This is a genomic window from Stappia sediminis (assembly GCF_009826895.1).
Lineage (GTDB): Bacteria > Pseudomonadota > Alphaproteobacteria > Rhizobiales > Stappiaceae > Hongsoonwoonella > Hongsoonwoonella sediminis.
The window spans coordinates 340,683-454,130 of the sequence record NZ_WUMV01000002.1; the positions used below are offsets into that span (position 1 = coordinate 340,683).

The window sequence follows — 113,448 nt, forward strand, 5'->3', positions numbered from 1 at the left end:
GCGCATTATCAATATCTTGATCATATCCTTGTCGCCAATTCCGGCTCGAATTTCGCGGAGTAGGCCCTGGACGAAGCGGTTTCATCGAATTTTACGTTGCCGCTTTAACAATGCTTAAGTCGGGGAGTAGAGGATGCTCCCATGTCCGCTCTCGATACCTCTCTTTCCGGCCTGCACGACGCCTCCGTACGCTTTGCGGATGCGGCGGGCCGTATCGTTCAATCCGGCGCTCAGGAAGTGCCCGCCTTGTCCCGGAACGTGAGGGAGAGGGGCGCGCAGGAGACCGGAGCGGCCGCGCCGACGCGCAGTGCGGATCCACTTTCAAGCGATACGACGGCGGCGCTCGTCGACCTCATCCAGTCCGAGCAGGCCTTCAAGGTGAACGCGGCTGTCGCCGGCAAGGTTTCCGATCTTTACAAGGAAACGCTGAATATCCTCGGGCAGACGCAGGAACGCTGACGACATCCGCATCAGTTCACCGCCGGGGGGCCATCTTCCTTCGGGCGTGACAGGATCATCACCCAGAAATTTTGCCACTTTCCGTCCGAACGCTTCGTACGCGCCAAGCCGATGCGCGTGACATAAGGGTTGAGCAGGTTCTTGTCGTGATCCTTCGAGCCCTTCCACCCGGCAAGGGCGGCGTCGAAATCACGGTAGCCCGCGCCAAGGTTTTCAGCGCCCGCGTAATTCTCATAGCCCGACCCGTCAAGCCGTCGCGCAAGGCCGGACGCGCTGTGCGCGCGTACGTTCATGCTGTCGCGCTGGGCGATCAGATGCGCCATTTCCTTCGAAACCTCGTTCAGGCGAGGGTCGAGAGAAAGGGCATGCAGCCCGCGCGACGAGCGATAGGCGTTGACCTTGGCAAGGGCGGCGGACCTGTCGACAGGAACGTCGACGACATCGGCATCGCCACCGGGGCCGAAGGACGCGCATGCCGAAAGGAACATGCCCGCCATCGCGAGCGATACGAGGGCTCCGGCTCGGAGTTTGCGACGCATTCGAGGGGCGTGACGTTCTTTCGGCTGCAAGGCAGGCATCTCCGATGAAAATCGGCCTCCCGTCATTCCACCCCCTCGTCGAAGATGAAGGGAAAGGGGCCGGGAAAGCTTTCGATATAAGCAAGATGCGTCACAAGCCCTGAATCCTTGGTGAAATGATGGAGAAAAAAGGCCGGCGGCTCCATGACGAACTCTGGCGGCGCTTTTTCGCCGAGATCGAGCACGACCTGATGCGCCGTGCTTGGGGCAAGCGCGAGGACGGTTCCGGCGAAACCGGCGACGATCGACCGGTGAACATGGCCGCAGATGACCCGCTCGACATGGGAGTGCTTCGAGACGACGGCAGCGAGCGCTTGCCCGTCGATCAGCGCGATCGCGTCCATATGGCGGATGCCGAGAGCGCAAGGTGGATGATGCAGCGCGACGATCGTCGGCCTCGCAGATTCTCCAAGCGTGCGGTCCAGCCAGGCGACCTGCTGTTCCCCCAACTCGCCATGGGGCGCGCCCGGCACCGAACTGTCGAGAGCGACAAGTCGAAGCGCGCCGATATCCACCGCGTAATGCATCTTGTCCGCCGATCCACTATCGACACAGGAAAAGCCGGAGAGACCGGCGCGCATCCGCGGCGTGAGATCATGATTGCCCGGCATCACGTAGACGGGAGCGCGAAGCCTTGAAAGAAGCGCATGTACGTTCGCATATTCGCGCTCTCCCGCCTCGTCGGCGAGATCGCCCGTGACGACAACCGCATCGGGCTGCGGGTCGAGGGCATTCAAAACCCGCACCGCGCGTTCGGCGAGCATGTTCGTTTCACTTACTCTGCGGCAAGCCAGGCCATTCGGCCGGATGTGCAGGTCCGTGATCTGCGCGATCAGCGTCATGGGCGGCCTCCGGTAGATCGAGCGCGTGTTCGCTCCTTGTCGCCCATTTACGCTTCCGGCGAAAGCGATGTGACATCCCGTTTCAATGTTATGTCCGCTACAAGTGCCGCAGGGGAATCCGTGTGGGAAATGCGCAATTGCCGCTGGGAAAGAGGCGAATTCTTGTAAGACGCGATGATTTGTCGCCTAGTGCTGATTGAGCATATGAGCTGAATAGCCTTAAAATGCATTCAATGATGGGAATTCATAGCCCGGCATGAGCGAAGTCTCCCTTTCGGCAAGACATGCTACCGCATCGGAAGGTGCGGGACGGCTGCCGCTGTGGCTGCGGATACTGGGCGTTCGGTTGCTCGCACCTGCAGCACTCGCGATCCTCTCCATCGTCATGTTCGTGCCCGGCGTGTTCCAAGTGCCGCCGCTCGACCGGGACGAGCCGCGCTTCGCGCAAGCCTCTAAACAAATGGCCGAGACGGGCGACTTCGTGGACATCCGCTTTCAGGACGAGGCCCGTCACAAGAAACCCGCCGGGATCTATTGGCTGCAGGCGGCCGCCGTGGAGGCGAGCGGGTTCGGCGACGAGGCGCCGATATGGGTCTACCGCCTGCCGTCGCAGATCGCGGCGGTTTTGAGCGTATTGCTGGTCTATTGGGCCGCGCGGGCGTTCGTTTCGCCGCAGGCGGCCTTCGTTGCCGGCGTGTTTGCCGCGATCACCATCATTCTCGGGGTCGAGGCGCGGATCGCCAAGACCGACGCGACGCTGCTGGCAACGATCCTGGCGGCACAAGGCGCGCTGGCGCGCCTGTGGCTGAACGGCCGCGCGGCAAGGCGATGGGGATGGATATTCATCTTCTGGACGGCACTGGGCGTCAGCGTCCTCGTCAAGGGTCCCGTCGGGCCGATGGTCGCCGGCCTGACGATTGCCTCGCTGTGCGTCGTTCGCCGCGAGGTCGCCTGGCTGAAGGCCCTGGCGCCCCTGCCGGGGATCGCCTGGTTCGCACTTGTCGTGGCGCCATGGTTCGTCGCGATCCATCTCGCGACCGACGGCGCCTTCTTCAACGAAGCGGTCGGCAAGGATTTCGTGGGGAAAATAGGCGCCGGACAGGAAAGTCATGGCGCACCGCCGCTTACGCATCTTGCGGCGATGTTCGCGACGTTCTGGCCGTTACCCGCTTTTCTCATTCTCGCAATCGGCGCGATCAGGCGCCGACTGAGCTCGGACGTTGTGCTTTTCACACTCGCCTGGGTGCTGCCTTCCTGGGTGGTGTTCGAACTTGTGGCAACGAAGCTGCCGCATTACACCTTGCCGCTGCTGCCGGCGCTTTCAATCCTTACGGCGGCGGCCCTCGTGGAAGGGTCGCGGCGTGAGGCGGGACGGATTTCGCGGTGGGCGGCGGCGGCCGTCTATTTCGTTCCGGCTTTCGGGCTTGCCGCCGCGAATTTTGCCGTGCCCGTCGCTCTTGGTCTATGGCCATCGCCGCCAGGGGCCGTGCTTGCCATCATCGGTTTCGTCGCGGCCTTTGCCGCCACCCGGCAATTCGCCGCCGGCAGGGCGCTTTACGCCTTGGCACCCGCAGTCGGGGCATCGGCGCTGATATTCGCCGGTACCTGGGCCTTCACCATGCCCACGCTAGACCCGCTCTGGATCAGCCCCCGGTTGGCGGCCGCCGTCAAAGACAGCGCGCCTTGCCCCGATCCGCTGGTTGCAAGCGCCGGGTTCAACGAACCGAGCTATGTTTTCCTGCAAGGTACGGACACCCTCCTGACAGATGCCGCAGGGGCGGCAAACCATCTGGCCGGGGAAACGAACGAAAGATGCCGCATCGCCGTCGTCGAACGGCGGCGCGAGGCCGGCTTTCTGAAGGCGCTTTCGGCGGAGGGCATTTCGGCGGAAGAGGTCGGCCGGGTGAGCGGCATCAACATCAATGGCGGAGATCGGCTCGATATCGGCGTCTACCGGCGAGGGAGCGAGCAGGATGGTTGACGCAAGCCACCCCGCTCCTGCGCGCGCAAGCAGGGCCATGGCGGCCCTGAAGGCGCGGTGGCGCCTTGCGATGGGCAACATACGCAAGATCGCAATCTTGCTGGAAACGCGGAACCGGCGCGTCAGGCGCAAAAAGTGCCCGGTGAAGCCGGGCCAGCGTCCGCAGGACATCCTGGCCATGCTGCTGCTTACCGTCGGAATCGCAATCGTTGCGCTGGATATACCGACGTCTCCATGGATCCACTCGCTGCCGCACGAGTACATAAGCTTTTTCAGTTCCTTTACCGACCTCGGCAAGGCGGACTGGATGCTTTGGGGCACGGGGATCTACTGTCTTTTGATGCTCGCCCTCGACTGGGAGCAAATGAGCAGGCGGGTTCGCATGGCGGCCGTTGCGAGCTGGATCTACTGCGCGTTCGTCTTCACCGCCGTTGCCAGCAGCGGCCTGATCGCGCTGGTTCTGAAATGGACGCTCGGACGGGCCCGGCCAAAGTATGTCGAGCTGTTCGGGCCGGTCGATTTCCAGCTTTTCGCGTTCAAACTGTCGCACACCAGTTTTCCCTCCGGGCATTCAACGACGATTGCGGCGTTCGCGACCGCGCTCGCCCTCATTTTTCCGGCCTGGAGCCTGTTGATCATTGTCTGCGGCTTCTGGATCGCCTGCAGCCGCATTATGGTCGGCGCGCATTATCCCAGCGACGTTATCGCGGGCACGCTGATCGGCATCGTCGTCACCTTCGCGATCGCGCGGTGGATGGCGCGCCGGCACATCGGCTTCATCCTCGCAGGCGGCGGCCACATCCGCCCGATCTTCGGTTCGACGAGCGCAGGCGCATATCTGAGGCGGCTGGTACGTTCCGGTTTCCGCCGCGGCGAACCGGCGCATACGACATCCCGTTCTTCCGCCGACGATGCTACTCAGGATGAAAGCGGGTCATGAACATCAAGGCCATGTCGCAGGAAAGTGCCCCAACCCCGGACGTGAGTGTCGCCGTCCCGGCGAAGGATGAGGCCGAAAACCTGCCGAAGCTGCTCGACGAGATCGCCGGGGCCCTTTCGGACCGGCGCTTCGAGGTGATCGTCGTCGATGACGGATCGCAGGACGGCACCGTCGAGACCCTTCGCGCCTATGCGGCCGGGCATCCGTGGCTCAGGGCCTTGCGGCATGCCGAGGCCTGCGGCCAGAGCGCAGCCATACATTCCGCCTTGCATGCCGCAAGAGGACGCTATGTGGTCACCATCGACGGCGACGGGCAGAACGATCCCGCCTTCATCCCCGCGCTGCTGGAAGCGCTGGAGAGTGCGGGCCCCAAGGCCGGCCTTGCCGCGGGCCAGCGCCTTGGGCGCAAGGCAAGCCCGCTGAAGCGATGGTCGTCGCGCTTCGCCAACGGCTTGCGCCGGAGCGTCCTGCGCGACGATACGCGTGATTCCGGGTGCGGGCTCAAGGCTTTGCGACGTGAAGTCTTCCTTAGGCTGCCGTATTTCGACAGTTGGCACCGCTTCCTGCCCGTGCTTGTCCTTCGCGAGGGATACCAGGTCGTGCATGTGGACGTGGTGGACCGGGAACGGCTGCACGGCAAATCGAAATACGGCATTGTCGATCGCGCGCTTGTCGGTGCGCTCGACCTCCTGGGGGTATGGTGGCTGAGGCGAAGACGGCGAAGTTTGCCGGATATCCGGCCCATCGCCGACCCGGCCGCCAACTCCATGGAGACGGGGGGATGATCGGCGAGCTTCTGCAATGGCTTCATACCGTATTCGTCGAGCGGTTCGACGGATGGGTGGTGCTCGGATTCGTGGCGCAATTCATGTTCATGATGCGCTTCGTGGTGCAATGGATCGCATCGGAACGGGTGGGCCGATCCATAGTGCCGGTAGCCTTCTGGTTCTTTTCCATCGGCGGCGGCATCCTGCTGCTGATCTATTCGATCAGGCAGCAGGACCCGGTATTCATCGCGGGACAGTCCCTTGGCCTGACGATCTATTTGCGAAATCTCTGGCTTATTTTCCGTGAGAAACGGCGCGATCCTGCAATCTGACGGGAACTGCCGCCGGAATTGGGTGGAGCGGACCTCCTGTTGGGCACGATCGCCATCAGTCGGCGATCGCCGCGAAACCGCGTTCAAGATCCGCCTTCAGGTCGTTCACGTCTTCAAGTCCGACGTGCAGGCGAACGCTCGCGAGCTCACCCGGCTTCGTCGCGGTTCGCTGTCCTTTCAAGCGCACGGGAAGCGCAAGGCTTTCGAACCCGCCCCAGGAGTAGCCGAGACCGAAGAGCGAAAGCGCTTCGACGAAGGCATGCGTCTGTTCGACGGAAAAGCCTTCTTTCAGATCGAAGGCGAAGAGACCGCTCGCGCCGTCGAAATCCCGCTTCCACAGCGTATGGCCGGGATCCGATTCGAGGCCCGGATGGCGCACGCGCGCGACAAGCGGGTGGGATTCCAGCCAGCGCGCAAGCTCCAGCGCGCTCTTCATATGATGGCGCAGGCGCACGCCCATGGTCCTCAATCCCCTGAGGCCGAGATAGACATCATCCGGCCCGACGTGGATGCCCATGTAACCGTGGGTTGCATGAAGTGCTTTCCAGGTGCGCTCGTTCGCCGCCACGGTGCCGAGCATGGCGTCCGAATGGCCGACGACGTATTTCGTCGCGGCCTGAATACTCAGGTCCACGCCGTGTTCCAGCGGGCGGAAGAAGACGGGCGTCGCCCAGGTATTGTCCATCAGCACCAGAACGTCATGCCGGCGGGCGGCCTCGACAACCGCCGGAATATCCATCATTTCAAACGTCAGGGACCCCGGCACTTCCGTATAGACGGCCTTAGTGTTCGCCCTGAACAAGGTTTCGACGGCTCCGCCCAGCGCGGGGTCGTAGTATTCGACCTCCACGCCGAATCTCGCCAGCACGTTGTCGCAGACCTGGCGGCCGGGCCCGTACACGGTATCGATCATCAACAGGTGATCGCCCGCCTTGAGGCATGACAGCAACGCGACGGACACCGCGTTGAGGCCGGACGGGCAGAGGACGGCGCCGGCTGCGCCCTCCAGATTCACGACGGCTTCCGCCAGAGCGTCGGACGTAGGGGTTCCCCGACGTCCGTAGGTGTATTTCGATTTTCCCGACAGCATCGTCGCCACATCGGGAAACAAGACCGTGGACGCATGCACGACCTGCGGATTCACGAACCCTTGGTTTTCAAGCGGATGGCTCCCGCCATGCGTGAGGCGCGTATCCAATGATCGTACAACATCTGTACTCTTGCTAGGCATGTTCACCTTCTGTGCAGGAAATGGCTTTTTCGCCTTGTGAAAAAATATTCGGTTTGGCGTTTGTTTGCGTTCGAGCCACTTGACCCTGCCCGCCAAATGCCCTCGAATGCAAGCCAGAGACGACGGTTTAAACATCTTTGCCGAAAAGAACAAAACGAGCAGGGGTGGCCGTCGGGGAGGGGTATTACTGGTGAAGGTAGTCTTGAGAATCGATATTGCCTTCTGTAGCGCCCGACCTTTCGGCCGTTGTCTCCAAAGCCAAGCATCCTAAGGACAACAGAAAAGGCTGCAGATTCATGAAAACCAAGATCCTTCCAATCTTGCTCGGTGCCGCTATGGGCGTCGCCGCCACGACTGGCGCGAACGCTGCAAAGCTCGACGATGTCAAGGCAAAGGGGTTCGTTCAGTGCGGTGTGAGCCAGGGTCTCCCGGGCTTCTCCAATCCTGATTCCGACGGCAACTGGTCCGGCATCGACGTCGACTACTGCCGTGCCTTGGCCGCCGCGATCTTCGACGATCCGCAGGCCGTGAAGTTCACCCCGCTTTCGGCCAAGGAGCGCTTCACCGCCCTCCAGTCCGGCGAGGTTGACGTGCTGTCGCGCAACACGACCTGGACCGCCACCCGCGATACCGGACTCGGCCTGAACTTCGCCGGCGTGAACTACTACGACGGCCAGGGCTTCATGGTTCGCAAGTCTCTCGGTGTGACGTCCGCGCTGGAACTTTCCGGCGCCCGCGTCTGCACCAACACCGGCACGACGACCGAGCTCAACGTCGCCGACTACTTCCGCGCCAACAACATGCCGTATGAAATCGTCGCCTTCGAAAAGGCCGACGAGGTCGTGCAGGCCTATGACGCGAAGCGTTGCGACGTCTACACCACGGACGCCTCCGGCCTTTACGCGCAGCGCCTGAAGCTCACCAACCCGGGCGAGCATATGGTTCTGCCGGAAATCATCTCCAAGGAGCCGCTGGGCCCGGTCGTGCAGCAGGGCGACGACCAGTGGTTCAACATCGCCAAGTGGACGCTTTTCGCCATGGTCAACGCTGAAGAGCTTGGCGTGACGTCCGCCAACGTCGAGGAAATGAAGGGTTCCGACAATCCGTCGATCAAGCGTCTGCTCGGCACCGAAGGCGCCTACGGCGAAGACATGGGCCTCAGCAACGACTGGGTCGTGCGCATCGTCAAGCACGTAGGCAACTACGGCGAAACCTTCGACCGTAACGTCGGTCCGGACACGCCGCTCGGCATCTCGCGCGGCCTGAACGCACTGTGGTCGAACGGCGGCATCCAGTACGCTCCGCCGGTCCGCTAATCGGATTGACAAAAGTTTGAAGGCTCCGGCCGGAAAATAATCCGGCCGGAGCTTTTGTGATAGACTAAAGGAAGCGCCGGAGCCGCAAGGTTTCGTGCGTGAGCCGCAAAGACCGCGGATAAAGCGGCAGCGGTATTATAGGCGGGACAGGTCTGGCGGCGCGACGTGGCGATGAGCCGCGCAGGTTCGCCGATCCGTCAGTACATCAGGCGAGGGCATATGGCTGTTCAGGAGCAGGATTTGGTGGGCAAGCCACCACGTGCCTCTCTTGTGAACGACCCGAAAGTGCGGGGGCTTTTCTACCAGGTGGTCTTGGTCGCCGCGGTGGTCTTCCTCGGTTGGGAAATCGTTCACAACACGATAGTCAATCTGGAAAAGCGGAACATCTCTTCCGGGTTCGACTTCCTTTCCATTACGGCCGGTTTCGGCATCATCCAGTCGGTGATCGACTATAGCGAGACGGCGTCATACGGCCGGGCGCTGATGGTCGGCGTCTACAACACGATCATCGTGGCATTTGTCGGGATCATTCTCGCGACGATCATCGGCTTCATCGTTGGCGTCGCGCGGCTTTCCAACAACTGGGTCATCTCGAAGCTGGCGTATTGCTACATCGAGATCGTCCGCAACATCCCGCTGCTTCTACAGATATTCTTCTGGTATTTCGCAGCGCTGAGGGCTGTGCCGGACGCCCGCGAGGAACCGCTTTCCCTGTTCGGCGTGGTGTTCCTCAACATCGGCGGCCTCTGGGCGCCGAAGCCGATCTTCGAATCCGGCTCCTCCATCGTCGTGGCCGCGCTGATCGCGGGTATCGTGATAGCCTTCATCGTCAAACGCTGGGCGCATAAGCGGCAAATGGCAACCGGCGAACAGTTCCCGGTGTTCTGGACGGCCTTCGGCCTGATCATCGGCCTGCCGGTGATTGCCTACCTCGTCACCGGCATGCCGATCTCGCTCGAACATCCGGAATTCGTCAACGAAGGGCCGATCCTCCGGCGCGGGTTCCAGATCGGCATCGGTACCAACGTCATTCCGGAGTTCATCGCCCTGCTTCTGGCGCTGTCGGTCTATACGGCATCGTTCATCGCGGAAATCGTGCGCGCCGGCATTCAGGCGGTCAGCCACGGCCAGACGGAAGCCGCGCATGCGCTCGGCATTCGCCACGGGCCGACGCTGCGTCTTGTCATCATCCCGCAGGCCATGCGCGTGATCATTCCACCGCTGACCAGCCAGTACCTCAACCTGACGAAGAACTCTTCGCTTGCGGTCGCGATCGCCTATCCGGATCTCGTTTCCGTCGGCGGCACGGTCTTGAATCAGACCGGGCAGGCGATCGAGGTGATCGGTATCTGGATGCTGGTTTATCTGTCGCTGTCGCTTGCGACGTCCGCCTTCATGAACTGGTACAACCAGCGCATGGCGCTCGTGGAGCGGTAGGAGAGAGAAGATGACGGATATGACTGATCTTTCCTACGTCCGCACGACCGAAGCGGAGGCAAAACCGGCGCCGGTGAGCACCACCGGCTTCATCGGCTGGATGCGGAGGAACCTGTTCTCCAGCATTCCGAATACGATCCTGACGCTGATCGGCATCTGGCTCGCCTATTCGATCTTCGCGCCGCTCATCAACTTTGCCTTCGTCCATGCGGTTTGGACGGGCGACAACCGCGATGCGTGCCTTGCGCAGAACGTCGGCCGTGAGGTCGGCGCCTGCTGGCCCTATGTGGAGGCGTATTTCCCGCAGTTCATCTACGGCCGCTATCCGGTCGAAGAGCGCTACAGGGTCGATATCGTCTACCTGCTGTTCGCGCTGCTTATCGTGCCGATGCTCATACCGAGCGTACCGGCCAAGAGGCTGAACGGCCTGCTGCTTCTGGTGGCCTTCCCGATCGTGGCCTTCTTTCTCCTGGTCGGCGGTGTCTTCGGATTGCCGGTCGTCGAGACGAGCCAGTGGGGCGGCCTTCTGGTGACGCTCGTCATCGCCGTGACCGGTATCACGGCTTCCTTGCCCATCGGTATTCTGCTGGCGCTGGGCCGCCGGTCCGACATGCCGATAGTCAGGCTTCTGTCGATCATCTTCATCGAGTTCTGGCGCGGCGTGCCGCTCATCACCGTGCTCTTCATGGCTTCGGTGATGCTGCCGCTGTTCCTGCCCGAAGGGGTGACCTTCGACAAGCTCATGCGCGTGCTGATCGGCGTGACGCTCTTCTCCTCCGCCTATATGGCGGAAGTGGTGCGTGGCGGCCTGCAGGCGATCCCCAAGGGGCAGTACGAGGGCGCGCAGGCGCTTGGCCTCAGGTTCTGGCAGATGATGCGGCTCATCATCCTGCCGCAGGCGCTCAAGCTCGTGATTCCGGGCATCGTCGGCACCTTCATCGGGCTGTTCAAGGATACGACCCTCGTCCTGATCGTCGGTATGTTCGACCTGCTCGGCCAGGTACAGTCGTCCTTCACCGATCCGACGTGGGCATCGCCGTCGCAAAGCCATACCGGCTATCTTTTCGCGGCCGCGATCTTCTGGGTCTTCTGCTTCGGCATGTCGCGATATTCTCTCTTCATGGAGAAGAAGCTTCACACCGGGCACAAGCGCTGACGGGCGCCGACAACAACAAGGGCCATGCGCCCAGAGGGAAATTGCGGAGAAACCCAATGACCGAAACGACAGCCGCCACGGAACGGGCCGCCGGCGCTCCTCGCAAGAAGATGGAAGTGTCCAGCACCGACGTCGCCATCGAAATCACCAAGATGAACAAGTGGTACGGCGACTTCCACGTGCTGAAGGACATCGACCTGCGCGTCATGCGTGGCGAACGCATCGTCATCTGCGGACCTTCTGGCTCCGGCAAATCGACGATGATCCGCTGCATCAACAGGCTGGAGGAACACCAGCAGGGCTCGATCGTCGTCGACGGAATCGAGCTGACCGACGACCTCAAGAAGATCGACGAGATCCGCCGCGAGGTCGGCATGGTGTTCCAGCACTTCAACCTGTTCCCGCACCTGACGATCCTTGAGAACTGCACGCTGGCACCCATCTGGGTGCGCAAGATGCCGCGCAAGGAAGCCGAAGACATCGCCATGCACTATCTGGAGCGGGTGAAGATCCCAGAGCAGGCGAAGAAATATCCGGGCCAGCTTTCCGGCGGTCAGCAGCAGCGCGTGGCTATCGCCCGTTCGCTTTGCATGAACCCGAAGATCATGCTCTTCGACGAGCCGACATCTGCGCTTGATCCGGAGATGATCAAAGAAGTGCTGGACGTGATGGTGGGCCTTGCCGAGGAAGGCATGACCATGCTTTGCGTGACCCACGAGATGGGCTTCGCACGGCAGGTCGCCAACCGCGTGATCTTCATGGACCAGGGTCAGATCGTGGAGCAGAACGAGCCGGAGCCGTTCTTCTCCAACCCGCAGCATGAGCGCACGAAACTGTTCCTGAGCCAGATCCTGCATCATTGAGGCAGGGGTCGCTCACGACTTATGGAAGGGCCGGCCATTGCGCCGGCCCTTTTTATTGGTTCGTGCGATGTCCGGTTCGATACGAAATCGCCTCATTTCAGCGGTCTGAATCCGCGTGATGCTAAGTGAGTTCAATGGGGAATGTCATGCGGACACGCTGGATGCGCCAACTGGTTTTTGTTTTGTCGGCGGGGCTTGTTCTGGGAGCAGGGGCCATGGCTGTGGGTGCTCCTGAAATAACCAGCGGTAAATGGCTGGCCGAGGACCTGAAGGGCGGCGGCGTGGTGGATATCGCGCAGACCTATTTCGAAATCGGCGCGGACGGGCGCATTTCGGGATCGGGCGGCTGCAACCGCATGACGGGGCAGGCGGAAATCGACGGCGATCAGATCAAAATCGGCCCGCTCGCCTCAACGCGCATGGCCTGTCCCGACGCTCTCATGAACCAGGAGCAGACGTTTTTCCAGGTACTGGAGGAGGCGGTGGCGTTTCGTATCGATACCGATCAGAACAAGCTTTTTCTGATCGGCGCGAAAGGCGAGATCATTGCGCGATTTTCCCTGATGGATTGAGCGTTCAGGCGCTCTTTCTGACTACCGAATTATGCGCGGTTGAAGGTCGCTGACTCTGTGGCCGGTGAGGGGATTCGCCGGTCCTTTTTATTTACGGTTGTGCATGAAGATTGCTTCATCTGAGCAGATGCGTCCGATAAAGGATAGTTGTTGATCTGATGTTTACTTCAATCCGGAACCTGTTTCGGAATTGGTTTCCCATTTGAATTCAATGAGGAATTTCATTGATGAACTTCTGGCGGTCCTTGCCCAAATCCACAAGACGGCTTTTGATTATCATCGGCCTGCCGATTTTGCTCGTATCCAGCTGCAAGGCGATTTTCATCCCGACTACGGAGAAGCGTTATCGCCTCGAAATATCCGTCGAGATCGACGGGAAAAATTACACTGGCGGCGCGGTTCAGCAGCTTACGGCTACAGGAGCTGCGGAAATATTCCGAGGGTTGTCCCAAACAAGTGCCCATTATGAGTTTTACGGCGAAGCGGCCGCCATCGACCTTGGCGAGCATGGCACGCTTTATGCGCTGATGCGCTACCCACCGCCTGCGGACAAACCGACGGCATTTCACCTCGCAAAACGCTATTATTCCGCCTTTGTACCGACCGTTTGCGGATTGCGGGTCGGGAGATTTGGTTATGCCGTCTTCATCTGGCGGATCCGGATGCTGTGGAACGACTGCGAGGTTCCCATCGACGAATTGCCCATGCTGGTCCGCTTCGCCAATGAGCCTGAGCTTGACAGCGTAGAGCAGGTGGACCCGAAAAACCTCGCCGCGACCTATGGACCCTCCGCCAAGTTTCTCGGAGCGAAAATCTCTTTCACACGAGAGCCGCTCTCGACGGAGATTGAAAAGAGATTGCCTTGGATGGAGGCGCAAAAAAATACGATATTTGTGCTGAAATACGACCCAAAGAAACCGCAACTAAAAGACATCGTAAATAGAACATATTTCATAAGGTAGACAAATGACATGTCTTACGCCTGCTGAAACGCAGCCCTTCTATCGGGCCGCGTATCAAGAGTTGCCCTGCTCAGGAATTCTTCTCGATCACCGCGCCGTCGCGCGAGGCCCAGTCGGTCCAGGAACCGTCGTAGAGTGCGACATTGCGGTGGCCCGTCATGTCGAGCGCAAGGAAGAGAATGGCCGCTGACACGCCCGAGCCGCAGGTTGTGATGACGGGCTTCGAATAATCGACCCCCGCCTGTTTGAAGGCCGCCTCAATTTCCCCGGGCGAGCGCAGGGTGCCGTTTTCAAGCAGTTGATCGTATGGAAGGTTGAGCGAGCCCGGCATATGGCCGCTTGAAAGCTCCGGCCTCGGCTCCGGCGCTTCACCCGCGAAACGCGCGGCGGAGCGTGCGTCGACCACCTGAGCGCCGCCGTTTCCAAGGGCAGAGCGCACCATGTCGTAATCTCGGACCAGCGCATGATCGAGGCGGGCGGAGAAATGCCGCTCGGGCCGGCGGACGGGATCGTCATCGACGGGCCTTCCTTCCGCCTTCCATTTCGGCAGGCCGCCGTCGAGCACATAGATGCTTTCAACGCCCATCGCCTTGAACATCCACCACACACGGGCCGCGGAGAGAAGGCCCATGCCGTCGTAAGCGACGATGGTCTGTCCGTCGCCGATACCGAGCTTGCGCATCTTTGAGGAAAAGACATGGGGGGCGGGCAGCATATGCGGCAGGGAGGAGGAGGTATCGGCGATATCGTCGATATCGAAATAGACCGCGCCCGGAATATGTTCTGCCCGGTATTCCGCCTTGGGGTCGCGCTGATGCGCTGGCAGATACCAGGAGCCGTCGACGACGACCAGATCCGGCGCATCGATGTTTTTGGCAAGCCACTCGGTGCTGACGATCGGGCTATCGGTCATTTTGGTTCCTCTGATGGGTCATTGAGCAGAAGGCCATGGGCGCGGTGCCAGTCTTCTATCGATTGTTCCGGATAGCCGGGGTAGTGGCGGTGGTTCTCCCCCTCAGGCACCTCCACCCAGTCGGGCTTGAAATCGAGCATGATGTGGACCGTTTCGGGCGGTAAGGGAAGGGGCGTATCTATCGCGCTTGCAAAGGGGTGGACAAGCTCCGGCCAGCGCGGATCGTAAACCCAAAGGGCCGAACCGCAGTGCTTGCAGAAGCGCCGCTCGCCAGGGCTGACACCTTCTTCCGTTTCGGCGTGGAACATGGAGATGGCGTCTTCGCCTTCAACCTTGAGCGTCGCGAAATCGCCCATGATGTTGATCGCATAGCCTCCGCCGCCGTCCGTCTTGCGGCAGATGCCGCAATAGCAGCGCATGAAGGGGTAAGGGGTTCTCGAGTTCACCTCGAAGGACACCGCACCGCAGCGGCAGGAACCTTGCAATCTCATCGTTCAATCCTCCAGACGAATGCGCACGCGCCGGTTCTGGCGGCCCTTCTTCTCGATTTTCGTGACGGCAAGCTGGCCGATTTCCGACGTGCGCGAAACATGCGTGCCGCCACAAGGCTGAAGGTCGACATCCTCCCCGATCCTGACCAGCCGCACGCGGCCGGAGCCCATCGGCGGCTTCACGCTCATGGTTTTCACAAGGCCCGGATCGGCCTCAAGCTCCTCGTCGGTGATCCATTCCATCGTGACGGCATGATCGCCGGATGCGATCTCATTCACCTTCGCGGCGATCTCGTCCTTATCGATGGTGGCTTCGGGGATGTCGAAATCAAGCCGGCCCTCGCCTTCGCCGATCTGACCGCCGGTGACAGGAAAGGGGAGCGCAACGGAGAGAAGGTGAAGGGCGGTATGAACGCGCATCAGCCGGTAGCGCCGTGTCCAGTCGAGATGGACGACGACTTTGGCACCGGCTTGAGGAAGCGTCTGGTCTTCGGCGGGAACATGGACGATTTCCTTGCGGTCCTCGCCGTAGACGGTGGTGGCGATCTCGATCCTTGAGCCGTCTTCAAGCTCCAGATGGCCGCTATCGCCCGGCTGGCCGCCGCCGGTCGCGTAAAAAATCGTGCGGTCGAGCACAATGCCGCCACGGTCGTTCACGGCGGTCACGGTGGCGTCGCATGTGCGCAGGTAGGCGTCGTCGCGAAACAGCGGCTCTGTCATCAGTATCCTCGGTGGAAGCGCTTTCGATTCACTCCACCTTACAGATTTGCGGCGCGAAGAAAACTCACAGGATGGGGGAGAAGAGGCGGGCGGCCTGTGCCGCGAAACGGAAGGCGTAGGAGCGCGTGGAAAGGACGTTCCGCGGTTCCTCGACGCTGTCGCGGAAATCGGCCTCAAGCATCTTCTCGACCGCCGAGATCATATGTCCGGCGGTGAACCAGAGCGTGATCTCGAAGTTGATGCGGAAGGAGCGGTTGTCGAAATTCACCGTCCCGATACTGGCGATCTCGTCATCGACGAGCATGACCTTCTGGTGCAGGAAACCCTTGTTGTAGCGGTAGATGCCGATGCCATGGTCGACAAGGTCGTCGGCGTGGGCGTAGCTGGCGAGCCAGACCAGCCAGTGGTCGGCCTTTTTCGGCAGAAGGATGCGCACTTCGACACCGCGCATGGCCGCGGCATAAAGCGGTGTCAGAATGTCCATGCCCGGCACGAAATAAGGACTGACGATCCAAAGCCGCTTGCGGGCGCGCGAAATCGCCTCGGTGAAGGCGATCGCGCAGTCCTCCAGCGCATCGGCCGGCCCGGTCGGCATGACGAGAACGGGATCGCTGCCGGATTTCTCCGGCACGTTGTCGGCGGAAAGCCTGGCAAGCGGCTGGCCCGTCGCCCAATGCCAGTCCTCCGCGAAGACAAGCGCACATGCAAAGGCGGAGGGCCCTTCGACGCGCACATGAGTGTCCCGCCAATGACCGAACGACGGATCGCGCCCGAGATATTCATCGCCGACATTGTGCCCGCCGACCCATGCGTGTTTTCCGTCGACGACAACGATCTTCCGGTGATTGCGGTAATTGAGCCGCATCGGACCGGTCATCCGCAGAACCTTGTGACGCTTGTTGAAACCGGACACCTTGATGCCGGCATTGCTCAAGCGGCTGAGATACGATTTCGGCAGGGATTTGCTGCCGATCTCGTCATAAAGGAAGTAGACTTCGACCCCGGCTTTCGCGCGTTCGATCAGCGCGTTGGCAACCTTGCGCCCGATATCGTCGTCATGGACGATGAAGAACTGAAAGAGGATGAAGCTCTCGGCGCGGTCGATTCCGTCGAGAATGGAAGCGAAGGTCGCCTCGCCGTCGATCAGCAGGTCCACCGAATTTCCGGCGAGAAACGGCAATTGCGCAACGCGCGTCAACACCGGCCAGGCCGCTGTCGCCTGCTGGTCGGAAATGCCGAGTTCCTCAGCCCGTTTCGTCCGCGTTTCCCGGCCTGCATGGGTGCGGACGTCGACATAGTCGTCAAAGCGCTTCCAGCCGAAGACCAGATAGAGAAATGCCGTTGGAAGAGGCAGGAAAATGAGCGACAGGAGCCATGCGATCGACCCCTGTGAAGTGCGGCTGTGGAGGACCTCGCGCACCGCGCAAACGGCGCTAAGCACATAAAGCGCGAGCGTCGCCAGCGCGATGATGTGCAGGTTTGCAAGGACAAGGTCTACAATCCAGATGTCATGTTCGACCTTGCCCTCCATCGTTCAGCTCACTCGCCCCGCTTTACCGCTCATTCGAAAGGGACCGGGATATCGATCTTGCGCTCAAGCCATCCCGGCACCGGAAGGCCCTTCTCGCGCAAGAACGCGGGGTTGAACATCTTCGACTGGTAGCGCGTGCCATAGTCGCAAAGGACGGTGACAATGGTGTGGCCGGGGCCAAGCTCCTTCGCCATACGGATGGCGCCGGCAATGTTGATGCCCGAAGACCCGCCGAGACAGAGCCCTTCATGCTCGAGGAGGTCGTAGCAGATCGGCAGGGCCTCTTCATCCGGGATCTGGAAGGCCATGTCGACCGGCGCGCCTTCTAGATTGGCCGTGATCCGGCCCTGGCCGATGCCTTCGGTGATGGAGGATCCTTCCGCCTTCAACTCACCATGGGCGTAGTGGTTGTAGATCGCCGAGCCCAAAGGATCGGCAAGGCCGATCTTCACGTCGGGCTTCAGTTCCTTAAGCTTCATGCCGGTGCCGGCGAGCGTGCCGCCCGTGCCGACGGCGCTGACGAAGCCGTCCACCCGCCCGTCCGTCTGCTCGAAGATTTCAGGAGCCGTCGTCTCGATATGAGCGCGCCTGTTCGCCGTATTGTCGAACTGGTTCGCCCAGATTGCGCCTTGCGGCTCGCTCTTCGCAAGCTGCTCGGCAAGCCGGCCCGAAAGCTTCACGTAGTTGTTCGGGTCCTTGTAGGGAACCGCCGGAACCTCGATCAGATGCGCGCCGGCAAGGCGCAGCATGTCTTTCTTTTCCTGGCTCTGGGTTTCGGGAATGACGATCACGGAGCGGTATCCGAGTGCATTGCCGACCAGGGCAAGGCCGATGCCGGTGTTGCCGGCAGTCCCTTCCACGATGACGCCGCCGGGCCTCAAAAGCCCGCGCTCCTCCGCGTCGCGGATGATAAAGAGAGCCGCACGGTCCTTCACCGACTGTCCGGGATTCATGAACTCCGCCTTGCCATAGATTTCGCAGCCCGTAAGTTCGGACGCCTGACGGAGGCGGATGAGCGGAGTGTTGCCGATCGTGTCGACGACGGACGGGTTCACTTTCATGGGTCTTCTGGATTCCCGGATGATTAATCTTCGTAAGGGGAAGCTAATCATCGCCGATGAGCGCTGCAAGCACCGCGATTGCGCTGTTGATGGCCAATGGAGGAATAGATTATCGCATTGTTCGATAAATTTATGTGGTGCGTGAAAAAAATCGCAAGAAATCGCGTTTCAGTCTGATCCGGCATAGACTGGCACGCGTAGGCCGATTGACAAGATGCGGGTAACGCTGCCTGTGGATCGGGACGAATAGGACGCATGGAGCAGGAAGAACGGAATATGGATGCATTGCTTGCGGGGTACGTGGCCGGCACCCTTGCGGAACCGGCGCTGATACTCGTGCGCTCGCACCTTGAGATCAGCCCGGTCAATCGTGGCTTCATTCGCGATCTCGAAGCCTTCGGTGGCGATATGCTGGAGGAGATCGAGCCGGCCGCAATCACCGGCCGCGAGGAGAAGCTGAAGGCCATATTTTCCGACACTGCGTTCGAGAATGCGCCTTCGCTGACGTCTGCGCCGCGCAAACCTTCCGACATCCTGCCGAACGCTCTGCGCGATTTCCTGGGTTACGACCTGAAGGACGTTCCCTGGCGCACGCGCCTGCCGGGCATGAAGGAATACAAGCTCGGCGAAATCGACGGCTGCAACGTCAGCATGCTGTGGATCAGGGCCGGAATGGCCATGCCGACGCATACGCATCACGGCACGGAACTGACCCTCGTGCTTGACGGAGGCTTTTCCGACGGTATCGGCCATTATATCCGCGGCGACGTTTCGTATGCGGACGAATCGGTCGATCATAAGCCGGTTGCCGACGACGACGGCGACTGCATCTGCTTTGCCGTGACAGAAGGCGACCTGCAGCTGACGGGGCCGGTCGGCCGCTTCTTCGCGCCCTTCATCCGCGGGTGAGCACCCACCACACGTTCACTCCATTTCCTACCTGAGGGCGGGAGCGTTTCCCATGTCTTCCTATATCGCGAGCCCGGAGGATGGCGTTGCCTGGATCACGGGCGCAAGCTCCGGCATCGGCAGGGCTCTAGCAATGCGTCTTGCGCGCGAGGGCTGGAAGGTCGCCGTTACCGCACGCTCGCAGGACGCGCTGGAAGCGATGGCCGGGGACACGGCGGCGTTGCCCGGTTCCATCATGGCGTTTCCGGGCGATGTTACCGACGCGAAGGAGATGGAAAACGTGGTGGAGGCGGTGGAGCGTGCGCTCGGGCCGCTGGTGTTGGCGGTCTTGAATGCCGGCGTCTATCTGCCGGTCAAGGGCGACGACCTCACCGTTCGGGACTTCGAAAAGTCCATCGCCGTAAACCTGGTCGGCACCGTCAATTGTATCGTGCCTCTCTCCAGATGGATGAAGGAGAGCGGCAAGGGGCAAATCGCCATCGTTTCGTCGGTCGCCGGATACAGGGGATTGCCGACATCCGCCGCCTATGGCGCGACGAAAGCCGGGCTCATCAACATGGCCGAGTCGCTGAAATTCGATTTCGACCGGATGGGCATCCGTCTGCAGGTCATCGCGCCCGGCTTCGTGGAAACGCCGGCAACCGCGCAAAACCCTTTTCCGATGCCGTATCTTTTGAGCGTAGAGGAGGCGGCGGAGCGGATTGCCGGCGGGCTGAAGACTCGCGCGTTCGAGATCACCTTTCCCAGGCGCTTTTCCTATCAGCTGAAATTGCTGCGGATGCTGCCCTATCGCCTTTATTTCGCGATCGTCGCCAAAGCGACCGGCTGGTCGAAGAAGAAATAACGTCCGTCCGGCTCACCCTGCGATGCGGCGCTGCAAATCCTCCTGCGCGCTTTTATCTAGCGGAAAACTCCACATGAGGGCGATTGCCGCAAATTTCAAAGCGACGGGAAGGATGGCGTAAAGCGCAACAAGCATCGCGACACCGGTGCGGCCGCTTCCTTGAGCCTCGAAGCCCGCAATTTCCAGCAGGGAAAAGGCGAGCCCCACTGCAAGCGCGAGAGAAAGCTTCGTCGCAAGGCCCCAAAGCGCGAAATAGAGCCCGGCCCGCCGGGCGCCCGAGGATGCGGTATCGACGTCGATCACATCCGCTTGGATGGATGCCGGCAGCACGAGATCCGCGCCGAGCGCGAAGCCGGTCAGCACGCAGATGATGCCGAAGCCGGCAAGGTCGCCCGGACCCAGAAGCGGTACGCAGGCGAATACCACGCATGCGCCGACCATTGCGACGCTCCACGTCCGGTGCTTGCCGAACTTTCCGGCAATGGCCACCCAGACAGGCACGCCGGCAATCCCGCACAGGAAATAGATGAAGAGGAACGGCCCCTGCATGTCCGGCGCTTCGAGCGCGCGCGCGACAAAAAACAGGAACAGGGTCGCCGGTAAGCCATTGGCGAAGCCGTTCAGAACGAAGGCGATGAGAAGCCGCAGGAACGGGCGATTGGCGCTAATATGCGACAGGCCTTCCTTGAAGCCCATCCGTCTTTCAGGGATCGGCCTGGGTTCCGGAATAATTCCGGCCGCTAGCAGAGCGAGGCAAGGCAGGGAGATCAGCACGAACCAGCCAAGCAGCTTCAGGGCCTCCCGCTGATCCGCTACACCTTGGGCGGTGAGGACGGCTGGAACGGCGATGGCGATCAGCGTTCCGGCAACAACAAGCCCTTCACGCGCCGCCGCTATACGGCTGCGCGCGTGATAGTCGCCTGAAAGTTCCGCTCCCCAGGCGGCATAGGGAATGATCGACGCCGTATAGCCGAGCGAAAGTGCAAGACCCCAGGCCAGAAGGTATGCGGGGTCGGCATCGAGCGGGGGCGCGAGCAGCATGAAAGCGGCAAGGGCCGTGGGGAGCGAGGCAAGGGCAAACCAGCCGCGCCTGCGCCCGCCCGGCGGCGTTAAACGGTCTGCCAACAGGCCGAACACCGGATCGGAAACCGCATCGACAAGGCGGATGGCGAGCAGGAGATTGCCGACGAGCGCAAGCGGCAAGCCGATGGTCTCGGCATAGAAAGTCGGCAGGTAGACGTAGAGCGGCAGCGTAAGGACCGCCAGCGGAAGCGCGGGCGATCCATAGACAAGAAGGGCCGCAACGCCGAGAGGCTTCGCCACTATCGCGCCTTGACGTAGACCATCTGGCGCACGTCGATGTTGCCGGAGCGGAATCCGGCCTCGCAGTAATGCAGATAGAATTCCCACAGGCGCTTGAACTGCTCATCGAACCCCAGCCCGCGGATCGACGGCCAGGCGGCGCGAAACCTGTCGCGCCACTCTTTCAGCGTCAGCGCGTAATCCTGACCGAAAGCCTTCTGGCCAGCGAGATCCAGGCCGATACGCTTGCCGAGTTCGCTCAGTTTTCCGGGCGGCGGGAGCATGCCGCCGGGAAAGATGTAGCGTTGGATGAAATCCGGCCGGCTGCGATAGTCGTCGAACATATGATCCTGGATCGTGATGATCTGAAGCCCTGCGCGTCCGTTCGGTTTCAGGCATTGGCCGACCTTTTCGAAATAGGTCGGCCAATATTTCTCTCCGACCGCCTCGAACATTTCAATTGAAGCGATACGATCGTAAGTGCCCGTCTCGTCGCGATAATCCTGGAATTTTATCTCAACGCGCTCGCTGAGTCCGTCCTCGAACACCCGCCGCTTCGCGAATTCATATTGCTCGCGCGAGATGGTAAGGCCCGTCACCTTCGCCTGCACTTCCCGGGCGGCGAAGGCCGCGAACCCGCCCCAGCCGCAGCCGATTTCCAGAACGTGATCGCCGGGACGGATTTCCGTCGCCTCGACGAGCGAGCGGTATTTCCGCGCCTGCGCCTCTTCCAGATTGTTCGCGCCGCCTTCGAAGAGGGCGGAGGAATAGGTCATCGAAGGGTCGAGCCACTCGCTGTAAAAGGCGTTGCCGAGATCGTAATGGGCGGAAATGTTGCGCTTCGAACCGCGCTTCGAATTGCGATTTAGCCAGTGCCGCAGATTTGAGAAGAGGCGAAAAACGGGGCTTCCCCGCAAAGCATCCACCGTCGCATCGCGGTTGACGCAGAAAAGCTCGAGAAAGGTGGTGACATCCACGCTCGACCAGTCCCCGTCCATGAAGGCTTCGGCAACGCCGATATCGCCGCCGTCGATCACGCGACGCACGAAGCGCCATTTGTGGATCCTGAGATCTGCTTTCGGGCCGGGTTCCTTGCCCTCTATCTTGAGGCGTATGCCCTCCGGCGTTTCGACGGTGAGCTCGCCGTACTTCAGTTTCAGGAGAATGCGTGCGCCCAGTTTCGCAAATCGCGGGGCGCCGGCCAGAACGGCGTGCAGGTTCTCGTCGCGCAGAACGACAGGTGCATGCATGGTCAAACCTCGTCCGGAAGAAGCGGGGTTCGCGAGCGTATTTCCTTGGTCCGGGCAGTGCTGCCGCCTCTTTTACGCGTCGATGGCGATATGAACGGCACCCCCTTGAGCCACAGTTTAATCGCCTCGAAGTGGATTGCAGCAATAACCTTGAATGTCAGCAAGGGTATGGAAGCGCATAGGCGCAAGAGATTGTGCGATGTGAGGCTCCCGAAATTTCCCGCAAATGTTGCTGAAAGGACTGGGCCTTCCGCGTCGGATTCCATAATACGCACCCGTATGGAACGTCCGGGCGGCAGAATCCTGAACCTGTAGCGCTGTTTCATCTCGATGAAGGGGGAAACGAAGAAGGATTTGTCGCAGGCCTGACGAACGCCTTCCGGCCCTGACTGACCGGGGCGGACCGGCTCCACATAGCTGTGGATGTCGCCGAAGGTGTTGCGCACTTCGTAGATGAGGGCGGTCAGGTGTCCCTCGGCCGAATAGGCGTAATAGACCGACAGCGGGTTGAAGACATAGCCGAGAATGCGCGGATAGCACAGCAGAAGCACCCGCTCTGCGCGCTCACCCACGCCTGCCCCGAACAACAGCCTGTCCACGTGGGAACGCAAGGAAGTGCCGTTACGCGGCCCGTGGTCTTTTTCATGGAAGGAAGCCAGATTGAGACGGCCCACGGAAAACAAGCGGGAGAGGCGGTTGGCCTCCTGCAAACGGTCGAGGTCGATCAGGAGATTGAAGACCCGGTAGCTGAAGCGATGGCCGACCGGCTTCAGCCGCGCATGTATGACGGAGCCGGCATAAAGGGAAGCGGCTGCTTCTGGCGGTGCGCCGTTGTCGGCAGCGGTCGTGGGTGGGCGCTTGCGTTTCACTGCGCAGCCTCCGCGATGCGCATTCCGCCGTCGGTCCCAATCTCCCACGGGATTTCGGCGCCGAGGCTTCTTGCGACGTCGAGGCCTGAAACCAGGCCGTCCTCGTGGAAGCCGTAGCCGCACCACGCCCCGCAAAACCATGTGTTCCGCTTGCCCTGAAGCCGCTTCAGCATGAGCTGCCCTTTGAGCGCGTTTTCTCCGAACTGCGGATGATCGTAAGTATAGGTCCCAAAGGTCAAGTCTTCGCGCGGCGCCTTGGCCGGATTAAGGCTCACGAAAAGCGGTCTTGCATTGTCGATGCCCTGCAAACGGTTCATCCAGTAGGTGACCGAGACATCGTTCTTGCAAGCACCCGGCGTCGATGCGCGCATATAGTTCCATGACGACCAGACGCGCTTGCGCCTCGGCATGAGGGAAGCGTCCCGGTGTAGATAGACCGTATTCGGCCGGTAAGGGATCGCGGCAAGCATTTCGCGTTCTTCATGGTCAGCATCGTCCAGCATCGCGAGCGCCTGATCGGTATGGGCGGCAATGACCACGTGATCGAAATAATCCGTATGTCCGGCTTCGTCGCGCACCATGACCCTTCCATCCTCGCGCCTGATTTCGGCGACCGCAGAGGAAAGACGGATCTTTCCGGCAAGCGGCTGAAGAAGGCGCTCGACATATTCGCGCGAGCCGCCGGTGACCGTGCGCCACTTCGGGCGGTCGAAACCGACAAGACGATGGTTTTCAAAGAAAGCGACGAAGCTCTCGGCAGGGAAGTCGAGCATCTCCCTTGCCGGTGTCGACCAGATCGCGGCGCCCATGGGTACCAGATAGTCATCGATAAAAGCGCGCGCGAAGCGACGCGCGGCGAGATAGTCACCCAGCGAGCGGCCGTAGAGCAGGCCCTGCGCCCGGTCGGCGACCGAAAGTTTGTTGAAACGCAGGATTTCCCGCAGCATCCAGAGAAAGCGGGGCGACAAGAGATTGCGGCGCTGGCCGAAGATCGTGCCGAGGTTCGTGCCGGCCCATTCGCGCCTGCCGGCGTCGACGCAGACCGAAAAGCTCATGTCGCTCTCGTGGCTCTTGACGCCGAGGTGGTCGAATAGCGCGGTCAGGTTGGGATAGTTTAGTTCGTTGTAGACGATGAAGCCCGTATCGACCGCGATCCTTTCTCCGGCATAGTCGATATCAACGGTGGCGCTATGCCCACCGGGGCGGGTTCTTTTTTCGTAAAGGACCACGTCGTGGGTGTCGCTCAGGGCCCAGGCGGCGCTGTTTCCGGCGATGCCCGATCCGACCACGGCTATGCGCATGTTTTTATTTCCTGTTTCAAGCAGCCGAAGAAAGGGAGTGGAAGGCATCCAGCGCACGCACGCGTGCTTTGGAATGATCGACGAGGGGATGTGGGTAGGTTTCGCCGAGTTCGACACCGGCTTTTTTCAATACGTTCTGAGGAGCGTCGAACGGCCTGAAGAGGTACTCGTTCGGCAAGCTTGAAAGCTCCGGCACCCAACGGCGCGTGTAGACGCCGTCGGCGTCGAATTTCTCGCCCTGCGTGATCGGATTGAAGATACGGAAATACGGAGCGGCATCCGCCCCGCAGCCGGCTACCCACTGCCAGCTTGCGGAATTATTGGCAATATCCGCATCGACCAGCGTATCCCGGAACCAGGCGGCCCCTTTTCGCCAGTCGATCATCAGATGCTTGATCAGGAACGATGCAACGACCATCCGCACCCGGTTGTGCATGTAGCCCGTGTGCCAGAGCTCACGCATGCCCGCGTCGACGATCGGATAGCCCGTCCGGCCCATGGACCATGCCCCAAAGGCGGCGTCGTCGTCTTTCCAGGGAAAACAATCGAACTTTGACTGATAGTTTTCACCGGGAAGCGAAGGGAAGTGGAAAAGCAGGTGGTAGGAGAATTCGCGCCAGGCGAGTTCCGACAGGAATTTTTCAAGGGGCTTGTCGGCGATCCCCTCCCTTGCCGCATGGTGGCAGGCGGCATGCCATATCTGACGCGGCGAAATTTCGCCGAACCGGAGATGCGGCGAAATCATCGATGTTGCGGATGATCCCGGAAGGTCGCGCTCCGCTGCGTAGCGCTCGAACGTGCTCTCCAGAAAGTCCCGCATTCGCGCCTGTGCGCCGGCTTCCCCCGGCGTCCAGGTTTCGCGCAAGCCGCCAGCCCAGTCCGGCTTTCTCGGCAGGAGCGCCAGGTCATCGATCGAAAGACTTTCCGGCGGGTCGTTGAGGCCGGCCAACTTCCTGATCGCAGGCGTTGGAGCGGGCGGTTCGCCGCGCTGGCGAAGGGCGCGCCAGAACGGCGTATAGACGCGAAATGGCCCGCCGGAGGATGTCTCGATCTCCCAAGGTTCAGTGAGCAGGTTCGCATTGAAGCTTTCAACGGCGATACCTTCATCTTTCAAGGCGGATTTGACGGCCTTGTCCGTTTCGATTCCGGCTGGATCGTAGCGTCGGTTCCAAAGAACGGTGCTGGCGCCTGTCTCCTTAACGATCTGCATCAGTTCGCTCGCCGCATCGCCCTTTCGAACGACGAGAGGAACGCCAAGTTCTGTCAAAGCTTCGCGCAACCGTGACAGGGAATGATACAGCCACCACTTCGTCGCGCCGCCGTATCTCCCGAGCTTCGCGTCGCAATCCTCAAGAATGAAGCAGGCGAGGGCGGGATAGCCAATTTCGGCGGCTTTACAAACGGAAGGGTTGTCCGCGATCCTCAGGTCGTCCCTAAACCAGATGACGGTTGCGCCGTCGATTTGCGATGATGACATTGATTGCTGAAACCCTGGTACAAACTTGCCGAACAGTCTGGAAGTTACGTGACCGGAGGTTTAGCGGATCAAAGAATTTCGATCAGGCGGGATCTAAACCGAATTAGCGGTAAATGCCGGGCGGCGAAGCGAGCGAAAAAACGGTCTGTCCAAATGAAAACCGCCATGGCGAGCACCATGGCGGTTTCCGTCGGGAGGTAGGCAGAAAATTTCTTCAATCAGGCGTTTGCCGTGCCGAACAGCCAGTCCCATGCGACCCGCACGCCGTCCGCGGCGGATTCGAATGCGCCGATAACCGCTGCCCACACGCTATTTCCAAATTCGGCAAGAGCGATCAGCGCGGTCTTTTCCTGCTGAGGCTTTTCCTCGATGAATTCAATCGCCGTCTGCGCCGGCGTGCCTTCGAAATCGACCACGCGACGCGTGACGACAAGGCGCGCATCCGGAGCGATACGGCTTTGATCGACCTTCGCGACTTTCGGTTCGTCGGAGGCACCTTCGTCAAGCGCACGGACCACGATGGCGCGGCCGTCCGGCAGGAGGTGCGTTTCGTTGCGATTGACTTCGCTGTCGTACACGACTTCGCCGTATTCGTCGATCAACTCGACCCATACGGCCTTGCGACCGCCAAGCTCAACCTCGCCAACCCAGATGGAATACTTGCTGTCATCGACGGACGATTGGGCGATACCCGAACCGCCGACCGTGACCGCAAGCTGGTCCTCGGGCAGGGTAAAGGTTTCCCGGTCTTCCTTCGCCATGGAGGAGGATGCGAAGGTTCCCGTAATAGCAATCGATGCGGCTAAAGCCGCGACTTTCAACAAACTGGCCATCGTGACGCCTCCCGAAGGCATAGCGCGTCCGGTTTTTTATTGAACCGGTACACGCAAACGATCCCTGTAAGCCGTTATGTATGTTGGCTTAGTAACAATTGTACCGTGACCCTCCGTCATATTGCGGAGAAAGCTCGCCACGATTTTGTGTTTTGCGTCACGAAATTACATATTTTCGCAGTTTTTCCGTCATTTTTATCTTCAATACCGCTCGGTAAGTTACTGAATTGCGGAGGGTTTCGAATTTTGACGGCAATGTGGCGGGTGAGGGGCGAAACTGCGACGAAATGTCGATCACAATTTCGTGATCAACTGTGAACACTATTCCCTGCGTCTTAACGGCAACGGTCGTTTGATGCCGGAAACTCGCGAAATACCGCAGATTTCAAAGTTAATGGTCGCACGAAGTTATCCACAGGGAAAAGTCTTGCCGTCAAATTTATGAATGAAATTTAAGGAAGTGATGCCGCCTTGGGCAGAATTCTTCCGTAAAAATTACAGGCTCCATTCCAGTGGACATTTGCTCCGGAAAATCAACTCGCCAAGCTGATTAACGCTCAAGGCATGCGCCCGACAATCGCGCGCGAGTCATTTTCATGACCCGGCAGATCTATGCGGGATCATGAACCGAAGCGGAGGTATTGGCGGCGACGGCAACCGAACGGCCGTAGACTCGCTGATGACGGGTGGGCAAGCTGCTTGCGACCAGCTTTTCGTGAAAGACACAATCATGGAAACGCGGATAAGCGAGATAGCAGACGGCATTTACCGCCTGTCAAACAGCGTTGAAAGCGCCGCCTCGCCGGATGGGTTTACTTTCAATCAGTTTCTGATCCTCGGTGACGAGCCCTTGATGTTCCACACCGGCCTCAGAAAGATGTTTGCGAGCAACCGGGATGCTATTGCCAGCATCGTTCCGCCGGAACGACTGCGCTGGATTGCTTTCGGCCATTTCGAGGCCGACGAATGTGGATCGATGAATGAATGGCTGGCGGCAGCGCCAAGGGCAACTCCGGCACATGGTGAAATCGGCTGCAGGGTCTCTTTGACGGACTTTGCGGATCGAGCGCCGAGAGTTCTCTCTGACGGAGAGAAAATCGACCTTGGCGGCGGAAAACTCGTGCGCTTCTTCGATACCCCGCATACGCCGCATGGATGGGATGCGGCGCTTGTGTTCGAGGAAAGCACTCGAACCCTTTTATGTGGCGACCTGTTCACGCAGTTCGGCGACAAGTCCTTGTCTCTCGATGGTGACATCGTCGGGCCGGCGATCGTCGCGGAAGATATTTTGAAGTACTCTGCCCTGTCTCCGGGCATGGGAACAACAATCCGTAAGCTTTCGGTGCTTCGGCCTCATGCGCTTGCGCTGATGCATGGTCCTTCGTTCAGAGGGGATGGCGCGAAGGCGCTTGTCGAGTTGGGAGACGAATACGACCGGCGCACTCGCTTCGCAATTGACCAACTTGACAATCGCGACATGGGCCGGAGGTGATTGTCTATTGCTTCCGTTGGGTCATTTTTCGCCGCATTTTGCAAAAAGTGTAAGGAAGAAGCTCATTTTCGCAATGAAGCGGTTTTCGCCATACCGCCGCCCGGCGGAATGAACGCAACCGGAGCGATTTCTTGTGACGAAAAGCGATCCCGCTCTCAGGGCATGCGCTCTAGGCTCTCGCCGCGATCAGTTTCCCGGGGTCGTAAAACGGTTTGGGAACGACTTCGCAAGTCCGCTTTTCGACGAACATATCGACGACCGCGCGCGTGCCTATCCCCGCGTGCTGGCGAGCCACCATTGCCAGCGCGATGTTCTTTCTCAGGCGCGGCGAATAGATTGCGGATGTCACCCGGCCGGCAACATGTCCGTCCCTCGTGACGGGCCAGTGTTCGTCGTTCGGCCCGGCAAGCGGCGGCCCTTCGATTTCCAGGCCCACAAGCAACTGAGACACAGCCTTTTCCCTGATGAGCTTCAGCGCCGATTTTCCGACGAAGTCGGCCTCCATCTCCAGATCGACAAGGCGATCCAAACCGAGTTCGAATGGGTTGTTTTTCAGTGTCATGTCGGCGTGATAGGAAAGCATCGCGCCTTCGATGCGGCGAATGCTGCTGGTGTGCCCCGGATGGAGCCCCAGCGGGCCTCCGACCTCCATGAGGTATTCCCACAGCCGATCGCCGGCCGAGCCATCGCGCAGGAAAATTTCGTATCCCAACTCGCTCGACCAGCCGGTTCGCGAGATGACGAGGGGCACGCCGTTCCAGTCGTATTCGCTGAACCGGTAATACTTCAGCTCCGCCGGGCCGTCGCCGAAAGCCGCCCGCAGGATGTCGCGCGATTTCGGGCCCTGGAGTTGGAGCGGCGAGACGTCCGGCTCGTTGATGTACACATCCATGCCGGCATTTACCGCAAGCCCCCTGGCCCATAACAGCACGTCGCTATCCGCGATCGACAGCCAGTAACGGTTTCCTGCAAGCTTCAGCAAAACGGGATCGTTGATGATGCCGCCATCCTGATCCGTCAACAGAACGTATTTGCATTGACCGACCTGACACTTCGAGAGATCCCGGCAGCAAAGGTACTGTGTAAATCTTGCGGCGTCCGGGCCATTGATCTCAACCTGGCGCTCAACGGCGACGTCACACAAAATGGCCTCGTTCACGAGGTTCCAGAAATTCCGCTCCGGATCATCGAAGTCGCGGGGGATGTACATATGGTTGTAGACAGAAAAACCCTTCGCCCCCCATCGCAACGCGGCGTCCGAATAGGGGGATTTTCGCACCTGCGTTCCGAAGCTGAATTGTCGGAACGTTTCGATGTAGTTTGAGACCATGGTAGCCGATCCCGGATATGCATTTCCTCCGAACTGCATCAGTCCGACGTGCCCGAACAGGCCAGCTGCATCTTTGCCGCGATCCGGCCGGCAGCCTCAATCGACCCGGCATCGATCTTTTCGCGAAGGCCGCGCTCTCCAGGGCAGTAATAAGCCGGTCCGGGCGCTTCTTTTACTTTGTGGCCATTAATTGCATAAAATAGGCTCAAAGAAAACGAGCGTCAGGCTGAACACGCGCCGGACGGAGGAAGCGGCATGAGTGGAAACGGCGGGATGACATGTTGCGGTCCGGGGTATGCGAGCCCGGAGGAAGCGATCAGGGCGCCGCGTGAAAAGCTGCTTTATACCATCGCCATTTACACGGGCACGGGCATACAGAAACCTGACTATCTGGCGACGGTGGACGCGGATCCGGAAAGTCCGACCTATTCCCAGGTGATCCACCGGCTTGAGATGCCGGGAATCGGGGATGAATTGCACCATATGGGCTGGAACGCCTGCTCGTCCTGTCATGACGACGCGTCGATGTCGCGCAAATATCTGCTGTTGCCGGGTGTCCGGTCGAACAACATTCATGTCGTCGATACCGCCACCGATCCGCGCGCCCCGCGCCTGCATAAGGTGATCGACGGTGCAGAGATCAAGGCGAAGACCAACCTTTCCGGGCCGCACACCGTTCATTGTCTCGGCTCCGAGATCATAATTTCGTTCCTGGGCGATGCCATGGGCGAGGCGCCGGGCGGCTATCTGCATCTCAACAAGGATTTCGAGATCGTGGGCCGCTGGGAAAACTCGATGGGCGACATCCCGTTCGGCTATGATTTCTGGTATCAGCCGCGCCACAATGTGATGGTCAGCTCGGAATGGGCGGCTCCGAACACCTTCATGCCGGGGTTCGACCTGGAAGAGGTGGGGCACCTGAAATATGGCCGTCGCCTCCATTTCTGGGATTTCGAAAAGCGCGTTCCGGTCGAGTCGATGTATCTGGGCGAGGACGGACTGATCCCGCTGGAAGTCAAATTCCACCACAACCCCGACAGCATGCACGGGTTTTGCGGCGCGGCGCTCAGCACCAACGTCATCCATTTCTGGAAGTCCGATGCGGGCAGGTGGGAATGGGAAAAGATCATCGACGTGGAAAACGAGCCCCATCCCCAATGGCCGATTCCGGTTCCCGGCGTGATGTCGGCTATTCTGGTGTCGATGGACGACAGGTACCTTTATCTGAACAACTGGTTGCACGGCGACATGCGCCAGTATGACATTACGGACCCGCACGACCCGAAGCTCACTGGCCAGGTCTGGATGGGCGGGCTTCTGGGCAAGGCGCCTGAGGTCAACGGCGTCAAGGTCGCGGGCGGTCCGCAGATGTTCCAGTTGTCGCTCGATGGCAGGCGGCTTTATGTCACCACGTCGCTTTTCTCCACCTGGGACAATCAGTTCTACCCGGAAATCCGCACGCAAGGCGGAGTGATGGTGATGATCGATTGCGACGTCGAAAACGGCGGCATGCAAATCAACGAAGATTTCATCGTCGATTTCGGCCGGGAGCCCAATGGCCCGAGCCGCTGCCATGAAACCCGCTATCCGGGCGGCGACTGCACGAGCGATATCTGGCTTTGACCGACACCAGGACGATAACGGTCGCCAACCGTGGCGGCGCGACCTATGAAGTCGATGCCCGCCGCCCGCTGCTCGACACATTACGCGAACAAGGGGTCGATCTGCCTTATGGCTGTAGATATGGCGGTTGCATCACCTGCGCGGCCAAACTGACCGCCGGCGAAGTCGATCAGCGCCGGCAGGTGGCGCTGAACAACCGTCAGATCGGCAATGGCTATGTGGTGCTGTGCGTCGCGCGTCCGGTTTCAAATTGCACGCTCGAAATCGGTGTGGAAAGCCATGACAAACTCTATCGCAACCCGTTTCTCGATCCGCTTGAGCCGCATGAACTGAAAGCGGACATCGCCAAACCGAAGGAGGCGTAAAATGCCCGAAGCCGATATCGATCGTCTTTATGATTACGCCCCGGAATACCTGGCGGATATCCTGCGTTCGGTTAAGACCATCGCAATGGTCGGTGCCAGCGCAGACAAGACCAAATTCAGCTACGGCGTGCTGCGCGTGCTGCATGAAACAGGCTATGAAATGCTGCCGGTCAACCCGAATCCGCAGGTGAGGGAGATCAGGGGTATCCCAGTCTATCATTCGCTGGAAGAAATTGACCGCCCGGTAGACATGGTCGAGGTTTTCAGGCCGAGGGAAGAATTCTACGGCATCGCCGAAAAGGCCATCGCGATCGGGGCCAAAGTGCTCTGGGGCCAGATCGGCGTCTATGATGACCGCGCCGCGAGGCTGGCCGAGGATGCTGGACTGAAAGTGGTGATGAACCGCTGCCCCAAGATCGAGCTTTTCCGACCCTTCTGGAAGCCACGGCTCGACTTGTCGATATGACGGGTTTCGGCGCTGACCAACAGGGGCCGACCGTAAAATCGATCATGGCGAGATTCCATGTCGGGCTCAATCGACAATGTCGAATATTCGCTTAAAAACTCGGCCCTGCGCCTGTCTATGAACCGTCGAAACGCTGAACTCCAGCTCCTGAAATGAACCGATAGCCCCAAGCTGCCCGACTGGTTAGGGCAGGAGGCGAAAAAATAATGAAAATTCAATGTACTGTGGAGGTGGTGGCTCCCCGGGCCGGACTCGAACCAGCGACCCAGCGGTTAACAGCCGCTTGCTCTACCAACTGAGCTACCGGGGATCACATCGGCAGGCGCCTCAGCGCCGCGTCGGTGGCGAGCATATAGCAAAGCCTCGCTTGCTTTGCCAAGCGATTTGTTCGGAAATTTTTCCACAGCCGGGAACGGGAGGTCGCCGAATGGCGCAATCGCGCGGTGGAAAGTCAATTTGCGCATGCGATCGTCCAGATGACGCTTTTGCGATAGGCGCACTCTTGTTGGCTGGGGCACGAAAGAGTACAAGAAGACAGTTTCGGTTCCCGTCACTCGGGCAAAGCCTGACAGGGATGAAACGGGAATGCGGTGGGGGATGACCCAAGTCGGGGTCCCGAATCCGCAGCTGCCCCCGCAACTGTGAGCGGCGAGCCTGACTGCATCGTGCCACTGGATCGGATCGGTCCGGGAAGGAGCAGTCAAGGCTGAGACCCGCAAGCCAGGAGACCGGCCGGAATGAGTTGGCTCACGATCGTCGTCGGGTGGACGACAAAAGGAGATAGAACATGAATTCCACTGTTTCTTCCGCCGCACAAAGCACCTCTTCGCGCGCTGCGATCCTTCCCGTCGCGCTGCTGAGCGCCTTTATCGGTGCTTTCGTGGTTTTCGGCGTTGGTTTTGCGCACTCCAACGTGCTGCACAACGCCGCCCACGACAGCCGGCACGCGCTCGGCTTCCCCTGCCACTGATCTTTCTGGAGCAGCCGGCGGACAGCCGGCCTTCCGCCCATGATCACGAGACTGTTCGGGGTGGCTCTCGGCGCGGGATGCGTCGCGGGCCTCGCCCTCGCTTTGTTGCAGGTTCTCTTCACCACTCCGCTGATTCTCGAGGCGGAGACCTATGAGCTTGCATCTTTCCACCAGCCGCCCCTGCAGCATGCCGGCGGCATCACCGACGATGGCCGCGTATGGTTCGTCCACGGTGGTGAGGAACATACCGACGAAGGCGCGCTCGGGCTTGTCGACCGGATGATTGGTGCCTGGGCGCCGGAAGACGGTGCGGAGCGCACGTTCTACACCGGCCTTTCGAGCGTATTGACGGGCTTCGGCTTCGGACTGATGCTGCTTGCGGCGATGCTGCTCGGCGCGAAGCGCATCGATGCGACAAGCGGCCTGCAGTGGGGGCTCGGCGCTTTCGCCGCCGTCGCGCTCGCTCCGTCGCTCGGCCTGCCGCCGGAACTTCCCGGTTCCGCTGCGGCGGACCTCGTTTCGCGGCAGACCTGGTGGTTCGGGACCACGGCCGCGACCGGCCTCGGCCTTTGGCTGATGATCGCGCGTGGCGAACCCCTTCTGAAGGCGGCGGGGCTTCTTATCGTCGTTGCGCCGCATCTGATCGGCGCGCCGCATCCGCATGAATACGCTTCCAGCGTCCCGGCCGAAATCCAGGGCCATTTCGTTGCTGCGTCGCTCGTTTCCGCCGCCGTTTTCTGGGCTGTTCTGGGAAGCCTTGCCGGCTGGCTCTGGCAGCGCGGCGAAGCGAAACAATGAGCGCGGCGCGCGCCTCCACGACGCTCGTCATCGGGGGGGCGCGCTCCGGCAAGAGCGCCTTTGCTGAAAACCTTCTCAAAAAGAGCGGGCTTGAGCGGATTTACGTCGCGACTTGCGCCGTTCTCGACAAGGAAATGGAAGAACGTATCGCCCGGCACCGCGACCAGCGAGGCGGTGATTGGAAAACGATCGAGGAAACGCGCGATATCGCCGGCGTCCTGCAAAGGGAAGCAAGGCAGGGCTCGGCCGTATTGGTTGATTGCCTGACGCTGTGGCTTTCGAACCTGATGTTCGAGGAGGACGATATCGAAGTCGAGACAACCAAGCTGCTGGCTGCGTTGCGTAAAGTCGGCGGGCCGGTGGTTCTCGTTTCCAATGAGGTGGGCGCGGGAATCGTGCCTGAAAACGCGTTGGCTCGCAGGTTTCGCGATGCGCAAGGGCGGCTCAACAGACAAATCGCGGAGGTCGCGAACCAGGTGGTGCTGGTTGCCGCCGGCCTGCCGCTTCTTTTGAAACCCAATCACAATCAGCCGGAGATTCGCTTATGAGCGCCGGAACGAAAATCCCCGCAACGATTGTTACCGGCTTCCTCGGGGCCGGCAAGACGACCCTCCTGCGCAACCTGCTGCAAGGGGCGGAGGGAAAGAGAATCGCGTTGATCGTCAATGAGTTCGGCGACATGGGCTTTGACGGGTCGCTGGTCGACGGATGCGCCGACCCCGATTGCAAGGCCGATGAAGTGGTGGAACTTACCAACGGCTGCATCTGCTGTACGGTGGCTGACGACTTCCTGCCGACAATGGAAATGCTGATCGCGCGCAATCCCGCGCCGGACCATATTGTCATTGAAACGTCGGGTCTTGCGCTGCCGCAGCCGCTTGTGCGGGCGTTTTCCTGGCCGTCTGTCAAAACGCGGGTGACGGTGGATGCGGTCGTCACCGTGGTCGACGCCGCAGCGGTCGCGGAAGGTAAAATGACGGGCGATTTGGGTGCTTTAGAAATCCAGCGCGCCGCCGATGAAGCGCTCGACCATGAAAGCCCGATCGAGGAACTTTTCGAAGATCAGCTTGTCTGCGCCGACCTCGTCGTGATCAACAAGGCCGATCTTATCACCGTTGGGGATATGGAGCGGGTGCGGGGAGAAATCGCCTCTCACGTTCGCGCGAGCGTGGAGGTTGTCGCGGCTGAAAATGGGAAGCTCGACGGTTCGATACTGCTCGGGCGTGGTTCCGCTGCGGAAGAAGATATGGCCGCACGGCTTTCGCATCATGAGGCACATCACGCCGACGATGACGACGACCACCACGAGCACAATCACGACGATTTCGAAAGCCACGTGATCGACGCGCCCGGTTTTGCATCGTTGGAAGAAGCGCAAGGCGCGGTGCGCGAGGCGATGGCGATCCATGGCGTGCTTCGGATCAAGGGCGCGGTGGCAATCGCGGGTAAGCCGGCGCCGGCGATCGTGCAGGCCGTCGGTCCGCGCGTCGAGACGTGGTTTGCGCGCGAGGCGAAGGCGCCGGGGCGGCTTGTAGTGATCGGGCTCAAGGGCATTTCGCTCGATGAAGTGAAGGCCGGGCTTGCCCGGAAGGTGGCGGCGTAGGCGACCAGGAACCATGCATATACTTGCCAGCCGGTCGGGACGGATCGATCAGGGCGATGAGGCCGTCAACCTCGGTCAGTCGCCGGCGGATATCGTCGTCCTGACGGCAGCGGATACGGAAATCGCAGGTTTTTCAGCGGCCGTCGCATCGCTCGGGCAGGAAGCTCCGGATGTGCGACTTGCGAGCCTGCTTGCGCTTTCGCACCCCTATTCGGTCGACCTTTACGCCGAGCAGACGGCGCAGGGCTCGAGGTTGGTGCTGATCCGTCTGCTGGGCGGTGCGGAATACTGGCCCTATGGTCTCGATCGACTGACGGAGACGGCGCGCGGCTACGGTGTGAAGCTTGCCGTGGTGCCCGGCGACGACCGCTGGGACGAGGACCTCGCCAGCCGCTCGACAGTATCGGTTGCGCAGGCGAAGGCGCTGTGGCGCTACTGCGTGGAAGGCGGTGTCGAGAACCTGAAGAACGCACTGCGCTACGCCTCTCATATTCTGGGGGAAGCGGATGAGCCGCTGCCGCCGAAGCCGATCCCGCGTGCCGGAATTTACTATCCGGGGCTTTCAGGCGCCGGGCTCGACGAGTTGAAACGCGAATGGGCGAACGAGAATGCGCCCGTCGCCGCGATCACCTTCTATCGCGCGCTGGTGCAATCGGCGGCAACAGCTCCCGTCGATGCGTTGACCGATGCGCTGAAAGAGCGTGGCGTGAACGCGCTCCCGATATTCGTTTCGTCGTTGAAGGAGGCGGAAAGTGCCGCCGTCATCGATGCGCTTTTCGAAGAGACGAAGCCGGCGGTGGTGCTGAACGCGACGGCCTTTGCCGTCTCGAAAGCCGGCGAGGACTACAGCCCGACGCCGCTCGACAGGACGGGCGCGCCCGTTTTGCAGGTGGTGTTCTCCTCATCATCCGAGGAAGGCTGGGGCGGCAGCGACCAGGGGCTTTCGATCCGCGATCTCGCAATGCATGTGGTGCTGCCCGAACTCGACGGGCGGCTGACGACCCGTGCCGTCTCCTTCAAGGAGGAGGGCGCGCGCGACGAGGCGACGCAATCGACCCCGATGCGTTTCGTCGCGAAAAAGGACCGTGTCGAGTTCGTCGCGGACCTTGCGCGCAACATCGCCCGGCTCGGCAGGACGCCGGAATCGGGCCGCAAGGTGGCGCTGATCCTCGCGAACTATCCGAACAAGGACGGGCGGCTTGCCAATGGCGTTGGCCTAGACACGCCAGCCTCCTGCTTCAGGCTTTTGCGGAGCCTGAACGCTGCTGGATACGAACTAGAAAACGCAGCGTCAGATCCGGCGGGGCTCATGCAGCGCCTGAACGAGGGCGTTACGAATGCACTTGGAGGGCGGTTGAATCGCGCTTCATATGAAACTTTAAGTGTTGAAGACTATCTGAATCATTTCAACGCGCTGCCTGAGAAAATTCGCTCAGAGGTTGAATCTCGTTGGGGCGAGGCGAAGGACGATCCGCATGTGGCGGATGGGGCATTCCGCCTTGCGCTGCATCGCTTCGGCAATGCCGTCGTCGGCATCCAGCCTGCGCGCGGATACAATATCGATCCGAAGGAAACCTATCACGACCCGGATCTCGTTCCGCCGCATCATTATTTCGCGTTTTATATCTGGCTTCGCGAAACATTCGGCGTTCATGCGGTCGTGCATCTCGGCAAGCACGGCAACCTGGAATGGCTGCCCGGCAAGGCGCTTGCGCTTTCCGAGAGCTGCTATCCGGAAGCGGTGCTTGGCCCGCTGCCGAACGTCTATCCCTTCATCGTCAACGATCCGGGCGAGGGTGCGCAGGCGAAGCGGCGCAACGCCGCCGTCATCGTCGACCATCTGACGCCGCCTTTGACACGGGCCGAGAGCCACGGCGTGGCGGGCGAGCTTGAGACGCTGCTCGACGAGTTTTATGTTGCGCAAGGCGTCGACCCGCGCAGGCTGAAGGTACTTTCGCGCGAGATAATGGATACGGCGGCGCGTCATGGGCTCGACCTCGACATCGGCATTACGCCCGACATGGATGAGATGACGCGTCTTGCAAGACTCGACGCGCATCTTTGCGACCTCAAGGAACTTCAGATCCGCGATGGGCTGCACATCCTGGGCGAGGCACCCGTGGGCGACCAGTTGACCGACCTTTTGGTGGCGCTTGCCCGCGTGCCGCGCGGCGAGGGGGAGCACAATGCAAGCCTGATCCGCGCGTTGGCCCAAGACTTCGGGCTTGGCGACTTCGATCCGCTCGACTGCGAATTCTCCGACCCGTGGGAAGGGGCGAGGACGGAGGCGCTGACTTCGGTGACGGACGCGCCGTGGCGCAGCAACGGCGACACGGTTGAGCGGCTGGAGCTTTACGCGCAAACGTTAGTCCGGGACCGTGAACTGCGGGACGATCTGCCGGCAACGAAGGCGGTGCTCTGCGAAATCTACCAGCGGTTCGAACCATCGATAGAAAATTCCGGGCCCGCGGAGACGGAAGCGGTTCTGAATGCCCTTTCCGGCCGTTTCGTGCCGCCAGGCCCTTCCGGCGCGCCGACGCGCGGGCGGCCTGACGTGCTGCCGACGGGACGAAACTTCTATTCCGTCGACGTGCGCTCCGTGCCGACGGAAACCGCATGGGGCATTGGTGCGGCAAGTGCGGAACGGCTGGTCGAGCGGCACTTTCAGGACGAGGGCGAATTCCCGAAGGCCGTCGTGCTGACATGCTGGGGCACGGCGAACATGCGCACGGGCGGTGACGACATTTCCCAGGCGCTTGCGCTGATCGGGGCAAAGCCCGTCTGGGAGGCAGGCTCGGGCAGGGTGACGGGTTTCGAGGTCATTTCGCTCTCCGACCTTCAGCGCCCGCGCATCGACGTGACGCTCAGGGTTTCGGGTTTCTTCCGCGATGCCTTTCCCCATCAGATGGACCTTTTCCAGTCTGCGGCATCGGCAATCGCCGATCTGGAAGAACCGAAAGATGCGAACCCGATTTCCGCGCGTGTCGCGGAGGAGGCGAGGCGACTTGTCGCGGAAAATGGATTGTCGGAGGAAGAGGCGCGGACACGGGCGAAATACCGCGTCTTCGGGTCCAAGCCCGGCGCATATGGTGCCGGGCTGCAGGCGCTGATCGACGAAAAGATCTGGGACGAGCGCTCCGATTTCGCCGATGCCTTCCTTACCTGGGGCGGTTATGCCTATGGCGGCGGGGCGACGGGCGAGGCTGCGCGGATGAGCCTTGAAACCCGGCTTTCGAAGGTCGATGCCGTTCTCCACAATCAGGACAACCGGGAACACGATCTGCTCGATTCCGATGACTATTACCAATTCGAGGGCGGGCTGGCGGCAACGGTCGAGACGCTGAAGGGGGAGGCGCCTCGCGTCTACCACAACGACCACTCGCGGCCCGAACGCCCGGTGATCCGCACGCTCGACGAGGAGATCGGCCGGGTGGTGCGCGGACGGGCGGCGAACCCCAAGTGGATCGCCGGCATCATGCGCCACGGTTACAAGGGTGCCTTCGAGATCGCGGCGACCGTCGACTATCTTTTCGCCTTCGCCGCCACGACGCGGGCGGTGAAGGACCACCATTTCGACCAGCTCTTCGCCGCCTATATCGAGGATGGCGAGGTGCGCGGCTTCATCGAGGACGCCAATCCGGCAGCGCTAAAGGAAATCCTCGACCGCTTCCAGGAGGCGGTCGACCGGGGGCTTTGGACGCCAAGGCGCAACAGTACGCATGAAAATCTGGAGCGGTTCAAACGCTCCGACAGGGAGAAAGCATCGTGAGCGACAAGAAAAAAGAACTTACGGAAGAAGAGCTCGACGCCCGTCACGCCGATAAGATGCGCAAGAAGAAGGCCGCACGCGACAAGATCATGGCCACCAAGACGATCGAAAAGGGGCTTTTGATCGTCCACACCGGCAAGGGCAAGGGCAAGTCGACGGCAGGCTTCGGCATGGTGTTCCGCTCGCTCGGCCACGGTCACAAGGTCGGTGTCGTCCAGTTCGTGAAAGGCCGCATCGAAACGGGCGAGCGCAAGGCGCTGGAGCGCTTTTCCGATCTCGTCACGATCAAGCGCATGGGCGAGGGCTTCACCTGGGAAACGCAGGACCGCCAGCGCGACATCGCCGCCGCCCGTCAGGCCTGGGAAGCGGCAAAGGAGATGATCACTTCCGGCGACTATCGCCTCGTGCTGCTCGACGAGCTCAACATCGTGCTGCGCTACGACTATCTGCCGATCGAAGAGGTCGTGGAGTTCATGAAGACCGAAAAGCCGGAGGACGTGCATGTCATCATCACGGGCCGCAACGCCAAGGACGAGCTTCTGGAAATTGCCGATCTCGCGACCGACATGACGCAGATAAAGCACCCCTTCCGCTCCGGCGTGAAGCCGCAGGAGGGTATCGAGTTTTGAAGGGGGAGTATGCCGATCCGACTTTGCCAAGGCTCTCGCGGTTGCCGGGATTGATCTGACGGTCGACTTTCTCCCTGTCATACCCGCGCAGGCGGGTATCTTTCTCTATCTGTTGCGAGATTCCCGCCTTCGCGGGAATGACAACTAATGCGGCTAAGTCGAACAGAGCTTTATTCGTACCCGGTTCAGGCGCGGACAACACGGATGGGATGGTGGCGCGATTAGGCTATCAGGGAAATTCGTAGTGTTTATGCTGCTGTTTGGATGAGGAAATCCCTGGAGACAGCCATGAAACTCTTCGACCAGACATTGCGCAGCGCATCGCCGGATCATGCCGAACTGGTGCGAAGATATGAGCTTTATCGCACGCTGGTGGAGTTTTTCGCCGCTCTCTTTTTCATCGTCGGCAGCATATTCTTCTTCTACCAGAGCCTGCTGTTCGCAGGCACATGGCTCTTTCTGATCGGCTCGATCCTTTTCGCCGTTCGTCCGACGGTGCGCCTCGCGCTTGAGCTGCGGCTGACGCAACTGCCTGTGCCGGACGAGTTCCGGCCCTATGGCTCCCTGCCCGAGGCATCCGCGAAGAAATGAGATCCCGTACGCCCGCGATCATGATCCAGGGAACCGGCTCGAACGTCGGCAAGAGCCTGATCGTGGCGGGGCTTTGCCGGCTGTTTGCCAACCGCGGGCTAATCGTGCGTCCTTTCAAGCCGCAGAACATGTCGAACAACGCGGCGGTGACAGCCGACGACGGCGAGATCGGACGGGCACAGGCGCTGCAGGCGCTGGCCGCGCGTGTTGCGACGAGCGTTCACATGAACCCGGTTCTGCTGAAGCCCGAGACGGATACGGGCGCGCAGGTGATCGTGCAGGGAATGCGCGCCGGCACCATGAAGGCGCGCGAATACGGAAGCCGCAAAGCCGAATTCGTGCCGAAGGTTCTGGAGAGTTTCGCGATTACAAGCGAGGGCGCCGACCTTGTGCTGGTGGAGGGCGCGGGAAGCCCCGCCGAGATCAACCTGCGCGCAGGCGACATCGCCAATATGGGGTTTGCCGAAGCTGCCGACCTGCCGGTCGCCATCTGCGGCGATATCGACCGGGGCGGGGTTATCGCCAGCCTTGTCGGCACTCATGCGGTGCTGAACGAGGCGGAACGCGGGCGCATCAAGGCGTTTTTCATCAACCGGTTTCGCGGCGACCCTTCGTTGTTCGACGATGGCGTGAGGGAGATTGCGGCGCGCACCGGCTGGGCATCGCTCGGCGTTGTGCCGTGGTTTGACGCGGCAGGAAAACTGCCGGCCGAAGACGCGCTCGGCCTTGAGGGCGGGCAGGGCAAAGGCCGCGTGAAGATTGTGGTGCCGGTGACCTCGCGGATCGCCAATTTCGACGATCTCGATCCGCTGCGCATGGAGGAGGATGTGACTCTGCAGCTTGTGCGTGGCGGTGAGGCGCTGCCGGGAGATGCCGATCTTGTGCTTCTTCCGGGCTCCAAGTCGACCGTTGGCGATCTCGCCTATTTTCGCAGGCAGGGCTGGGACGTCGATCTGGCCGCTCATGTAAGGCGCGGCGGGCGCGTCCTTGGCATCTGCGGCGGATACCAGATGCTGGGCAGGACGATCTCCGACCCCCATGGCATCGAGGGCGAGGCGGGATCCGTCGAGGGCCTCGGGCTTCTGGACGTTGAGACCGAGCTTACGCCCGAAAAGCGGCTCGTCTCTACGCATGGCAGGCATCGCGTTAGCGGCGAGGCGATATCGGGTTATGAAATCCATATCGGCCGGACGGAAGGTGGCGACCGGGCGCGGCCCTTCGCAACGATCTCAGGCGAAGCGACACGCGAACACGCCGACGGCGCGGTTTCCGCCGACGGCAGGATCGCGGGAACCTATGTCCATGGGCTCTTCGGGGCGGACGGTTTCCGAAAGGCGTTCCTGGGTGAACTCGGTGCCGGATCTTCGCTTGCATATGACAGCGTGATCGACCGAACGCTCGACGATCTGGCCGCGCATCTGGAAGCCAGTTTCGATGTGGATGCTCTGCTCTGTCTGGCTCGCGGCGGGGTACGAAAGGCTTAGACAGCAGGCTGTCGATTTAATTCAATTATTCGACTATGATTCCATCCTGTCGGAGAAGCGGCATTCCGTCCCGGAGTAAGGTGGATGAGTAAGTTGCGTACCGCTGCGGCCACTCTAGAGCACGTTCGATGGAGCGAATTGCCGGGCGGCAACGCCCAGATGGCGACGCTCGGCCGCATCACCATGATCGTTAAGGCCATCGGGCCGGCAGACGGCCCCTATTGGCAACCGTGGGCTATCGGCCCGCGCGACGGCTGGTCCGTCGCCGACCGGCCGATGGCGCTGCTTGCCGCGCGCTCGCGCGCGGAAACGATGGCGCGCGAGATGGATGCGCCCGGCGATCTGGGGATCAGGCCCGAAAACCTCAATTCGTCGAACGACGGCTGAGGCCGATTACAGATTGTCGACGGGCGCGACATCCGCTCCCTTGTCGCGGCCCGTCAAGACAGCCTCGCTGCAGGCGTGCTGCAGGGTCGGGATGATCCGCCCGACGTCGTCGCACATGTGGTAGTCGACCTCAAAACCGGCACGAATGAAGGCTTCCTGCTCCATGTGCTTCAAGAGACGTTCCAGCGGATCCCAGAACCCGTTGATATTGGCGAGAAGGACAGGGCGCCGGTGACGGCCAAGCTGTCCCCATGTCATCATCTCGACGACTTCCTCCAGCGTGCCGATGCCGCCGGGAAGGGCGACGAAGGCATCCGCACGCTCGAACATGGTGCGTTTGCGCTGATGCATGTCGTCGGTGACGATAAGCTCCGACACGTTCTCCATCATCACTTCGCGCTGTTTGAGAAAACGCGGGATAACGCCGGTAACACTGCCGCCGTTTTCCAAAGTGGACCGGGCCACCGCCCCCATCAGCCCGACGGAGCCGCCGCCGTAAATGAGCTTCAGCCCGGCTCCGGCGATCTGCCGGCCAAGCTCGATGGCCGCGGCCTCATAGGCAGGATCGACGCCGCTGCCCGAACCGCAATAAACGCAAACACTCGTAAGATCTGTCATAGGGGAAGATTTGGCATCCGAGCGATGGGCCGGTCAAGCGCAGACGCTGTTGACCATTCGTCAAGCCCTCGCTTGCCGGTGGCGGCAATCCGGTATAACCATGCGCGCGAGAAGCCATTGGATGGCTTGATAGTGCACAAGAAAACAAAGAATACGGCCGAGGGCACGGTCCCTCAGGTTACAGGCGGGCGGTCCGGTACTAAAATAGCGCGGGAAACCGCGTAGAAAATTCGCCGGGCGAAGGAGTTGGTTTCGATATGACGAAGAAGAGGATCCAGCAGCTCCTGGGAGGCGCCGCGATCGCGGGCATAGCGGCTCTGGGGTACCTCTGGTACGAGCATGGTGCCGAGTTGGGCCTGCCGGGTGCCGGCGCGCCGAAGGTTGCCGAGACTTCCGCCGGCGGAAAGCCGGCGACATCTTCCAAGACCGACGGCGATACCGCGCAAACCGCTGAAAAGCCGGCGACTTCCGGAGAGGACACCGCAGGCGCCCAGAGCGAGGCCGTGCCGGATTCCGCCGGTTCCGGCGACAAGGTTGCCGAAGCGGCCGTGCAACCCGAAGAGGACGAGGGCGAAAGGCGCCTCGGCCCCACGTTCGACGTTTTCCGGGTCGAACCATCGGGCGATGCCGTGGTCGCGGGGCGTTCCGAAGCGGGCGCGATTATCGCGCTGCTTTCCAACGGTGAGGTCGTCGGCAAGGGAATCGCCAATGATTCGGGCGAATTCGCGATCGTGCTCGACAAGCCGCTCAAGCCCGGCACGCACGACGTGAAAATCGAATCGAAGAAGGACGAGAAGGCCGAACCCGTCGTCTCCGAGGAAAGCATCGCCGTTTCCATTCCCGACCCGGCCAAGGGGAAAGGCGAAGTGCTTGTCGTGCTGAACAAGCCCGGCGAGGCGACCGAAATCCTGCAGAAGCCGGAAGATACGGCTCCGGATGCCACGGGCGAGCAGGTCGCCGCATCTTCACCGGACACCGTACAGGGCGGCGAAGCGGATGCCGCCGGCAAGGAGGCCGAAGACGAGCAGGTCGCTCTGGCGACGACACAAAGCGAGGAAGGTGCGGAAGTGCCGCCGACAACCTCGAAAGGTGGCGAGGCGAGTTCTTCCGAGGAGCAGGGCGAGACCGCAGTTGCAAGCATCGGCGTGCAGGCTTCCGCGGAAGCGAGCGGAGCACAGGAAGAAACCTCGGAGCCCGGCAGCACGGTTACCGTCGAGGCGGTCGAGACCGAGAAGGACAAGGTCTTTGTCGCGGGCCAGAGCGAGCCCGGCAGCGACGTGCGCGTTTATGTGGACAACGAACTCGTCGGCGAGGCGAAGGCGGACAAGACCGGCCGCTGGCTGCTGGAAGGCAGCAAGAAGATCGAGCCGGGCAAGGTCGACGTGCGCGCCGACAAGGTGGAAAGCAGCGAGGGTGAGGTGACGGCGCGCGCCGAAGTGACCTTCGAGCGGACGCCCGATCAGTTCGTGTTGCGGCCGATCTCCGTATCCGCGCAAGGGTCCGGCAGTGCGGGCGGTGCGGCCCAGGGCTCATCCGGCCCGATCCCCAGCGTGATCATCCGCCGAGGCGACAACCTTTGGACGATCTCGCGCAGGCTGTACGGCGAAGGTTTGCGCTACACCACGATCTATCAGGCGAACCAGCAGCAGATACGCAATCCCGACCTGATCTACCCCGGACAGGTGTTCGTTCTGCCGGTGCGTGACAAGGCGTGGAAAGACCAATCCGCGAACTGAACGATGCCGGGCCGCCTGCGGCCCGGCGCTGCCAATCGGAAAGAACCTTGCGAAAATTTGGCGGTGGACCCTTGTAGAGGCACGATTCATCGCTAAATTACGATGAATGTCCGACATCCCTTCCACATGCATGACCTCCAGGCAGGCCGATGCGAAGCCTTGCTGTGGCGATAGCGATCTCGCCTTGCTTTACAAGGCACTCGGCCACCCCGCGCGCATCGATATCCTTCACGTGCTTGCGGATTGCGATCATGCCTGCTGCGGCGAGATCGTATCCAGGCTGTCGCTGGCCCAATCGACCGTTTCGCAGCACCTGAACGTGCTGAAGTGTGCGGGGCTGATCGGCTGTGAGGCAAAGGGGCGCTGCTGCCGCTATTTCATCAGGCGTGATGCGGTGCGAGACTTTGCCTCGCTGTCGCGTTCGCTGGTGGAGATGCTCCAAACCCCGGGCTCCAACGAGAGCAACCTCTCAGTCGACCGTCCGGCTGTGCCGGATGACGACCGTGAGGCAGAAATCTCGCGAAAGGAAACGCCATGACCAGCCGCCGTTCCGGGATCCAGGCGGCTCAGGAGCCGTTCGTCTCCGCAGATGAAGGCTCGACGCTCAAGACCCTGCAAAACCTTTGGCCTTACATCTGGCCGCTGGAGCGTCCCGACCTTAAAAAGCGCGTCATGCTGGCGATCGCAGCCCTCGTGGTTGCAAAATTCGTCACCGTGCTTTCCCCCTATTTCTTCAAGTTCGCGACCGATGCGCTGACGGGCGAGGGCGACAGTGGAGTGCCGGCACTTATCGCGGCGCCCGTGATGCTGGTGATCGCCTATAACGTGGCGCGTGTCGGTTTCGTCGGCTTCAATCAGCTTCGCGATGCGCTGTTCGCGCGTGTCGGCCAACACGCGGTGCGCCAGCTCGCACTTGTCACCTTCCGCCACCTGCACGCGCTCTCGCTTCGTTTCCATCTGGCCCGGCGAACGGGCGGACTTTCACGCGTGATCGAGCGCGGCGTGAAGGGCATCGAGAACATCGTCCGCTTCACCATCCTGAACGGAATTCCGACGATCCTTGAATTCGCCATCATGGCGGTGGTGATCTGGTATCAGTTCGGCTTTTCCTACGTCATCGTCGTGGCGGTCATGATCGTCGCCTATGTCTGGTTCACCGTCAAAACCTCGAATTGGCGCATCTCCATCCGCCGCGAGATGAACGAGAACGATACGGAAGCCAATTCCAAGGCGATCGACAGCCTGTTGAATTTCGAGACCGTCAAATATTTCGGTAACGAGAAAATGGAGGTCGGGCGCTTCGACCAGTCGATGGCAGGCTACGAGCGCGCAGCGACGAAAACGTGGACCTCCCTTGCCTGGCTGAACTTCGGACAGGCGGTGATTCTTGGCATCGGGATGGCAATCTGCATGGTCTTCTCCGCACGCGCGGTGATGGCGGGCACGCAGACGATCGGCGATTTCGTCATGATCAACGCCCTGCTCCTGCAGCTTTCGATCCCGCTCAACTTCATCGGTTTTCTTTACCGCGAGATCCGGCAAGGCCTTGCCGATATCGAGGCGATGTTCAACCTGCTGCAAGTGCCCACTGAAATAAGCAACAAGCCGGCTGCGGCCGATCTTGCAATTGGCGAGGGGAATATCCGCTTCGAGAACGTAAGCTTTCACTATGATGCGGATCGCGCGATCCTGCATGGCATCGACTTCGAGGTGCCGGCGGGCGAAACGGTCGCGATCGTCGGCCCGTCAGGCGCCGGCAAATCCACGATCTCGAGGCTTCTGTTCCGCTTTTACGATGTTACCGGCGGGCGCATCACCATCGACGGGCAGGACGTGCGCGATGTCACGCAGGAAAGCGTGCGTGCAGAGATCGGCATCGTTCCGCAAGATACCGTGCTTTTCAACGAAACGATTGCCTACAACATCCGCTACGGGCGACCCGGAGCGAGCGACGAAGAGGTGCGCGAGGCAGCGCGTTTGGCGCAGATCTCCGATTTCATCGACACGCTGCCCAAGGGCTTCGATACGGAAGTCGGCGAGCGCGGCCTGAAGCTTTCGGGTGGCGAAAAGCAGCGCGTGGCAATCGCCCGTACGATCCTGAAGGCCCCCCCGATCCTGATCCTCGACGAGGCGACATCGGCTCTCGATACGCATACGGAGCGCGAAATCCAGTCTGCTCTCGACCAGGTTTCGAGAAATCGCACGACGCTGGTGATCGCCCACCGCCTTTCGACGGTGGTGAACTCCAAGATGATCCTCGTGTTGGAAAAAGGGCGTGTCGTAGAACGCGGCACGCATCAGGAACTGCTCTCGCTCGGCGGGCTTTACGCCTCCATGTGGGCGCGCCAGCAGGAAGCGAGCGAGGCGGAAGAGCGCCTGCGCGCGGCAACCGCCGACGAAGAGGGCTATGTACTGCGCGGCCAGCGGGCGGAGGAAGTGGAGCCCGCGCAGTAGCAACGGGCCCCCGCGCCACGAAATGGCGCGCTGCGGTAAACTTGCGCTTTCCTTACGCCTTTCGCCGGGAAACGGCGCGAACGATTGTCGACAAGAAGCTGGTTATGGCTTCGGACCTCAGCCGATGCGCGCGGCGTTCCGCCTGCGCATAGAACTCGTATGAAAAGTGTTCGGTCTTCATGGACAGTCTCCTTTGAGCTGCAGGGACTGTCTCACATCCTGATATTTTGTATAATCGGGCTTGTCTTGATAGGATCTTTCATGGATTTCGCATAATGAAGCTTGAAGACCTCCGGTTTTTCACGCGCGTGGTGGCATTGGGTAATCTTTCCGCCGCCGGCAGGGAGTTCGGATTGTCGCCATCGGCGGCAAGTGCGCGGCTTTCAGCGCTTGAAGCGGGGGCCGGCTCCCAGCTTCTGGCCCGCACAACGCGCAAGGTCTCGCTGACGGAAGCGGGGCAGGTCTTCATCGAGCACGCCAACAGGGCACTATCGGAAATGGATGCCGCCATGCATGCGCTTGAGGCCTCCACCGAAGCGCCGCGCGGGACGCTGCGGATCACGAGCAATGTCTCGTTCGTACGCAAACACGTGCTGCCATACCTGAACGAATTCAAGAACGAATATCCCGATGTGCGCATCGAGATGAACATCACGGATCGGATCGTCGATATCGTTGAGGAAGGATATGATCTGGCAATAAGGGTGGCCGAATTGCCGGATTCGGCCCTAAAGGCGCGGAAACTGGCAGCGAATCCGAGATACCTTTGCGCCTCTCCCGAGTATATCGCCAGGCGGGGAGAACCGACTTCCCCGGCCGATCTCGCCAATCACGAGTGTCTCGGTTTCGAGCCGATGCCGACCTGGTACTTCGCCGGACCAAATGGTGAAATCGCCCATCACGTTCACTCCGCAATTTCGAGCGATAACGGCGATTTTACCCATGAAGCTGCAATCCACGGGCTTGGACTGACGGTGAAATCCATCGCACACATCTGGGAAGACCTGCGCGACGGGCGCTTGGTCGTGGTCATGCAGGACTATCCAGTGACGAGGGCGGGCGCTGTCTGGGCGGTCTATCCGCCCGGCAAGCAGACGCCGCCAAAGGTCATCGCCTTCATCGACTTTCTTCAGAAGAAATTCGGCCGCCCTGCCTATTGGGAAACGGAGTTTCGGTTGGCTTGAGGCGCGTTCCCGGTCAGGTCTCGTCTATTAACCGGACAGCGATGCATTGATTTCCACCCGCGCTATGGTGCAAATGGGCGTGCCGGTTTCCGTCTCGGGAGCCGGCGTAACCTTGCTTAACGGAACCGGAATGCCTGTATGTCCCTTGCCGATACGATTTCAAAGACCTTCGTGCCGATCCATCGGGAAGGGTGGCCGTTCATTGCAATTGCCGGTGTCGCGGCGATCATCCTCGGCTGGTTCTGGGATCCGCTGTTCTGGATTGGATTGATCGTAACGGGCTGGACCTGCTATTTCTTTCGCGACCCGCCACGCGTAACCCCGATGATCGAGGGGATCGTCGTCTCGCCCGCCGACGGCACGGTTTCGCATGTCGGCATGGCAGTCCCGCCGAAGGAACTGGACTTCGGAGACGATCCGCTGATGCGCGTTTCCGTTTTCATGAATGTCTTCAATTGCCACGTGAACCGGGCGCCCATCGGCGGCAGGGTCGCGCGCGTTGCGTATAAGGCCGGCAAGTTCCTGAACGCCGAACTCGACAAGGCGAGCGAGGACAACGAGCGCAACGGCCTCATTATCGAGACGGGCGACACGCGCATCGGCGTCGTGCAGATCGCGGGCCTTGTCGCGCGGCGGATCGTATGCTTCGTGCGCGAGGGAGAAAACGTCGGAATGGGCGAGCGCTTCGGCCTGATCCGCTTCGGCTCTCGTCTTGATGTCTATCTGCCTGTGGGCACGGTGCCGAAAGTTGCCATCGGCCAGACGATGATCGCAGGCGAATCCGTGATAGCCGACCTGCGCGGCGAACAAATCGCAGCACCCGTGACCCGCGTGAACTGACCACGACAGAAGGCTAAGCCCCCGTGTCCGCACCCTTTGCGCCATACGACCCTGGGCCAACGAAACGAAGGCGCGGCCGCGCGCCGCGCTTCAGGCGGGTGCCGCTGCGCATGGTGCTGCCGAACCTCGTCACCCTGCTTGCGCTTTGCTGCGGCTTGACGGCCATGCGCATGGCGCTCGAGGCGCGCTGGGAATATGCGATCGGGGCGATCGTGCTGGCGGCCTTCCTCGATGCGCTCGACGGACGCCTGGCACGGCTGATCCGCGGCACGTCGAAATTCGGCGCGGAGCTCGACTCATTGGCCGATTTCGTGAATTTCGGCGTCGCGCCCGCGCTGATCCTCTATTCATGGCTCTTGAGCGAGGTGAAATCGCTCGGCTGGATCGCGGCCCTTGTCTATGCGATTTCCGCAGCTCTTCGTCTCGCGCGGTTCAACGTATCCATCGACGACCCGGACAAGCCTGCATGGGCCGTCAACTTCTTTACCGGCGTTCCGGCACCGGCAGGTGCGCTGACAGTGCTTCTGCCGCTCTACCTCGAATTTGTCGGAATCGTCCCGCACCTGGAGGAACTTGCCCCGGTTATCGCCGTCTATGTCGTCGGTATCGGGTTGCTGATGGTGAGCCTGCTGCCTACCTATTCCGGCAAGAAATTCGGTTCCCGCATCCGCCGCGACCTTGTGTTGCCGCTCTTCGTCGTCGCCGTTCTTTTCGTTGCGCTTCTGGCGAGCTACCCGTTCGAAGTTCTGGCCGCCGGCGGGATTGCCTATCTTGCCTCCATCCCCTTCGCCTGGCGCAGCTACAAGCGTTTCAAGGCGCGCGACGAGGCAAGCCCGGAGGTGGCCGACGAGGAGAACGAACACGAGGTTGAAGGCTCGCTCGATGAGCTGTCCGACAAGGACAAGGGCGATACGCGCTGAAGCGTACGTTCTCTTCTCAGGTTGAATCAAAACGCCGCCGGAAGTTCCGGCGGCGTTATTGTTTTTGCTGGTGACGCGCTATTCCGCCGCGGCGGGTAGCGAAACCGGTGGTTCCTTGTCCTCTCGCTTCTTTTCGAAAGGAACGAGGGCGGCGACCTTGCGGCTGTCGTCTTCGGCTGGCGTATCCGGTTCGGCCGCCTTCGGTTGTTTCTCGCGACGGGAAACCAGGCCCACGGCCCATGCGCCGATGCTGGTGCCGGCGCGCGCCCATGTTGTGGGAAGCGCCAGCATCGTCGGGATGACGATGAGTGTCAGGATCGTCGAGAAGGCAAGCCCGAAGATCACAGCCGTGGAAAGCTGGATCCACCAGATCGCCGTGATCGAGCCGACCGAGACGACCTGGTTGAAGAAGTCGAAATTCACCTGTGTCGCCATGGGGATCAGGCCGGCGATGGTGGTGATCGTCGTCAGCATGATCGGGCGGATACGCTGGGCCGATGCCTTGAGCGCCGCATCAAGAGGATCGATGCCGTCCTCGCGGAAGCGGTTGTAGGTGTCCATCAGGACGATGGAGTTGTTCACCACGATGCCGGCAAGCGCCACGATGCCCGTTCCCGTCATGATGATGGAGAACTTCTGGCCCGTCGCCAGCATGCCGAGAAGCACGCCCATCGCCGACATCACGACCGTCGAGAGCGTCAACGCCGTCTGGTAGAAGGAGTTGAACTGCGTCAGCAGGATGATGAACATCAGGAAGAGTGATGCCACCATCGCCTTCATGAGGAACTCGCCAGACTCCTTCTGGTCCTCATCGGCGCCGCGGAACTTGAAGAAGATGTTGTGCGGCCAGGTCTCGCCCTTCAGCCATTCGTCGATCTCGCCGACCTTGGCATCGGGAAGAACGCCGGAGGAGGGCGCCATGTTGGCCTTCAACATCATGGAATAGAGGCCGTCGCGACGAGTGATCGACGAAACCTTCTGCTGCGGCGAACGATCCACGAAATTGGCGATCGGGACGAGACCGAGCGGGGTCTGCAGGCGAAGGGAGTCGAAACGGTCGAGCGTGCGCTCATTCTCCGGCAGGCGAACGCGGATATCGACCTCATCGTCGGAATCCGTCGGGCGGTACTTGCCGATGAGAACGCCGTTCGTCACAAGCTGCACCATGGAGCCGACGGCGGCGATGCTGGCCTGATAACGGCCCGCCTGTTCGCGGTCGATCGCAAGCTGCCACTCGATGCCGGGCAGGGGACGATCATCCTCCACGTCGATCAGCGTGTCGTCCAGGTCGAGATGTCCGCGGATCTGCGCAACCGTCTTCACCAGCGTGTCATAATCGGTCGACTTCACCTCGAGCTGGACGTCCTTGCCCGTCGGCGGGCCGCCCTCGATCTTGCGGACCTCGACCTTGATGCCGGCAAGACCGGCGGTGCGCTCGCGGATCTCCTTGAAGATCTCGACAGCTTTCCTGCGGCAGCAATAGTCGGTGAGCTCCATCTGGATCTCGCCGATGACATCGGCAGGCTTGTCCTGAACGCCGCCAATGAACTGCGGCCCGCTGCCGCCGCCAGGCGCGAAGGCGGAGGTCACGGCATTCATCACGCCGCGTGTGGAAAGCACTTCATGCTCGACATCGGCAACGAGGTCGCGCGCCTCGCGCGAAGACAGGTTGCCGCGCGCGGAAATCAGCACGACGGCCTGGTCCGGCTCCTCGTCGACGAAGAACTCGACGCCCGCGTTGTTGGCGATGAAACTCGTCAGGATCACGCCGCAAAGCGCGATAACGCCGACTATGACGACGATATTGCCGACGACATTGCCGGCAAACATCCTCAGCGTGCGAACGTAGATGCCCGTGGCGCCCCTGATCTTCTTCGGGTCGAATTCCTCATGACCCGAAAGCAGGCGCGCCTGGCGCTGCTCTTCGGCGATGCGCTTTGCGGCACGCTTGCGCGAGGCGGCGACAACCGGGCGCAGGATGAGGAAAGACAGCACGCCGACTGCCACGAAGGCCAAGGCGGCTAGGCCCTGAAGGGCAACATCGACGCTATCGGCGGGCAACATGCCCGCGACCTGCGCCGCAACGGGAGGCGCCATCATCACCGCACTTGCGGCAAGCGCGGCAAGTACCAGAGCAAGCAGGCCCGTGGCGTGCCGGCCCGTCCATGACGATATCATGGCGAAGATGCCGCCGGTCACGGGCAGGAACACCATCGCCGTGACGAGGGAGGCCGTCAGCACGATGATGACCATGATCGGCAGGTAGCTCATGAATTCGCCCGCCACGCCCGGCCACAGCAGCATTGGCAGGAAGGCGGCGAGCGTCGTCGCCGTGGACGACACGATCGGCCAGAACATGAGCTTGGCGGCGCGGATATAGGCTTCGCGCTGCTCCATGCCCTCGTGGATCTTGCGGTCGGCATATTCGACGACGACGATCGCGCCGTCGACCAGCATGCCGACGGTGAGCACGAGGCCGAACATGACCATGATGTTTACGGTCATGCCCATGCCGCCGAGGATCAGGAAGCCGATCATGAAGGACGTCGGGATCGCAAGCCCCACAAGCAGCGCGGACTTGAGCCCGAGAGCAGCGATCACCAGGATCATGACGAGGAAGATCGCGGTCATGATAGACGATTGCAGCGAGCCGAGCGTCTCGTTGATGTTGCTCGACATGTCGATCATGTAATCGACCTTGATCGTCTCCGGCCAGTCGGCCGTCGCCTCGTCGACGACTTTTCGCACGGCCTCGTTGTTCTCGATGATGTTGGTGCCGATACGCTTGGTCACCTGCAGCGCGATCGCGGGCTTGCCGTTCACGCGCGTAAAGGTGCTCGGATCCTTGAACGTGCGGTGGATGTCGGCAACGTCCGAAAGTGTGACCACGCCTTCGCCGCTCTGTTTGAGCGGCAGGGAATAGACATCCTCCGCCGTCTCGACGAGGCCCGGAACCTTGACGTTGAAGCGGCCTTGGCCATCATCGATGAAACCGGCGGGAACGAGCCGGTTGTTGCGGTCGAGCGCGTCGAAAAGCTCCTGCTGGGTGATGGCGTAGGATTCAAGCTTCAGCGTGTCGATGACGACTTCCAGAAGCTCCTCCCGGTGGCCTGTAAGGTCGGCGGAGCGGACGGTGTCGATGGATTCGATTTCGTCCTTCAGCCGGCGCGCGTGCCGATAGAGCGTGCGCTCGGGCACGTCGCCCGAAAGGGCCACGGTAATCGTCGGCAAAAGTGCGAAGTTGGTTTCCTGGATCGTCGGCTCTTCCGCCTCTTCGGGAAGGTCGGCCTTGGCCTGATCGACCTTGTCGCGAACGTCGGCAAGCGCCTCGTCCTTGTCGAAGGAGACATCGAATTCCAGAATAATGCCGGCGTGGCCCTCGGAAGCGACCGCCGTGATTTCCTTCAGCCCGTCAAGGCCGCGAAGCTCCGTCTCCATCGGCCTCACGAGAAGCCGTTCCGCATCCTCCGGCGAAATACCCTGCTGGGCGATAGAGACGTAGAAAACCGGGACGTCGATATCCGGGCTGTCTTCCTTCGGAATCGAGATGTAGGTGAAGACGCCTGCGGCGACCAGCGCGACCATGAGGACGAAAACCGTCTTGGGTCGCCTCAATATGCCTTCGAGCATGGCGATCATTGCGACACCTCGGCGGTTTCGACGACCGGCTGAACGGCCTGGCCCTCGATGACGTAGTCCTGCCCGACGGTGATGACGCGCGCCGTCTTCGGCAGTCCGCTCACCCATAGGCCCTTCGTGTCCCCACCGAGGATTTCAACGGGTACGAATTCGACGTGGTTTTCGTCGTTGACGGTGCGAAGTCCAACGACGCCCTCATCGTTCAAGGTCAGGATCGAAGGCGAAATTCTGTGGGCTTCGCCAGATTCGAGCGGCAGGCGCGTGAGCACGGTAACGCCGTCGAGGATCGCGGCGTCGGGATTTGGTATCTCGACCTCGATGCGAAAGGTGCGCGTATCGGGGTCGGCTGACGGCGCGATGTAGCGCACCTTGCCTTGGGTGGTCTGACCGGTGACGAGCTCCACGGCAGCTTCCTGGCCAAGCCTGAGCGCGCCGATATTGCGCTCCGAAACCTGGCCGATCGCCAGCATGGGATCTGCGTCGACGATCGCAGCACAGGTGTCACCCACCTCCAATGTCGTGCCGACTTCCGCCATCGGGCTTTCAAGCCTTCCTGCGACGGGTGCCTTTATGACCGTGCGCTCAAGCTCGAGCTTTGCCTCCTTGAGGCGCGCTTCGGCAGCATCCCGCGCCGCCTTCAGCGCCGCAACGCGGGTTTGTGCCGTAAAGCCTTTGGAACTCAGGCTGGAGGACGCGTTATAGTCGAGCTCCGCCTGGGCGAGCGCTGCTTCGGCCTCCATCACCCGCGCCTCGCGTGTGCCGCGGTCAAGGATGCACAGGGTCTCGCCGGGCTCGACATTTGCGCCTTCCGTCGCCGGGCGCTCGACGACGCGAGCGGAGGTTTCCGCGCGTACCATGACGCGGGCCTCGGCCTCGGTGCGGCCGCGGATTTCAAGCTCCGCATGGCGCGGCTCGGCGACAATCGACCTGACACGCACGGCAAAGGGGGCATCGCCGTTTTTCGCCTTGCGCTCGGCCGGAGGGGGCGTGGAATTCTCGTTGTCGCCGGCGCCGGCGACAATCGTCTGACCCGTCAGCATCCAGCCTGCTACGGCGGCCGTCAGCCCGGCTGCGAGAAGATAGGAAAACTTGATACGCATAAGGTGGGCTCTCCGAAAATCGATCCGCGTTATTCCGCGGCCTGCGGCAACACTTCCTCGCCTTCCTCTGCAATCGCCACGAGCCTGTGGCTCTCGCGTTCGAGAAAGGCGAGATCGTTGCGCATGCAATTCAGACCGTATTCGACGATAAAGCGCGTGCCGGGGTGTCCGGTTTCCTCGCGTATCGCCGAAAGCTTTTCGATTTCCTCCCGGAGATTGGTCTTGCGCTCTTCAAGAGCGTTCTTGATGACATGGGGGCCAGCAAGCTCAGCCCACATGGCGACCAGAAGAAAGGGGGAGCGGAACGTGTCAGGGGCGGGCGGTTCGGCAAGCAACCTGCGAAACGCTTCGCGCCCTTCATCGGTGATCGAATAGATCTTGCGCGCCGGACGGCCCGGCTGCGGCTCCTCGCGAACCGTCACCAGACGATCCGCCTCCAGGCGGGCGAGCGTGGGGTAAATGGAGCCGTAGCTTGCATCCTCGAAATAGGAAAACTTGCCTTCGGTCAGATGCTTTCGGATCTCGTATCCGGTGGCGTCGCCGCAGTTGAGGATCGCCAGGCAAAGGGTCTTCACGCTCATTCGCTATACTCTTCCGATCAGGTGGCAGGCGCGGCCGCAATCGCGCACCCTGCCGAGTCGTGTTCACGATCTATCCGTCGAATGCCCTGCCGGGTGATTTCGGATTTTTCGTTTATCGTTTCGAACGGTTCGAAGTTTCGGAAATTCGAAAGCGATCATATATCATCTCGATATATGCTGCATCTATATATCCCTGCGGAAAGTGTCAAGGGCCTCAACCGGGCGATTGCCAAAAAATTTACGTTGCGTCCAAAGCGCGGGTAGCGGGCATGTGATGCGCGTTCGTGTCGCGTCGATCTTGAAGGCAAATCAGGGCACGCTATTTTCGAGGTGGCGGAAAATTACGCGGTGCGGGACGGGCATCGCGACGAGCGGGAGCGCAAGGCGATGCTTGAGCGAGCGGAAGACATTCAGGGTACGGCCCGACCCAACAGCCCGTCAGCACTTGCTGGTATCCGGCGGCTAGCGCGCGAACCGCTCTTCCGCCTTCTGGCGATCAACTGGGCTATCGGCGCTTTCGTCGCAGGCCTGGTGACGGCCGGTCTGTTGATCCTGGATACGGCGGGTCTGCGCACGCTGCTTGCGAATTCCGACGACCCGGTCGTGCCTGTGGCAGTTCTTTTTTGCGGGCTTCTGATAACCCTGACATCCGCCGCGATGGGAGCTGCGATCATGACCCTGCCGGCAAAGGACGATGGCGAGCGCCGCGGGCGGCCCCGCGCGACCGGTCAACCGGTTCCTGTTCCCGCCCTGGCACCGGTTCGAAACAGGCATTGATACGCGGAGCCTAGTCTGTAATTGCCCGTTGCAACGAATAAGCCTATGAAAATTCATCGCAAGTATCCTGCAACGGGACCAGATGCATGTCGGATGACTACCCACGCGACCTGATCGGTTACGGCCGGACCACCCTCGATCCGCAATGGCCGGGCGAGGCGAACGTCGCCGTGCAATTCGTCGTCAACTATGAAGAAGGCGGCGAGAACTGCCTTCTCCACGGCGATACTCACTCCGAAGCGTTTCTCTCCGAGATCGTGGGAGCCGAGCCCTGGCCCCATCAGCGGCATATGAACATGGAATCGATCTACGAGTTCGGGTCGCGCGCCGGGTTCTGGCGGCTCTGGCGAATGTTCGCCTCAAGAGCCATTCCGGTTACGGTCTTCGGGGTGACGACCGCGCTTGCCCGCAACCCCGATGCAGTGGAAGCGATGAAGGAGGCCGATTGGGAAATCGCCTCGCACGGTCTCAAGTGGATCGAATACAAGGATTTTTCAGAAGAAGAAGAACGCCGGCAGATGCGCGAGGCAATCCGCATCCATGAGGAAGTCACGGGCGCCCGTCCCCTCGGCTGGTACACGGGGCGGACGTCCATACACACCCGCAAACTCGTCATGGAAGAGGGCGGGTTCCTCTATGATTCAGATAGTTATGCCGATGATCTGCCATATTGGGTGGAGGGAGAAAGCGGACCCCATCTCGTCATTCCCTATACGCTCGATGCAAACGACATGCGTTTCGTGACAGCCCAGGGCTTCAATTCGGGCGACCAGTTTTTCACCTACCTGAAGGATGCCTTCGACACGCTTTACACCGAAGGCGAGGCCGGCCATCCGAAGATGATGTCGGTGGGGCTGCACTGCCGGCTCTCGGGTCGACCGGGCCGGGCGGCGGCTCTTGCGCGTTTCCTCGACTATATTTCCTCGCATGACAAGGTTTGGCTGCCGCGCCGAATTGACATCGCCTGGCATTGGCATGCGCATCACGCGCATTGAGCGCATTTGAGGCATCATTCGGACTTGGCCTTTTGTCTGTGTTTGAGTAGAGCTTACGTTACGATAACTAAACCGGGTGAATTTATTGGGCGCAGGTTCGGGAGAGCCTGAAACTGTAACCTCTCACATACGTGACCCGCGTCTTGCACCGAATCCGCGAGGTCTCGGACGGCTGCGAAATTCAAATCCAGTAACGAGGCGCTGCCTGAATGAATGTTGCCACGCCAGCCGCAATCGACAAGCTTGTCGCTGCCCTTCACGCGTGCCAGCCGCTTCGCGTCTGGTCGCTGATCGTGACTTTTTACGGCGATGCGGTGGTGCCCCGCGGCGGCGAAATCTGGCTTGGCACGATAACCGAACTGATGCAGGCCATGGAGGTCGACGACCGGGCCGTGCGCGCGGCGATGTCTCGCCTTGCCCGCGACGGCTGGGTGGAGCGCTACAAGATCGGCCGCAGAAGTTTTTACGCGCTTTCCGAATCCGGTCAGGACGAATTCGCCGCGGCGAGCGAACGCATTTATCACCGGCCGGAAACGCAAAAGGAGGGCGATTGGCGCATCGTTGTCCTGGGAGAAGGCAACGGTCGCCAGGCCCAGCGCGAACGCCTGCTTAAGGCAGGATTCGGGCAGCTTTCCGCCAATACGCTGGTCGGTACGAAGGCCACGGCCATTCCCGGGGCAGCCGCGGGCAGGGGAACGCTGGTGTTCGGATCCACGCTCGAGCGAGGATCGGAGGAATATCTGATCAAGCGCGCATTCGATCTGGCGCCGCTGGCAGTGCGTTATCATGCTTTCGTGGAACGCTATAAACCACTTTGGAAAGCGCTTGAAGGCGGAGACCTTCTGGGCGGGATCGATGCCATGATCGCCCGCACGCTTCTCATCCACGATTATCGGCGGATCGTGCTGCGCGACCCGTTTCTACCCGTGCGGTACCTGCCGAAGGACTGGGCCGGGCACGAGGCGCACAAGCTTTGCGCTCATATCTACAAGGCGCTTTTGAAGCCGTCCGACGCCTGGCTCGGTTCGACCGGGCAATCGCGCGAAGGTTCTCTGCCAAAGCCGGTTTCCGGTTATTTTCAAAGGTTTGCCAAGGCCTGAAACATTCGGGCCGAAAATGTGATCGGTCGCGAGTTAATATGTGACAGAAAATCATTGCATGACACTAATATTGTCACGTATTATGCGCCTGCCTGAACGGAAGGTGTGCTCGCTCCGGCAAATTTTGATGCCCGGATCGAGGAGGAGGACCAAGCCACCATGTATACGCAAGCGCTCAACAACCTCGAAGCCGTCTCGGACATCGAAGATGCCGAGCGCGGTGCCGCGTTCCAGGCGCGCATCGACAACGAGGAGAAGATCGAGCCGAACGACTGGATGCCGGAAGGCTATCGCAAGACGCTGGTGCGCCAGATTTCGCAGCATGCGCATTCCGAGATCGTCGGCATGCTGCCGGAAGGCAACTGGATCACCCGCGCCCCGACGCTGAAGCGCAAGGCCGCGCTTCTCGCAAAGGTGCAGGACGAAGGCGGCCACGGGCTCTATCTCTATTCGGCGGCGGAAACGCTGGGAGCGTCACGCGAGGAACTGAACGAGCAGCTTCTCTCCGGCAAGGCGAAATACTCCTCCATATTCAACTATCCGACGCTTACGTGGGCCGATATCGGCGCGATCGGCTGGCTGGTGGATGGTGCGGCGATCATGAACCAGATCCCGCTGTGCCGCTGCTCCTTCGGGCCGTATTCGCGTGCGATGATCCGCATTTGCAAGGAGGAAAGCTTCCATCAGCGCCAGGGTTATGAGCTGCTTCTGACGATGTGTCGCTCGTCGGAAGAGCAGAAGGAAATGGTGCAGGACGCGCTGAACCGGTGGTGGTGGCCGTCGCTGATGATGTTTGGGCCGTCGGACAAGGATTCCCAACATTCCGCACAGTCCATGGCCTGGAAGATCAAGCGCTTCACTAATGACGAGCTGCGCCAGAAATTCGTCGATGCGACGGTCCCGCAGGCGCACTACCTGGGCCTGACGATCCCTGACGCGGACCTCAAGCTTAACGAGGAAACGGGGCACTGGGAATACGGCGAGATCGACTGGTCCGAGTTCGCGCGCGTTCTCAAGGGCGACGGCCCCTGCAACAAGCAGCGCATGAAGGCGCGCCAGAAGGCGCATGAGGATGGCGCCTGGGTGCGCGAGGCAGCGCTCGCCTATTCGGAAAAGAAGAAATCCCGCAGGGGCCAACAGGCCGCCTGAGAAATCCGTCGAGGATCAAATCAATGTCTGAGAAAACCACTCCGCTTTGGGAAGTCTTCATTCGCTCTCGCAACGGCATGGCGCATCGCCACGTCGGGTCGGTGCATGCGGCGGACGCCGAAATGGCGCTTCAGGCGGCCCGCGACGTCTACACCCGCCGCGGCGAGGGACTTTCCATCTGGGTCGTGCCGTCGGCCGAGATCGTGGCATCCGATCCGGGCTCGAAGGACATGATGTTCGAGCCGACGGGCACGAAAATCTACCGTCACCCAACGTTCTACGACATTCCCGAAGAAGTGGGGAACATGTGAGCGCTCTGTGCTTGCATGAGGAGGACGAGGCGATGAAAGACCTGCTTTTCGCATATATCCTTCGACTTGCCGACGATGCGGCGATCCTGGGCCAGCGGCTTGGCGAGTGGTGCGGCCATGCGCCAACACTGGAAGAGGACATCGGCCTGGCCAATGTCGCGCTGGACCATATCGGCCAGGCGCGCGCGCTCTATTCATACGCTGGCGAAGTGGAGGGCAAGGGCCGCGACGAGGACCAGCTTTGCTTCCTGCGCAAGGAGCGGGAATTCTCCAACTGCCTGCTGGTCGAGCAGCCGAACGGCGATTTCGCGGAGACGATTGCGCGCCAGTTCTTCTTTTCAGCATTCATGCTTCCTTTCTGGGAGAAGATGAAGGCGTCAAAGGACGAAACGCTGGCCGCGATTGCCGCCAAGGCGGAGAAGGAGGCGGCCTATCACCTGCGCCATTCAGCCGAATGGGTGATCCGACTCGGCGACGGGACGGAAGAAAGCCGCGAACGCATGCAGGATGCAATCGAGCTTCTGTGGCCGTTCACGGGCGAACTCTTCGAGGCCGATGACACGGTAAAAGTTTTGGTTGCCGAAGGTGTTGCGGTCGATCCGGCGTCGATCCGCGACGAGTGGCGCGAAACCGTCGGGAAGGTGTTTGGTCAGGCAACGCTTGAGATGCCCGAGGAAGGCTGGGCGCAGACGGGCGGGCGTTCCGGCATGCATACCGAGCATTTCGGCCATCTCCTTACCGAAATGCAGTACATGCAGCGGGCCTATCCCGGCCTCAAATGGTGATCGCCATGGCGAGCCTTGCCGAAAATCAGGGGAAAACGCAGTCGCTTCGCGATAAGGCCTGGGCCGTCGCGGCGAAGGTCGTCGACCCGGAAATCCCGGTGCTCACGCTGGAAGACCTCGGCGTACTGCGCGACGTGCGCGTGGCAGACGACGGTGCGATCGAAGTCGATATCACGCCGACCTATGTCGGCTGCCCTGCCATGGGCATCTTCACCATGGATCTTGAGACGGAACTTGCCAAGGCGGGCTTCGACAATGTGCGGGTGAAGACGGTGCTTTCTCCCGCCTGGACGACCGACTGGATTTCGGCGAAAGCGCGCGAAAAGCTGCGCGAATACGGGATTGCGCCACCAGAGGGAAAGGCGTCCCGCCGCGCGCTCTTCGGCGATGAAACCGTGACCTGCCCGCGCTGCGGGTCTGAAAACACGGAAAAGATCTCGGAGTTCGGCTCCACCGCCTGCAAGGCGCTTTGGAAGTGCCGCGATTGCGCGGAGCCATTCGACTACTTCAAATGCATCTGACGGCCGTGTGCCGGATTTCGGGAGGACGAAAGGCATGTCGCCGCGCTTTCACACGCTCAAGATCAAGGACGTCAACCGCGAGACCGCCGATGCGGTGTCCATCTCCTTCGACGTGCCGGAAGAGCTGAAAGACGATTACAGCTTTTCCGCTGGCCAGTATCTGACGCTGAAGACGCTGATCGACGGGGAGGAGGTGCGTCGCTCATATTCTATCTGCGCCGGCGAGCAGGACGGCGAGTTGCGCGTCGCTATCAAGAAAATCGACGGCGGGCAGTTCTCGACTTTCGCGAACGAAAACCTTGCCACCGGGTCGGAAATCGACGTGATGAGCCCTTCCGGGCGGTTCCTGCTTCCAGAAACGGACGGCGGACCTCGCACGCTGGTGGCGGTTGCCGCCGGTTCCGGCATCACGCCGATCCTGGCGATGATCCGCACGGTGCTGGCGCGCGAACCGGAAACGCATTTCTTTCTTTTCTATGGAAACCGCTCTTCGCAATCGATCATCTTCAAGAGCCAACTTGAGGACCTGAAGGACCTTTTCCCCACACAGCTATCCGTCTTTCACGTGCTTTCGCGCGAGGAACAGGATCTGCCGCTGCTTTCCGGGCGCCTCGACAGGGAAAAGCTGGAAACATTGCTGCGCCATATGGTGCCGGCAGAGGGCGTCGATCATTTCTTCCTCTGCGGACCGGGAGAGTTGATTGAAACGGCGAAGGGTGCGCTCAAGACGCTGGGCGTCGACGAGGGGAGAATACACCAGGAATTCTTCACCCCCGCCGACGGCTCCGCCCCGCATGCGCCCAAACCCGCTCATGCGGGAGCTGCCGTCGACCACAAGGCCATGGCCGAACTCGTAATGGACGGTGCGCGGGTTACGGTGCCGATTTCCGCCGGCGAGACGATCATCGACGCGGCGGTGCGCGCAGGCGTCGAAGCGCCATATTCCTGCAAGGGCGGCATGTGCTGCACCTGCCGCGCCAAGGTGGTCGAAGGCGAGGTGGACATGGCCGTCAACTACTCGCTGGAGCCCTGGGAGGTGGAAGCCGGTTTCGTTCTGACCTGCCAGTCCCGCCCGATCAGCGAGCGCGTGGTGCTGGATTACGACGAAATCTGAAGCCGCCGGCCTTCCGAATAATCCTTACGTAGCGCGAGGATCGCGCTGCTATACTGCGCCATGCGAGCGATCACCCCCGGGGGGATGCCATGGCGGAACAAGCGACCATCCTCATTCCCGATATCAGCGGTTTCACCAACTTCACGAACGCGACCGAGATCGATCACGGCGCGCATATCATTGTGGAACTCCTGAAGCTCATTATCGAAGCCAATGACACGGGATTCACATTGGCGGAAATCGAGGGTGACGCGGTGCTGTTCTACCGCAAGGGCGAGCCGCTTCCCCGCAAACGGCTTGTCGGGCAATGCCTGAAGATGTTTTCGAAATTTCACGAACAGCTCATGGTCATAGAGCGGGATACGGTCTGCCGGTGCGGCGCATGCCAGACCGTGACGGATCTGACCTTGAAGTTCGTCACGCATTTCGGAAGCATCAAGGAGATAAGGCTCGCGGATTTCGTCAATGCGATCGGACCGGGCATGATCGTCGCGCACAGGCTGATGAAGAACGCCATCGATTCACATGAATATATTCTGATGACCGGGCCTTGTTGCGAGGCGGTTGGCCCTTCCGTACCGGATGTCGATCTCGAATGGCGAAAATCCAGCCAGGCCTACGACGTCATTGGAGATGTCGACTTCGAATTCGCGACGCTCACGCGCTACAGGGCAAAGGTTCCCCGGCCTCCCGCGCGGCCCAGGTTCGTCATCAACCGGGGCGAAGATAATCTGGAGATCGAAATACGCGCGCCAATGAAGACCGTTTATCAAACCCTGGTCAATGTCGACATGCGAACGGAATGGATGACCGGCGGCGCTCCGGTGAATCGCGACATGACGTCGGAGCGTATCGGAATGCAGCACAATTGCATCTTCGAGGGGATGAAGCTGATCAATAGGGCTGCCGCGGCGGACTACGGCGAGGAGCATTCCCTCTATTGCGAATATGTGGAGATGCCCGACCTCGACCTCAAGGTAGCTGTCTATTACGAGATGGACCGGCTGGAGGATGGCAATACGCGGCTGAATTTCAATGTGAACTGGATGGGAGCCAGCCTCCCGGCGGAAAACAAAATGGGGATGATCGGCGCCATGAAGCCGCATCTCGAGGCCTTGAAAGAGGTTTGCGAAAACGCGTCGGGCTGAGATAAGTATTCCCGGATTCCGACGACCTGCGATGCGGCGGTAGCGCCAAAGCGAAGATCGGCGAAGGCAGTCTGTCGCAGTGGTTTATTCACTGATATTTTGTATGATTATTGGAAGGTTTTGCTTATCGTGCGAGCGAAAGCTGGCCATCCTGCCCGCGCGAAGGAGATACGCTCATACCTGTCAATCTGGCGTCACCGCTGAAAACGCCTTCCGTCGCCCCGCGTTCGGAGAGCGGGCTTGGGCTCGTGCTGATGGCGGGCGGAATGTTCCTTTTTTCCGCCGTCGACACGCAAGCCAAGTTCCTGACCGAGACGCTCCATCCCCTGCAAATCGTCTGGGTGCGGCAGCTTGGCCTTCTGCTGGGCGTCATCGTGCTTCTGGCGGTGCGTGGCCTGCCCGTTCTCAAGACGAAAAACCCCGTCCTTCAGATCTCGCGCGGCGTGCTGGCGGCAAGCTCGGCGACGCTCTTCATCGTCGCCGTGCGCTATGTGCCGCTGGCGGATGCCGTAGCGGTCAGTTTCGTAGCGCCTTTCATCGTCACCCTTTTCGGCGCGCTTATCCTGCGAGAACCGGTCGGAATTCGGCGCTGGAGCGCGGTAACGATCGGCTTCATCGGCACTTTGATCGTGATCCGGCCAGGCATGGGAGTGATCCACCCTGCCGTATTGCTGGTGATCGTGGCAGCCACGCTTTTCGCTTTCCGCCAAATCCTTTCCAGGGTGTTGAGCGGCGCGGACAGGACGTCCACGACCGTCGCCTATACCGCGATTGCCGGCAGCACCGTCCTGACCGTGCCTTTGCCTTTTGTCTGGACATGGCCGCAGACGAACCTGGAAATCGCGCTTTTATGCGGGATCGCGGTTCTTGCAGCGCTTGCCGAATTCCTCGTCATCAAGGCCCTTGAAGTCGCGCAGGCCGTCGTTGTCGCGCCGGTGCAATACACCCTTTTGCTGTGGAGCACGATGTACGGTTATCTGGTCTTCCACCACTTGCCGGACTTCTGGACATGGGTCGGCGCGCTCGTGATCGTGGCGACCGGTCTCTATACGCTGCACCGCGAGCGTGTAACCGCCCGAGCCGTACGCAAAGCCATAGCTGCCCAGGACGGGAAGAACGAATAACGCGGAGGAAACGATGACGATCGAACGCTTCATGGTCGAAGGTGAGCTGCCGCCTGTCAGCCACTATTGCCATTCGGTCCGTGCCGGAAATCTGGTGTGGGTATCGGGTGTCGTGGGCATGCGCGCGGACGGGACGATCCCTGAGGATACCGTCGCGCAATTCGACATTGCGATGGATGCGCTAGACACTTGCCTTCGTGCGGCGGGCGGTCGGCCCGAGGATATCGTCAAGGTACAGGTCTTCATGACCGACATATCGGAGCGTGCCGCGATCAACCCGCGCCGGCAGGCCTATTTCGGCGAACACCGCCCGGCCTCTACGCTTGTAGAGGTTTCGGCACTGGTCGATCCGCGCATGAAGGTCGAGATCGAATGCCAGGCCGTGCTGCCGGAAGGGCGCTGAGGGAAGGGTCGCATTCGCTTTAGTTGCGAAAAGAAAACGATCACTTGAACCCGGCTGCTCGTAGCCCGGCCAGAAGCTTTTTGGAGTTTTCCTCATTGCCGATGTTATTTGCGAAGATTGCAGCATCGAAGAAGGGGTAAAGGCGCAGTGCCTTTTCAACCTCGCGCTGGGCGGCCTCCATCCGGCCGAGGCGGGCGTTCGCGGCGGCAAGGACGGCATGGGGAGCTGGATCCTCGTCAAAGCCGCGTGCGCCGCCGCCCAGGAGGTTGGCGGCGTCTTCGAAGCGTTCGACGAGATAATATCCGACCGCCAGATTGGTCAGGTTCCAGCTTGTCGCATCCGGATCGATGCGCATCGACAGCTCAAGATTGCGGATACCTTCCTCGAAGTCTCCTGAAAAGACCATCACGCTGCCGCAGGTCGCTCTTGCTTGAGCGTCATTCGGGTTTATCTCAAGCGCGCGCAAGCACTGCGCGCGCGAGGGGGTGAGCCTGTCCTGAAGGAACAAAACTTCTGAACGTGCGGTCATTGCCAATATGTTTCGCGGGTCCAGTTCCAACGCGCGGTCCGCATTCTTGATCGCTTCCTCAAGAGCGTTTGCCGGCCACTCGCTCCACCCCCACCACACGTCGGCGACCTGCGTCCATGCCAGACTTGCGTGAGCATCGGCATAGTTCGGGTCTTTTTCTATTGCGGCGCGAAAGAGTTTCCGGGCTTCGAAATTCGCCTTGCGCTCCACCCGGCGAATGAGGGACCTGCCGCGCAGGACGAGATCGTAGGCGTCGAGCGCCTCCGTCGGTGTTTCGAATGCGCGTTGCTGCTCTATCCGGCCAACGCCGACCGCCAAAGAACCGGCAATGGCGTTCGTGATCCTGTCCTGGACTTCGAACAGATCTTCAATCGGCGTTTCATACCGCCTTGACCACATCAAAATGCCATCGCGCGCGTCGGTAAGCTGAACATTCAGGCGAAGCTTTTCCTGGCTGCGATGGATCGATCCGCCGACCACATAACGCGCTTTCAAATCGCTCCTGAGCGCTTCGATATCCACGGGCCGGTTGCCGAAGGGGGCGACCGCATTCCACGACAAGACAAGCAATTCGGAAAACCTGCCGAGATGGCTTATGACGTCCTCCGTAACGCCATTCGCGAAATATGAATCTTGTTCGTTTGTCTGATCCTTGAATGGGAGAATGGCGACGACCGGCCGATTTTCCGCACGTTCCGACGATTGGCCACGTAGCGGAGAGCCTGCCTGATAGCTATCCATAAGCGCCGCGACCGCGAGGCCCAAGGCGAGAATGGCGCCGAGAGTGGCCCCCAGTGCCAGGTGCGGCAGATACTTGCGCCGGCGATAGGCTTTGGTCCGCAGCTCGAACGGCGGACTTGCCACATATATCTGGATCGGGTCGGGAATATTCTTCACGCTGTGCGATCCGCCATCGGCAAATGCGATGGGCAGGCGTCTGCCAAGTTGGTCGCGCACGGCGGAGGTTATCGCAATGCCGCCCGGCGGAGCGAGCGCTTGAACCCTCGCGGCGACATTGATGCCGTCGCCGAATATGTCATCGCCATCGGCGATAACGTCTCCGAGATTTATACCGATCCGGAAAGCGAGCGGCGATTGGAAGCTGGTCGACGCGCCGAATTCCACCATGGCATTTTGAAACTCGGTAGCCGCGGCGACCGCTTCCACGACACTGGGGAATTCCGCCAGGAACGCGTCACCTGCGGTTCCCACAAGGCGCCCGCCGTGGGATGCTACTGTCTCCCGCGCGCGGTCCATCGACCGGGCGACTGCCGATTGAGTGGCGCTCTCGTCGGAGTTCATCAGCGCGCTGTAACCCGCGACGTCAGCGTGAAGGATCGCCGCAAGCCTGCGCGTGGTCGGGCGCGAAGGATCGTTCACGATATCGAGACGGCCATGGCGGCCGCTCCTTTGTCGTCAAGATTTATGTTAGAATAACATAGACAAAGCCGCACAAGTTTCCGTTAGGGAAAGCGAATGACACGGCTTGCGACTTTCTCCAGTCTGACGATGGCCCTGATGGTTTTCATTGCCGCGGCAAGCTTTGCCTTCGCGGGTGAAGCGATCAACGGACGGCAGGGAGGGCTTGCCGTAAAGGGATATGACGTCGTCGCCTATTTCACCGAAGGACGCCCCATGCGCGGCAGGGACGATCTGGAGCATACGTGGCAGGGCATACGTTGGCGTTTCGCGACGCGCGAGCACTTGGCTACATTTACAGAGGATCCGGCACGCTACGCGCCACGCTATGGCGGCTATTGCGCGGGTGGCGTTGCGATCGGCAACCTCGCGCCGATCGATCCGGAAGCTTTCGTGATCATCGAAGACAGGCTTTATCTCAACTACGACAAGCCTACACGCGATAAGTTCGCCGAGAACGCGGAAGAAAGCGTTGCCAAGGCCAACGCCAATTGGGAGCGTATCGGGCAAACGGAATAGGAAGTCGAGTTGTTCAGGACTTTCATCAAATCGTGAGGCTTCGCGCACCGTTGAGCAAAATCGCCGTTGCGATGTCGGCGTAGTCTTCGCGGCTGACAGGGCCGTTCGGGCGGAACCAGAGGTAATGCCAGTTGACCATGCCGAAGAGGCTCATGGTCACAGGCTTCAGCAATTTCGAACCCCGCCCCAGTTCGGGGATCGCTTCCACGATCGCCTCGGAGAAAAGACGCACAAGATGGCGCTCCTTTTCCTTCAGCTCCTCCTGCTGATCGGGGGGCAGGCGCTTCATTTCATTGATCTGGATCTTGTGCTCGGCGTTGGCGTCGCGATAGGCCTCAAGCAGCGCGCCGACATAATCGCGCAGGCGCTGCTCAGCCGCCCGCGAAGGGTCGTGAGCGGCCTCGACACCGGCAATCAACTCATCCAGATGGTCGCGGATGATGTCGAAGAGAAGCTGATCCTTGTTCGCATAATAATGGTAGAGCAGCGCCTTTGAAACGCCGCACCCTTGCGCGATCTGGCTCATCGACGAGCGATCGAAACCATGCTCGGAAAATAGCTCCGCCGAGGTCTTCAGGATCGCCTTGCGCTTCTCGTCGTAGTCTTCCGCGCGCGGACGCGCCATCTGCCTGCTCCGTTATCGATGAACCATGAGGGGGAACGGACGCTCCGTTATCAGGATTTCGGCCTGTGGTCGACCACCCGCCTGGCTTTGCCCATCGATCGTTCGATCGATCCGGGTGCTGCGACGAAAACGCGGGCGGAAATGCCGATCACATCCTTGATGTGTTTCCTGAGTTCCGCGGCCTGTATCTCGCGGCTCGATGAATCGGCGTGCGTTTCCGTCGCCTCCACATGAACCGTCATATCGTCCATCCGGCCTTCGCGTGTAAGCTCGATGTAATAGTGGGGGGCAAGGCCGCTGCAGCGCAGGATCTGCTCCTCAACCTGTGTCGGGAAAACATTGACGCCGCGCACGATCATCATGTCATCCGACCGGCCGGTGACCTTTTCCATGCGCCGCATGGAGCGCGCGGTACCAGGCAGCAGCCGCGTGAGATCCCGCGTGCGGTAGCGGATGACCGGCATCGCCTCCTTGGAAAGGGAGGTGAACACAAGCTCGCCGACCTCGCCATCGGGCAGGACGTCGCCCGTCTCGGGATCGATGATCTCGGGATAGAAATGATCCTCCCAGATATGAAGGCCGTCCTTCGTCTCCACGCACTCGTTGGCGACGCCCGGCCCGATAACCTCCGAAAGCCCGTAAATGTCGACGGCATGCATGTCGAACGCCTGTTCGATCTCGCCGCGCATGGCGTTCGTCCAGGGTTCGGCGCCGAAGATGCCGACTTTCAGCGAAGAGTCGCGCGGGTCGATGCCGCGATGGCGGAATTCATCGAGGATCGCCAGAATGTAGGATGGCGTCACCATGATGATGTCCGGCTCGAAATCCTGGATGAGAGAGACCTGGCGCTCGGTCATGCCGCCGGACATGGGGATGACCGTGCAGCCCAGCTCCTCCGCGCCGTAATGCGCGCCAAGACCGCCTGTGAAGAGGCCGTAGCCATAGGCCACGTGCACCTTCATACCCGGCCTGCCGCCGGAGGCGCGGATGGAGCGCGCCACCACCTGCGACCACGTCTTGATGTCGTTCTTCGTGTAGCCGACGACCGTTGGCTTGCCGGTGGTGCCGGAGGATGCGTGAACGCGGGCTACCTGCTCCCGCGGGACGGCGAACATCCCGAACGGGTAGTTGTCCCGCAACGTCTGTTTCGTGGTGAAGGGAAAGTGCCTGAGGTCGGCCAGCTCCTTCAGATCGTCCGGATGAACGCCTTTTTCATCAAACGCTTGCCGATAGTGCGGCACGTTTTCATAAGCGTGGGCGAGCGACCATTTGAGCCTCTGCAGCTGCAGCGCAGTAATTTCGTCGCGCGATGCTGTCTCGATCGGATCCAGATCGCCGGGGCGGGGAGAGAGGTCGAGCATTTGAACGTTCCTCCGATAGCCTTGCGCAGTGGCTGCGGCACGGCATTTGTTCTTCGCTGTCAGACGTCGACGAGAGTGCCGGCGATGGTGCGGGAATTGCCGCGGAACTCCGCGACCGTCTCGCCGGTTTCATTGGAAACGGTCACATCCGTGATCCCGGAGCGACCTTCGCGGTAACGCTCCACCGCCGTTGCCGTCAGCCTTTCGCCAAGACGCGCGGGCCTGAGGAAGGAAACCGCGCAGTGGCTTGCCACCGTGCTCTGGTTCCAGCTGTTGCAGGCAAACGCGAAGGCGGAATCGGCAAGCGTGAAGATGTAGCCGCCGTGACAGATCCCGTGGCCGTTCACCATGCGCTCGTCTATGGTCATGGCAATGGTTGCCTTGCCGGGACCGACTTCCACGATTTCCATGCCGAGGCCCTGGCTTGCCTTGTCTTCGCCCCACATGGCTTCCGCGCAGGCTTCGGCAAGTTGCTGTGGCGTCATCGCTTGTCCTCCGCGGGCGGCTTGCCGGTGAATTCGGCGGCCCGTTTTTCCATGAAGGCGCGGACGCCTTCCGCATAATCGGGCGAACGCCCGGCGCGGCCCTGGAAATCGCGCTCAAGATCGAGCTGAGCATCGAAATCGTTCGTGGCGGCGGCTTCCATCGCCTGCTTGATCAGGCCAAGGCCGTAGGTCGGCGCGCGGGCAAGATCGTGTGCGAGCTTGGAGGCGGCGGGGATGAGATCGTCGTCCGGAACGGCCTTCCAGATCATGCCCCATTCCTCGGCCTGAACGGCGGGGAGAGGTTCGGCGAGCAGGGCAAGCGCCTTCGCCCGCGCCATGCCGACAAGACGCGGCAGCGTCCAGGTGCCGCCGGAATCCGGCAGAAGGCCGATCTTTGAAAAGGCCTGGATGAATTTCGCGCTCTCGCCCGCAAGCACGATATCGCAGGCAAGCGCGATGTTGGCGCCCGCACCTGCTGCGACACCGTTCACGGCGGCAATGACGGGTTTGGGCAGCGCCTTTATGCGGCGAAGCAGGGGATTGTAGTAATTCTCGATCGTGACAGTGAGATCGGGCGGTGCGCCATCCTTCGGCGTGACCCGGTCGGAAAGGTCCTGTCCGGCCGAAAAGGCGCGCCCGGCGCCGGTCAGAATAACGGCGCGGATAGCGTCGTCTTGCTCGGCCTTCTCCAGTGCCGCGGCCAGATGTTCGTGCATCTCTACGTTGAAGGAATTCAGCTTGTCGGGTCGATTGAGCGTGATCGTGAGCACGCCTTCGCCAACCTCGGTCAATACCGGCGCGTCGGCCATTGATGTATCCTCCCAATTCCCACGGGCCGCCTGAATGCTAATCCAATCTCGCGGGTTCGCGACGGTAGTACGTGAATTTTTCACTTGACTGACCGTCCGGTCGGTTAATTATTATGTCCTTACGAAATGCGCTGTCAATGACCGGCGACAAAACTTGATGAGCGGGGCCGCAGTCCCTGCAAGGGAGGAAGCTCATGGCCGACTTTTTCGCCACTCACAAGGCGACGCTCGACAAGGCGTTGGAGACGATCCGAACGCGCGGCTACTGGTCGGCTTACCCGGAAATGCCCTCCGGCAAAATTTATGGTGAAACGGCAAAGGATGACGGCGAGGCGGCCTTCAAGGCGCTTCTCGGAAAGCCGTTCGATCTCGATCAGCCATCGGATGGCGGAAGCGTTGGCGGGGAAGTCAGCCCTTACGGGTTGAAGCTCGATATCTCCTATCCGGGCGCGTCCGCCGATCTTCTTGTCGAAACCGCGAAATCGGCCATGAAAGGCTGGGCGCATGCGACGCCGCAGGAGCGGGCGGGCGTGTGCATCGAAATCCTAAACCGGCTGAACAGGCAGAGTTTCCTGCTCGCCAACGCCGTTATGCACACTTCCGGCCAGGCATTCATGATGGCTTTTCAGGCGGGCGGTGCGCATGCGCAGGACCGTGGTCTCGAAGCGGTTGCCTATGCCTATGACGAGATGACGCGCATCCCCGCGCATGCCCGATGGGAAAAGCCGCAAGGCCCGAAGGAGCCGCTGGTTCTTGAAAAGCAGTTCCGCATTATTCCGCGCGGCGTGGCACTCGTCATCGGCTGCTCGACGTTCCCGACCTGGAATTCCTACCCGGCCTTTTTCGCGAGCCTTGCGACGGGCAATGCGGTGATCGTGAAGCCGCATCCTGGCGCGATCTTGCCGCTCGCGCTGACGGTTCGCGTGGCCCGCGAAGTGCTGAAAGAGGCCGGTTTCGATCCGAACACGGTCCTTCTGGCTGCCGACAGCGCCGAAAAGCCTTTGGCGAAAGACCTCGTCACCCATCCGGATGTGGCGATTGTCGACTACACCGGATCCCCCGCCTTCGGTGAATGGGTGCGGGGGAATGCGAAAGGCAAGCAGGTTTACACCGAGGAGGCGGGCGTCAATTCCATCGTCGTTCACTCCACCGACAACCTGAAGGGAATGGCGAGCAACATCGCCTTTTCGCTTTCGCTCTATACCGGGCAGATGTGCACGGCTCCGCAGAACATCTACGTGCCCAGGGACGGCATCGAGACGGACGACGGGCACAAATCCTTCGACGAGGTGTGTGAGGCGATCAAGGTTTCGATCGATAAGCTGCTTGGCGATCCGCAGCGCGCGGCAGCCGTTCTGGGCGCCGTCCAAAGCACGGCGACCGCGGAGCGTGTAAAGGCTGCGCGGTCGCTTGGGCGCGTGGTGCGCGACAGCACCCCTGTCGAGGGCATGGACGAGGCGCGTACGGCAACGCCGCTCGTCATCGCCGTCGAGGCGAAGGACGAGGGGGCGTACTTGGAGGAGCGCTTCGGCCCGATCAGCTTCATCGTTGCGACCGACGGCATAGACGACGCGATCGATCGTGCGGCGGGCTCGGCGAAAACGCGCGGTGCGATAACCGCTTCGCTCTATTCCACCGACGAGGCGGTGGTGGAGAAGGCGATCGAGGCGTTCGGCGAAGGAGGCGTGTCGCTGTCGCTGAACCTCACCGGCGGCATATTCGTCAATCAGAGTGCCGCCTTTTCGGATTTCCACGTCACGGGCGCAAATCCGGCCGGCAATGCCAGCCTTTGCGACAGTGCGTTTGTGGCAAACCGTTTCCGCGTGGCAGGCGTGCGGCGGCCCGTCGCCGCCTGAGGGAGAAACCACGCGAGGAGTCTCGATCAGGGCAAGTCCGCTTCGGACATCAATGGGAGGAAGATATGGCTAGATTCTGGAACAAGATTGGGCGTGTTGCCGTGACTTCGGTCGCGGTGCTGGCGCTGGGTGCGGCAGCTCACGCCGCCGACACCATCAAGATCGGGTCGTCGCTTTCGATGACTGGCCCGGCGTCCTTCCTGGGCGATCCGGAAGGCAAGACGCTTGAGATGTATGTCGAAGATATCAACGCGAACGGTGGCGTGAACGGAAAGCAGCTCGAGCTCGTAATTTACGACGATGCGGCCGACGCCAACAGCGCGCGCACCTTTGCGACCCGCCTTGTCGAGGATGACGGTGTGATCGCGGTCGTCGGCGGTTCGACGACCGGCGCGACCATGGCCATGGTGCCGGTGTTTGAGGATGCGGGCATTCCCTTCATCTCGCTTGCGGGTGCTGTCGTCATCATTGATCCGGTGAAGGAATTCGTATTCAAGACGCCGCACACCGACCGCATGGCATGCGAAAAGATTTTCGAGGACATGCAGAAGAACGGCATTTCCAAGATAGGCATGATCTCCGGCACCGGCGGTTTCGGCAAGTCGATGCGCGGCCAGTGCATGGATGTCGCCGGCAACTATGGGATCGAGATCCTGGCCGACGAAACTTATGGCCCGAAAGACGCCGACATGACGCCTCAGCTCACCAAGATCAAGGGAACCGACGGCATCCAGGCCGTGGTGAACCCCGGCTTCGGCCAGGGCCCGGCGATCGTGACCCGCAACTACCGTCAGCTCGGCATCGACGTGCCGCTCTACCAGAGCCATGGCGTTGCCTCCAAGTCGTTCATCGATCTGGCGGGTGAAGCGGCCGAAGGCGTGCGCCTTCCCGCCGCAGCTCTTCTGGTTGCCGACAAGCTGCCGGATGATGACCCGCAAAAGCCGGTCGTGACCGGTTACAAGACGAAGTACGAGGAAACGACGGGCGAGCCGGTTTCCACCTTCGGTGGCCACGCCTATGACGGGCTGATGATCCTTGTCGAGGCGATGAAGCGGGCGGGCTCCGAAGATCCGGCGGCAATCCGCGACGAGATCGAAAAGACGCAGGGCTTCATCGGCACGGGCGGCACGGTCAACATGTCGGCGGAGGACCACCTCGGCCTCGATCTCTCGGCCTTCAAGATGCTGGAGATCAAGGACGGCGACTGGACGATCGTCAACTGATCCACCCGGTCCGATCGACAGGTCCGGGGCGCGCAATCCGCGGTTCCCGGACCATCTTCAGGCAAATTCATGCCGGGAAGCCAGCGGTGCGCACGTCCTCTCGTCCCCGGCATCAAGGATGCGAACAGGCATGGCCGAATTCCTGCAATTCTGCGCGTCCGGACTGACCGTCGGCGCGGTCTACGCCCTCGTCGCGCTGGGTTTCACGATCATCTACAACGCCTCCGATGTCGTGAACTTCGCGCAAGGGGAGTTCGTCATGATCGGCGGCATGACGACCGTATTCGCGACCGCCGCCGGGGTGCCGCTGCCCATCGCGGTGCTGATCGCGATCCTTGCTGCAATGGTCATCGGGCTTTTGCTGCATCGCCTGGCGATCGAACCGGCGAGGGGCGCTTCGCCCGTGACGCTGATCATCATCACCATCGGTGCGTCGATCTTCCTGCGCGGGCTTGCGCAGATCGTCTTCGACAAGCAGTTCCATTCGCTGCCGGCCTTTTCCGGCGACACGCCGATAAACATCGGCGGCGCGCTGGTGCTGCCGCAAAGTTTCTGGGTGCTCGGCGGGGCGGTTGTCATCGTCATCGCGCTCTGGGCCTTCTTCAACCGCACGGTGACCGGCAAGGCGGTGCTGGCAACAGCGGCGAACCGGCTGGCGGCGCGGCTTGTCGGCATCAACACATCCTTCGTGATCGGACTTTCCTTCGTGCTCTCCGCCGCGATCGGCGCGATTGCAGGCATCCTCGTCACGCCGATTACGCTGACGAGCTACGACATCGGCACGTTGTTGGCGCTGAAGGGCTTCGCCGCGGCGATGCTGGGCGGAATGGGCAATCCCATCGGTGCCATCGTAGGCGGGCTTCTGGTCGGTCTGCTGGAAGCCTTCGGCGCGGGATACATATCCTCCACCTATAAGGACGCGATGGCCTTCATCGTCATTCTCGGCGTTCTTTTCGTCATGCCCGGCGGCCTGCTTGGCCGCGCCAGCGTGGAAAGGGTGTGACCATGCGAAAGCTCATGTCCAACCGCCTCGCCGTGCCGGCGTTCCTCGCCCTGCTTGTCGTCGGGCTCGCCTTCGTCATGCCATCTAACTTCTATTTCCGCGTCGCGGCTCTGGTCTGGATATCGGCGCTCGCCGTGATCGGGCTGAACCTTTTGATGGGCTTCGCCGGACAGGTGAGCCTTGGCCATGCCGGTTTCTTCGGCCTTGGCGCCTATTCGGTGGCGATCCTGCCGGCGCAATTCGGCTTGCACCCAGTCATTGCTTTAATCGCCGGGGGCGCGGGCTGCGCCTTGCTCGCATTCGTCGTCGGGCGGCCGATCCTGCGGCTGAAGGGGCATTATCTTGCCGTCGCCACCCTGGGCTTCGGCATTCTGGTGTCGATGGTCATCTCCAACGAGGCGTGGCTGACAGGCGGGCCCGACGGAATGCCCGTCCCCCGGCTCGCCCTGTTCGGCTGGCGCGCGCGCGGCGCCGATACATGGTACTGGATCACCGGTGGATTGATGGTGATCGGAGCGCTTCTTGCCGTAAACCTTGTGGCTAGCCCGACGGGCCGCGCGCTCCGCGCATTGCACGATTCCGAAGTCGCCGCGCGTGTCGTAGGCGTCGATGTTGGCTGCTACAAGCTGATCGTATTCGTGATCTCCGCCGTCTATGCATCGGTTGCCGGTTCGGCCCTTGCGCTCGTCAACGGCTTCATCACGCCGGATGCCGCTGGATTCCTGCATTCGATCCAGCTTGTCACTATGGTTGTTCTCGGCGGCATGGGCTCGATCCTGGGATCGGTCGTCGGCGCGGCCGTGCTCGTGGTGCTGCCGCAGGCGCTCACCGTCTTCCATGACTACGAACACCTGATGCTTGGCTTCATGATGATGGCTTTCATGATCCTGCTTCGAAGCGGCATCGTCCCGAGCCTATCCATGTTGATCGGCGGGAGGCGCGCATGAGTGTGCTTCAGGTTGAGGAAATCGGCATTGCCTTCGGCGGCGTGAAGGCCGTCGACCACGTCAGCTTCCGCGTCAATGAAGGCGATGTCTTTTCGATCATAGGTCCTAACGGTGCGGGCAAGACGACGCTCTTCAACCTCGTCTCGGGCGTCTATCAGCCAAAATACGGCAAGGTGCTTCTGGAAGGTGCGGATGTGACGGGCCTCGAACCGCAGACGCTGGCAAGGCGTGGCTTGTCGCGAACGTTCCAGAACCTGCAGGTGTTCTTCCGCATGACGGCGCGCGAAAATGTCATGGTCGGACGTCACCTGAAGGAAAAGCGCGGGCTTCTGGCACATATCCTGGCGCTGCCCGCGACGGCCCGTCAGAACCGTGAGAGTGCAGCTGCCGCCGATGCCTATCTGGAGCGTGTCGGGCTTGGTGGCTATGCCGATACGCCAGCTGCCGCCATGCCATATGGAGCTTTGAAGCGGCTTGAAATCGCGCGTGCGCTTGCCGCCGGGCCAAAGGTGCTTCTGCTCGACGAGCCGGCCGCCGGCTGCAACGCGGTGGAGACTGAAGAGATAGAGAAGCTCGTCCGCAATATCGCGGACGAAGGTACGACCGTTGTCCTTGTCGAGCATGACATGAAGATGGTTATGCGCATCTCCGACCGTGTTCACGTGCTGGAATTCGGCAAGACGCTTGCCGAAGGTACGGCGGAAGAGGTGAGAACGCACCCGAAGGTGATCGAAGCCTATCTCGGCACCCATGGTTCGAAGGAGGCCGCCGTTGCGCTCGGATGAAGCTCTTTTGCAGATCAATGCGCTGCGTTCCGGCTACGGGCGGATAGAAGCGTTGCACGGGGTATCGATGGAGGTAAACCGAGGCGAGATCGTTGCGCTCGTCGGCAGCAATGGCGCGGGAAAAACGACGCTCTTGCGTGCGGTTTCCGGTGTACAGCCGGTCTCCGGCGGCGCGATTGTCTTCGATGGCCACGATGTTACGAACGCACAGCCTCATGCGCGAGTGAAACGCGGAATTGCCCAGGTTCCCGAAGGCCGGCAGATATTCTCGCCGCTATCGATCGAGGATAACCTGCGTCTTGGCGCCTATTTGCGAAAAGGGTCGGAGATCGACCGCGATCTCGACATGGTCTACGACCTGTTCCCGGTCCTCAAGGAAAGGCGGCGAAACCCGGCTGGCGGTCTTTCAGGCGGCCAGCAGCAGATGCTGGCGATAGGCCGTGCCCTTATGAGCGGGCCGAAACTCCTGTTGCTCGACGAGCCCTCGATGGGGCTTGCTCCGATCCTCGTCGATCAGGTTTTCCAGATCGTGGAGAAGCTGAGGGATGAAAGCGGCGTCACCGTCTTCCTTGTCGAGCAGAACGCCTTTGCCGCGCTCTCCATCGCGGATCGGGGCTATGTCATCGAAACCGGCGAAATATCCATTAGCGGGACGGGCAGGGAGCTTCTGGACGACGAACGCGTGCGCGAAGCTTATCTCGGCGTTTGAGGGATAGGCGAATATCCGTGGAGTGAATTGGCATTCGATCGGTATAGCGCACTGAAAATTCGGGATTTCGCGATATTTTCACAGGCGCCGGCTTTACCTGCGCCGTCCGGGGGTTGTCTTATGTGCCCAACTGGGGATTCCCGGATGGGCAGGCAACACGCTGCGGGCCGGGACCGTTGAAATCGAATTTCGGGAGCCGGCGATGCTGCATCTGGATGAACGCGCCACACGTGAAGCCCTTGAATGGCGACCGCTCGTCGAAGCGCTGCGGGAGATGTTCAAAACGGGCTGCGAAATGCCTGTGCGCCATCACCACGACTTCAAGGTGCCGGGCGAAGCGGACGGAACGCTGCTGCTTATGCCGGCATGGCTGCCCGGGAAATACATTGGCGTGAAGATGGCGACCGTCGTACCCGGAAACGGCGCGCGCGGGCTTCAGGCGGTCATGGCGAACTATTGCCTATCGAGTGGAATGACGGGTGAAATGCTGGCCATGATCGATGGCGGCGAGTTAACCGCACGGCGCACGGCGGCGACCTCGGCCCTTGCGGCGGACTATCTGGCACGAAAGGACGCGCGTCATCTCCTGGTCGTCGGGACCGGGCGCATCGCGCGAAACCTGGTGCCGGCCCATGCCGCCGTTCGCAAGATCGAATATGTGCGGGTATGGGGGCGAGACCCCGGGAAGGCGCTTGCATTTGCGGAAGAAATAGCCCGGGAAGAGGGGATCGCCTGCGCGCCGGTGAGTGATCTGGACGAAGCGGTATCGCAAGCCGATATCGTTACCGCGGCCACGCTTTCCGATGTGCCTCTGATCCGGGGCGAAGCCCTGCGTGAGGGAACGCATGTCGATCTTGTCGGGGCATTCAAACCGTCGATGCGCGAAAGCGACGACGAAGCTGTGCGCCGATCCAGCGTTTTCGTGGACACCAGGGCAGGTGCGCTCAAGGAAGCCGGCGATATCATTCAGGCGATCGAAGCGGGCGCGATTGACGCGGAAGCCGTCAAGGGAGATCTCTTCGACCTCGCGCGCGGCGGGCAGCCGGGCCGGTCGAATGATTCAGAGATCACACTCTTCAAGATGACCGGGGCGGCGCTGGAAGACCTGGCGGCCGGCATTCTCGCCTACGAGGCTTCGGCAAGCGGATAAGTCGTGCCTTCGGTCGCGCCAACACCCGTTCGGGACTGGTTTAAAAGGGGTGCTCCGGATCGTCTCAGGTCATAAGGCCCGGAGTGTCCGACGCCGTGACCACGGTCCACAACGAAAGAAGCACTACGAGGACACCCACGACGATATGGTTCCATGTGGCGACCGGCATGCCCGAGAATTCAAGCGCCCATGGCGCGATGATGAGCCACAGGCCGAAGATCACGCTGAACCACTCTTCCGATTTGTGAAATGCAGAGAGCGCCGCTAGGGCCGCGGCCGCGATCAGCGCGCCCATGATCCAGGCATTCCAAGATGGGTTCATCGCGTCGATATAGGAGAGGGTCCACGGCGATACGATCATCCAGAGCCCCAGGGCGAGGCAAATGGCATCCTTCCACTGTAGTGACAGTCTTTTGGAAAGTGTGCTCATGGCTTCCTTCCTTCCTTTCGCATCAACCTGCGAAACCAGCCCCGAAAGCTATTCCTCAAACAGGAGAGACAGCCGAAGCGAAGGGGCCCTTGTCGCCCGTATGCTCGGTGAAGCGAACTTCCGTTCCGGGCTGGAGTTCGTTCCAATGGTCGTTTGACGCCATGCTGTCCCGCCTGAAGAAGAATTCACGCCCGTCCACCGTTTGAATGAATCCGAATCCTTCCTCCGGTACCAGCCGGGCGACAATTCCGTGCAGTTTGACCGGCTCGGGCTTGACCAGATGGCCGCTCATCTTGCGCACCACGTCTTCCAACTGGCGTTGTGCGGCATTGAAACTGTCGCGGACCGCGACAAGCACATCCTCATGAGCGTGATTGTTTTCATGCTCGCGCCCGGCGACGATTTCGGCCCCCGGTACCGTGATGTCGACATGGACATGGAAGATCTTGCCCTTGCGTCCATGCCGGTGCGGCAACTCGATCGTGACGCGGCATGATGTGATGCGGTTATGAATCTGGTCGAGCCGGTCGATACGCTTGCGGATGGCGTTTTCGACCGTCGGAGAGGAATCCAGCCCCTTGTAGGTGATCTGAGGTTCGGTCTTCATGATCGTGCTCGCTTCCTGCAGCTTATCGGGATCGTTGATTGCAGTGCGCATCGCGCCAGTACAGTGAGAGCGAAGTGCAAATTGGTCCCGCAGCGTCGTATCGGCCAAATCGCTGCGCCGTATTACCTGCCGACCAATAACTTTACGCAAAGGATTTGCGTATTGAAACTATCGAGCAGCAGCAGGATGTTCTTTCGGCAACTTTCCGCCACCTTGCCCGGTGAGATTGCGCGGTCTCGGCCTCCGCCGCGCCTTATGCAAAAATGCCGAACTCCTGCAACTTGGCGAGGATCATGCACAGAACCAGCGGCGAGCGCCCGATGACCAGGACGCGGACGGCCGATGGTCCAGGCGCGCGTTTCGTGAAGAACGGTCGCCGAGGGCAAGTGATACAAAGCTCCGAATAATCGGGCTGCGCCGACATCAAAGCCGGATATCGCCCGTCGGCGTTTTCTCTTCGTATATGCCCCTGTTGTCGATACCTGCAGCGGGGTATTGGTGCCGAGTGCCAGTCATGCGTTCGATCAGCTTTCGGTTTTGATTGAGGCAACTCATCAGCCCGTAACGCGAAATGACAGTTTGTCGGGCAGCTGACCGCATGCGCGAAAATGCGCCGGGATGGCGCAGGATCTCGAGCGTCGTCTCGGCAATTTCTTGCGGGCTCCAGAAATCGACAAGCCTTCCGTTTTCTCCATCGCTCACGACTTCCTCTACCGGTGCGGTGGCGGAGGCGATCACCGCGCAGCCGCATGACATGGCCTCGAGGAACGACCAGGAAAGGACGAACGGATAGGTGAGATATATGTGCGCTGCAGAAACCTGAAACAGACGCATGAGCGAAGAGTGCGGCAACTGGCCGAGAAAGTGGATTCTGTCCGGCGGCAGAGCGGTTTCGCGCATCAGGGCTTCGCGCCAGGTGAGTCCGTCATCGCGCGCCTTTCCGTAGCTGACGCCATCCCCGCCGGCGACGACGAATCGCGCTTCTGGATTTCGTTTTGCGATGATGCTGGCGGCTTGCATGAATTGCGGGAAGCCGCGATATGGTTCCAGGTCACGGGAGGCGAAGGTGATTACCGGATCGCCTTTGGCGAACATCGTGCCGTCGGGCAGTTCGAAGGTTGCAGAATGATCCGGACGCGCCCGGTTGGTGTCGATACCTTCGTGGATAACAGAAATACGCGGCCGATAGAGAGAAGGGTACCTGCTTCGCTGCCAGTGTGTCGGGCTGATCCCGCCGTCCAGTTGATCGAGAGTTGTTAGCTGCGTGGAGTTCCTGAGCCGCATCTGCTGCAGTTCCCGAAGTCCAACCGATTCGGTTGGGTCGAAACCGGAATCTCCGCCTGCAGGTTGAAAGTAGTATTCGCAGTAACCGAGTGCGGGAGTGTCGGGAAGGGCATCCTTTACAAACAGCATGCCGCCCCACGCGATATGGCCGAGGACGATATCGGGCGCCCCTTCGCGACTGGCGATCTTGCTGAGGATTTCCGCCACTCGGGAGCCGGCGGAAACATGGGGAAGCATCAAGGAGGAACCGGCGGCGGGGCCTGACACTTCCTGTGCCGTTCCGCCTGCGTATGTGATGATCTTCATTCCGCGAATCCTTGATTCGGCGGATTGCGTGATCAAGGTGACTTTCCATCCATCTTCCGCGAAATTCTGCGCGAGATAGCGGAATTGAGCCGGTCCTTTTCGGTGTACCAATGCGATGTGCATCACCGGCCGTTTCCGGTCAGCGAATGTCGAGATCGGACGGGCCGATGCCCGGAAGCCCGGTAGCCCAGGCAACCTCAAGCCGCCGCAACGTATTTACGGTTTCTTGCAGCGCCAGCAAATCCCTTTCGTTCCTGACGATAAGCCTCTGGTTTGCTTCATCGGCGGCGCGCACGTCCTCACACAGGCTTTTTCCCTTGTCCGTCAGCTTGATACGGGCCGAGCGCTTGTCTCGCTGCGACGGCGTGCGGTCGACATAGCCCGCCTGTACGAGTTGTTTCAGGCTGTAGGAAGCATTCGATCCGAGGTAGTGCCCCCGGTCGAGCAGGTCGCGAACGGAAAGGTCGTTGTCGCCGATGGTGAACAGCAGCATGACCTGCGAAGGAGAAACGTCGTCCGCACCGAGGCGATTCAGATCGAGCCGCAGCCGGTCCAGATACCTGCGATGCATTCGTTCGATGATTCTCACAAGCTCAAGATGTGTAACTTTATGACGGGTGTTACTTATCTTTTCATCGCTCACGCTGTTTAACCGTTCTTTCGTCCATGGCCTGTGATGACCGTCTTGTTCGTCGGTGAATTGTGCCATTTCGATCGTGTTTTTTTCCATGTGCCTCGATACTCCGGAGTGGTTTCGAACGAAATTCGAAATAAATTCACAGATATTTCCTCCCATTTTATGTACATTTTTATGTTTAACTCGCCGCATTCCTGGTCGATTAAGAATTTCACTAGATCGCCATAATTTATATGGCATTGTTTTATTGTTATAGTCTCTATGGATGCATGACATCTGTATGGAAAACTTGTGTCGTTTTCGGGGCAATTGGTTGGCGTGCTTGCGTCGGCCGGATGCACCGTAGTCAAGCTAAGGTATCGAGTTAAATGATCGGACGCCGAAATAAAGACTCCGGCGATACTTCTACACTTGTGCGGAATGCTCGCAAAACCTTCGCCGCAGGGTTGCTTGGTGCCGGAGCGTTAAGCGGTTTCATAAGTCTCCTGCAACTTACCGTTCCCCTGTTCATGTTGCAGGTCCATGACCGCGTCTTAAGCAGTCAAAGCCTCGATACGCTCAGGATGCTGATAATTATCGCCGCAGGAGCGCTTGCTCTTTATGGTATTCTGGAGTTTGTCCGCGGGCTCGTGTTTCAGGTGATGGGGGCCGCACTTGTTCGCAAGTTGAACCTGCCCGCTTTGGAGGCGGGCGTCAGGTCATCGCTGGAAAGCGGCAGCGCTCTCGCGTCCGAAACCCTTCGCGACCTTAATGATCTGAGATCCTTCATAACGAGCAATGCGATAAGCGCTCCGCTTGAGGCGATCTGGGCGCCCATTTTTTTGTTTGTCCTGTTTATGCTCCATCCGCTCTACGGACTTCTGGCTGTCATATCCGCGTCCATTCTTGTCGGATTGAATCTCCTGTCGGACCTTCTGACGCGGCCGATCCTCAAGGAAGCGAATGCGGCGAACCGGGAGAATGTCGCCAGAATCGGGTCGACCTTGAGGCATGCCGAAACCATCGAGGCGATGGGAATCATGCCGGCGCTGGCCAAGCGATGGAGAGCCAGCCAGTTTCACGCCAACGATTTGATGACGCTGGGCAACACACGAAGCAAGGCGATACATGCCGCAACGCGCTCCCTGCGATTCGGCATGCAGGTGACGGTGCTTTCGCTTGGCGCGTCGCTCGTGATCCGTGGAGACGCCACCCCCGGCACGATGATCGCCGCAAGCATCATCATGGGCAGGCTGCTGATGCCTTTCGACAATCTGACGGAAAACTGGCGGCAATGGGTGTTTGCGCTTGCGGCGTGGAAAAGGGTGCGCGACGTCATGGAGAATCACTCATCCACCCGTCAGACGATCCCGACGCCGCGATCCGAAGGCGACCTTGTCGTGGACAGGCTGGTCTATGCCGCGCCGAATACTCAGGTTCCGGTGATCAAGGGGATTTCCTTTTCGCTTCAACCGGGAGAAGTGCTGGGGGTCGTCGGGCCATCCGCGGCCGGAAAATCGACGCTTGCCCGTCTGCTTGTTGGCGCGCTTCAGCCGACTTCGGGCGGAATATTCCTCGATGGTCACAACGTTTATCTCTGGGAGCGCGCATCCTTCGGCGCGATGGTCGGATACCTGCCGCAGTCCGTCTCGTTGCTCGACGGCACGGTGCGGGAAAACATCGCGCGGATGTATGAAGCGGACCCGCGCCTCGTCATCGATGCGGCAAGGGCCGCAGGCGTGCACGAAATGATCGGACGCATGCCGCTTGGCTATGACACGCCGGTGGGCGATGGCCGATACACATTGTCGGGAGGGCAAAAGCAGAGGGTTGCCCTGGCTCGCGCGCTATTCGGGCGCCCGCGGTTGCTGGTGCTGGACGAGCCCAACGCCAATCTCGACACCGAAGGCGAGACGGCATTGCTGCAGGCGATTTCCTCCGCAAGGGCGGACGGTGCGATCGTCATCATCATCGCCCACAGACCGGCGATCATGGAAGCCGCCGACAAGATTCTGGTGCTTCAGGAAGGACGCATAACGCAATTCGGCGAACGAACGCAGGTCGTGAGCAATATCGCCTCACGCCTGCAGTCAAAATCGGTGGCACCTGCAATTACGCCGGGAGAAGTCGCATGAACCGGGAATTGAGGGTCCATAAAAATCGGATCGAGACTCCGGTTCCCCCGGAGACGGATGCCGAGCCGTGGTACATGCGCGCCTTCGAAGACGATGAGCCGCGTCCGAGCCTGCGGACACCGCTTGTTGCCGGCGCTATCGCCATATTGGTGGGCTTCGGCGGATTTCTTGGATGGGGGTTCACCGCCAACCTGGACAGCGCCGCAATTGCGACCGGCAATGTGATCGTGGACAGTCAGCGAAAGACGATCACCCATCTTGAAGGCGGAATCCTCAAGCGGTTGCTGGTGCAGGAGGGGGAATTCGTCGAAAAGGGGCAACCCCTTGTAGAGTTGGACGAAACGCGCGCACGTGCCGACCTCGAACAGTTGCGTGGCAAGCGAATAGGTCTGATGGCCATGATTTCCCGGCTGAAGGCTGAACGGGACACGGCGGGCCAAATCGAATTTCCTCGCGAGTTGCAGGAAAGCGGTTCCGAGATCGTTGCCGATGTTATCGCTGCAGAACGGCGCCTGTTTGAAAAGCGTCGCGAAGTTTACGAAGGCAAGATCGCCTATCAGCAAAAGGAAATTGAGCAGTACACCGCGCAGATAGAGGCAGCGGAAGCCCAGATATCCGCCAATCGGGAGCGGCGACGCCTCTTGAAGGAACGCGTCGATGCGCTGACGGGGCTTGAAAAGAAGGGGTATGCCTCCAAAGCGAATTTGAGCGTCGTCGAACTCGAATTGAATGAGTTGATCGGGGATGGCGGCGAACTTGTGGCCGAAAAGGCCCGTTCGGAAAAGGCAAGGCAAGGGGCGGAGGTTGCCGTTCTTTCGATCGAGCAGGAATTGCAGAGCGAAATTGCCGGCAAACTCCTTGAGGCGCAACTCGAACTCAATGCGACGAACGAACAGCTCAAATCGGCGCGGGATGTCCTGGACAGACTTGTCGTCCACGCTCCTCAGGGCGGCATTGTCTACAATGTTCAAATGCGCACGCCCGGTGGCGTGGTCGAGCCCGGCAAGCCGATCATGGATATCGTGCCGAAGGACGAAAAGCTGCTTGTCGAAGCGCGAATGAACCTCCGCGATATCGATTCAGTGCATGTCGGATCGAAAACCAGGGTCAGGCTCACCGCCTACGACATCCGGAAGACGCCGCCGCTTGATGGAGAGGTAACGTTCGTCGCTGCGGACCAGACCGTCGATGACAAGAACCAGGTGGCCTACTATGTGGTCCGCGCGGAGATCGATCCGGCCGAATTGAAAGACAATCCCCTGGTCGCCCTTTACCCCGGCATGCCGGCGGAACTTCAAATAATGCGACGATCCCGCAAGGCAATCGAGTATTTGGTCGAGCCGATTACCGAAAGTTTCAATCGCGCATTTCGTGAAGATTGAAATCAATTGGATTTGAATAATTTAGATTGGGTGCAAAGTTAGTCTTCAATTTCATCTAATGATATTTTTTAAATGTTTACTAATATGATTGGAGTTTTGTTGATTTTGTAATTAATTCAATGCGTTGGTTTGGCTTTTTGATAATTTCGATTGTCTTGGCGGCTTCTTTTGGTTGGCTGTATTCCACGTATTGATTGAATTTCAAATTACTTTAATTCGATTAATGTTCTGTCTTATAAGTATTATCTAAATTCAATTTAGTAAAAAAGTCGTTTGACCAAAGTACTGCCATAATATTTCCACGATATCTTCCTTTGTTTTTGGCGCAAATCGTGTAGTCTCTCTTTATGCAGCGCACAATTCTGCGTGCTGCGGAATACGCCTGTTCGACAGACGGGTGCGCAAATTCAACTTAACGAATCGTGGGAGCTACCAATGGCCACTTTAGAAGGCAGTGCCTATCAGGACTTCCTGGTCGGCACTAACGCGCCTGACTTTATCTTCGGACTTGGCGGAAACGATATATTGCTCGGCAATGAGGGCGGCGATTTCGTCTTCGGCGATGATGGCAATGAAGTGATCTCCGGCGGAGAAGGAAACGACATGCTCTTCGGCGGAGCCGACGACGATGCGATTTTCGGAGATGCCGGCAACGACATGATCTTCGGCAATCAGGGCGACGACTACCTTTCCGGCGGCGAAGGCAACGATACCATTCTTGGCGGCGACGGAAACGACGTCATTGATGGCGGCGCAGGCAACGACGTCATGATCGGCGGAGACGGTTTCGACATCTTCGTGTTCAACGGCGGTGGCGGCAACGACCTGGTCATGGATTTCAACGCCGGCGAAGACCTGGTCCAGATTGCTTCAGACATCAACGGCACGGGTATATCCTCGGCAGCCGATGTGGCCGCGCGCGCTTCGCAGGTCGGCAACAGCACGATCGTCGATCTGGGCAATGGCGACACGTTGACGTTGAACAACGTCGATGTGGACGACGTCCAGAGCGATCCCAGCACCTATTTCGTCATCTCGTGATGATGAAGGAGATCCGGGCGCCAGCCTCACTGGCGCCCGGCGATCCGTTCTGCCTGAACCAGGCCGGCAAAACGTCGGTTCGGATTCAATGTGTTGGTGTTTTCCCTTGCCGGTTCGGTTCCGCTATCGCGGCGCATTCCCCGGCAGTCTTCCGCAAAAGATAGTGATCCATGCCGATGCTTGATTCTGTAAGTCCGAATGACAGGATGACATTTGAAACTCCCGAGGTTTTCACGCTCGCTTCCGGTGTCTGCCTCGTCGTTTGGGACCTTCAGAACCGGGCCTGGACATCCCCCCGCCTGGAAGAAAGGGACGGCGGAAAGCTTTCGCCGGTTGCATGCGTGCGCCTTGCACGAAATGACGGCGGAACAAGACTTCTTTGGGTATTTCGCAATGACGCGAACAAAACGCGTGAATTGCGGGCAAGCGCGGGTGCGATAGCGTCCGAGACGGATATCCATGTGCCGCAGCCGGATGATATCGCTTTCGCGGATCCTCGAACGATCCTCAAGAACCTGTCGCTCAACGGTCGCGCGGCTATGATTTCGGCGCTTCTCAATACCTGGCCGGGGATCTTCAAGCTTGGCAGGAGCCGCAGTTTTACGGAGTTCGTCCTTCGCCTGCTTGGCGAGTTGAGTGAAGATCCGCCGCTGGCTGCCTGTTCGGCATCGGTCGGCGCGACCCGCATAATCGAGACGCGACTGGACGCAGGGTGCGATACCGTTTTGACGGCATCCCTTGTGACCGGCAATGGGGTGATGCGAATTGGCGGGAGTCCCTGCATTCTCGAGGAAAGCTCGAAAAACCGCCATCCCGTAATTTTGCTTGCAGAAATGCCGGTTCTTCCCAAGGGCGGATATCTGGTGCTTACCGGGCCTTGGGGGCTTGCGGTGCGCAAGCTCGATTTTTCCGCTGCCGGACAATCGCTCGTCCAGTGGTGGAATGCCCGAAAGCCCAGGAATGCGCGTCTTCGCGACTATGTAGTCTCGGTGCTCGGATCCCGTTCGAGGCAAGCGCGCTCAGCTGTGGTGGAGATGCAACTGGCAGACCCGCTTCCGGCAAGGCGCGTCAGCGGCGAGGGGCGCTTGTCTTCCCTGGCCGTGGAGGTTGCTCTTGGGGGAGAAAACGGAGTCCTGGTCGGCGGATGGATGCATGACCCGATCGGGATGGTCGAAGCTATAGATCTGATCGATACATCCGGCGTATCGCATACGCTCGAATTGAATGAATTTCCGGGTGTTTTGCCCGAGGAGCAGGGCGCGCAACGCGTCACATGCTTTGCCGCGTTCGCGCCGGTAGCGAATTCATTCGACATTATGCTTCAGCCGCGTTTTGAGGCGAGATTCGCCTCCGGTGCGCGCCATTCGCTCATTCCGCCGCCGCAGCCGAGCGATCTCAATGAGATCAGAAGGCGGATGTTGTCGATCGTTCCACCTCAGCATCTTGCCGACGGCATGCTCGAAAGTTGTCTCGCACCGGCCCTGTCGTCGATCCAGCATCGAATTCGGGCGTCGGTTGGCCGGCCAAAGGTGTCGGATATGGGTGTCGAGCATGCCAATCCCCAGGTTTCGATCGTCATTCCACTTTACAGGGAACTGGGGTTTCTCAAGGCGCAATTCGCCGCGCTGGCGACCGATCCATGGATCTCGGCAAATGCCGAATTGATCTACGTGCTCGACTCGCCCGAGCAGGCGGGAGATGTCGAGGATCTGCTCGGCAGTTTCCATCTTCTGTTCGGGCAATCCGTAAAGCTGGCCGTGATGGAGAGGAATGCCGGATACGCAATGGCGTGCAACGCCGGAGCGCGTGTCGCTCGCGGCAGATACATCGCGATGCTCAATTCGGACGCGATCCCGGCAAAAGCCGGATGGCTCTCGTTGCTCGCAGCTTGCCTGCAGCGCGATGAGGGTATTGGTGTGGCCGGGGCCAAGCTTCTTTATGAAGACAATGCCATCCAGCACGCCGGGCTTCACTTCATCCAGAACCAGGCCGGCAAGTGGTTCAATCACCACTATTTCAAGGGTTTTCCGCGTCATTTCGCCGATGCGAATGCCGAAAGGCAAGTCCCGGCGGTGACCGGCGCTTGCCTCGTGGTCGAGCGGAAGACTTACGAGGCCGTTGAAGGCTTCACGGAAGATTATGTTATCGGCGACTACGAGGACAGCGACCTTTGCCTGAAGGTCAGGCGATCGGGGCAGGGCATCGCATATGTTCCCGAAGCCGAACTCTACCACTTCGAGCGCCGGTCGATCCGCAAGAATGCCGATTACACGCGCGGCGTCGCTTCCCAATACAACAGGTGGCTGCACCAATGCCGCTGGGAAGACGAGATCAAGGAGTTGATGACCGCGCCTGACGGCGCAAGCCGGGGCAAGAGGGTTGCCGCATGAATACGGTTGCCCTTGTCCGCGAACCGTTTATCCAGCCAGCACCCCTTCAGGGCGAACGGCTGAACGATTTCCTGAAGGTCGTTGAGCGCAACCGTTTCCTGCCGGTCCCGCCGCGCGATTCGATATTCGTGGGGGACGGGGACTTTCGTACGATTGGCTTGGAATTCCTGCGCTATTTCATTGAGATCGGTGGATTGAGGGAAAACGATCGCGTTCTCGACGTGGGCTGCGGCATAGGCCGCATGGCGGTTCCGCTTACTCAATATCTGGATCCCGCGGCGGGTGAATATGCCGGCGTAGATCCTGCCGCATCGGGAATTGAATGGTGTTCGCGCAACATCGCCAGCCACTATCCTAACTTCCGTTTCACGCATATCGACGTGTCGCATCCGCTCTACAACCCTGATGGTTGTGTGGACGGTTCCGCCATTGCCTTGCCGTTCTCCGCGGGGGCGTATGACTTCGTGATCATGACGAGCGTCGTCACCCATCTTCCGGCATGCGAAATCCGTCCGTATTTCGCTGAAATTGCAAGGTTGCTGGCGCCCGGAGGGCGTTTCTTCATCTCGGCATTCGTCATCGAAGACGGCATCGAACTGGATGGTGATGGCCGCGACCCCCGCCTCGGCTTCGAGCGTGAGGGGCAAGGGAGCGCGTGGCATGCCAACAAGGAAACGCCGCTTGCGGCCGTCGCCTTTGATGACGGGTTTCTGGATCGGCATCTGCGGGCGTCGGGTTTCGAGCTCGCGATCAAGCAACTGGGGCGTTGGCGCGGAAAGTCCGACGCACCGAATTATCAGGACTTCATTGTCGCGGTTAAGACGGCGAGGGGGGCATGACCATGCGAATTCTTGTGCTGGCACATAATCATCCCTCGCTTCATCCAGGTGGCACGGAGACCGTGGCCCACGAGCTTTTCCGCGAATACCGCGATGCTGGGCACGAGGCTTTGTTTCTTGCCGCTACCAACCGTCTCCATCGGGAACCGCATCCGGGGACGAGCTTTCAGGCAATCGGCGACAGCCGTGACGAAATCCTGATGTGGGCAGGGCATTTCGACAGGCTCAGCATGAGCCAGATCGATCTCTACGGCTTCGTTCCCGATATGAAAAACCTGCTGGAGACGTTCCGGCCGGACGTCGTCCACATTCATCATCTGCTGTTGTTCGGTGTAGAGCTTCCGACCCTTATCCGCAGAACGCTTCCGGATGCGCGCATCGTCATGACGTTGCACGATTATTACGCGATTTGCGCAAACGACGGCGTGATGATGAAAAGCCCGCAGGAGCAATGCGCGGCATTCGAGCAGGGTGGACTTTGCAGCTGTATCGAAGATGTGCCGGCCGAGCGGATGCGCCTCAGGGAACGATATATCAAGACGCACCTCGAGGCTGTCGATCAATTCACATCACCCAGCGCATTCCTGCGCGATGCCTATGTAAGGTGGGGTATTGCGGGCGAAAAGATCGAATTGCTGCCCAACGGCAGGCCCGATGTGGATGCCGCCCTCGCAAGAAGCACCCTCTGCGATGCGAGGAACGTTTTCGGCTACTTCGGCAATCTTACGCCCTGGAAAGGGATAGAGGTACTATTACGCGCCTGCAAAAGGCTCATTGAAGCGGACGTCGAATTCGAGCTTCGGGTGCATGGCGGAGCGCCTTTCCAGGGGGAGCGATTTGTCGACGAGATAGACGCGCTTTTCGACGAAACATCCGCCCGCGTCACCCGTGTCGGGCCTTACCGGCCGGAAGATATTCCGCGATTGATGCAGTCGATCGATTGGGTGGTGGTTCCTTCCGTCTGGTGGGAGAACGCGCCGCTCGTGATCGCAGAGGCACGCCAGCACAAGCGTCCCGTCATTGCAAGTGGCGTGGGCGGCATGGCCGAAGCGGTCAAGGATGGGGTCGACGGCCTGCATGCGCAAAGGAGCGATGTTTCCGATCTTGCGCGTGTCATGCGGCTTGCTGCCGGCGACCCGGATCTCCACCGCAGGCTTGTGGCCAACAACAGGCAGCCGCCATCGGTCGCGGCCGTGGCCGAGAGATATCTGCGCTTGTTCGCGAAATTGAAGGCCGCGCCGCAGAACGCCGCGGCCTGAGGAGATAGGATATGTCCGTCGCCAAAGCCGAACCGGCACAGACTTCACCCCGGGAGACCGGCGCGCGCGAAGGTACCAAGATCCAGGGCCGTATCGATGCCTTCGAGGATGGCAGGCTCTACGGTTGGGCATGGGATGCGGTTCATCCGGAAAGCCGGATGACGATCCAGGTGTTCCTTGACGGACGACGATTGGTCACAACGGTCGCGGACACTCCCCGGGTCGATCTTCGCCGCAATGGCATAGGCGACGGAGCCTATGCTTTCGACCTCGAATTGCCGCAGGAAGCAAAAGCCTCGCCGGACGGATTGTCGGTTGTTGCCGTTTCGCCGCTCGACGGTTCGAAGCAGGCCCTGCGTCAGCCCGAGGCGGGGGAACGGGCGGCCGAAGCGGCGATCGCGCTTCCCTTGGCACGTGTAATGGAAAAGCTGGACCGGCTGCTGGCCGCACAGCGTCAGATCGCCGTCGGCCAAAGAGACGCGACGGCATTGCTGAAGGACACGACAAGCCGTCTCGACACGCTTGCCTCGACTGACGGGGAACTTGGTGAAGCGCTCGCCCTGCTGCGGGGAGGCCAGGGAGACCTTTCGCAGCGCGTCCAGGATCTTGAAGTATTTCTCGTTCGTTTTGACACGACGTTGAAGGCTTTCGAGGACCGCCTTGCCGACCTCGCGGACAGACGCAGCGGCGGAGCGCCTCTCCACTTCATGCTCCTTGCGACGCTCGTCGGTGCCGTCGTCGGCATGATCGGCGCCATGATCGCAGGGTTCTGAGGGATGACGGACATAAGCAAGAGCAATGTTCTTAATCACGTCCACGGGATCGAAGTCGTAATGGATCACAGTGCAGAGACCGAGACGCAAACAAATCAACCCAACGCCCGCAGGTCATTGTTTCCGACCGACGGGCATACGGCGATACTCGCAATCCTTGACGAGGCGCATGCGCTCGTTGCCGGCCGCGGCGATGCCATGTCCGCAAGCATGCCTATCCTATTGAACGGCGATCCCAACTCGCAGGTTCAGGGGCTTGTGGTCGGCTGGACGCCCGAACCGGCGCGAGAAGCGGAAGATCAGGCATTTCTGGCGCTCGTGCCTCTTCGCAACATGCGGCGCGGTCATCTTGAATCGATCGTGATGCGCGGCCGTGGAAAACCGGTGCGCTATTCCATTCCCGCAGGCCCGCACGGGCTGGATGATTTTCTCGAAATCGTTGGCAGGAGTGCAGGCGCGAGCTTTCCGGAAGTCATAGACGGGCTCGCGGAGGGGTTGATCGCCGGCGACCCGTCATCGCGCAACATGCAATCCGCCGCGGCAATTTTGCAGAAGGTTTCACGCAACGATGGTTGTGTGGAAGTCGTTGGTCGGTTCGAGGAAGGCGAAGTCTTCGTCCAGGGTTGGGCGCAGCGTCTTTCGTCAGGCAGGATGAAGGTCATTGCCATCGATCACACGCCGAGGATTGCCCAATTTTCCTGCGGGATATTCGAACGCGATGATCTGGGCGGCCGGGGGCAAGGCTATGCCGGTCTGCTTGAAACCCCGGAAGGGCTCGACCCGCAGCGGCTTCAACGGCTGCTCTATCGCGGGCGCGATGGGTGGAATTCAATCGAAGTCTATGATCGCCGCGTCATCGTCGATCCGCGCAGTGCGCCCGGGCACGTGCGCGCCGTGTTGCCTCGCCTGGTCGCAGCGAGTGAGCCGCTTTCTAAACTGAGGCGCGCGGCCAATCGGTTTGACGGGCGCGAAACGATCAGCGAGCTGCCGCTGCCAGTGCGCATCGGGATCGATCTTTCGGTCGAAGTGGAAAACGGTGGCATTCTTCTGTCGGGATGGCTTCTCGATCCCGACCGGCACGTGGAGGCGGTCCTGATCCGCTCTGGAGGCAAGTCCGCCAGGCTGGATGATATCTGGACCGCCAATAACCGGCGAGATGTATCGGCGGCATATTGCGCGGAAAAGCTTTTTGCCGGGCTCGACCCGGACGATCATTCGCATGGCTTCATCGCGTTCGCCCAGAACCTTCACGCGAAGCAGGGCGACACGCCCTATATCGAAATCAGGCTAAAGAACGGCTATTCGGCATACGAACCGCTTTCCGTCGCTCATGTGTCGCTGAAAAGCGCGTTGACGCGCCTGCTTTCCATCCACGATCCGTCCACCGCCTTGTCGAGCGAGGTGATCGAACACCACTACGCGTCCATGGTTTTTGGAGCGGAGCGCAATGCGCCCGAAGCAGGCGAAACGGTCGATTCCCCGGAATTTCCAGATGCGGCTCAGAAGGCTCTCGTAATCGGAACCGATGCGTGCATCGACCAGGTCGGCACGTTGCTCGCCCTTGTTGCGCTCGATCCTCTGGTTCGAAGTCTTCCGATCGTGCTGGCGGGGCCTCGCAGGGCTCTGGCGGAACATATCGGAGAACTGAAGCGGGTCGCGAATTTCTACCATCTTTGCGTGCGGATCGTTCTTGCCGACGGGGTGGAGGATAGTTGCGACGCACTGGAGGCCGGTATCGCAGCGGCCCCCGCGGATACGCTCGTCTGCCTCTCGTCCCATGTGTTGCCGCGTCTTCCCGGGTGGATCGCGCCGCTGGAAAGGGCCTTTCGCGCGCGCAACAACCGGTGCATCGCCTGCCCGACGATCCTTTATGAGGACGATTCCATCCGCTGGGCAGGTATGTGGATCAAGGAAGGTCCGAAGGGACATGGCCTTGAGGATCACTATGCAGGTTATCCGCGTGGCGCACTCTTTGGCGCGGAACCCAGCGAAGTAGCCGCCGGCACGCTTGAATGCTGCATGCTTTCCAGATCTGCCTTCGCCGCTGCCGGCGGTTTCACCCGCGGATACCTCGGTACTGAAGAAAAAAGCCTGGACGCCGCCTTGAAGATGCGGCGGGCCGGTGTGTCTTCCATTTGGGTGCCGCAGGTGGAAATGCTGCGTCCCGAGGAAAGATCGGAAAACGGTCAACTCTGGCCGAACCTTGCCAAAAGGGTCGACCGGCAGGCATTCGATCGCCGGTGGTCGCTTGCAATCTCCAACATGAACGGATGAAGAGCATGTCCACGAAGCCATCCGACGTCAGCCGTTCAAAGCCTGAGGACATGAGGGTTCTCGTAATCTCTCACGGTCATCCGGACCTTTCCCTGGGAGGGGCCGAAGTCGCTTCCTACAATCTCCACAAGGGATTGAACGAACTGGAGGGCGTCCGCTCCTTTTTCATGGCGCGCGTGGGGAGCCCGTATCCGCGCCACAGCGCATCGGCGCTGATGGGGCACCAAGGCGCCGACGACGAGATCCTTTACTTCGCGGACGACTACGATCACTTTCTCCTTTCGAACCGGAACACCGACGATATCCGCAGGGATCTGCAAAGGTTCCTGCGCACGCTGCGCCCGGATGTCGTCCACTTTCATCATTTCATCGGCTTGGGGCTCGAAACGCTCTTTGCGGTTCGCGAAACCCTTCCCGAAGCCGCGATCATCGTGACGTTTCACGAATTCCTTTCCTTGTGCCACCACCACGGACAAATGGTGAAGACGGGCGGCACGAAGCTTTGCAATGCTGCATCGCCGATCGCCTGCCATGGCTGCTTCCCGGATATTTCGCCGGGCGATTTCCTGCGCCGGGAGCGCTTCGTGCAGTCGATGCTCCAGATTGCCGACCACTATATCTCGCCAAGCCGGTTTCTTGCGGAGCGCTATATCCGCTGGGGCCTGCCCGGCAATCGCATGAAAGTCATAGAAAACGGCTTGAACATCTCCAGCGAGGCTGAACCGCGCAGGCTCAGCAGCGAAGAGGACCGGCGTGGACGCTTCGCCTTTTTCGGTCAGCTCACTCCCTACAAAGGGGCCGACGTGCTTCTGGATGCCATTGGCCGCGTGCCGGAAACGGCTTGGGGAGACGATGCGAGACTGATGATCTTCGGCGGCAATCTCGAACGCCAGCCGGAATGGTTTCAAAAAAAGATCGGCGAAAGCATCGAAAAGGCAGGCGACAGGGTCCGCTTTTACGGATCCTACCAGAACTCGGAAATGCCGCGGCTGATGCGCTCGGCGGATTGGGTCGTCATACCTTCCGTGTGGTGGGAAAACTCACCGATCGTCATTCAGGAAGCGTTCTTCCATCGCAGGCCGCTCATCTCCAGCAACATCGGGGGAATGGCGGAGAAGATACGCGATGGCGTCGATGGCATGCACTTCAGGGTCGGCAGCGCGGAAGACCTCGCGGACAGGATGACCGAGGCACTCACGGAGCCTGACCTTTGGGAAAGGTTGCGGGCCGGCATCAGGCGCCCGTCCACGCATGTCGAATGCGCCGAGGCGCATTTGGAGCTCTATCGCGGTCTCGTCGAAGGAACATCGGCACTCGATGACGACGGAACGCAAGCCATGAAGCAGACAGCCTGACGTTGCTCGTCTTTCCTTCCGGAAATAGGGAGAAGCAAAAAATGACACGAATTTTGGTTATGATCCCGTCTGGTGAAGTATATGACCATAATAATGTGCGTTGGTATAAGTATGCGGATGTGCAGAGAAGTATAAATCACTACCATAATATTGGGGATGCGTTCGTATATGACTCTTCGCTGAAACTGTTGAATTTCGAGAAATTGAGCGTTCTGGAGATCGCCAATCCCGCCATGGAGAACATCGACCGGCTGAGGGAAGAATATGATTATGTCTTCCTGCGCGGGTCGAACTACATCCACAACACGATGAACTGGAGGCAGACCATTCCGGTGCTGAAGCGCCTTGGCTTGCCCGTCCTCGGTTTCGGTATCGGCGCCCAGGCGCCGGTCAAGGGCAAGCTCGAATTGTCGGACGAAACCAGGACTGTCTTGCGCATGATGGCGGATTCAACGACATCGATCGGCGTGCGAGGGGCATATTCCGCGCAGGTGCTTTGGGACATCGGTATCAAGAACGTCCGCATCATCGGGTGTCCGACGGCGTTCAGGCGCAACGACCCGCATCTGGAGATCAAGCTTCCTGCGCTGGATACGGTGCGCAAGGTCGGATTGACGCTGCGCCGTGAAGTTTCGCCAACCTACGCGCGCGACATCGAGCAATATCTCACTTTCCACCGCGAGCTGGTGAAGCAGGTGGCGGGGCGTTTCGACACAACGCTCATGGCCCAGGGGGAAGTGGAAGAAAAGAAACTCGTCTTCGGAACGCAGGAACAGAAAGAGGAAGCGGTTGCGGCGCTGAAAGCCAACAAATGGGTGGCGGACTGGTTCTTCGACGAAAAAATAGAGCAACTTTACCGGGAACGCCTGTTCTACTCCGACGTCGTCGCAGACTACGAAAACCTCGTGAGACAGAAAGACCTCGTGCTCGGGTACAGGCTGCATGGCAACCTCATGGCGCTTTCCAACGGTGTGCCATCCGTATATTTCACTTATGACAGCCGAACCGTCGAATTTGCCGAAACGTTTCAGATACCGAGCTTCGATGTCTTTTCCGGCAAGGAATTCAGGCTCGAAGACTATTGGGATCAGTCGCTCTTCGACCGCTTCAACCGCGCGTATTTCCATGGATATCGGGAAATGCACGGCTTCCTCCGGGAAAACAATATCGATACCGCGATGGTGGATGTGTCGAAAAAGCCGGCGCAGTCCGAGCGAAAGGTTGCCTGATGCGGTTTGCGATGGCTGGCATCTGCGCGCTCTATCTGCTGGTCTGGCCGGAGTGTTCCCATTCGACGAATTTGGAACCGGCGGTTCGCATAGAGGTTGCCGGTGGCGTCGAAACCGTTTTCGACTGGTCAAAGGAGGCCTGCGAAAACTCTCACGTTCCCGACACTCCGGCCCGGGCCTTCAGGAAGTCCGATGGAACAGTCGCCCTGATTGCCAGCCACAATGACAACAGGTTCTTCACCGGCCCATCGCTGGAGGCCCTGCAGCCTGACTGCTCCATCGTGTTCGAGGCGTCGCGATCCGCGGAACTTGCCGAATTCGACGATCTTTCGTGGATGTCCGGGCTATATACCCCGGACGGCGAAACGATCTATGTGCTGGCGCATACGGAGCTTCGTGGACACAGAAGCCCCGGATTGTGCCCGGCCGGAAGATACGGCCCCTGTCTGCTCAACACCGTGACAGGCCTCGTTTCCAGGGACGGTGGCAAAACGTTCAAGCCGCAAGGGGGTGGGCCGGCCGTCGTTGCGACCTTGCCATACCCATACCCGACGGACCGGCCGCGCCGGGTCGGTTATGCCAATCCGACCAATATCATCGAACTTGACGGCTGGCATTATGCGGCGATGTTCGCCGATCGATATCGGGCACAGAAAAGGGGCGTCTGCATCATCCGTACCCGTACGTTGGAGGATCCAGCCTCCTGGCGTGCGTGGGACGGTTCGGGCTTCAATGCCCGTTTCGTCAACCCTTTCGAAGGCCTGGTTGAAGATCCCGAGGCGCATGTGTGCGAACCGGTATCGAGCAAATACCTGGTGCGCATGATTGGCGGACTGTCGCTGCACGAGGAAACCGGGACGGTCGTGGCCGTATTCGGCGACCGGCGCAAGGGGAAGGACGGCGAACGCATATCTGGCTTCTATGTCTCGACTTCCAGAGACATGATCAACTGGAGCGAGCCCCGCCTCATCATGCGCTATGCGCTGCTTTGGGAAGACGATTGCAGCAAACCGAAATCCTACTTCTATCCTTCGCTTCTGGATCCGGATTCCGAGACACGCAACTTCGATCACGCCGATGGCGCGGCGTATCTCTACTTCGTTCGATACAACCTGGAAAGCTGCAAGGTGACCTGGGATCGCGATCTCGTTCGTGTCCCGGTCAGGGTCGTAACGGCTCGGTAGGTTGAAAATCCCACTCTATCAACAGGATAAGGATATCGACATGAGCGTACTTGTCACTGGAGGGGCTGGTTATATCGGCAGCCACATGGTCCTTGCGCTTCGCGATGCCGGGCGCGAAGTCGTGGTGCTTGACAATCTGAGCACGGGATTCCGCGGAGCTGTGCCGCATGACGTACCCTTCGTGGAAGGAAACTGCGGCGACGAGGATCTCGTTAAGTCGATCATTACCGAGCATGGTGTTTCGGCGATCATCCATTTTGCCGGTTCCATCGTCGTCCCGGATTCAGTCAAGGATCCGCTTGGCTATTATGAAAACAACACGGTCAACTCGCGGGCGCTTATTGCCGCTGCCGTCGCCTCGGGCATCGGGCATTTCATCTTTTCCTCCACAGCCGCCGTTTATGGCGAGCCGCCGGAGTGCCCGATCGGGGAGGACCTGCCCCTTGCGCCGATCTCGCCTTACGGCACGTCTAAGCTCATGACGGAATACATGCTGAAGGATACCGCTCGTGCGCATGAGATCCGTTTTGCCGCGCTACGCTACTTCAATGTTGCCGGAGCGGATCCGGAGGGACGCTCCGGCCAGTCTTCGGCGCGGGCGACCCATCTGATAAAGATCGCGGCGCAGGCGGCGTTCGGAATGCGCAGGCACATGGAAATCTACGGGGAAGATTACCCGACACCGGATGGAACCTGCCTCAGGGACTATGTGCACGTATCGGACCTGGCGGAGGCGCATCTTCTTGCCCTGCGCCACCTCGAAGCCGGGGGCGGGAGCCTTGTCTTGAATTGCGGTTATGGCCGCGGATATTCGGTGCGAGAAGTCATCAGCGCAGTCAAACGGGTGTCAGGGGTCGATTTCGATGTTCGTCTCGCCGAGCGCAGGGCCGGTGATCCCCCTGCGTTGATCGCCCGGGCGGATGCCATTCGCGAAGTGCTGGGCTGGCGCCCGAAAAATGACGACCTGGACAAGATCGTCGCGCATGCGCTTTCCTGGGAAGGGCAGTTGCAGCGCTCCAACGTCGCTTGAGGAGGGCCATTCTCAGACTCTTGTCGTCGCGAGGGACGATATTACTCGAATTGTTCGAGAAGGTATCCGATTACGCCAAGCGTTTCTTCCCTCGACATGCAGTCGATGGAGAAAAGCTGCGTGTGTCGGATGCCGGCAATCGTCAGGAATGCCGCCATCGCAAGCTTCGGATTATCCGACTTACTCCGGATTTCCTTGACGATTCTGGCATTTTGCTCGCGAACGGGATCGAGCAGGCCGGGCTCTTCCGCGATGGCCGCCAGAAATCCGGACGGTGACTGCTCCTTGACGCAGAAATAGTCGCGAAACGTCGTAAGATATGCGCGGATGACCGAATTTCGTTTTCCTTCAGCGGATAGGCATAGGCAAGTCTTGTCGAATTGATCCGAAAATTCTTCCACGTGCCGGGCGACCATGGCCTTCAGAAGATCCGATTTTGTCGGAAAATTATAAAGCAGCCCGCCTTTTGATACGCCCGCGATTTCGGCGACGGCCTCAAGGGAGAAACGCCGCAGACCCTGGTCGGAAACCACCACCAGGGCAGCGTCGATAATTTTCTCGCGCGAACCGCTTTTCCGTTTGACGGCTGTTTTTCTTGCTGAATTTCGCGTCTGGTTCATTCGCTTCCTTCGTCGCGTCCTTGCCGGGACCGGACACAGGAGTTGACTTTACCGTCCAGACGGTAAAGAAACAAGTTCCGTAAGATTAACTACGAAGGTGCCGTTGAGTTATGGATTTGCAAACGCAGCGAAACATGTGGCGCTGCAATGCGCCTTGACGTTCACGCTGCGCCCCGCTCCTTCCATGCGGAACATCTCTGAGAAGAACCCATGCTGAAACGCATTCTTGTGGCTTTGTTCGTAATCCTGATCATGGCCGTTTGTGCCGGATTGATCGGGTTCAATTTTTTCCGCGACAAGATGATAGGCGAGTACTTCGCCAATATGGAGCGCCCGACCGTTACCGTTTCGACGCTCACCGTGAAAGCTCAGAGCTGGCAACCGGGTATCGAGGCGATCGGCACGATCGTCGCGCGACAGGGCGTTGACGTAGCGTCGCGTGCGCCCGGGATCGTTCGCGATATCGGCTTCAAGGCGAACGACAAGGTCGAGGAGGGGGATTTGCTCGTCCAGCTGGACGACGAGGTCGAGCAGGCGGACCTGATCGCGGCCAAGGCCAACCTTTCGCGCGATCAGCAGGCGTTGAAGCGTGCAGAAGCGCTTGCGGACCGGGGCGTCAGCGCAACCTCGGTTCTGGAGAATGCAAGAGCGGCACTTGATGCTTCCAGATCGCAGCTGGAGCGCGTGAAGGCGCAAATAGAACTCAAGCAGATCAGGGCGCCGTTTACCGGAACGATCGGTATTCCGCGTGTCGATCTTGGTGAATATCTTGCAGTCGGCTCGGTCATTGCCACGCTACAGGACCTGGAGACGATGAAGGTGGACTTCAGCGTTCCGGAAGTGCAGATCAAATCGCTTCAGCTTGGTCAGACGATCCGTCTTGGTCTTGACGCTGAACATCTTGACCAGACTGGCGAGATCATCGGCATCGATCCGAAAGCGGATCCGGATTCGCGCCTCGTCGCGGTTCAGGCGGAAGTGGAAAATGCCGACTATGCCCTGAGACCGGGCCAATTCGCTGCGGTTCGCATCGAGTTGCCGGTCGAAAAGGACATCATCGCCCTGCCGCAGACCGCTGTCGTGATGAGCCTTTACGGTTCCTACGTCTACGTCGTGCAGGACGCAAACAAGGGAAGCGAAAAATCCGGCGGGGAGGGCAAAGGTTCGAAAAGTCCGGATGAAGCCAACGATCAGACGATGAAGCTCGTCGCCCGTCAGGTCTTCGTGAAAACGGGCCGCCGATACACCGGCAAGATAGAGGTGACTGCCGGTCTGGAGCCCGGCGACATTGTGGTGACCGCTGGCCAGAACAAACTTTCCATCGGCAGCCCCGTCAGGATCGACAATTCCGTTGACCCGGCGGCCGAGACGCCGTCCGCCGGAGGCGCGTCATGAATTTTTCCGAAGTCTTCATCCGCCGCCCCGTGCTGTCGACGGTCGTCAGCCTCTTGATCCTGTTGTTGGGGTTACAGGGGATCTTCAACATGTCGATCCGCCAGTATCCGGAAGTGGAGGAAACCGTGATCACGGTGACCACGGTTTATCCGGGGGCGAGTGCGGATCTCATTCAGGGTTTCATCACGACGCCGGTATCGAAAGCGGTGGCGACCGCCGAGGGCGTCGACTACGTCACCTCCAAAAGCGCGCTCGGACAATCGACCGTCACCGTTCATATGCGGTTGAACAGCGACCCCGATGCAGCACTTACCGAGGTCATATCGAAGGTGCAGCAGGTGCGCGGGCAGTTGCCCGGCGAATCCGAGGATCCGGTAATCCAGAAGGGCACCGGCCGTTCCTTCGCGCTCATGTATCTCTCGGTGCTTTCCGACATCATGTCGCCGCAGCAGATGACGGAGTTCATCACCCGCGTGATCGAGCCTCAGCTTTCCACGGTTGAGGGTGTCGCGGATGCGCAGGTGCTTGGCGGCCAGACATTCGCGATGCGCATCTGGATCGATCCCGTGAAGCTGGCGGCGCGCGGCGCGACGGCGACCGACATCCAGACCGCTGTGCAGAACGCGAACTTCCTGTCGGCGCCCGGCAAGACGGAAAACGAGTTCGTCGCCTATCAGATCGAAATGCAGACGACCTTGCAGACGCCCGAAGCCTTCGGCGAACTGCCGGTCCGCGCGGATGGCGACGAGATCGTCCGCTTGCGCGACGTCGCGCGCGTCGAGCTGGGCAGCGAGAATAGCGATACGAAGGTCTCCTTCAATGGCCGCCAGGGCGTCTTCATCGGCATCATGCCGACCCCTTCGGCCAATCCGCTTAACACCGCCGACGGCGTTCGCGCCGAGCTGGAGCGCATCTCGTCCAATCTCCCGGAAGGAGTTTCGGTGAAAGTGCTCTACGACAGCACCAAGTTCATCAAGGCGTCCATCCAGGAGGTTTTCAAGACGATCGGCGAGGCCGTTATGATCGTCATCCTCGTGATCCTTCTCTTCCTGGGCTCGTTCCGGGCGGTGCTGGTGCCGATCGTGACGATCCCGCTATCGCTCGTCGGCGTATGCTTCTTCCTTTGGGCGCTCGACTATTCGCTGAACACGCTGACGCTTCTGGCGATGGTGCTGGCCATCGGCCTCGTCGTGGATGACGCAATCGTCGTGGTGGAGAACATCCACCGGCATCTGGAAGACGGAATGAAGCCGATGCAGGCGGCGATCACGGGCATGAAGGAAATCTTCGGTCCGGTCGTCGCCATGACGATAACGCTTGCCGCCGTTTACGCTCCGATCGGTTTCGCGCAGGGCCTTACCGGATCGCTGTTCCGCGAGTTCGCCTTTACCCTTGCAGGTTCCGTCGTCATTTCAGGGTTCGTCGCCGTCACCCTGTCGCCGATGATGTCGGCGCGGCTGCTATCGACCAAGCCCGGCCGTTTTCAGCATTTCGTGGACAGGGTCTTCACAAGGCTCGCCGGCTGGTACGGGCGGCGGCTCGATGGATCGCTCGATTTCAAGCCGGCAACGCTCATCATCGTGCTGGCGCTTCTCGGGACCACCGGTTTCCTCTTCATGAAGACGAAGACGGAACTCGCTCCGGAAGAGGACCAGGGCGCGCTCTTTGCCATGGTAACGGCGCCGCGCTACGCCACGTCCGACTACACCAAGCTCTATACGGATCAGTTCTACGCATTGACCGACGATGTGCCGGGCGTCGATGCCCGCTTCCAGATCGTTGGCACGGGCTCGACGAATTCCGCCTTCGCCATCTGGGCGCTGAAGCCCTGGGGCGAGCGGGAGGAGAGCCAGAAAGAGATCCAGAACATGATCCAGCCACGCCTCAAGCAGTCGGCAGGCGTGGAGGCCTTCGTGTTCTCACCGCCGTCGCTTCCCGGTTCGGGAGGCGGCCTGCCGATCCAGTTCGTGCTGCAATCGACCGGTTCATCGGAACAGGTTTTCGAAATCGCGGAGGAAATCCGCCGCAAGGCGATGCAATCGGGCAAATTCATCGTCGTGCAGAACTCGCTGTCCTACGACAGTCCGCGCGTGCGCGTGTTGATCGACCGCGACCGGGCCGCAAGCCTGGGCGTGCCCATTTCAAGCATCGGCCAGACGCTAAACATTCTTGTCGGGGAAGCGGAAATATCGAAATTCGACCGTGAAAGCCGATCCTACAAGATCATTCCGCAGGTGGACCGCTCGTTCCGGATCAACCCTGAAAGGCTCGATTACTTCTACGTCCGCGCGGCAACGGGGGCGATGGTGCCCCTGACGGCGGTCGTCAAGATCGATGCGACGGCGACGGCTGCGGCAATCGAGCAGTTCAACCAGTTGAACTCAGCAACGATATCGGCTCTGCCCCTGCCCACCGTTACCTCCGGCGAGGGATTGGCCACGCTGCAGGAGATCGCACGCGCGCAGATGCCGACCGGTTTTTTCGAGGATTATGCGGGGCAGTCGCGTCTGGAGATCAAGCAGGGATCGACGATCCTGATCGTCTTCGCCATGGCGGTGCTCGTGATCTACCTTGTGCTCGCCGCTCAATTCGAAAGCTTCCGAGACCCTTTCATCATCATGATGTCCGTACCGCTTTCGATCTTCGGGGCGATCGTGCCGCTGAACCTCGGCCTCGGTACGCTCAACATCTATACCCAGGTCGGGCTTATTACGCTTGTGGGGCTGATCACGAAACACGGCATCCTGATGGTGGAATTCGCCAACGCACAGAGAAAGCAGCATGGCCTTTCAAAACGCGAAGCCATAATCGAGGCCGCGCGCGAGCGCCTGCGGCCGATCCTGATGACGACCGGCGCCATGGTGCTTGGCGTAATCCCGCTGGTGCTGGCTGAAGGGGCAGGGGCGTCCGCGCGCTATTCCATCGGCCTCGTGATCGCCTCGGGCATGTCGGTCGGAACGCTCTTTACGCTGTTCGTCGTGCCGATGTTCTACATGTACGTTGGCCACGAGGACCGGGAGGTGGATCAGACGGAGCTTCAGCCGGCCGAATAGGGCAGGACCTTCGACAGAAACCGAAATCGAAACGAGGCGGGTGCGGGCTTCTGGCCGCGCCCGCCTTTATTTATGCTGCATTCCTTCGTGCCCAGGGTTGCCGGATTTTCGAGTGGACGCCCGATCCGAAGGGGCAGGGCGATATTTCAAGTTTATTTCCGACTTGATCGTACGAACTAAACTTTGCCGGCTCCTCTGTCTTTGTTCCGGCTAAAATCTGAATAGCCGTTTAAAAATAATGGCTTACGTAAATCTTAGCGTGTCAAGGCCGGCCAATGAAATTCCTTGACAGGGTTTAATAAGTAAGTTTAGCTAAACATAACCGACGGAAATATCATCTGACTGCCAGCCCGTCGGGAGGGGCGGTTCTTTGTCTCGACAAAAGAATGGGCGGTCACCACTTCTGGGAGGAATAGATGCGCATCCTGATGACGACTGCGCTGGCCGCAGCTGTGTCCGCTGCGTCCTTGTCCGGCGCGAATGCCCAGGACAAGGAGCTTACCCTTTGCTGGGCCGCCTGGGACCCGGCTAACGCTCTGGTCGAGCTATCCAAGGATTTCACGGCGAAGACCGGCATCGGCATGAATTTCGAATTCGTGCCGTGGACGAGCTTTGCCGACCGCATGCTGAACGAACTGAACTCCGGCGGTAAACTCTGCGACCTCATGATCGGCGACAGCCAGTGGATCGGCGGCGGCGCCACCTATGGCCACTATGTCAAGCTGAACGACTTTTTCGAAAAGGAAGGCATCTCGATGGATGACTTCCTTCCCGCCACGGTGAATGCCTATTCGACATGGCCGAAGGGCACGCCGAACTACTACGCATTGCCTGCGATGGGCGACGCCCTTGGCTGGGTCTACCGCAAGGACTGGTTCGAGCGTCCGGAAATTCAGGAAGCTTTCAAGGCCGAACACGGCCGCGATCTGGGTGTGCCCAAGAACTGGACCGAACTGCGCGAGATCGCCCAGTTCTTCCAGGGACGCGAGATCGACGGCAAGAAGGTCTACGGTGCAGCGATCTATACCGAGCGCGGCTCGGAAGGCATCACCATGGGCGTGACTGCCGCCCTTTATCCCTGGGGGTTCAAGTATGAAAACACCCCCGGCAAATACGACATGGAAGGGGCCGTGAACTCGCCCGAAGCGGTCGAGGCGCTCGAATTCTACAAGTCCATGTACGAGACGGCGACGCCTCCCGGCCATTCGGACGCCTACATGGTCGCCAATCTCGATGCCTACAAGTCCGGCCAGGTGGCGATGCAGATGAACTGGTTCGCCTTCTTCCCCGGCATAGCGAAGGATGAAGCCGTTGGTGGTGACGTGTCCGGCTTCTTCGCGAACCCTTCGCAGAACGTGGAAGGCTCCACGCTCGGCGGCCAGGGCATTTCGGTGGTGTCCTATTCCGACAAGCAGGAAGAAGCGCTTGAGTACATCAAGTGGTTCGCACAGCCCGATGTTCAGGCCAAATGGTGGGCCCTTGGCGGCTATTCCTGTCACGTCGCCGTGGCGGGTGCCGACGACTTCGCCGAATCCACGCCGTTTGCCGGTGAGTTCCTGAAGGCGATGGGGTCCGTCAAGGACTTCTGGCAGGAGCCGATCTACGCCGAACTCCTGCAGGCCATGCAAAAGCGCGTGCACGACTATGTCGTGGCCGATCAGGGCACCGCGCAGGAAGCGCTCGACAAACTCATCGAGGACTGGACCATATCCTTCGAGGACGACGGCAAGCTCTAGGCGGAGCTTCGCCGCATTCAGCGCGGGCCGGCACAGCTCGGCCCGCGCTTCTTTCGGAGGTCCAGGATCATGACGGATCAGACAATTCAGCGAATTGCATCTGACACGCCGAACGTCGCGCCGGGGTTCGTCCAGCGGGTGCGCGGCCTGTCGGACAGGGCGGTCGCATGGCTGTTCATCGGCCCGACCCTCGCAATCCTGCTGGCGATCAATATCTTCCCGCTTATCTGGACGGTCTATCTGTCCTTCACGAACTACCGGGCGAACCAGCCGGGACGTGAGGTCAAATGGGTCGGCACCCGCAATTACGAACGCCTGCTCGGTTCGGAAGACATCTGGGGCTATCTGCAGGCAACCGCGCATTTCGTCGTCTGGACGATGGTGCTGCAGGTTCTCATCGGTTTCGGTCTTGCGCTGCTGATCAACCGGAATTTTCGCGGCGCCAGCTTCTGGACGACGCTGATCCTGATCCCCATGATGCTGTCGCCGGCCGTTGTCGGCACATTCTGGACCTATATCTATCAGCCGCAAACGGGCATCTTCTCCTACATCATCGACTTCTTCGCCGGCACCGGCGCGATCGACATGATCGGCTCCGTGACGTTGGCGCCATGGGCGATCATCATCGTCGATACATGGATGTGGGCTCCCTACATCATGCTGCTTTGCCTTGCGGGGCTGCGTTCCATACCCGACTACCTCTATGAAGCGGCCGAGATCGACCGGGCGAACGCGCTCCAGAAGTTCTGGTACATCACGCTTCCGCGCGTGCTTCCCTTCCTGATGCTGGCAGTGCTCTTCCGCGGCATCGAGAACTTCAAGATGTTCGACATGGTGGTGGAGCTGACCTCGGGCGGTCCTGGCTCGACGACGGAGCTTGCCTCGATAAACCTCAAGCGCGAGGCCTTCGAGAAATGGCGCACCGGCTTCAGTTCCGCCTTCGCCATCATTCTCTTCGTTACCGTGTTCGGTCTCGGAAACATCTACGTCAAGGCGCTGAACAAGGTGAAGTCATGAGCATTGCTGCAAATCCGGGCCAGACCGGCGCCCGTGGCAGATGGCTCGCCGGCAGCGCGGTCGCGCTCTATGCGCTGATCGCGATGATCCCGCTCTTCTGGATTTTCGCTACCGGCTTCAAGTCGCCGCCCGACTCCATCGCCTATCCGCCGAAGGTCTTCTTCGAGCCGACCCTGGAAGGCTACGTGAACCTGTTCACAAGCCGCTCTCGCCAGACGGATGAATACATCAAGACGCTTGGACCGCCCAAGACCTGGTATGAGGAGATCGCCCGCTCGCGCAACATGGTGATCACCGGCCCGAGCCGCTTTGTCGACCGCTACTGGAACTCCGTGGTGATCGGCTTCGGATCGACGTTTCTTGCCGTCTTCCTCGGCACGCTGGCGGCTTACGCCTTCTCGCGGTTCAAGGTGCCTTTGAAGGACGATCTGCTGTTCTTCATCCTGTCCACGAGGATGATGCCGCCGATCGCCGTCGCCATCCCGATATTCCTGATGTACCGCGAGCTTGGCCTATCCGACACCAAGGCGGGCATGATCCTGCTTTACACGGCGGTCAATCTTTCGCTTTCGGTCTGGCTCTTGAAGGGCTTTGTCGACGAGATCCCTCGCGAATACGAGGAGGCGGCGGTCGTCGACGGCTATACGCGGTTGCAGGCGTTCCGCAAGGTGGTGCTGCCGCAGATGCGCGCCGGAATTGCCGCTACCGCGATCTTCTGCCTGATATTCGCCTGGAACGAATACGCCTTCGCGCTCCTGCTCACATCGGGCCATGCGCAGACCGCGCCTCCCTTCATCCCGATCATCATCGGCGAAGGCGGCCTCGACTGGCCGGCGGTGGCCGCGGGCACGACGCTGTTCCTGCTTCCGGTCGTGGTTTTCACGGTGCTGCTCAGAAACCAGCTCTTGCGCGGCATAACCTTCGGAGCGGTCAGAAAATGAACAGGACAAGAGCCTTGGCACCTTCGCGCCTCTTTCGCCGCGCTCCCTGGGAGAACGCCGCAACCGCGCTCATCGCTCTCGGCATCGTCATGCTGATGCAGCCGTTCTCCATGTGGGCGTTCGGTTGGTCGTTTGCCGTCATTCTCACCGGCACGGTCGCCTTCGTGATCGTCAGCCATTTTCCGGAATGACGGTGGGAGGCGCTTCGACATGGCCGAGATAAGACTTGAAAACCTGCACAAGGCGTTCGGCGATTTCACCGCCGTGCGCGAGTCGAGCTTTACCATCGCTGACGGCGAATTCTTCGTGATGCTCGGCCCTTCGGGCTGCGGCAAGACCACGACGCTGCGCATGATCGCGGGCCTGGAACTGCCGACTTCGGGCCGCATCCTGCTGGACGGAGAGGACGTGACGTGGAACCGCGCGTCAGCACGAGACATCGCCTTCGTGTTCCAGCTTTTCGCGCTTTATCCGCACATGACGGTGCGGCGGAACATATCCTTCCCGCTTCGCATCGCCGGCTTGCCGAGGAAAGAGGTGCGCGAGAGGACGGAATCCGTCGCGAAACTTCTCCAGATCGAGCATCTGCTGGATCGCGGCGTCGGTGGCCTGGCCGCCGGCGACCGGCAGCGCGTCGCGCTTGGCCGCGCCATCGTGCGCCGGGCAAAGGCGTTCTTGATGGACGAACCGCTCGGCGCGCTCGACGCGGAATTTCGCGACGTGATGTGCGAGGAACTTCGCGTCCTGCACAACCGGATAGGCGCGACGACCGTTTACGTCACCCATGACCAGGTGGAGGCCATGTCGATGGCAGACCGGATCTGCGTCATGAACCATGCCGAGGTTCTGCAGATCGGCTCTCCGCTGGAGGTCTACGACCGCCCGGCGACGAAATTCGTAGCCGGGTTCATCGGTTCACCGTCGATGAATTTCCTGCCCGCGAAGGGCGGGCTGCCGGCCGGAAGCCGCGCCATCCGCGTGAATGGTTCCGAAATCGCGATTCCCGAAACGCAGGCTTCCCTTGAAAGCGCGGAAGCCTTCGTCGGCGCCCGGCCCGAGCATATCCAGATTACGGGGGAAGGAGCGTTGAGGGGGCGTGTCTTCGGCGTCGAATATATGGGGGCGCGTCAGCTTGTGACCGTTGATACCGACGTCGGGCGGCTCAGGGTGCGTTCGCCCAATACATTGCGCGTCAACGACGGGGAGACCGTCGGGCTCGATTTCATGACGGAGCGGCTAGCCGTCTTCGATGCCGCGACGGACCGGGCGGTTCCGACCTTGCGGGCGGAAGGAGGCTTGAATGGCTGAAGCTTCGCTTGCCGCCGTCACGAAGCGTTTTGGCGAGACGATTGCGGTCGATGACGTCGACCTTACCATCGCGAATGGCGAGTTCATTGTGCTGCTCGGGCCGACGGGGGCGGGCAAGACCACGCTCCTGCGCCTGATCGCCGGCCTTGAAACGCCGGACAGCGGCACGGTCGCCATCGGCGGCGGCGACGTGACCTCGCTTGCACCCGCCATGCGCGATGTCGCCTTCGTCTTTCAGCAGTATTCGCTTTATCCGCATTACACGGTCTTCGAGAACCTTGCATTCCCGCTTCGCGCGCCCGGACGGCGCATGGGCGAGCAGGCGATCCGCAAGCGGGTTTCCGAGATCGCGGAAATGCTTCGCATCGGCCACAAGCTGAAAAACAAGGCGACGCAGCTTTCGGGCGGGGAGATGCAGCGCGTATCCATCGGGCGGGCGCTGGTGCGGGAGCCGAACGTCTTCCTCATGGACGAGCCGCTGAGTTCGCTCGATGCGAAGCTGCGTGAGGATCTTCGCGTCGAATTGAAGCGCATCCAGCGTGACCTCGGGGCAACGATCGTCTATGTGACGCATGATCAGCTTGAAGCCATGACGCTTGCCGACCGCATCGGCATTCTGGATCGGGGCCGGCTCGTTCAGGTGGACGAACCGCGCACGATTTATGAGCGCCCGGCGACGGTTTACGCGGCGCAAAGGCTTGGCAGCCCGCAGATAAACCTTCTTCCGGCCGGACGGCTCGGATTGACGCCCGGCAGCGCGAGCGCCATTACCGCTGGCGTCAGGCCCGAGGATGTGGAAGTGGGAACGCCCGGCGGGTTCGACGCTCGCGTCATAGCGGTGGAGCGCCGTGGCGCGGAGATGATTGCGCTGCTTGAGGTGGATGGCGGTCAGCAGGTTCATGCGCTTCTTGATGCCCACCGGCCGGTCGGGGAAGGCGCGAGCCTTCAGGTCGCTGTGCGGCCCGGCGCTCCGGTCTGGTTCGACCGTGAGCAGCATCTCGTCAATACATAAGGAAAGGCCGAATGACTTCCGATGTTCTGATTGCGCGCCTGATCGACCTGATCGGCGATCGGATAGAGGCTCACGCCAGTGAACTGACGGAGCTCGATCAGGCGATCGGCGACGGCGACCACGGCGACAATATGCGCCGTGGCTTCAAGGCCGTTTCCGGCGAAAAGGAGGCGCTTGCGAACATGCCGTTCGGCGAGGCGCTGAAGAAGGCCGGCATGACGCTTGTGATGAACGTCGGCGGCGCGTCGGGCCCGCTCTACGGTTCGGCGTTCATGGCCATGGGTAAATCGGCCGAGGCGATGCCGGGAAGCCGGGTGGAGGCCGCAAGGCTTCTGGAAGCTGGCATAGAGGCGGTCAAGTCGCGCGGAAAATCCGATGTCGGCGCGAAGACCATGCTCGATGCCCTGGTGCCGGTGTTGAAATCGATAGAGGCCGGTGCGGATATCGCAGCCGTTCGAAAGGCGGCGGATGCGGCAGTCGAAGCCACGAAGCCGATGCTGGCGACCAAGGGGCGCGCGGCATTTCTCGGCGAACGATCGATCGGCCACATCGATCCGGGTGCGCGGTCGTCAGCGCTGATCGTTCACGCCGTCTGCGACGCGTTGGAGGAAAAATGACCGATAAAGTGTCAATCGTAATCGTCTCGCATTCGTCGGAGGTCGCGAAAGGCGCTGCCGACATGGTGCGCCAGATGGTCGGCGACGATGTGGCGATCGCCAGCTGCGGCGGCAATTCGGAAGGGGGCCTGGGAACCGATGTCGCGGCGATCATGCAGGCCATCGATGCCGTCTGGTCGCCCAAGGGGGTTGCCGTGCTGGTCGATCTCGGCGGGGCCGAAACCAACAGCGAGATGGCGATCGAGTTGCTTGGCCCGGATAAGGCGAAACAAATCGTGATCTGTAACGCACCGGTGGTGGAAGGCGCGGTCATGGCCGCGACCGAGGCTGCCGGAGGCTCGGACCTTGAAGCCGTGAGGCAGACAGCGGAGGACTTCAAAGCATGAGCGAGGCGGCGTCGAATATCGAATGGATCACCGCATCGGCGTTGATCGTTGACGAGACGGGGCTGCATGCGCGTCCTGCAGTGAAGCTCACCAAGCTTGCGAAAACGTTCGAGGCGAGCGTGGAAATCCGCGGGGAAGCTCAGGAGCGTTGGGTGAATGCGAAGTCGCCAAACGCCGTGATGAAGCTCAAGGCGGCCTACAACACACCGCTCCAGATCCGTGCAAGCGGTCCGGATGCGGCGGCTGCCGCCGAGGCTCTGGCCGATCTTGTCGAGCGGAATTTCGATGGTTGAAACCTTGAACGAGCGGATCCTGACAGGCGTCCCGGTTTCGGGCGGATCCGCTCTGGGCGTGTGCTACCGCCCCGTTGAAAAGAGATTCACGAGGGAAAAGGGCAGCCCCGCGCAGGAGGCTGATGCTCTCAGGAATGCCGTTTCGCGCGCCGGAAAGGAACTTGAGGAGCTTGTCGCCGGGCTTGATCAGCTTGCCGCCGAAATCCTGGAATTCCAGCAGGTCCTGCTGGAAGACGATGACTTGCTTGAGCCCGTATTCTCCCGCATCGAAAACGGTGAAAGCGCGGATGCCGCCTGGGCAGTGGTGCTTGCCGGCGAAATTGCCGAATACCGGGCTGCCGACGACGAATATATGGCTGCCCGCGCAGCCGATCTCGGTGATTTGCGCGAACGTGTCCTGCGCGCGCTGTCTGGGCCGCAACGTGCGGACGATGGGCCGCCGGACGGCGCGATCGTCGTCGCCGGGGACCTGACGCCGTCCGCGTTTCTGGAGATGGACTGGACGAGGCTTGCGGGCGCTGCTCTCGGCGCGGGGAGCGCGACCAGCCATGTTTCGATCCTTGCGCGGGCCCGAGGCGTGACGATGGTTGTCGGTCTCGGTGACATTGACGCGCCCGATGGCGAAGCGGTGGCGCTCGACGGGCGAACGGGGACGATGATTGTTGCGCCATCGCACGAAACGCGGGCGCGGTTCCAGGAGCAGATTTCGCAAGAGGCTGGCCTCAAGGCCGAAGAGGCCGAAATCGCCGGCAAACCCGCCGTGACGCGCGCCGGTCGTAAAATCCGCGTTCTCGTCAATGTCGACGACCCGTCGATCCTTGATGGCCTCGATCCCGAAATTTGCGATGGAATAGGCCTGACCCGAACGGAATTCCTCTTCTCGAAGGGCCCGCCCGACGAAGAGACGCAACTGCAAGCCTATGAAACCATCGTGCGATGGGCGAAGGGGCGCCCGGTCACGATTCGCACGCTCGATGCCGGCGGCGACAAGCCAGTGCCGGGCGTCACGCTCGATGGCGAGCAGAACCCGTTTCTAGGCGTGCGCGGCCTCAGGCTCTCGCTGCTCGACCGCCCTCTGTTTCGCGTTCAGCTGCGCGCGATTGCCCGCGCCGCTCGGCTTGGCCCCGTCAAAATGATGGTGCCGATGGTGACCGCCCCCTTCGAGCTGGATGAGGCGAGGGCGGAGCTCGATCTGGCACTTGCCGAATTGACCGGGGAAGGACTTGCGCATGCCCGTCCCGAATGCGGCATCATGATCGAGACGCCCGCGGCGGCCCTGACGGCGGAGGATTGGGATGCCGATTTCTATTCCATCGGCTCGAACGATCTCATCCAGTATGTGACCGCCTGCGCGCGTGACAATCCGAACCTCGCGAAGCTTGCGGATGCGCGCAATCCGGCAGTGCTGGAACTGATCGCCCGGACGGTCGCGGCGGGCAAGGCTCGCGGTGTCGAGGTCAGCCTGTGCGGGGACATGGCATCCTCGCCGGAGCTTGTACCCCTCCTGCTTTCGCTTGGGCTGGAGAGTTTCTCGGTTGCTCCGGCGCAGGTCGGTCCCGTAAAGCTTGCCATCGGATCGGCCGAGGGAGATGTGGCGAATGGCGACTGATACGCAAGCTGGAGAAGACCCGCTCTCGGAATACAAGATCATGCTGCGCGATCTGATCGAGCGCAGGCCGTCCGGAACGCGCCAGCGCATCGCCGAGGCCTTCGGTACGCACAAGAGCTTCATCAGCCAGATCATCAATCCGAACTACCGCGTCCCGTTGCCTGCGCAGCATATCCCGGCGCTCTTTGACGTCTGCCACTTCTCTGCCGAGGAGCAGGATGCGTTTCTGAAGGTCTATGCCCGCGCGCACCCCAATCAGGCGGCGGCGATCGAGGAACTTGCCGGTATCGAGCGGGACGTCGTCCACATCAAGTTGCCGGAATTCGCAGACCCGATGATCCGCCGCGAAGTGGAGACGGCGATCCGCGCCAGCGCGGAGCAGATCATAAAGATGGCCGAGAAGCTGTTGAAGAAAAACTGATTTCGGGAGGAATCCGATGAAGAAGCTGATCAATGCTACCGACGATATACTTGCCGAGAGCCTGCGGGGCTTTGCCGCCGCCCACGCGGATATCGTCGAACTGTCTGAGGAGCCCCGCTTCGTCATGCGCAAGGGAGGCGCGGTGAAAGGCAAGGTGGCGCTGATTTCCGGCGGCGGTTCCGGCCACGAACCGCTGCATACGGGTTTCGTTGGCAAAGGCATGCTGGATGCGGCGTGTCCGGGACAGATTTTCACCTCGCCGACGCCGGACCAGATGATTGCCGCCGCGCAAGCCGTAGATGGCGGCGCGGGCGTGCTTTGGATCGTCAAGAATTACTCTGGCGACGTGATGAACTTCGAAATGGTGTCGGAGTTTCATGACGGAAACAGCGCGACCGTGCTCACGAACGACGATGTCGCGGTGGAAAGTTCCACGCACAGCCAGGGCCGGCGGGGTGTGGCGGCGACCGTGATCGTTGAAAAGATCGTTGGCGCGGCTGCGGAACAGGGGGCCGATCTTGCGGCCTGCAAGGCGCTTGGCGA

General features: G+C 60.4%; 107 protein-coding genes, 1 tRNA gene and 1 riboswitch (1 of these 109 cut by a window edge). Of the genes, 77 read left to right on the forward strand and 31 right to left on the reverse strand.

Annotated elements, in window-relative coordinates; translation table 11 throughout:
• Positions 1-141: 141 nt before the first annotated feature.
• Positions 142-459, forward strand: coding sequence for a hypothetical protein (locus GR183_RS05100; protein ID WP_160774516.1), 318 nt, complete (start codon positions 142-144; stop codon positions 457-459).
• Positions 460-470: 11 nt separating this feature from the next.
• Here the strand turns inward: GR183_RS05100 and GR183_RS05105 are convergent, their stop codons facing one another.
• Both GR183_RS05105 and GR183_RS05110 read right to left on the reverse strand, forming a co-directional pair.
• Positions 471-998, reverse strand: coding sequence for a CAP domain-containing protein (locus GR183_RS05105; RefSeq protein ID WP_160774517.1), 528 nt, complete (start codon positions 996-998; stop codon positions 471-473).
• Positions 999-1,060: 62 nt separating this feature from the next.
• Positions 1,061-1,879, reverse strand: coding sequence for a phosphodiesterase (locus tag GR183_RS05110; protein WP_160774518.1), 819 nt, complete (start codon positions 1,877-1,879; stop codon positions 1,061-1,063).
• A 256-nt stretch (positions 1,880-2,135) separates the two neighbouring features.
• Here GR183_RS05110 and GR183_RS05115 point away from each other — a divergent pair, with 256 nt between their 5' ends.
• From GR183_RS05115 to GR183_RS05130, 4 genes are read left to right on the forward strand one after another with little or no spacing between them, the layout of a single operon-like run.
• Complete coding sequence (locus GR183_RS05115) at positions 2,136-3,860, forward strand: ArnT family glycosyltransferase (protein ID WP_160774519.1); 1,725 nt, start codon at positions 2,136-2,138, stop codon at positions 3,858-3,860.
• On the forward strand, positions 3,853-4,800 hold the full coding sequence (locus GR183_RS05120; protein WP_208999754.1) for a phosphatase PAP2 family protein: 948 nt from the start codon (positions 3,853-3,855) through the stop codon (positions 4,798-4,800). Before GR183_RS05115 ends, GR183_RS05120 begins: the two co-directional genes overlap by 8 nt.
• Complete coding sequence (locus tag GR183_RS05125) at positions 4,797-5,585, forward strand: glycosyltransferase family 2 protein (protein WP_244313619.1); 789 nt, start codon at positions 4,797-4,799, stop codon at positions 5,583-5,585. Before GR183_RS05120 ends, GR183_RS05125 begins: the two co-directional genes overlap by 4 nt.
• The gene (locus tag GR183_RS05130; protein ID WP_160774520.1) at positions 5,582-5,899 is read left to right on the forward strand and encodes a lipid-A-disaccharide synthase N-terminal domain-containing protein; all 318 of its coding nucleotides are present in this window, start codon (positions 5,582-5,584) and stop codon (positions 5,897-5,899) included. The genes GR183_RS05125 and GR183_RS05130 overlap by 4 nt, the downstream gene beginning before the upstream one ends.
• Positions 5,900-5,954: 55 nt before the next feature.
• Here GR183_RS05130 and metC read toward each other — a convergent pair whose 3' ends face one another.
• Entirely contained in the window at positions 5,955-7,130 is a 1,176-nt protein-coding gene (gene metC / locus GR183_RS05135; protein ID WP_160774521.1) for a cystathionine beta-lyase, read from the reverse strand.
• A 296-nt stretch (positions 7,131-7,426) separates the two neighbouring features.
• Between metC and GR183_RS05140 the strand changes: the two genes are divergently transcribed.
• From GR183_RS05140 to GR183_RS05165, 6 genes are all read left to right on the forward strand, one after another.
• Positions 7,427-8,446, forward strand: a complete 1,020-nt coding sequence (locus GR183_RS05140; RefSeq protein ID WP_208999755.1) for an amino acid ABC transporter substrate-binding protein — start codon at positions 7,427-7,429, stop codon at positions 8,444-8,446.
• A 219-nt stretch (positions 8,447-8,665) separates the two neighbouring features.
• Entirely contained in the window at positions 8,666-9,883 is a 1,218-nt protein-coding gene (locus GR183_RS05145; RefSeq protein ID WP_160774522.1) for an amino acid ABC transporter permease, read from the forward strand.
• Positions 9,884-9,893: 10 nt separating this feature from the next.
• A complete protein-coding gene (locus GR183_RS05150) occupies positions 9,894-11,039 on the forward strand; it encodes an amino acid ABC transporter permease (protein WP_160774523.1) in 1,146 nt (381 codons plus the stop codon).
• Positions 11,040-11,095: 56 nt separating this feature from the next.
• Entirely contained in the window at positions 11,096-11,902 is an 807-nt protein-coding gene (locus GR183_RS05155; protein ID WP_160774524.1) for an amino acid ABC transporter ATP-binding protein, read from the forward strand.
• 215 nt (positions 11,903-12,117) lie between these two features.
• On the forward strand, positions 12,118-12,474 hold the full coding sequence (locus GR183_RS05160; protein ID WP_202395845.1) for an META domain-containing protein: 357 nt from the start codon (positions 12,118-12,120) through the stop codon (positions 12,472-12,474).
• A gap of 227 nt (positions 12,475-12,701) precedes the next feature.
• Positions 12,702-13,436, forward strand: a complete 735-nt coding sequence (locus tag GR183_RS05165) for a hypothetical protein (RefSeq protein ID WP_160774526.1) — start codon at positions 12,702-12,704, stop codon at positions 13,434-13,436.
• Positions 13,437-13,506: 70 nt separating this feature from the next.
• Here GR183_RS05165 and sseA read toward each other — a convergent pair whose 3' ends face one another.
• The 5 genes from sseA to GR183_RS05190 form a co-directional block, all read right to left on the reverse strand.
• Positions 13,507-14,349 (reverse strand): 3-mercaptopyruvate sulfurtransferase, encoded by an 843-nt coding sequence (sseA, locus tag GR183_RS05170; RefSeq protein ID WP_160774527.1) that lies wholly within the window; start codon positions 14,347-14,349, stop codon positions 13,507-13,509.
• Positions 14,346-14,840, reverse strand: coding sequence for a GFA family protein (locus GR183_RS05175; RefSeq protein ID WP_160774528.1), 495 nt, complete (start codon positions 14,838-14,840; stop codon positions 14,346-14,348). Before GR183_RS05175 ends, sseA begins: the two co-directional genes overlap by 4 nt.
• A 3-nt stretch (positions 14,841-14,843) precedes the next feature.
• On the reverse strand, positions 14,844-15,560 hold the full coding sequence (locus tag GR183_RS05180; RefSeq protein ID WP_160774529.1) for an alanyl-tRNA editing protein: 717 nt from the start codon (positions 15,558-15,560) through the stop codon (positions 14,844-14,846).
• Between the two features lie 64 nt (positions 15,561-15,624).
• A complete protein-coding gene (gene cls / locus GR183_RS05185; protein WP_160774530.1) occupies positions 15,625-17,091 on the reverse strand; it encodes a cardiolipin synthase in 1,467 nt (488 codons plus the stop codon).
• 29 nt (positions 17,092-17,120) lie between these two features.
• On the reverse strand, positions 17,121-18,152 hold the full coding sequence (locus GR183_RS05190) for a cysteine synthase A (protein ID WP_160774531.1): 1,032 nt from the start codon (positions 18,150-18,152) through the stop codon (positions 17,121-17,123).
• Between the two features lie 276 nt (positions 18,153-18,428).
• On the opposite strand from GR183_RS05190, the gene GR183_RS05195 reads away from it, so the two are divergent.
• Together GR183_RS05195 and GR183_RS05200 are read left to right on the forward strand one after the other, a co-directional pair.
• Positions 18,429-19,061, forward strand: coding sequence for a ChrR family anti-sigma-E factor (locus GR183_RS05195; RefSeq protein WP_244313620.1), 633 nt, complete (start codon positions 18,429-18,431; stop codon positions 19,059-19,061).
• A gap of 52 nt (positions 19,062-19,113) precedes the next feature.
• Positions 19,114-19,905, forward strand: a complete 792-nt coding sequence (locus tag GR183_RS05200) for an SDR family NAD(P)-dependent oxidoreductase (RefSeq protein ID WP_160774533.1) — start codon at positions 19,114-19,116, stop codon at positions 19,903-19,905.
• 12 nt (positions 19,906-19,917) lie between these two features.
• On the opposite strand, the gene GR183_RS05205 is transcribed toward GR183_RS05200, so the two are convergent.
• From GR183_RS05205 to GR183_RS05230, 6 genes are all read right to left on the reverse strand, one after another.
• Positions 19,918-21,228: an MFS transporter gene (locus GR183_RS05205; RefSeq protein WP_312846775.1), complete on the reverse strand. Its 1,311-nt coding sequence runs from the start codon at positions 21,226-21,228 to the stop codon at positions 19,918-19,920.
• Positions 21,228-22,457 (reverse strand): SAM-dependent methyltransferase, encoded by a 1,230-nt coding sequence (locus tag GR183_RS05210; RefSeq protein ID WP_160774534.1) that lies wholly within the window; start codon positions 22,455-22,457, stop codon positions 21,228-21,230. The genes GR183_RS05205 and GR183_RS05210 overlap by 1 nt, the downstream gene beginning before the upstream one ends.
• 2 nt (positions 22,458-22,459) lie before the next feature.
• Entirely contained in the window at positions 22,460-23,326 is an 867-nt protein-coding gene (locus GR183_RS05215) for a DUF1365 domain-containing protein (protein WP_160774535.1), read from the reverse strand.
• The gene (locus tag GR183_RS05220; RefSeq protein WP_160774536.1) at positions 23,323-24,627 is read right to left on the reverse strand and encodes an NAD(P)/FAD-dependent oxidoreductase; all 1,305 of its coding nucleotides are present in this window, start codon (positions 24,625-24,627) and stop codon (positions 23,323-23,325) included. The genes GR183_RS05215 and GR183_RS05220 overlap by 4 nt, the downstream gene beginning before the upstream one ends.
• Positions 24,628-24,643: 16 nt before the next feature.
• Entirely contained in the window at positions 24,644-26,104 is a 1,461-nt protein-coding gene (locus tag GR183_RS05225) for a cryptochrome/photolyase family protein (RefSeq protein ID WP_160774537.1), read from the reverse strand.
• A gap of 218 nt (positions 26,105-26,322) precedes the next feature.
• Complete coding sequence (locus GR183_RS05230) at positions 26,323-26,937, reverse strand: hypothetical protein (RefSeq protein ID WP_208999756.1); 615 nt, start codon at positions 26,935-26,937, stop codon at positions 26,323-26,325.
• Between the two features lie 622 nt (positions 26,938-27,559).
• Here GR183_RS05230 and GR183_RS05235 point away from each other — a divergent pair.
• Positions 27,560-28,429 carry an oxygen-binding di-iron domain-containing protein gene (locus tag GR183_RS05235; RefSeq protein ID WP_202395846.1) on the forward strand — a complete coding sequence of 290 codons (870 nt, stop codon included), beginning with the start codon at positions 27,560-27,562 and terminating at the stop codon, positions 28,427-28,429.
• A gap of 169 nt (positions 28,430-28,598) precedes the next feature.
• Here the strand turns inward: GR183_RS05235 and GR183_RS05240 are convergent, their stop codons facing one another.
• The gene (locus GR183_RS05240) at positions 28,599-29,759 is read right to left on the reverse strand and encodes a glycine cleavage T C-terminal barrel domain-containing protein (RefSeq protein WP_160774538.1); all 1,161 of its coding nucleotides are present in this window, start codon (positions 29,757-29,759) and stop codon (positions 28,599-28,601) included.
• 255 nt (positions 29,760-30,014) lie between these two features.
• Between GR183_RS05240 and GR183_RS05245 the strand changes: the two genes are divergently transcribed.
• The 3 genes from GR183_RS05245 to GR183_RS05255 are packed head-to-tail and all read left to right on the forward strand — an operon-like array spanning position 30,015 to position 32,213.
• Positions 30,015-31,382: a selenium-binding family protein gene (locus tag GR183_RS05245; protein WP_244313621.1), complete on the forward strand. Its 1,368-nt coding sequence runs from the start codon at positions 30,015-30,017 to the stop codon at positions 31,380-31,382.
• Positions 31,379-31,747, forward strand: a complete 369-nt coding sequence (locus GR183_RS05250; RefSeq protein ID WP_160774539.1) for a 2Fe-2S iron-sulfur cluster-binding protein — start codon at positions 31,379-31,381, stop codon at positions 31,745-31,747. Before GR183_RS05245 ends, GR183_RS05250 begins: the two co-directional genes overlap by 4 nt.
• Before the next feature lies 1 nt (position 31,748).
• The gene (locus GR183_RS05255; protein ID WP_160774540.1) at positions 31,749-32,213 is read left to right on the forward strand and encodes a CoA-binding protein; all 465 of its coding nucleotides are present in this window, start codon (positions 31,749-31,751) and stop codon (positions 32,211-32,213) included.
• Positions 32,214-32,447: 234 nt separating this feature from the next.
• On the opposite strand, the gene GR183_RS05260 is transcribed toward GR183_RS05255, so the two are convergent.
• Positions 32,448-32,523 (reverse strand) — tRNA-Asn (locus GR183_RS05260).
• 214 nt (positions 32,524-32,737) lie between these two features.
• Positions 32,738-32,964, forward strand: a riboswitch (cobalamin riboswitch).
• Positions 32,965-33,000: 36 nt separating this feature from the next.
• Between GR183_RS05260 and GR183_RS05265 the strand changes: the two genes are divergently transcribed.
• From GR183_RS05265 to GR183_RS05305, 9 genes are all read left to right on the forward strand, one after another.
• Entirely contained in the window at positions 33,001-33,183 is a 183-nt protein-coding gene (locus tag GR183_RS05265; RefSeq protein WP_160774541.1) for a CbtB domain-containing protein, read from the forward strand.
• A gap of 39 nt (positions 33,184-33,222) precedes the next feature.
• A complete protein-coding gene (locus GR183_RS05270) occupies positions 33,223-33,981 on the forward strand; it encodes a CbtA family protein (RefSeq protein ID WP_160774542.1) in 759 nt (252 codons plus the stop codon).
• On the forward strand, positions 33,978-34,529 hold the full coding sequence (gene cobU / locus GR183_RS05275; RefSeq protein ID WP_160774543.1) for a bifunctional adenosylcobinamide kinase/adenosylcobinamide-phosphate guanylyltransferase: 552 nt from the start codon (positions 33,978-33,980) through the stop codon (positions 34,527-34,529). Before GR183_RS05270 ends, cobU begins: the two co-directional genes overlap by 4 nt.
• Positions 34,526-35,584, forward strand: a complete 1,059-nt coding sequence (gene cobW / locus GR183_RS05280) for a cobalamin biosynthesis protein CobW (RefSeq protein ID WP_160774544.1) — start codon at positions 34,526-34,528, stop codon at positions 35,582-35,584. Before cobU ends, cobW begins: the two co-directional genes overlap by 4 nt.
• A 13-nt stretch (positions 35,585-35,597) precedes the next feature.
• Complete coding sequence (cobN, locus tag GR183_RS05285) at positions 35,598-39,353, forward strand: cobaltochelatase subunit CobN (protein ID WP_160774545.1); 3,756 nt, start codon at positions 35,598-35,600, stop codon at positions 39,351-39,353.
• Positions 39,347-39,982, forward strand: a complete 636-nt coding sequence (cobO, locus tag GR183_RS05290; RefSeq protein WP_160774850.1) for a cob(I)yrinic acid a,c-diamide adenosyltransferase — start codon at positions 39,347-39,349, stop codon at positions 39,980-39,982. The genes cobN and cobO overlap by 7 nt, the downstream gene beginning before the upstream one ends.
• A gap of 288 nt (positions 39,983-40,270) precedes the next feature.
• Positions 40,271-40,573, forward strand: a complete 303-nt coding sequence (locus GR183_RS05295; RefSeq protein ID WP_160774546.1) for a YrhK family protein — start codon at positions 40,271-40,273, stop codon at positions 40,571-40,573.
• Entirely contained in the window at positions 40,570-42,057 is a 1,488-nt protein-coding gene (locus tag GR183_RS05300; protein ID WP_202395847.1) for a cobyric acid synthase, read from the forward strand. Before GR183_RS05295 ends, GR183_RS05300 begins: the two co-directional genes overlap by 4 nt.
• A gap of 84 nt (positions 42,058-42,141) precedes the next feature.
• Entirely contained in the window at positions 42,142-42,444 is a 303-nt protein-coding gene (locus GR183_RS05305; protein WP_160774547.1) for a hypothetical protein, read from the forward strand.
• A gap of 6 nt (positions 42,445-42,450) precedes the next feature.
• Here GR183_RS05305 and GR183_RS05310 read toward each other — a convergent pair whose 3' ends face one another.
• Positions 42,451-43,062 (reverse strand): LOG family protein, encoded by a 612-nt coding sequence (locus tag GR183_RS05310; protein WP_160774548.1) that lies wholly within the window; start codon positions 43,060-43,062, stop codon positions 42,451-42,453.
• 257 nt (positions 43,063-43,319) lie between these two features.
• On the opposite strand from GR183_RS05310, the gene GR183_RS05315 reads away from it, so the two are divergent.
• From GR183_RS05315 to GR183_RS05325, 3 genes are all read left to right on the forward strand, one after another.
• Positions 43,320-44,798, forward strand: a complete 1,479-nt coding sequence (locus GR183_RS05315; RefSeq protein ID WP_160774549.1) for an Ig-like domain-containing protein — start codon at positions 43,320-43,322, stop codon at positions 44,796-44,798.
• A gap of 106 nt (positions 44,799-44,904) precedes the next feature.
• A complete protein-coding gene (locus GR183_RS05320) occupies positions 44,905-45,336 on the forward strand; it encodes an ArsR/SmtB family transcription factor (RefSeq protein WP_244313622.1) in 432 nt (143 codons plus the stop codon).
• Positions 45,333-47,252 (forward strand): ABCB family ABC transporter ATP-binding protein/permease, encoded by a 1,920-nt coding sequence (locus GR183_RS05325; RefSeq protein ID WP_160774550.1) that lies wholly within the window; start codon positions 45,333-45,335, stop codon positions 47,250-47,252. The genes GR183_RS05320 and GR183_RS05325 overlap by 4 nt, the downstream gene beginning before the upstream one ends.
• Before the next feature lie 52 nt (positions 47,253-47,304).
• Here the strand turns inward: GR183_RS05325 and GR183_RS22150 are convergent, their stop codons facing one another.
• A complete protein-coding gene (locus GR183_RS22150) occupies positions 47,305-47,433 on the reverse strand; it encodes an RSP_7527 family protein (protein ID WP_260513416.1) in 129 nt (42 codons plus the stop codon).
• Positions 47,434-47,527: 94 nt separating this feature from the next.
• Here GR183_RS22150 and GR183_RS05330 point away from each other — a divergent pair, with 94 nt between their 5' ends.
• The 3 genes from GR183_RS05330 (at position 47,528) to pssA (ending at position 50,196) form a co-directional block, all read left to right on the forward strand.
• Positions 47,528-48,436, forward strand: a complete 909-nt coding sequence (locus tag GR183_RS05330; protein ID WP_160774551.1) for a LysR family transcriptional regulator — start codon at positions 47,528-47,530, stop codon at positions 48,434-48,436.
• Between the two features lie 138 nt (positions 48,437-48,574).
• Positions 48,575-49,276, forward strand: coding sequence for a phosphatidylserine decarboxylase (locus GR183_RS05335; RefSeq protein ID WP_160774552.1), 702 nt, complete (start codon positions 48,575-48,577; stop codon positions 49,274-49,276).
• 23 nt (positions 49,277-49,299) lie between these two features.
• The gene (pssA, locus tag GR183_RS05340) at positions 49,300-50,196 is read left to right on the forward strand and encodes a CDP-diacylglycerol--serine O-phosphatidyltransferase (RefSeq protein WP_160774553.1); all 897 of its coding nucleotides are present in this window, start codon (positions 49,300-49,302) and stop codon (positions 50,194-50,196) included.
• Between the two features lie 78 nt (positions 50,197-50,274).
• Here pssA and GR183_RS21920 read toward each other — a convergent pair whose 3' ends face one another.
• Genes GR183_RS21920 through GR183_RS05355 form a run of 3 tightly spaced genes read right to left on the reverse strand, consistent with a single transcriptional unit; the run spans position 50,275 to position 55,516 of the window.
• Positions 50,275-53,835 carry an efflux RND transporter permease subunit gene (locus GR183_RS21920; RefSeq protein ID WP_160774554.1) on the reverse strand — a complete coding sequence of 1,187 codons (3,561 nt, stop codon included), beginning with the start codon at positions 53,833-53,835 and terminating at the stop codon, positions 50,275-50,277.
• The gene (locus GR183_RS05350; protein ID WP_160774555.1) at positions 53,832-54,935 is read right to left on the reverse strand and encodes an efflux RND transporter periplasmic adaptor subunit; all 1,104 of its coding nucleotides are present in this window, start codon (positions 54,933-54,935) and stop codon (positions 53,832-53,834) included. The genes GR183_RS21920 and GR183_RS05350 overlap by 4 nt, the downstream gene beginning before the upstream one ends.
• 29 nt (positions 54,936-54,964) lie before the next feature.
• A complete protein-coding gene (locus GR183_RS05355) occupies positions 54,965-55,516 on the reverse strand; it encodes a PadR family transcriptional regulator (protein WP_160774556.1) in 552 nt (183 codons plus the stop codon).
• Positions 55,517-55,864: 348 nt separating this feature from the next.
• Here GR183_RS05355 and GR183_RS05360 point away from each other — a divergent pair, with 348 nt between their 5' ends.
• The 11 genes from GR183_RS05360 to GR183_RS05410 all read left to right on the forward strand — a co-directional run bounded on the left by GR183_RS05360 (position 55,865) and on the right by GR183_RS05410 (position 64,943).
• Complete coding sequence (locus GR183_RS05360; RefSeq protein WP_208999757.1) at positions 55,865-56,293, forward strand: hypothetical protein; 429 nt, start codon at positions 55,865-55,867, stop codon at positions 56,291-56,293.
• An 86-nt stretch (positions 56,294-56,379) separates the two neighbouring features.
• A complete protein-coding gene (puuE, locus tag GR183_RS05365; RefSeq protein ID WP_160774557.1) occupies positions 56,380-57,288 on the forward strand; it encodes an allantoinase PuuE in 909 nt (302 codons plus the stop codon).
• A gap of 209 nt (positions 57,289-57,497) precedes the next feature.
• Positions 57,498-58,388 (forward strand): PaaX family transcriptional regulator, encoded by an 891-nt coding sequence (locus GR183_RS05370; RefSeq protein WP_160774558.1) that lies wholly within the window; start codon positions 57,498-57,500, stop codon positions 58,386-58,388.
• A 159-nt stretch (positions 58,389-58,547) separates the two neighbouring features.
• Positions 58,548-59,537, forward strand: coding sequence for a 1,2-phenylacetyl-CoA epoxidase subunit PaaA (gene paaA / locus GR183_RS05375; protein ID WP_160774559.1), 990 nt, complete (start codon positions 58,548-58,550; stop codon positions 59,535-59,537).
• A gap of 23 nt (positions 59,538-59,560) precedes the next feature.
• A complete protein-coding gene (gene paaB, locus GR183_RS05380; protein ID WP_160774560.1) occupies positions 59,561-59,848 on the forward strand; it encodes a 1,2-phenylacetyl-CoA epoxidase subunit PaaB in 288 nt (95 codons plus the stop codon).
• 32 nt (positions 59,849-59,880) lie between these two features.
• Positions 59,881-60,633, forward strand: a complete 753-nt coding sequence (paaC, locus tag GR183_RS05385) for a 1,2-phenylacetyl-CoA epoxidase subunit PaaC (RefSeq protein WP_160774854.1) — start codon at positions 59,881-59,883, stop codon at positions 60,631-60,633.
• Between the two features lie 5 nt (positions 60,634-60,638).
• A complete protein-coding gene (gene paaD / locus GR183_RS05390) occupies positions 60,639-61,154 on the forward strand; it encodes a 1,2-phenylacetyl-CoA epoxidase subunit PaaD (RefSeq protein ID WP_202395848.1) in 516 nt (171 codons plus the stop codon).
• Between the two features lie 34 nt (positions 61,155-61,188).
• Positions 61,189-62,268, forward strand: coding sequence for a 1,2-phenylacetyl-CoA epoxidase subunit PaaE (gene paaE / locus GR183_RS05395; protein WP_160774562.1), 1,080 nt, complete (start codon positions 61,189-61,191; stop codon positions 62,266-62,268).
• A gap of 89 nt (positions 62,269-62,357) precedes the next feature.
• A complete protein-coding gene (locus GR183_RS05400; RefSeq protein WP_160774563.1) occupies positions 62,358-63,416 on the forward strand; it encodes a DUF2652 domain-containing protein in 1,059 nt (352 codons plus the stop codon).
• A 248-nt stretch (positions 63,417-63,664) separates the two neighbouring features.
• Positions 63,665-64,540 (forward strand): DMT family transporter, encoded by an 876-nt coding sequence (locus GR183_RS05405; RefSeq protein ID WP_312846790.1) that lies wholly within the window; start codon positions 63,665-63,667, stop codon positions 64,538-64,540.
• 13 nt (positions 64,541-64,553) lie between these two features.
• Positions 64,554-64,943 carry a RidA family protein gene (locus GR183_RS05410; RefSeq protein WP_160774564.1) on the forward strand — a complete coding sequence of 130 codons (390 nt, stop codon included), beginning with the start codon at positions 64,554-64,556 and terminating at the stop codon, positions 64,941-64,943.
• 40 nt (positions 64,944-64,983) lie between these two features.
• On the opposite strand, the gene GR183_RS05415 is transcribed toward GR183_RS05410, so the two are convergent.
• Positions 64,984-66,852 (reverse strand): adenylate/guanylate cyclase domain-containing protein, encoded by a 1,869-nt coding sequence (locus tag GR183_RS05415; protein WP_160774565.1) that lies wholly within the window; start codon positions 66,850-66,852, stop codon positions 64,984-64,986.
• Positions 66,853-66,948: 96 nt separating this feature from the next.
• On the opposite strand from GR183_RS05415, the gene GR183_RS05420 reads away from it, so the two are divergent.
• Positions 66,949-67,410, forward strand: a complete 462-nt coding sequence (locus GR183_RS05420) for a YHS domain-containing (seleno)protein (RefSeq protein ID WP_160774566.1) — start codon at positions 66,949-66,951, stop codon at positions 67,408-67,410.
• A gap of 25 nt (positions 67,411-67,435) precedes the next feature.
• Here the strand turns inward: GR183_RS05420 and GR183_RS05425 are convergent, their stop codons facing one another.
• The 4 genes from GR183_RS05425 to paaG are packed head-to-tail and all read right to left on the reverse strand — an operon-like array spanning position 67,436 to position 70,690.
• Complete coding sequence (locus tag GR183_RS05425; RefSeq protein WP_160774567.1) at positions 67,436-68,035, reverse strand: TetR/AcrR family transcriptional regulator; 600 nt, start codon at positions 68,033-68,035, stop codon at positions 67,436-67,438.
• A 50-nt stretch (positions 68,036-68,085) separates the two neighbouring features.
• Entirely contained in the window at positions 68,086-69,396 is a 1,311-nt protein-coding gene (gene paaK / locus GR183_RS05430; RefSeq protein ID WP_160774568.1) for a phenylacetate--CoA ligase PaaK, read from the reverse strand.
• A 59-nt stretch (positions 69,397-69,455) separates the two neighbouring features.
• The gene (gene paaI, locus GR183_RS05435) at positions 69,456-69,881 is read right to left on the reverse strand and encodes a hydroxyphenylacetyl-CoA thioesterase PaaI (RefSeq protein WP_202395849.1); all 426 of its coding nucleotides are present in this window, start codon (positions 69,879-69,881) and stop codon (positions 69,456-69,458) included.
• On the reverse strand, positions 69,878-70,690 hold the full coding sequence (gene paaG / locus GR183_RS05440; RefSeq protein ID WP_160774569.1) for a 2-(1,2-epoxy-1,2-dihydrophenyl)acetyl-CoA isomerase PaaG: 813 nt from the start codon (positions 70,688-70,690) through the stop codon (positions 69,878-69,880). The genes paaI and paaG overlap by 4 nt, the downstream gene beginning before the upstream one ends.
• A gap of 194 nt (positions 70,691-70,884) precedes the next feature.
• Here paaG and paaN point away from each other — a divergent pair, with 194 nt between their 5' ends.
• From paaN to lhpI, 7 genes are all read left to right on the forward strand, one after another.
• Entirely contained in the window at positions 70,885-72,546 is a 1,662-nt protein-coding gene (gene paaN, locus GR183_RS05445) for a phenylacetic acid degradation protein PaaN (protein WP_160774570.1), read from the forward strand.
• Positions 72,547-72,611: 65 nt separating this feature from the next.
• Complete coding sequence (locus GR183_RS05450) at positions 72,612-73,769, forward strand: ABC transporter substrate-binding protein (RefSeq protein ID WP_160774571.1); 1,158 nt, start codon at positions 72,612-72,614, stop codon at positions 73,767-73,769.
• A 130-nt stretch (positions 73,770-73,899) separates the two neighbouring features.
• Positions 73,900-74,772 carry a branched-chain amino acid ABC transporter permease gene (locus tag GR183_RS05455; RefSeq protein WP_160774572.1) on the forward strand — a complete coding sequence of 291 codons (873 nt, stop codon included), beginning with the start codon at positions 73,900-73,902 and terminating at the stop codon, positions 74,770-74,772.
• Between the two features lie 2 nt (positions 74,773-74,774).
• Positions 74,775-75,719 carry a branched-chain amino acid ABC transporter permease gene (locus tag GR183_RS05460; RefSeq protein ID WP_160774573.1) on the forward strand — a complete coding sequence of 315 codons (945 nt, stop codon included), beginning with the start codon at positions 74,775-74,777 and terminating at the stop codon, positions 75,717-75,719.
• Entirely contained in the window at positions 75,716-76,504 is a 789-nt protein-coding gene (locus tag GR183_RS05465; RefSeq protein ID WP_160774574.1) for an ABC transporter ATP-binding protein, read from the forward strand. Before GR183_RS05460 ends, GR183_RS05465 begins: the two co-directional genes overlap by 4 nt.
• Entirely contained in the window at positions 76,470-77,213 is a 744-nt protein-coding gene (locus tag GR183_RS05470) for an ABC transporter ATP-binding protein (protein ID WP_160774575.1), read from the forward strand. Before GR183_RS05465 ends, GR183_RS05470 begins: the two co-directional genes overlap by 35 nt.
• Positions 77,214-77,415: 202 nt before the next feature.
• Positions 77,416-78,363, forward strand: coding sequence for a bifunctional Delta(1)-pyrroline-2-carboxylate/Delta(1)-piperideine-2-carboxylate reductase (gene lhpI, locus GR183_RS05475; protein WP_160774576.1), 948 nt, complete (start codon positions 77,416-77,418; stop codon positions 78,361-78,363).
• 64 nt (positions 78,364-78,427) lie between these two features.
• Here the strand turns inward: lhpI and GR183_RS05480 are convergent, their stop codons facing one another.
• The 4 genes from GR183_RS05480 to GR183_RS05495 all read right to left on the reverse strand — a co-directional run bounded on the left by GR183_RS05480 (position 78,428) and on the right by GR183_RS05495 (position 81,561).
• On the reverse strand, positions 78,428-78,793 hold the full coding sequence (locus GR183_RS05480; protein WP_160774577.1) for an SPW repeat protein: 366 nt from the start codon (positions 78,791-78,793) through the stop codon (positions 78,428-78,430).
• Between the two features lie 55 nt (positions 78,794-78,848).
• Positions 78,849-79,400, reverse strand: coding sequence for an HPF/RaiA family ribosome-associated protein (locus GR183_RS05485; RefSeq protein WP_160774578.1), 552 nt, complete (start codon positions 79,398-79,400; stop codon positions 78,849-78,851).
• A gap of 423 nt (positions 79,401-79,823) precedes the next feature.
• Positions 79,824-81,113, reverse strand: a complete 1,290-nt coding sequence (locus GR183_RS05490; RefSeq protein ID WP_160774579.1) for a glycosyltransferase — start codon at positions 81,111-81,113, stop codon at positions 79,824-79,826.
• Between the two features lie 16 nt (positions 81,114-81,129).
• The gene (locus GR183_RS05495) at positions 81,130-81,561 is read right to left on the reverse strand and encodes a MarR family transcriptional regulator (RefSeq protein WP_244313625.1); all 432 of its coding nucleotides are present in this window, start codon (positions 81,559-81,561) and stop codon (positions 81,130-81,132) included.
• Between the two features lie 434 nt (positions 81,562-81,995).
• Here GR183_RS05495 and GR183_RS05500 point away from each other — a divergent pair, with 434 nt between their 5' ends.
• The 12 genes from GR183_RS05500 (at position 81,996) to galE (ending at position 98,497) form a co-directional block, all read left to right on the forward strand.
• On the forward strand, positions 81,996-83,741 hold the full coding sequence (locus GR183_RS05500; RefSeq protein ID WP_160774580.1) for a type I secretion system permease/ATPase: 1,746 nt from the start codon (positions 81,996-81,998) through the stop codon (positions 83,739-83,741).
• The gene (locus GR183_RS05505) at positions 83,738-85,123 is read left to right on the forward strand and encodes an HlyD family type I secretion periplasmic adaptor subunit (RefSeq protein WP_208999759.1); all 1,386 of its coding nucleotides are present in this window, start codon (positions 83,738-83,740) and stop codon (positions 85,121-85,123) included. The genes GR183_RS05500 and GR183_RS05505 overlap by 4 nt, the downstream gene beginning before the upstream one ends.
• A 435-nt stretch (positions 85,124-85,558) precedes the next feature.
• The gene (locus GR183_RS05510) at positions 85,559-86,164 is read left to right on the forward strand and encodes a calcium-binding protein (protein WP_160774581.1); all 606 of its coding nucleotides are present in this window, start codon (positions 85,559-85,561) and stop codon (positions 86,162-86,164) included.
• A gap of 206 nt (positions 86,165-86,370) precedes the next feature.
• A complete protein-coding gene (locus GR183_RS05515; protein WP_160774582.1) occupies positions 86,371-88,554 on the forward strand; it encodes a glycosyltransferase in 2,184 nt (727 codons plus the stop codon).
• Positions 88,551-89,393: a class I SAM-dependent methyltransferase gene (locus tag GR183_RS05520; protein ID WP_160774583.1), complete on the forward strand. Its 843-nt coding sequence runs from the start codon at positions 88,551-88,553 to the stop codon at positions 89,391-89,393. Before GR183_RS05515 ends, GR183_RS05520 begins: the two co-directional genes overlap by 4 nt.
• Positions 89,390-90,652, forward strand: a complete 1,263-nt coding sequence (locus tag GR183_RS05525) for a glycosyltransferase family 4 protein (RefSeq protein ID WP_160774584.1) — start codon at positions 89,390-89,392, stop codon at positions 90,650-90,652. Before GR183_RS05520 ends, GR183_RS05525 begins: the two co-directional genes overlap by 4 nt.
• Positions 90,653-90,663: 11 nt before the next feature.
• Positions 90,664-91,425: a hypothetical protein gene (locus GR183_RS05530; RefSeq protein WP_160774585.1), complete on the forward strand. Its 762-nt coding sequence runs from the start codon at positions 90,664-90,666 to the stop codon at positions 91,423-91,425.
• Positions 91,426-91,485: 60 nt separating this feature from the next.
• Positions 91,486-93,699 (forward strand): glycosyltransferase family 2 protein, encoded by a 2,214-nt coding sequence (locus tag GR183_RS05535; RefSeq protein ID WP_160774586.1) that lies wholly within the window; start codon positions 91,486-91,488, stop codon positions 93,697-93,699.
• A 5-nt stretch (positions 93,700-93,704) separates the two neighbouring features.
• Positions 93,705-95,054, forward strand: coding sequence for a glycosyltransferase family 4 protein (locus GR183_RS05540; RefSeq protein ID WP_160774587.1), 1,350 nt, complete (start codon positions 93,705-93,707; stop codon positions 95,052-95,054).
• A gap of 41 nt (positions 95,055-95,095) precedes the next feature.
• Positions 95,096-96,283, forward strand: coding sequence for a polysaccharide pyruvyl transferase family protein (locus GR183_RS05545; protein WP_160774588.1), 1,188 nt, complete (start codon positions 95,096-95,098; stop codon positions 96,281-96,283).
• Positions 96,283-97,467 carry a hypothetical protein gene (locus GR183_RS05550; protein ID WP_160774589.1) on the forward strand — a complete coding sequence of 395 codons (1,185 nt, stop codon included), beginning with the start codon at positions 96,283-96,285 and terminating at the stop codon, positions 97,465-97,467. The genes GR183_RS05545 and GR183_RS05550 overlap by 1 nt, the downstream gene beginning before the upstream one ends.
• Positions 97,468-97,507: 40 nt before the next feature.
• The gene (gene galE, locus GR183_RS05555; RefSeq protein ID WP_160774590.1) at positions 97,508-98,497 is read left to right on the forward strand and encodes a UDP-glucose 4-epimerase GalE; all 990 of its coding nucleotides are present in this window, start codon (positions 97,508-97,510) and stop codon (positions 98,495-98,497) included.
• 41 nt (positions 98,498-98,538) lie between these two features.
• On the opposite strand, the gene GR183_RS05560 is transcribed toward galE, so the two are convergent.
• Entirely contained in the window at positions 98,539-99,117 is a 579-nt protein-coding gene (locus tag GR183_RS05560; RefSeq protein ID WP_160774591.1) for a TetR/AcrR family transcriptional regulator, read from the reverse strand.
• A 210-nt stretch (positions 99,118-99,327) separates the two neighbouring features.
• On the opposite strand from GR183_RS05560, the gene GR183_RS05565 reads away from it, so the two are divergent.
• From GR183_RS05565 to dhaK, 14 genes are all read left to right on the forward strand, one after another.
• On the forward strand, positions 99,328-100,512 hold the full coding sequence (locus GR183_RS05565) for an efflux RND transporter periplasmic adaptor subunit (RefSeq protein ID WP_160774592.1): 1,185 nt from the start codon (positions 99,328-99,330) through the stop codon (positions 100,510-100,512).
• On the forward strand, positions 100,509-103,565 hold the full coding sequence (locus GR183_RS05570; protein ID WP_160774593.1) for an efflux RND transporter permease subunit: 3,057 nt from the start codon (positions 100,509-100,511) through the stop codon (positions 103,563-103,565). The genes GR183_RS05565 and GR183_RS05570 overlap by 4 nt, the downstream gene beginning before the upstream one ends.
• 416 nt (positions 103,566-103,981) lie before the next feature.
• On the forward strand, positions 103,982-105,301 hold the full coding sequence (locus tag GR183_RS05575; protein WP_160774594.1) for an ABC transporter substrate-binding protein: 1,320 nt from the start codon (positions 103,982-103,984) through the stop codon (positions 105,299-105,301).
• A gap of 69 nt (positions 105,302-105,370) precedes the next feature.
• On the forward strand, positions 105,371-106,318 hold the full coding sequence (locus GR183_RS05580) for a carbohydrate ABC transporter permease (protein ID WP_160774595.1): 948 nt from the start codon (positions 105,371-105,373) through the stop codon (positions 106,316-106,318).
• Positions 106,315-107,259 carry a carbohydrate ABC transporter permease gene (locus GR183_RS05585; RefSeq protein ID WP_160774596.1) on the forward strand — a complete coding sequence of 315 codons (945 nt, stop codon included), beginning with the start codon at positions 106,315-106,317 and terminating at the stop codon, positions 107,257-107,259. The genes GR183_RS05580 and GR183_RS05585 overlap by 4 nt, the downstream gene beginning before the upstream one ends.
• Positions 107,256-107,450, forward strand: coding sequence for a hypothetical protein (locus GR183_RS05590; protein ID WP_160774597.1), 195 nt, complete (start codon positions 107,256-107,258; stop codon positions 107,448-107,450). Before GR183_RS05585 ends, GR183_RS05590 begins: the two co-directional genes overlap by 4 nt.
• 19 nt (positions 107,451-107,469) lie before the next feature.
• Entirely contained in the window at positions 107,470-108,567 is a 1,098-nt protein-coding gene (locus tag GR183_RS05595; protein WP_160774598.1) for an ABC transporter ATP-binding protein, read from the forward strand.
• Positions 108,560-109,579: an ABC transporter ATP-binding protein gene (locus GR183_RS05600; RefSeq protein ID WP_160774599.1), complete on the forward strand. Its 1,020-nt coding sequence runs from the start codon at positions 108,560-108,562 to the stop codon at positions 109,577-109,579. The genes GR183_RS05595 and GR183_RS05600 overlap by 8 nt, the downstream gene beginning before the upstream one ends.
• An 11-nt stretch (positions 109,580-109,590) precedes the next feature.
• A complete protein-coding gene (gene dhaL, locus GR183_RS05605; RefSeq protein ID WP_160774600.1) occupies positions 109,591-110,196 on the forward strand; it encodes a dihydroxyacetone kinase subunit DhaL in 606 nt (201 codons plus the stop codon).
• Complete coding sequence (gene dhaM / locus GR183_RS05610; RefSeq protein WP_160774601.1) at positions 110,193-110,582, forward strand: dihydroxyacetone kinase phosphoryl donor subunit DhaM; 390 nt, start codon at positions 110,193-110,195, stop codon at positions 110,580-110,582. Before dhaL ends, dhaM begins: the two co-directional genes overlap by 4 nt.
• Entirely contained in the window at positions 110,579-110,875 is a 297-nt protein-coding gene (locus GR183_RS05615) for an HPr family phosphocarrier protein (RefSeq protein WP_160774602.1), read from the forward strand. Before dhaM ends, GR183_RS05615 begins: the two co-directional genes overlap by 4 nt.
• Positions 110,868-112,484 (forward strand): phosphoenolpyruvate--protein phosphotransferase, encoded by a 1,617-nt coding sequence (gene ptsP / locus GR183_RS05620; RefSeq protein WP_160774603.1) that lies wholly within the window; start codon positions 110,868-110,870, stop codon positions 112,482-112,484. Before GR183_RS05615 ends, ptsP begins: the two co-directional genes overlap by 8 nt.
• Complete coding sequence (locus GR183_RS05625; protein WP_160774604.1) at positions 112,474-112,905, forward strand: hypothetical protein; 432 nt, start codon at positions 112,474-112,476, stop codon at positions 112,903-112,905. Before ptsP ends, GR183_RS05625 begins: the two co-directional genes overlap by 11 nt.
• 16 nt (positions 112,906-112,921) lie before the next feature.
• Positions 112,922-113,448 carry the 5' portion of a dihydroxyacetone kinase subunit DhaK gene (dhaK, locus tag GR183_RS05630; protein ID WP_160774605.1) on the forward strand. It continues 469 nt past the right edge of the window, so the window shows 527 of its 996 coding nt (coding positions 1-527); the start codon lies at positions 112,922-112,924; its stop codon lies beyond the right edge, outside the window.

Excerpts from the sequence above, each read along its gene's own strand:
- GR183_RS05585 (WP_160774596.1), top strand. The coding sequence starts at position 106,315 with ATGAGCATTGCTGCAAATCCGGGCCAGACCGGCGCCCGTGGCAGATGG.
- GR183_RS05540 (WP_160774587.1), top strand. The coding sequence starts at position 93,705 with ATGTCCACGAAGCCATCCGACGTCAGCCGTTCAAAGCCTGAGGACATG.
- cobN (WP_160774545.1), top strand. The coding sequence starts at position 35,598 with ATGCATATACTTGCCAGCCGGTCGGGACGGATCGATCAGGGCGATGAG.
- GR183_RS05255 (WP_160774540.1), top strand. The coding sequence starts at position 31,749 with ATGCCCGAAGCCGATATCGATCGTCTTTATGATTACGCCCCGGAATAC.
- GR183_RS05485 (WP_160774578.1), bottom strand. The coding sequence starts at position 79,400 with ATGAAGACCGAACCTCAGATCACCTACAAGGGGCTGGATTCCTCTCCG.
- GR183_RS05175 (WP_160774528.1), bottom strand. The coding sequence starts at position 14,840 with ATGAGATTGCAAGGTTCCTGCCGCTGCGGTGCGGTGTCCTTCGAGGTG.
- GR183_RS05150 (WP_160774523.1), top strand. The coding sequence starts at position 9,894 with ATGACGGATATGACTGATCTTTCCTACGTCCGCACGACCGAAGCGGAG.
- paaC (WP_160774854.1), top strand. The coding sequence starts at position 59,881 with ATGAAAGACCTGCTTTTCGCATATATCCTTCGACTTGCCGACGATGCG.
- GR183_RS05230 (WP_208999756.1), bottom strand. The coding sequence starts at position 26,937 with ATGGCCAGTTTGTTGAAAGTCGCGGCTTTAGCCGCATCGATTGCTATT.
- GR183_RS05455 (WP_160774572.1), top strand. The coding sequence starts at position 73,900 with ATGGCCGAATTCCTGCAATTCTGCGCGTCCGGACTGACCGTCGGCGCG.
- dhaM (WP_160774601.1), top strand. The coding sequence starts at position 110,193 with ATGACCGATAAAGTGTCAATCGTAATCGTCTCGCATTCGTCGGAGGTC.
- GR183_RS05295 (WP_160774546.1), top strand. The coding sequence starts at position 40,271 with ATGAAACTCTTCGACCAGACATTGCGCAGCGCATCGCCGGATCATGCC.
- GR183_RS05145 (WP_160774522.1), top strand. The coding sequence starts at position 8,666 with ATGGCTGTTCAGGAGCAGGATTTGGTGGGCAAGCCACCACGTGCCTCT.
- GR183_RS05245 (WP_244313621.1), top strand. The coding sequence starts at position 30,015 with ATGAGTGGAAACGGCGGGATGACATGTTGCGGTCCGGGGTATGCGAGC.
- galE (WP_160774590.1), top strand. The coding sequence starts at position 97,508 with ATGAGCGTACTTGTCACTGGAGGGGCTGGTTATATCGGCAGCCACATG.
- GR183_RS05625 (WP_160774604.1), top strand. The coding sequence starts at position 112,474 with ATGGCGACTGATACGCAAGCTGGAGAAGACCCGCTCTCGGAATACAAG.
- cobU (WP_160774543.1), top strand. The coding sequence starts at position 33,978 with ATGAGCGCGGCGCGCGCCTCCACGACGCTCGTCATCGGGGGGGCGCGC.
- GR183_RS05565 (WP_160774592.1), top strand. The coding sequence starts at position 99,328 with ATGCTGAAACGCATTCTTGTGGCTTTGTTCGTAATCCTGATCATGGCC.
- GR183_RS05470 (WP_160774575.1), top strand. The coding sequence starts at position 76,470 with ATGGTTCGAAGGAGGCCGCCGTTGCGCTCGGATGAAGCTCTTTTGCAG.
- GR183_RS05490 (WP_160774579.1), bottom strand. The coding sequence starts at position 81,113 with ATGCACATCGCATTGGTACACCGAAAAGGACCGGCTCAATTCCGCTAT.
- GR183_RS05210 (WP_160774534.1), bottom strand. The coding sequence starts at position 22,457 with ATGCATGCACCTGTCGTTCTGCGCGACGAGAACCTGCACGCCGTTCTG.
- GR183_RS05615 (WP_160774602.1), top strand. The coding sequence starts at position 110,579 with ATGAGCGAGGCGGCGTCGAATATCGAATGGATCACCGCATCGGCGTTG.
- GR183_RS05595 (WP_160774598.1), top strand. The coding sequence starts at position 107,470 with ATGGCCGAGATAAGACTTGAAAACCTGCACAAGGCGTTCGGCGATTTC.
- GR183_RS05100 (WP_160774516.1), top strand. The coding sequence starts at position 142 with ATGTCCGCTCTCGATACCTCTCTTTCCGGCCTGCACGACGCCTCCGTA.
- GR183_RS05480 (WP_160774577.1), bottom strand. The coding sequence starts at position 78,793 with ATGAGCACACTTTCCAAAAGACTGTCACTACAGTGGAAGGATGCCATT.
- GR183_RS05400 (WP_160774563.1), top strand. The coding sequence starts at position 62,358 with ATGGCGGAACAAGCGACCATCCTCATTCCCGATATCAGCGGTTTCACC.
- GR183_RS05460 (WP_160774573.1), top strand. The coding sequence starts at position 74,775 with ATGCGAAAGCTCATGTCCAACCGCCTCGCCGTGCCGGCGTTCCTCGCC.
- GR183_RS05125 (WP_244313619.1), top strand. The coding sequence starts at position 4,797 with ATGAACATCAAGGCCATGTCGCAGGAAAGTGCCCCAACCCCGGACGTG.
- paaB (WP_160774560.1), top strand. The coding sequence starts at position 59,561 with ATGTCTGAGAAAACCACTCCGCTTTGGGAAGTCTTCATTCGCTCTCGC.
- ptsP (WP_160774603.1), top strand. The coding sequence starts at position 110,868 with ATGGTTGAAACCTTGAACGAGCGGATCCTGACAGGCGTCCCGGTTTCG.
- GR183_RS05525 (WP_160774584.1), top strand. The coding sequence starts at position 89,390 with ATGACCATGCGAATTCTTGTGCTGGCACATAATCATCCCTCGCTTCAT.
- paaN (WP_160774570.1), top strand. The coding sequence starts at position 70,885 with ATGGCCGACTTTTTCGCCACTCACAAGGCGACGCTCGACAAGGCGTTG.
- GR183_RS05330 (WP_160774551.1), top strand. The coding sequence starts at position 47,528 with ATGAAGCTTGAAGACCTCCGGTTTTTCACGCGCGTGGTGGCATTGGGT.
- GR183_RS05120 (WP_208999754.1), top strand. The coding sequence starts at position 3,853 with ATGGTTGACGCAAGCCACCCCGCTCCTGCGCGCGCAAGCAGGGCCATG.
- paaG (WP_160774569.1), bottom strand. The coding sequence starts at position 70,690 with ATGGCCGACGCGCCGGTATTGACCGAGGTTGGCGAAGGCGTGCTCACG.
- puuE (WP_160774557.1), top strand. The coding sequence starts at position 56,380 with ATGTCGGATGACTACCCACGCGACCTGATCGGTTACGGCCGGACCACC.
- GR183_RS05580 (WP_160774595.1), top strand. The coding sequence starts at position 105,371 with ATGACGGATCAGACAATTCAGCGAATTGCATCTGACACGCCGAACGTC.
- GR183_RS05510 (WP_160774581.1), top strand. The coding sequence starts at position 85,559 with ATGGCCACTTTAGAAGGCAGTGCCTATCAGGACTTCCTGGTCGGCACT.
- GR183_RS05220 (WP_160774536.1), bottom strand. The coding sequence starts at position 24,627 with ATGCGCATAGCCGTGGTCGGATCGGGCATCGCCGGAAACAGCGCCGCC.
- GR183_RS05450 (WP_160774571.1), top strand. The coding sequence starts at position 72,612 with ATGGCTAGATTCTGGAACAAGATTGGGCGTGTTGCCGTGACTTCGGTC.
- GR183_RS05325 (WP_160774550.1), top strand. The coding sequence starts at position 45,333 with ATGACCAGCCGCCGTTCCGGGATCCAGGCGGCTCAGGAGCCGTTCGTC.
- GR183_RS05600 (WP_160774599.1), top strand. The coding sequence starts at position 108,560 with ATGGCTGAAGCTTCGCTTGCCGCCGTCACGAAGCGTTTTGGCGAGACG.
- cobW (WP_160774544.1), top strand. The coding sequence starts at position 34,526 with ATGAGCGCCGGAACGAAAATCCCCGCAACGATTGTTACCGGCTTCCTC.
- GR183_RS21920 (WP_160774554.1), bottom strand. The coding sequence starts at position 53,835 with ATGATCGCCATGCTCGAAGGCATATTGAGGCGACCCAAGACGGTTTTC.
- GR183_RS05500 (WP_160774580.1), top strand. The coding sequence starts at position 81,996 with ATGATCGGACGCCGAAATAAAGACTCCGGCGATACTTCTACACTTGTG.
- GR183_RS05520 (WP_160774583.1), top strand. The coding sequence starts at position 88,551 with ATGAATACGGTTGCCCTTGTCCGCGAACCGTTTATCCAGCCAGCACCC.
- GR183_RS05270 (WP_160774542.1), top strand. The coding sequence starts at position 33,223 with ATGATCACGAGACTGTTCGGGGTGGCTCTCGGCGCGGGATGCGTCGCG.
- GR183_RS05200 (WP_160774533.1), top strand. The coding sequence starts at position 19,114 with ATGTCTTCCTATATCGCGAGCCCGGAGGATGGCGTTGCCTGGATCACG.
- paaD (WP_202395848.1), top strand. The coding sequence starts at position 60,639 with ATGGCGAGCCTTGCCGAAAATCAGGGGAAAACGCAGTCGCTTCGCGAT.
- GR183_RS05550 (WP_160774589.1), top strand. The coding sequence starts at position 96,283 with ATGCGGTTTGCGATGGCTGGCATCTGCGCGCTCTATCTGCTGGTCTGG.
- GR183_RS05465 (WP_160774574.1), top strand. The coding sequence starts at position 75,716 with ATGAGTGTGCTTCAGGTTGAGGAAATCGGCATTGCCTTCGGCGGCGTG.
- paaI (WP_202395849.1), bottom strand. The coding sequence starts at position 69,881 with ATGACGCCACAGCAACTTGCCGAAGCCTGCGCGGAAGCCATGTGGGGC.
- GR183_RS05370 (WP_160774558.1), top strand. The coding sequence starts at position 57,498 with ATGAATGTTGCCACGCCAGCCGCAATCGACAAGCTTGTCGCTGCCCTT.
- GR183_RS05570 (WP_160774593.1), top strand. The coding sequence starts at position 100,509 with ATGAATTTTTCCGAAGTCTTCATCCGCCGCCCCGTGCTGTCGACGGTC.
- GR183_RS05410 (WP_160774564.1), top strand. The coding sequence starts at position 64,554 with ATGACGATCGAACGCTTCATGGTCGAAGGTGAGCTGCCGCCTGTCAGC.
- GR183_RS05240 (WP_160774538.1), bottom strand. The coding sequence starts at position 29,759 with ATGGTCTCAAACTACATCGAAACGTTCCGACAATTCAGCTTCGGAACG.
- GR183_RS05575 (WP_160774594.1), top strand. The coding sequence starts at position 103,982 with ATGCGCATCCTGATGACGACTGCGCTGGCCGCAGCTGTGTCCGCTGCG.
- GR183_RS05350 (WP_160774555.1), bottom strand. The coding sequence starts at position 54,935 with ATGCGTATCAAGTTTTCCTATCTTCTCGCAGCCGGGCTGACGGCCGCC.
- GR183_RS05560 (WP_160774591.1), bottom strand. The coding sequence starts at position 99,117 with ATGAACCAGACGCGAAATTCAGCAAGAAAAACAGCCGTCAAACGGAAA.
- GR183_RS05535 (WP_160774586.1), top strand. The coding sequence starts at position 91,486 with ATGGATCACAGTGCAGAGACCGAGACGCAAACAAATCAACCCAACGCC.
- GR183_RS05110 (WP_160774518.1), bottom strand. The coding sequence starts at position 1,879 with ATGACGCTGATCGCGCAGATCACGGACCTGCACATCCGGCCGAATGGC.
- metC (WP_160774521.1), bottom strand. The coding sequence starts at position 7,130 with ATGCCTAGCAAGAGTACAGATGTTGTACGATCATTGGATACGCGCCTC.
- GR183_RS05590 (WP_160774597.1), top strand. The coding sequence starts at position 107,256 with ATGAACAGGACAAGAGCCTTGGCACCTTCGCGCCTCTTTCGCCGCGCT.
- GR183_RS05115 (WP_160774519.1), top strand. The coding sequence starts at position 2,136 with ATGAGCGAAGTCTCCCTTTCGGCAAGACATGCTACCGCATCGGAAGGT.
- dhaL (WP_160774600.1), top strand. The coding sequence starts at position 109,591 with ATGACTTCCGATGTTCTGATTGCGCGCCTGATCGACCTGATCGGCGAT.
- GR183_RS05130 (WP_160774520.1), top strand. The coding sequence starts at position 5,582 with ATGATCGGCGAGCTTCTGCAATGGCTTCATACCGTATTCGTCGAGCGG.
- GR183_RS05335 (WP_160774552.1), top strand. The coding sequence starts at position 48,575 with ATGTCCCTTGCCGATACGATTTCAAAGACCTTCGTGCCGATCCATCGG.
- GR183_RS05420 (WP_160774566.1), top strand. The coding sequence starts at position 66,949 with ATGACACGGCTTGCGACTTTCTCCAGTCTGACGATGGCCCTGATGGTT.
- GR183_RS05355 (WP_160774556.1), bottom strand. The coding sequence starts at position 55,516 with ATGAGCGTGAAGACCCTTTGCCTGGCGATCCTCAACTGCGGCGACGCC.
- GR183_RS05265 (WP_160774541.1), top strand. The coding sequence starts at position 33,001 with ATGAATTCCACTGTTTCTTCCGCCGCACAAAGCACCTCTTCGCGCGCT.
- GR183_RS05180 (WP_160774529.1), bottom strand. The coding sequence starts at position 15,560 with ATGACAGAGCCGCTGTTTCGCGACGACGCCTACCTGCGCACATGCGAC.
- GR183_RS05545 (WP_160774588.1), top strand. The coding sequence starts at position 95,096 with ATGACACGAATTTTGGTTATGATCCCGTCTGGTGAAGTATATGACCAT.
- lhpI (WP_160774576.1), top strand. The coding sequence starts at position 77,416 with ATGCTGCATCTGGATGAACGCGCCACACGTGAAGCCCTTGAATGGCGA.
- GR183_RS05425 (WP_160774567.1), bottom strand. The coding sequence starts at position 68,035 with ATGGCGCGTCCGCGCGCGGAAGACTACGACGAGAAGCGCAAGGCGATC.
- GR183_RS05300 (WP_202395847.1), top strand. The coding sequence starts at position 40,570 with ATGAGATCCCGTACGCCCGCGATCATGATCCAGGGAACCGGCTCGAAC.
- GR183_RS05160 (WP_202395845.1), top strand. The coding sequence starts at position 12,118 with ATGGCTGTGGGTGCTCCTGAAATAACCAGCGGTAAATGGCTGGCCGAG.
- GR183_RS05165 (WP_160774526.1), top strand. The coding sequence starts at position 12,702 with ATGAACTTCTGGCGGTCCTTGCCCAAATCCACAAGACGGCTTTTGATT.
- cls (WP_160774530.1), bottom strand. The coding sequence starts at position 17,091 with ATGGAGGGCAAGGTCGAACATGACATCTGGATTGTAGACCTTGTCCTT.
- GR183_RS05515 (WP_160774582.1), top strand. The coding sequence starts at position 86,371 with ATGACATTTGAAACTCCCGAGGTTTTCACGCTCGCTTCCGGTGTCTGC.
- paaK (WP_160774568.1), bottom strand. The coding sequence starts at position 69,396 with ATGCTCGACCTCTCTCCCCGCCCCGGCGATCTGGATCCGATCGAGACA.
- GR183_RS05530 (WP_160774585.1), top strand. The coding sequence starts at position 90,664 with ATGTCCGTCGCCAAAGCCGAACCGGCACAGACTTCACCCCGGGAGACC.
- GR183_RS05140 (WP_208999755.1), top strand. The coding sequence starts at position 7,427 with ATGAAAACCAAGATCCTTCCAATCTTGCTCGGTGCCGCTATGGGCGTC.
- GR183_RS05235 (WP_202395846.1), top strand. The coding sequence starts at position 27,560 with ATGAACCGAAGCGGAGGTATTGGCGGCGACGGCAACCGAACGGCCGTA.
- GR183_RS05315 (WP_160774549.1), top strand. The coding sequence starts at position 43,320 with ATGACGAAGAAGAGGATCCAGCAGCTCCTGGGAGGCGCCGCGATCGCG.
- GR183_RS05195 (WP_244313620.1), top strand. The coding sequence starts at position 18,429 with ATGGATGCATTGCTTGCGGGGTACGTGGCCGGCACCCTTGCGGAACCG.
- GR183_RS05495 (WP_244313625.1), bottom strand. The coding sequence starts at position 81,561 with ATGCATCGCAGGTATCTGGACCGGCTGCGGCTCGATCTGAATCGCCTC.
- GR183_RS05225 (WP_160774537.1), bottom strand. The coding sequence starts at position 26,104 with ATGTCATCATCGCAAATCGACGGCGCAACCGTCATCTGGTTTAGGGAC.
- GR183_RS05155 (WP_160774524.1), top strand. The coding sequence starts at position 11,096 with ATGACCGAAACGACAGCCGCCACGGAACGGGCCGCCGGCGCTCCTCGC.
- paaE (WP_160774562.1), top strand. The coding sequence starts at position 61,189 with ATGTCGCCGCGCTTTCACACGCTCAAGATCAAGGACGTCAACCGCGAG.
- GR183_RS05305 (WP_160774547.1), top strand. The coding sequence starts at position 42,142 with ATGAGTAAGTTGCGTACCGCTGCGGCCACTCTAGAGCACGTTCGATGG.
- GR183_RS05320 (WP_244313622.1), top strand. The coding sequence starts at position 44,905 with ATGTCCGACATCCCTTCCACATGCATGACCTCCAGGCAGGCCGATGCG.
- GR183_RS05190 (WP_160774531.1), bottom strand. The coding sequence starts at position 18,152 with ATGAAAGTGAACCCGTCCGTCGTCGACACGATCGGCAACACTCCGCTC.
- sseA (WP_160774527.1), bottom strand. The coding sequence starts at position 14,349 with ATGACCGATAGCCCGATCGTCAGCACCGAGTGGCTTGCCAAAAACATC.
- paaA (WP_160774559.1), top strand. The coding sequence starts at position 58,548 with ATGTATACGCAAGCGCTCAACAACCTCGAAGCCGTCTCGGACATCGAA.
- GR183_RS05105 (WP_160774517.1), bottom strand. The coding sequence starts at position 998 with ATGCGTCGCAAACTCCGAGCCGGAGCCCTCGTATCGCTCGCGATGGCG.
- GR183_RS05310 (WP_160774548.1), bottom strand. The coding sequence starts at position 43,062 with ATGACAGATCTTACGAGTGTTTGCGTTTATTGCGGTTCGGGCAGCGGC.
- GR183_RS05505 (WP_208999759.1), top strand. The coding sequence starts at position 83,738 with ATGAACCGGGAATTGAGGGTCCATAAAAATCGGATCGAGACTCCGGTT.
- GR183_RS22150 (WP_260513416.1), bottom strand. The coding sequence starts at position 47,433 with ATGAAGACCGAACACTTTTCATACGAGTTCTATGCGCAGGCGGAACGC.